Source organism: Streptomyces griseosporeus (assembly GCF_014656055.1).
In the GTDB taxonomy this organism is placed as follows: domain Bacteria; phylum Actinomycetota; class Actinomycetes; order Streptomycetales; family Streptomycetaceae; genus Streptomyces; species Streptomyces griseosporeus.
Genome location: NZ_BNBR01000001.1, coordinates 792040 through 905085 on the forward strand (window position 1 = coordinate 792040; position 113046 = coordinate 905085).

General features: G+C 73.8%; 103 protein-coding genes and 1 pseudogene (2 of these 104 cut by a window edge). 45 read left to right on the forward strand and 59 right to left on the reverse strand.

Features of this window, described 5'->3' with window-relative positions; genetic code table 11:
* A protein-coding gene (locus tag IE308_RS03550; RefSeq protein ID WP_229908686.1) for a hypothetical protein crosses the window boundary here: on the reverse strand, positions 1-175 show its 5' portion. The gene continues 290 nt to the left of window position 1, outside the view; only the first 175 of its 465 coding nucleotides appear in the window; it begins with the start codon at positions 173-175; its stop codon lies off the left edge, out of view.
* A gap of 132 nt (positions 176-307) precedes the next feature.
* On the opposite strand from IE308_RS03550, the gene IE308_RS03555 reads away from it, so the two are divergent.
* Both IE308_RS03555 and IE308_RS03560 read left to right on the forward strand, forming a co-directional pair.
* Positions 308-658 carry a hypothetical protein gene (locus IE308_RS03555; protein WP_229908760.1) on the forward strand — a complete coding sequence of 117 codons (351 nt, stop codon included), beginning with the start codon at positions 308-310 and terminating at the stop codon, positions 656-658.
* 390 nt (positions 659-1048) lie between these two features.
* Positions 1049-2944, forward strand: a complete 1896-nt coding sequence (locus IE308_RS03560; protein ID WP_190216536.1) for a rhamnogalacturonan lyase — start codon at positions 1049-1051, stop codon at positions 2942-2944.
* Positions 2945-3004: 60 nt separating this feature from the next.
* Here the strand turns inward: IE308_RS03560 and IE308_RS03565 are convergent, their stop codons facing one another.
* Both IE308_RS03565 and IE308_RS03570 read right to left on the reverse strand, forming a co-directional pair.
* Entirely contained in the window at positions 3005-4201 is a 1197-nt protein-coding gene (locus IE308_RS03565; RefSeq protein ID WP_190216537.1) for a MalY/PatB family protein, read from the reverse strand.
* A 45-nt stretch (positions 4202-4246) separates the two neighbouring features.
* Positions 4247-5503, reverse strand: a complete 1257-nt coding sequence (locus IE308_RS03570) for an MFS transporter (RefSeq protein ID WP_190216538.1) — start codon at positions 5501-5503, stop codon at positions 4247-4249.
* 125 nt (positions 5504-5628) lie between these two features.
* Between IE308_RS03570 and IE308_RS03575 the strand changes: the two genes are divergently transcribed.
* The gene (locus tag IE308_RS03575) at positions 5629-6564 is read left to right on the forward strand and encodes a LysR family transcriptional regulator (RefSeq protein ID WP_190216539.1); all 936 of its coding nucleotides are present in this window, start codon (positions 5629-5631) and stop codon (positions 6562-6564) included.
* 116 nt (positions 6565-6680) lie between these two features.
* Positions 6681-7646 (forward strand): pirin family protein, encoded by a 966-nt coding sequence (locus tag IE308_RS03580; RefSeq protein WP_190216540.1) that lies wholly within the window; start codon positions 6681-6683, stop codon positions 7644-7646.
* A gap of 116 nt (positions 7647-7762) precedes the next feature.
* Here the strand turns inward: IE308_RS03580 and IE308_RS03585 are convergent, their stop codons facing one another.
* From IE308_RS03585 to IE308_RS03595, 4 genes and pseudogenes are all read right to left on the reverse strand, one after another.
* A complete protein-coding gene (locus tag IE308_RS03585; RefSeq protein ID WP_190217354.1) occupies positions 7763-8236 on the reverse strand; it encodes a GNAT family N-acetyltransferase in 474 nt (157 codons plus the stop codon).
* A 29-nt stretch (positions 8237-8265) separates the two neighbouring features.
* Entirely contained in the window at positions 8266-8685 is a 420-nt protein-coding gene (locus tag IE308_RS03590) for an arsenate reductase ArsC (RefSeq protein ID WP_190216541.1), read from the reverse strand.
* A 120-nt stretch (positions 8686-8805) separates the two neighbouring features.
* A pseudogene (locus IE308_RS36755) lies at positions 8806-9003 on the reverse strand (aquaporin family protein); the annotation flags it as partial.
* Positions 9000-9377: an ArsR/SmtB family transcription factor gene (locus tag IE308_RS03595; RefSeq protein ID WP_190216542.1), complete on the reverse strand. Its 378-nt coding sequence runs from the start codon at positions 9375-9377 to the stop codon at positions 9000-9002. The gene IE308_RS03595 and the pseudogene IE308_RS36755, both read right to left, overlap by 4 nt.
* 89 nt (positions 9378-9466) lie before the next feature.
* Between IE308_RS03595 and IE308_RS03600 the strand changes: the two genes are divergently transcribed.
* Positions 9467-9973 (forward strand): ArsI/CadI family heavy metal resistance metalloenzyme, encoded by a 507-nt coding sequence (locus IE308_RS03600; protein ID WP_190216543.1) that lies wholly within the window; start codon positions 9467-9469, stop codon positions 9971-9973.
* A gap of 239 nt (positions 9974-10212) precedes the next feature.
* Here the strand turns inward: IE308_RS03600 and IE308_RS03605 are convergent, their stop codons facing one another.
* The 3 genes from IE308_RS03605 to IE308_RS03615 all read right to left on the reverse strand — a co-directional run bounded on the left by IE308_RS03605 (position 10213) and on the right by IE308_RS03615 (position 11732).
* A complete protein-coding gene (locus IE308_RS03605) occupies positions 10213-10701 on the reverse strand; it encodes a GNAT family N-acetyltransferase (protein ID WP_190216544.1) in 489 nt (162 codons plus the stop codon).
* Positions 10702-10780: 79 nt separating this feature from the next.
* Complete coding sequence (locus tag IE308_RS03610; protein WP_190216545.1) at positions 10781-10978, reverse strand: hypothetical protein; 198 nt, start codon at positions 10976-10978, stop codon at positions 10781-10783.
* A gap of 133 nt (positions 10979-11111) precedes the next feature.
* A complete protein-coding gene (locus IE308_RS03615; protein ID WP_190216546.1) occupies positions 11112-11732 on the reverse strand; it encodes a hypothetical protein in 621 nt (206 codons plus the stop codon).
* A 210-nt stretch (positions 11733-11942) separates the two neighbouring features.
* On the opposite strand from IE308_RS03615, the gene IE308_RS03620 reads away from it, so the two are divergent.
* The 5 genes from IE308_RS03620 to IE308_RS03640 all read left to right on the forward strand — a co-directional run bounded on the left by IE308_RS03620 (position 11943) and on the right by IE308_RS03640 (position 16258).
* The gene (locus IE308_RS03620) at positions 11943-14087 is read left to right on the forward strand and encodes a cellulose binding domain-containing protein (protein ID WP_190216547.1); all 2145 of its coding nucleotides are present in this window, start codon (positions 11943-11945) and stop codon (positions 14085-14087) included.
* 93 nt (positions 14088-14180) lie between these two features.
* A complete protein-coding gene (locus IE308_RS03625; protein WP_190216548.1) occupies positions 14181-14696 on the forward strand; it encodes a MarR family winged helix-turn-helix transcriptional regulator in 516 nt (171 codons plus the stop codon).
* Positions 14693-15136, forward strand: a complete 444-nt coding sequence (locus IE308_RS03630; RefSeq protein WP_110634150.1) for a MarR family winged helix-turn-helix transcriptional regulator — start codon at positions 14693-14695, stop codon at positions 15134-15136. The genes IE308_RS03625 and IE308_RS03630 overlap by 4 nt, the downstream gene beginning before the upstream one ends.
* A gap of 83 nt (positions 15137-15219) precedes the next feature.
* Entirely contained in the window at positions 15220-15567 is a 348-nt protein-coding gene (locus IE308_RS03635; RefSeq protein ID WP_190216549.1) for a tetratricopeptide repeat protein, read from the forward strand.
* 43 nt (positions 15568-15610) lie between these two features.
* On the forward strand, positions 15611-16258 hold the full coding sequence (locus IE308_RS03640; protein WP_110634145.1) for a peptide deformylase: 648 nt from the start codon (positions 15611-15613) through the stop codon (positions 16256-16258).
* 33 nt (positions 16259-16291) lie between these two features.
* Here IE308_RS03640 and IE308_RS03645 read toward each other — a convergent pair whose 3' ends face one another.
* Positions 16292-17722, reverse strand: coding sequence for a dihydrolipoyl dehydrogenase family protein (locus IE308_RS03645; protein ID WP_190216550.1), 1431 nt, complete (start codon positions 17720-17722; stop codon positions 16292-16294).
* Positions 17723-17847: 125 nt separating this feature from the next.
* Between IE308_RS03645 and trxA the strand changes: the two genes are divergently transcribed.
* A complete protein-coding gene (trxA, locus tag IE308_RS03650) occupies positions 17848-18255 on the forward strand; it encodes a thioredoxin (protein ID WP_190216551.1) in 408 nt (135 codons plus the stop codon).
* Between the two features lie 116 nt (positions 18256-18371).
* Here the strand turns inward: trxA and IE308_RS03655 are convergent, their stop codons facing one another.
* Complete coding sequence (locus IE308_RS03655) at positions 18372-19406, reverse strand: LacI family DNA-binding transcriptional regulator (RefSeq protein ID WP_229908687.1); 1035 nt, start codon at positions 19404-19406, stop codon at positions 18372-18374.
* A gap of 141 nt (positions 19407-19547) precedes the next feature.
* Here IE308_RS03655 and IE308_RS03660 point away from each other — a divergent pair, with 141 nt between their 5' ends.
* Together IE308_RS03660 and IE308_RS03665 are read left to right on the forward strand one after the other, a co-directional pair.
* Complete coding sequence (locus tag IE308_RS03660) at positions 19548-20267, forward strand: TetR/AcrR family transcriptional regulator (protein WP_190216553.1); 720 nt, start codon at positions 19548-19550, stop codon at positions 20265-20267.
* Positions 20264-21403, forward strand: a complete 1140-nt coding sequence (locus IE308_RS03665; protein WP_190216554.1) for an FAD-dependent oxidoreductase — start codon at positions 20264-20266, stop codon at positions 21401-21403. Before IE308_RS03660 ends, IE308_RS03665 begins: the two co-directional genes overlap by 4 nt.
* A gap of 19 nt (positions 21404-21422) precedes the next feature.
* Here the strand turns inward: IE308_RS03665 and IE308_RS03670 are convergent, their stop codons facing one another.
* Entirely contained in the window at positions 21423-22076 is a 654-nt protein-coding gene (locus tag IE308_RS03670) for a TetR/AcrR family transcriptional regulator (protein WP_110634133.1), read from the reverse strand.
* 117 nt (positions 22077-22193) lie between these two features.
* Here IE308_RS03670 and IE308_RS03675 point away from each other — a divergent pair, with 117 nt between their 5' ends.
* Positions 22194-22757, forward strand: a complete 564-nt coding sequence (locus IE308_RS03675) for an NADPH-dependent FMN reductase (RefSeq protein ID WP_110634129.1) — start codon at positions 22194-22196, stop codon at positions 22755-22757.
* Between the two features lie 85 nt (positions 22758-22842).
* Here IE308_RS03675 and IE308_RS03680 read toward each other — a convergent pair whose 3' ends face one another.
* Both IE308_RS03680 and IE308_RS03685 read right to left on the reverse strand, forming a co-directional pair.
* A complete protein-coding gene (locus tag IE308_RS03680; RefSeq protein ID WP_190216555.1) occupies positions 22843-23604 on the reverse strand; it encodes an SDR family NAD(P)-dependent oxidoreductase in 762 nt (253 codons plus the stop codon).
* A 38-nt stretch (positions 23605-23642) separates the two neighbouring features.
* Positions 23643-24782 carry an acyl-CoA dehydrogenase family protein gene (locus IE308_RS03685; protein ID WP_110634124.1) on the reverse strand — a complete coding sequence of 380 codons (1140 nt, stop codon included), beginning with the start codon at positions 24780-24782 and terminating at the stop codon, positions 23643-23645.
* 97 nt (positions 24783-24879) lie between these two features.
* Between IE308_RS03685 and IE308_RS03690 the strand changes: the two genes are divergently transcribed.
* Entirely contained in the window at positions 24880-25482 is a 603-nt protein-coding gene (locus IE308_RS03690) for a TetR/AcrR family transcriptional regulator (RefSeq protein ID WP_110634121.1), read from the forward strand.
* A gap of 30 nt (positions 25483-25512) precedes the next feature.
* On the opposite strand, the gene IE308_RS03695 is transcribed toward IE308_RS03690, so the two are convergent.
* Entirely contained in the window at positions 25513-26262 is a 750-nt protein-coding gene (locus IE308_RS03695; RefSeq protein ID WP_190216556.1) for an AraC family transcriptional regulator, read from the reverse strand.
* Between the two features lie 54 nt (positions 26263-26316).
* On the opposite strand from IE308_RS03695, the gene IE308_RS03700 reads away from it, so the two are divergent.
* Positions 26317-27522, forward strand: coding sequence for an MFS transporter (locus IE308_RS03700; RefSeq protein ID WP_190216557.1), 1206 nt, complete (start codon positions 26317-26319; stop codon positions 27520-27522).
* Positions 27523-27634: 112 nt separating this feature from the next.
* On the opposite strand, the gene IE308_RS03705 is transcribed toward IE308_RS03700, so the two are convergent.
* The 5 genes from IE308_RS03705 to IE308_RS03725 all read right to left on the reverse strand — a co-directional run bounded on the left by IE308_RS03705 (position 27635) and on the right by IE308_RS03725 (position 32256).
* Entirely contained in the window at positions 27635-28507 is an 873-nt protein-coding gene (locus tag IE308_RS03705; protein WP_190216558.1) for a universal stress protein, read from the reverse strand.
* A 109-nt stretch (positions 28508-28616) separates the two neighbouring features.
* On the reverse strand, positions 28617-29429 hold the full coding sequence (locus IE308_RS03710; RefSeq protein WP_110634111.1) for an SAM-dependent methyltransferase: 813 nt from the start codon (positions 29427-29429) through the stop codon (positions 28617-28619).
* Positions 29430-29514: 85 nt separating this feature from the next.
* Positions 29515-30306 carry a hypothetical protein gene (locus tag IE308_RS36760; RefSeq protein ID WP_229908688.1) on the reverse strand — a complete coding sequence of 264 codons (792 nt, stop codon included), beginning with the start codon at positions 30304-30306 and terminating at the stop codon, positions 29515-29517.
* On the reverse strand, positions 30303-30815 hold the full coding sequence (locus IE308_RS03720) for an RNA polymerase sigma factor (protein WP_190216559.1): 513 nt from the start codon (positions 30813-30815) through the stop codon (positions 30303-30305). The genes IE308_RS36760 and IE308_RS03720 overlap by 4 nt, the downstream gene beginning before the upstream one ends.
* Positions 30805-32256, reverse strand: coding sequence for an alpha/beta fold hydrolase (locus tag IE308_RS03725; protein WP_190216560.1), 1452 nt, complete (start codon positions 32254-32256; stop codon positions 30805-30807). The genes IE308_RS03720 and IE308_RS03725 overlap by 11 nt, the downstream gene beginning before the upstream one ends.
* 223 nt (positions 32257-32479) lie before the next feature.
* Here IE308_RS03725 and IE308_RS03730 point away from each other — a divergent pair, with 223 nt between their 5' ends.
* Together IE308_RS03730 and IE308_RS03735 are read left to right on the forward strand one after the other, a co-directional pair.
* Positions 32480-32773, forward strand: coding sequence for a heavy-metal-associated domain-containing protein (locus IE308_RS03730; protein ID WP_110634105.1), 294 nt, complete (start codon positions 32480-32482; stop codon positions 32771-32773).
* Between the two features lie 101 nt (positions 32774-32874).
* The gene (locus tag IE308_RS03735) at positions 32875-35157 is read left to right on the forward strand and encodes a heavy metal translocating P-type ATPase (protein ID WP_190216561.1); all 2283 of its coding nucleotides are present in this window, start codon (positions 32875-32877) and stop codon (positions 35155-35157) included.
* On the opposite strand, the gene IE308_RS03740 is transcribed toward IE308_RS03735, so the two are convergent.
* Positions 35150-37291: a SpoIIE family protein phosphatase gene (locus tag IE308_RS03740; protein ID WP_190216562.1), complete on the reverse strand. Its 2142-nt coding sequence runs from the start codon at positions 37289-37291 to the stop codon at positions 35150-35152. The two genes, IE308_RS03735 and IE308_RS03740, sit on opposite strands and share 8 nt — an antisense overlap.
* A 283-nt stretch (positions 37292-37574) precedes the next feature.
* Here IE308_RS03740 and IE308_RS03745 point away from each other — a divergent pair, with 283 nt between their 5' ends.
* From IE308_RS03745 to IE308_RS03760, 4 genes are all read left to right on the forward strand, one after another.
* A complete protein-coding gene (locus IE308_RS03745) occupies positions 37575-38999 on the forward strand; it encodes an amidase (RefSeq protein WP_190216563.1) in 1425 nt (474 codons plus the stop codon).
* Between the two features lie 39 nt (positions 39000-39038).
* Positions 39039-39257 (forward strand): NfeD C-terminal domain-containing protein, encoded by a 219-nt coding sequence (locus IE308_RS03750; protein ID WP_190216564.1) that lies wholly within the window; start codon positions 39039-39041, stop codon positions 39255-39257.
* A gap of 135 nt (positions 39258-39392) precedes the next feature.
* Positions 39393-40880 carry an SPFH domain-containing protein gene (locus tag IE308_RS03755; protein WP_190216565.1) on the forward strand — a complete coding sequence of 496 codons (1488 nt, stop codon included), beginning with the start codon at positions 39393-39395 and terminating at the stop codon, positions 40878-40880.
* A gap of 50 nt (positions 40881-40930) precedes the next feature.
* A complete protein-coding gene (locus tag IE308_RS03760) occupies positions 40931-41377 on the forward strand; it encodes a type II toxin-antitoxin system PemK/MazF family toxin (RefSeq protein WP_190216566.1) in 447 nt (148 codons plus the stop codon).
* 3 nt (positions 41378-41380) lie between these two features.
* Here IE308_RS03760 and IE308_RS03765 read toward each other — a convergent pair whose 3' ends face one another.
* Complete coding sequence (locus tag IE308_RS03765) at positions 41381-42232, reverse strand: TIGR02452 family protein (RefSeq protein ID WP_190216567.1); 852 nt, start codon at positions 42230-42232, stop codon at positions 41381-41383.
* Positions 42233-42474: 242 nt separating this feature from the next.
* On the opposite strand from IE308_RS03765, the gene egtA reads away from it, so the two are divergent.
* Genes egtA through egtD form a run of 4 tightly spaced genes read left to right on the forward strand, consistent with a single transcriptional unit; the run spans position 42475 to position 46905 of the window.
* Complete coding sequence (egtA, locus tag IE308_RS03770) at positions 42475-43794, forward strand: ergothioneine biosynthesis glutamate--cysteine ligase EgtA (protein WP_190216568.1); 1320 nt, start codon at positions 42475-42477, stop codon at positions 43792-43794.
* Between the two features lie 11 nt (positions 43795-43805).
* Positions 43806-45164, forward strand: a complete 1359-nt coding sequence (gene egtB / locus IE308_RS03775; RefSeq protein WP_190217356.1) for an ergothioneine biosynthesis protein EgtB — start codon at positions 43806-43808, stop codon at positions 45162-45164.
* On the forward strand, positions 45164-45946 hold the full coding sequence (gene egtC / locus IE308_RS03780) for an ergothioneine biosynthesis protein EgtC (protein ID WP_190216569.1): 783 nt from the start codon (positions 45164-45166) through the stop codon (positions 45944-45946). Before egtB ends, egtC begins: the two co-directional genes overlap by 1 nt.
* Complete coding sequence (gene egtD, locus IE308_RS03785; RefSeq protein ID WP_190216570.1) at positions 45943-46905, forward strand: L-histidine N(alpha)-methyltransferase; 963 nt, start codon at positions 45943-45945, stop codon at positions 46903-46905. The genes egtC and egtD overlap by 4 nt, the downstream gene beginning before the upstream one ends.
* Before the next feature lie 13 nt (positions 46906-46918).
* Here the strand turns inward: egtD and IE308_RS03790 are convergent, their stop codons facing one another.
* From IE308_RS03790 to IE308_RS03800, 3 genes are all read right to left on the reverse strand, one after another.
* Positions 46919-48187: an arginine deiminase gene (locus IE308_RS03790; protein ID WP_190216571.1), complete on the reverse strand. Its 1269-nt coding sequence runs from the start codon at positions 48185-48187 to the stop codon at positions 46919-46921.
* A gap of 41 nt (positions 48188-48228) precedes the next feature.
* The gene (locus IE308_RS03795; protein ID WP_190217357.1) at positions 48229-49683 is read right to left on the reverse strand and encodes a basic amino acid/polyamine antiporter; all 1455 of its coding nucleotides are present in this window, start codon (positions 49681-49683) and stop codon (positions 48229-48231) included.
* Between the two features lie 123 nt (positions 49684-49806).
* Positions 49807-51099 (reverse strand): extracellular solute-binding protein, encoded by a 1293-nt coding sequence (locus tag IE308_RS03800; protein WP_190216572.1) that lies wholly within the window; start codon positions 51097-51099, stop codon positions 49807-49809.
* 265 nt (positions 51100-51364) lie between these two features.
* Between IE308_RS03800 and IE308_RS03805 the strand changes: the two genes are divergently transcribed.
* On the forward strand, positions 51365-51580 hold the full coding sequence (locus tag IE308_RS03805) for a dodecin (protein WP_110634070.1): 216 nt from the start codon (positions 51365-51367) through the stop codon (positions 51578-51580).
* A gap of 56 nt (positions 51581-51636) precedes the next feature.
* Here IE308_RS03805 and IE308_RS03810 read toward each other — a convergent pair whose 3' ends face one another.
* Positions 51637-52128 (reverse strand): phosphatase domain-containing protein, encoded by a 492-nt coding sequence (locus IE308_RS03810; RefSeq protein WP_110634067.1) that lies wholly within the window; start codon positions 52126-52128, stop codon positions 51637-51639.
* A gap of 80 nt (positions 52129-52208) precedes the next feature.
* On the opposite strand from IE308_RS03810, the gene IE308_RS03815 reads away from it, so the two are divergent.
* The 4 genes from IE308_RS03815 (at position 52209) to IE308_RS03830 (ending at position 56841) form a co-directional block, all read left to right on the forward strand.
* Entirely contained in the window at positions 52209-52847 is a 639-nt protein-coding gene (locus IE308_RS03815) for a LysE family translocator (protein WP_110634064.1), read from the forward strand.
* 49 nt (positions 52848-52896) lie between these two features.
* Positions 52897-53325: a (2Fe-2S) ferredoxin domain-containing protein gene (locus IE308_RS03820; protein WP_229908690.1), complete on the forward strand. Its 429-nt coding sequence runs from the start codon at positions 52897-52899 to the stop codon at positions 53323-53325.
* Between the two features lie 41 nt (positions 53326-53366).
* Complete coding sequence (locus IE308_RS03825) at positions 53367-54380, forward strand: LLM class flavin-dependent oxidoreductase (RefSeq protein WP_190216573.1); 1014 nt, start codon at positions 53367-53369, stop codon at positions 54378-54380.
* Between the two features lie 109 nt (positions 54381-54489).
* Positions 54490-56841 carry an ATP-binding cassette domain-containing protein gene (locus IE308_RS03830; protein WP_190216574.1) on the forward strand — a complete coding sequence of 784 codons (2352 nt, stop codon included), beginning with the start codon at positions 54490-54492 and terminating at the stop codon, positions 56839-56841.
* Positions 56842-56847: 6 nt separating this feature from the next.
* Here IE308_RS03830 and IE308_RS03835 read toward each other — a convergent pair whose 3' ends face one another.
* From IE308_RS03835 to IE308_RS03860, 6 genes are all read right to left on the reverse strand, one after another.
* Positions 56848-57792: a lysophospholipid acyltransferase family protein gene (locus IE308_RS03835; protein WP_190216575.1), complete on the reverse strand. Its 945-nt coding sequence runs from the start codon at positions 57790-57792 to the stop codon at positions 56848-56850.
* Entirely contained in the window at positions 57792-58538 is a 747-nt protein-coding gene (locus tag IE308_RS03840) for a GNAT family N-acetyltransferase (protein ID WP_190216576.1), read from the reverse strand. Before IE308_RS03840 ends, IE308_RS03835 begins: the two co-directional genes overlap by 1 nt.
* Before the next feature lie 223 nt (positions 58539-58761).
* Positions 58762-59487 carry a thioredoxin domain-containing protein gene (locus tag IE308_RS03845; RefSeq protein ID WP_110634047.1) on the reverse strand — a complete coding sequence of 242 codons (726 nt, stop codon included), beginning with the start codon at positions 59485-59487 and terminating at the stop codon, positions 58762-58764.
* A 187-nt stretch (positions 59488-59674) separates the two neighbouring features.
* The gene (locus tag IE308_RS03850; protein ID WP_110634044.1) at positions 59675-60424 is read right to left on the reverse strand and encodes a succinate dehydrogenase/fumarate reductase iron-sulfur subunit; all 750 of its coding nucleotides are present in this window, start codon (positions 60422-60424) and stop codon (positions 59675-59677) included.
* A complete protein-coding gene (locus IE308_RS03855) occupies positions 60421-62370 on the reverse strand; it encodes a fumarate reductase/succinate dehydrogenase flavoprotein subunit (protein ID WP_190216577.1) in 1950 nt (649 codons plus the stop codon). Before IE308_RS03855 ends, IE308_RS03850 begins: the two co-directional genes overlap by 4 nt.
* Before the next feature lies 1 nt (position 62371).
* Positions 62372-63043, reverse strand: a complete 672-nt coding sequence (locus IE308_RS03860; protein WP_190217359.1) for a succinate dehydrogenase — start codon at positions 63041-63043, stop codon at positions 62372-62374.
* 131 nt (positions 63044-63174) lie between these two features.
* On the opposite strand from IE308_RS03860, the gene IE308_RS03865 reads away from it, so the two are divergent.
* A complete protein-coding gene (locus IE308_RS03865; protein WP_110634035.1) occupies positions 63175-64059 on the forward strand; it encodes a LysR family transcriptional regulator in 885 nt (294 codons plus the stop codon).
* A gap of 88 nt (positions 64060-64147) precedes the next feature.
* Here IE308_RS03865 and IE308_RS03870 read toward each other — a convergent pair whose 3' ends face one another.
* The gene (locus IE308_RS03870) at positions 64148-64603 is read right to left on the reverse strand and encodes an ester cyclase (protein WP_190216578.1); all 456 of its coding nucleotides are present in this window, start codon (positions 64601-64603) and stop codon (positions 64148-64150) included.
* Positions 64604-64688: 85 nt separating this feature from the next.
* On the reverse strand, positions 64689-65579 hold the full coding sequence (locus tag IE308_RS03875) for an NAD(P)H-binding protein (protein WP_190216579.1): 891 nt from the start codon (positions 65577-65579) through the stop codon (positions 64689-64691).
* Between the two features lie 124 nt (positions 65580-65703).
* On the opposite strand from IE308_RS03875, the gene IE308_RS03880 reads away from it, so the two are divergent.
* Complete coding sequence (locus IE308_RS03880; RefSeq protein ID WP_190216580.1) at positions 65704-66576, forward strand: LysR family transcriptional regulator; 873 nt, start codon at positions 65704-65706, stop codon at positions 66574-66576.
* Between the two features lie 52 nt (positions 66577-66628).
* Here IE308_RS03880 and IE308_RS03885 read toward each other — a convergent pair whose 3' ends face one another.
* The 4 genes from IE308_RS03885 to IE308_RS36765 form a co-directional block, all read right to left on the reverse strand.
* Positions 66629-68764, reverse strand: a complete 2136-nt coding sequence (locus IE308_RS03885; RefSeq protein ID WP_190216581.1) for a putative bifunctional diguanylate cyclase/phosphodiesterase — start codon at positions 68762-68764, stop codon at positions 66629-66631.
* A complete protein-coding gene (locus IE308_RS03890) occupies positions 68761-69573 on the reverse strand; it encodes an SAM-dependent methyltransferase (RefSeq protein WP_190216582.1) in 813 nt (270 codons plus the stop codon). Before IE308_RS03890 ends, IE308_RS03885 begins: the two co-directional genes overlap by 4 nt.
* A gap of 355 nt (positions 69574-69928) precedes the next feature.
* Complete coding sequence (locus IE308_RS03895; protein ID WP_190216583.1) at positions 69929-70870, reverse strand: SCO0930 family lipoprotein; 942 nt, start codon at positions 70868-70870, stop codon at positions 69929-69931.
* A gap of 403 nt (positions 70871-71273) precedes the next feature.
* The gene (locus tag IE308_RS36765) at positions 71274-71618 is read right to left on the reverse strand and encodes a hypothetical protein (protein ID WP_229908691.1); all 345 of its coding nucleotides are present in this window, start codon (positions 71616-71618) and stop codon (positions 71274-71276) included.
* 34 nt (positions 71619-71652) lie between these two features.
* On the opposite strand from IE308_RS36765, the gene IE308_RS37180 reads away from it, so the two are divergent.
* The 3 genes from IE308_RS37180 to IE308_RS03910 all read left to right on the forward strand — a co-directional run bounded on the left by IE308_RS37180 (position 71653) and on the right by IE308_RS03910 (position 73352).
* Positions 71653-71781, forward strand: coding sequence for a hypothetical protein (locus IE308_RS37180; RefSeq protein ID WP_268256461.1), 129 nt, complete (start codon positions 71653-71655; stop codon positions 71779-71781).
* Between the two features lie 74 nt (positions 71782-71855).
* A complete protein-coding gene (locus IE308_RS03905) occupies positions 71856-72620 on the forward strand; it encodes a bestrophin-like domain (RefSeq protein ID WP_110634014.1) in 765 nt (254 codons plus the stop codon).
* Between the two features lie 201 nt (positions 72621-72821).
* Positions 72822-73352, forward strand: coding sequence for a hypothetical protein (locus tag IE308_RS03910; RefSeq protein ID WP_190216585.1), 531 nt, complete (start codon positions 72822-72824; stop codon positions 73350-73352).
* An 89-nt stretch (positions 73353-73441) separates the two neighbouring features.
* On the opposite strand, the gene IE308_RS03915 is transcribed toward IE308_RS03910, so the two are convergent.
* Positions 73442-73939: a hypothetical protein gene (locus tag IE308_RS03915; RefSeq protein ID WP_110634008.1), complete on the reverse strand. Its 498-nt coding sequence runs from the start codon at positions 73937-73939 to the stop codon at positions 73442-73444.
* Between the two features lie 344 nt (positions 73940-74283).
* Here IE308_RS03915 and IE308_RS03920 point away from each other — a divergent pair, with 344 nt between their 5' ends.
* Positions 74284-74955 (forward strand): class F sortase, encoded by a 672-nt coding sequence (locus IE308_RS03920; RefSeq protein ID WP_110634005.1) that lies wholly within the window; start codon positions 74284-74286, stop codon positions 74953-74955.
* A gap of 30 nt (positions 74956-74985) precedes the next feature.
* Here IE308_RS03920 and IE308_RS03925 read toward each other — a convergent pair whose 3' ends face one another.
* The gene (locus IE308_RS03925) at positions 74986-75825 is read right to left on the reverse strand and encodes a polysaccharide deacetylase family protein (RefSeq protein WP_110634002.1); all 840 of its coding nucleotides are present in this window, start codon (positions 75823-75825) and stop codon (positions 74986-74988) included.
* A gap of 104 nt (positions 75826-75929) precedes the next feature.
* The gene (lysX, locus tag IE308_RS03930) at positions 75930-79208 is read right to left on the reverse strand and encodes a bifunctional lysylphosphatidylglycerol synthetase/lysine--tRNA ligase LysX (protein ID WP_190216586.1); all 3279 of its coding nucleotides are present in this window, start codon (positions 79206-79208) and stop codon (positions 75930-75932) included.
* Between the two features lie 88 nt (positions 79209-79296).
* On the opposite strand from lysX, the gene IE308_RS03935 reads away from it, so the two are divergent.
* Complete coding sequence (locus tag IE308_RS03935; RefSeq protein ID WP_110633995.1) at positions 79297-79773, forward strand: universal stress protein; 477 nt, start codon at positions 79297-79299, stop codon at positions 79771-79773.
* A 101-nt stretch (positions 79774-79874) separates the two neighbouring features.
* On the opposite strand, the gene IE308_RS03940 is transcribed toward IE308_RS03935, so the two are convergent.
* A complete protein-coding gene (locus tag IE308_RS03940; RefSeq protein WP_190216587.1) occupies positions 79875-80447 on the reverse strand; it encodes a GlcG/HbpS family heme-binding protein in 573 nt (190 codons plus the stop codon).
* Between the two features lie 281 nt (positions 80448-80728).
* Here IE308_RS03940 and IE308_RS03945 point away from each other — a divergent pair, with 281 nt between their 5' ends.
* Entirely contained in the window at positions 80729-82159 is a 1431-nt protein-coding gene (locus IE308_RS03945) for an amino acid permease (RefSeq protein ID WP_190216588.1), read from the forward strand.
* A gap of 21 nt (positions 82160-82180) precedes the next feature.
* On the opposite strand, the gene IE308_RS03950 is transcribed toward IE308_RS03945, so the two are convergent.
* Positions 82181-83335 (reverse strand): CapA family protein, encoded by a 1155-nt coding sequence (locus IE308_RS03950; RefSeq protein ID WP_190216589.1) that lies wholly within the window; start codon positions 83333-83335, stop codon positions 82181-82183.
* A gap of 221 nt (positions 83336-83556) precedes the next feature.
* Between IE308_RS03950 and IE308_RS03955 the strand changes: the two genes are divergently transcribed.
* The 3 genes from IE308_RS03955 to IE308_RS03965 all read left to right on the forward strand — a co-directional run bounded on the left by IE308_RS03955 (position 83557) and on the right by IE308_RS03965 (position 85643).
* On the forward strand, positions 83557-84108 hold the full coding sequence (locus tag IE308_RS03955; RefSeq protein WP_110633983.1) for a sigma-70 family RNA polymerase sigma factor: 552 nt from the start codon (positions 83557-83559) through the stop codon (positions 84106-84108).
* A gap of 155 nt (positions 84109-84263) precedes the next feature.
* Complete coding sequence (locus tag IE308_RS03960) at positions 84264-84779, forward strand: hypothetical protein (protein WP_190216590.1); 516 nt, start codon at positions 84264-84266, stop codon at positions 84777-84779.
* A 213-nt stretch (positions 84780-84992) separates the two neighbouring features.
* On the forward strand, positions 84993-85643 hold the full coding sequence (locus IE308_RS03965) for a zf-HC2 domain-containing protein (RefSeq protein ID WP_190216591.1): 651 nt from the start codon (positions 84993-84995) through the stop codon (positions 85641-85643).
* 55 nt (positions 85644-85698) lie between these two features.
* Here the strand turns inward: IE308_RS03965 and IE308_RS03970 are convergent, their stop codons facing one another.
* The 3 genes from IE308_RS03970 to IE308_RS03980 form a co-directional block, all read right to left on the reverse strand.
* Positions 85699-86562: an Fpg/Nei family DNA glycosylase gene (locus IE308_RS03970; RefSeq protein WP_190216592.1), complete on the reverse strand. Its 864-nt coding sequence runs from the start codon at positions 86560-86562 to the stop codon at positions 85699-85701.
* A gap of 16 nt (positions 86563-86578) precedes the next feature.
* Complete coding sequence (locus IE308_RS03975) at positions 86579-88672, reverse strand: SpoIIE family protein phosphatase (RefSeq protein WP_190216593.1); 2094 nt, start codon at positions 88670-88672, stop codon at positions 86579-86581.
* 74 nt (positions 88673-88746) lie between these two features.
* Positions 88747-89727 carry a DUF6777 domain-containing protein gene (locus tag IE308_RS03980; protein WP_229908692.1) on the reverse strand — a complete coding sequence of 327 codons (981 nt, stop codon included), beginning with the start codon at positions 89725-89727 and terminating at the stop codon, positions 88747-88749.
* A gap of 402 nt (positions 89728-90129) precedes the next feature.
* Here IE308_RS03980 and IE308_RS03985 point away from each other — a divergent pair, with 402 nt between their 5' ends.
* On the forward strand, positions 90130-91560 hold the full coding sequence (locus IE308_RS03985; protein ID WP_190216594.1) for a lipase maturation factor family protein: 1431 nt from the start codon (positions 90130-90132) through the stop codon (positions 91558-91560).
* A 36-nt stretch (positions 91561-91596) separates the two neighbouring features.
* On the opposite strand, the gene IE308_RS03990 is transcribed toward IE308_RS03985, so the two are convergent.
* From IE308_RS03990 to IE308_RS04020, 7 genes are all read right to left on the reverse strand, one after another.
* Entirely contained in the window at positions 91597-92589 is a 993-nt protein-coding gene (locus IE308_RS03990) for an aldo/keto reductase (protein ID WP_190216595.1), read from the reverse strand.
* Between the two features lie 129 nt (positions 92590-92718).
* The gene (locus tag IE308_RS03995; RefSeq protein WP_190216596.1) at positions 92719-95733 is read right to left on the reverse strand and encodes an alpha-mannosidase; all 3015 of its coding nucleotides are present in this window, start codon (positions 95731-95733) and stop codon (positions 92719-92721) included.
* Between the two features lie 27 nt (positions 95734-95760).
* Entirely contained in the window at positions 95761-97767 is a 2007-nt protein-coding gene (locus tag IE308_RS04000; RefSeq protein WP_190216597.1) for an endo-beta-N-acetylglucosaminidase, read from the reverse strand.
* Positions 97764-99020, reverse strand: coding sequence for a glycoside hydrolase 5 family protein (locus tag IE308_RS04005; RefSeq protein WP_190216598.1), 1257 nt, complete (start codon positions 99018-99020; stop codon positions 97764-97766). Before IE308_RS04005 ends, IE308_RS04000 begins: the two co-directional genes overlap by 4 nt.
* 20 nt (positions 99021-99040) lie before the next feature.
* The gene (locus IE308_RS04010; RefSeq protein WP_190216599.1) at positions 99041-99943 is read right to left on the reverse strand and encodes a carbohydrate ABC transporter permease; all 903 of its coding nucleotides are present in this window, start codon (positions 99941-99943) and stop codon (positions 99041-99043) included.
* Complete coding sequence (locus IE308_RS04015) at positions 99940-100860, reverse strand: carbohydrate ABC transporter permease (RefSeq protein WP_373314424.1); 921 nt, start codon at positions 100858-100860, stop codon at positions 99940-99942. The genes IE308_RS04010 and IE308_RS04015 overlap by 4 nt, the downstream gene beginning before the upstream one ends.
* Positions 100827-102122 (reverse strand): ABC transporter substrate-binding protein, encoded by a 1296-nt coding sequence (locus IE308_RS04020; protein ID WP_190216601.1) that lies wholly within the window; start codon positions 102120-102122, stop codon positions 100827-100829. The genes IE308_RS04015 and IE308_RS04020 overlap by 34 nt, the downstream gene beginning before the upstream one ends.
* A 191-nt stretch (positions 102123-102313) precedes the next feature.
* Between IE308_RS04020 and IE308_RS04025 the strand changes: the two genes are divergently transcribed.
* Positions 102314-103345 (forward strand): LacI family DNA-binding transcriptional regulator, encoded by a 1032-nt coding sequence (locus IE308_RS04025; RefSeq protein WP_110633943.1) that lies wholly within the window; start codon positions 102314-102316, stop codon positions 103343-103345.
* A gap of 391 nt (positions 103346-103736) precedes the next feature.
* The gene (locus IE308_RS04030) at positions 103737-105086 is read left to right on the forward strand and encodes an amidase (RefSeq protein ID WP_190216602.1); all 1350 of its coding nucleotides are present in this window, start codon (positions 103737-103739) and stop codon (positions 105084-105086) included.
* Between the two features lie 24 nt (positions 105087-105110).
* On the opposite strand, the gene IE308_RS04035 is transcribed toward IE308_RS04030, so the two are convergent.
* The 5 genes from IE308_RS04035 to IE308_RS04055 form a co-directional block, all read right to left on the reverse strand.
* A complete protein-coding gene (locus IE308_RS04035; protein WP_110633937.1) occupies positions 105111-105284 on the reverse strand; it encodes a hypothetical protein in 174 nt (57 codons plus the stop codon).
* 521 nt (positions 105285-105805) lie between these two features.
* A complete protein-coding gene (locus IE308_RS04040; RefSeq protein WP_190216603.1) occupies positions 105806-107341 on the reverse strand; it encodes an SDR family NAD(P)-dependent oxidoreductase in 1536 nt (511 codons plus the stop codon).
* A gap of 102 nt (positions 107342-107443) precedes the next feature.
* Entirely contained in the window at positions 107444-108775 is a 1332-nt protein-coding gene (locus IE308_RS04045; protein ID WP_190216604.1) for a wax ester/triacylglycerol synthase family O-acyltransferase, read from the reverse strand.
* A gap of 166 nt (positions 108776-108941) precedes the next feature.
* Positions 108942-111266 carry a GH92 family glycosyl hydrolase gene (locus IE308_RS04050; RefSeq protein ID WP_190216605.1) on the reverse strand — a complete coding sequence of 775 codons (2325 nt, stop codon included), beginning with the start codon at positions 111264-111266 and terminating at the stop codon, positions 108942-108944.
* 56 nt (positions 111267-111322) lie between these two features.
* On the reverse strand, positions 111323-113046 hold the 3' portion of the coding sequence (locus IE308_RS04055; RefSeq protein ID WP_190216606.1) for a PA14 domain-containing protein. It continues 898 nt past the right edge of the window; 1724 of the gene's 2622 nt are visible here — the last part of the coding sequence; the start codon falls outside the window, past its right edge — the gene reads right to left on this strand; it ends in the stop codon at positions 111323-111325.

The following is a 113046-nucleotide window of genomic DNA, read 5'->3' on the forward strand; positions in this document are numbered from 1 at the left end:
GCTCGAACCGGACGGCCTGCGCGGTGACCTGGTCGCGGCGCTCCGACGGTGTGCCGCAGGAGCCGACGGTGACCAGCACCGCCAGCGCCGCCGCCGCGACGGCCGCGGCCCGGCCGCGTCGTCGGATCCCGGCCCCCGGATGCTCCGGGGCCGGGCCGGGCTGCCGGTCTCTCATGGACAGGGCGAGTACCCCCTCTCCCGCGGTCCACCCGTCGTGCCACCGCTCGGGCGGGGCTGCTTCGGGGGCCGGGCCCGGGGTACTCGCGGCACCGACACCTCGTGACGGAAGAAGGCGAAAGCCGTGCTGATGTCCCATTCGCTCGAAAACGGAGTGCTGGTCATCACGGTGCACGACGACCCCGGTCGGTGCGGGAAGGCACTGCTGCTGACGCGGATCAGCGATCTGGTGTACGCGCACCGGCCGGCTCCGGTCGTCATCGTCCTGGAGGCCCCGGCGGCTGCCGGTGCCGCGCTCGGCGTCGTCCTGCGCGTGCACCGCCTGTGCAGCAGGCTGCGGATCCTGATGTCGGTGGCCACCGGCAGCGCGCCCGCCCGCCGGGCCCTTGAGGCTCGCGCGGAGGGCAGCGGTGTCCGTCTGGTCATCCACGCCCGCACGGACACGGCCATCACGAGCACGGCGTTCGCGGCGGCGGCCTGACGCCCGCCCCGGGGTGCCTCCCCCCTCGGCACCCTTCCGCTGTCGCCCTTGCTCCTGCTTCCGCTCTGGGAACGTTCACGCCTCACGTCCCGTTCCCCTGCACGCGGCGGCCGTCCGCGTGCCGTTCGGCAGTCACCCGTAGATCGGCGCCCGACCCCCGCGTCCTGAGTGCCCCTCAGACGAGACGGGCGAAGTCACGGATCCGAACATTGCCGAACATCGAAGTCGGACAGAATCCTTGACGACGCATCAGCACCTCCTTACCCTCACACGCCGTGGGAGCGTTCCCACATCTGCCTCATCTGCCTCATCTTCCTGAGCGCACCGCCACCCGCACGCACGTCCGTCCCCCCGCGCGCGGTCGCTCACCCCCACACACCGGAGGTCATCGTGACCGACGCACACAGACTCCCCCGCACCCCCGCGCCGCCTCGGAGAACACGACGCCGGGTGATCGGCGGCACCTCGGTCGCCGCAGCGCTGGCCGTCTCCGCGCTCGCGGGGCTGCCGCAGTCCGCACAGGCCGCCACCGCCCGGCAGGTGGAACGCCTGGACCGGGGGCTGACCAGCGTCCACACCAGCAGTGGCAACCTGGTCTCCTGGCGGTGGCTGGCCACCGACCCGGACAACGTGGCGTTCCACGTCTACCGGGGCAGCACCAAGCTCACCTCCACGCCCGTCACCGCGTCGACCACCTACTTCGACTCCGGCGCCCCGGACTCGGCGGACTACACGGTGCGCGCGGTCGTCAACGGCGCCGAACAGGCCGCCTCCGAGCACGCGTTGCAGTTCCGGGCGGGCTACCTGGACGTGCCGCTCAGCCCGCCGGCCGGCGGTACGACCCCGGACGGGGTGGCGTACACCTACGAGGCCAACGACGCCTCCGTCGGCGATCTCGACGGCGACGGGCGGCTGGAGTTCGTGCTGAAGTGGCAGCCGACCAACGCCAAGGACAACTCCCAGTCCGGCTACACCGGCAACACGATCGTGGACGGCATCGAGCTGGACGGCACCCGGCTGTGGCGCGTCGACCTGGGCCGCAACATACGCTCCGGCGCCCACTACACCCAGTTCCAGGTCTACGACTACGACGGCGACGGCCGCGCCGAGGTCGCCATGAAGACGGCCGACGGCACCCGGGACGGCACGGGCGCGGTGATCGGCAACTCCTCGGCGGACTACCGGAATTCGAGCGGTTATGTGCTGTCGGGCCCGGAGTACCTGACCATGTTCGACGGGCGCACCGGCAAGGCGATGCAGAGCGTCGACTACGTCCCGGCCCGCGGCACGGTCTCCTCCTGGGGCGACTCCTACGGCAACCGCGTCGACCGCTTCCTCGCGGGCACCGCCTACCTCGACGGCTCCCGGCCCTCCCTGGTCATGGCGCGCGGCTACTACACCCGTACCGTCATCGCCGCCTGGGACTGGCGGGGCGGACAGTTCACCCGGCGCTGGACCTTCGACACCAACTCCTCCACCAACAGCGGCAAGGGGTACGACAGTCAGGGCAACCACCAGCTGTCGGTCGCGGACGTCGACAGCGACGGCCGGGACGAGATCGTCTACGGCTCGATGGCGGTCGACGACAACGGCGCCGGCCTGTGGACCACGCGCAACGGCCACGGCGACGCGATGCACGTGGGCGATCTGGACCCGTCCCGGCCGGGCCTGGAGGAGTTCAAGGTCGACGAGGACTCCTCCAAGCCCTCCTCCTGGATGGCCGACGCGCGCACCGGGCAGATCCTCTGGTCCACACCGGCCAACGGCGACAACGGCCGCGGCGTCTCCGGAGACATCTGGTCCGGCAGCGCGGGCGCCGAGTCCTGGTCGTCGGCCGAGAGCGGCGTCCGCGACCCGAAGGGGACGGTCGTGTCCGGCCGCAAGCCCTCCAGCACCAACTTCCTGTCCTGGTGGGACGGTGACACCGTCCGGGAACTCCTCGACGGCACGCACATCGACAAGTACGGCACCTCCGCCGACACCCGGGTGCTGACCGGCTCGGGGGTCCACTCGAACAACTCCACCAAGGCGACCCCCTCGCTGTCCGGGGACATCCTCGGCGACTGGCGGGAGGAGGTGGTCTGGCCGACCACCGACAACCGGGCCCTGCGGATCTACGCGACGCCGTACCAGACCGGCACCCGGATCACCACGCTGCTGCACGACACGCAGTACCGCACCGCGCTCGCGTGGCAGAACACCGCCTACAACCAGCCGCCGCACCCGAGCTTCTTCATCGGCTCCGGCATGGCGACGGCTCCCCGGCCCACCGTCTACACGCCGTGAGCCACGGTCCGCTGCTCGTGCGCTGCGATCTCCGGTCCGCCTGATCCACCGGTCCGCCGGTCAGGCCGTGGCGGCGGCCATCCGGCGGACCGCCTCGGTGATCAGCTCCGGTGAGGTGGCCAGGTTCATCCGGACGAAGCCCGCGCCTCCGGTGCCGAAGGGCAGCCCGGAGCTCAGCGCGACCCGGCCGCGGTGCAGGAACACCTCCGCCGGGTCGTCGCCGAGTCCCAGGTCACGGCAGTCGAGCCAGGCCAGGTAGGTGCCCTGGGCGGGTGTGCAGCGGACGGCCGGCAGGTGCTCGGCCAGCAGCCGGGACAGCAGACGGCGGTTGGCGTCGAGACCGGCCAGCAGCGCGTCGAGCCAGTCGCCGCCCTCCCTGAGGGCCGCGGTGTGGGCGATGACCCCGAGGTGGCTGGGCCCGTCGCTCACCTCCTCGGGCAGCCGCGCCAGGTCACCGGCCGCCTCGGGCCCGGCGACGGCGAGCGCGGCCTTGACCCCTGCCAGGTTCCACGCCTTGGACGCCGACATCAGCGACAGCCCGTCCTCCGCGCCGGGCACGCTCAGATACGGCACGAAGGAGACACCGGCGGCCACGATCGGGGCGTGGATCTCGTCGGCCACCACGCGCACGCCGTAGGTCCGCGACAGCCGGGCCACCTCGGTGAGTTCGGCGGCGGTGTGCACGGCGCCGGTCGGGTTGTGCGGGCTGCACAGCAGGTACACCGGCCGGCCGGTCCCCTGACCGGCGGTCCGTGCGACGTTGTGGAAGGCCTTCTCCAGGGCGGTGAAGTCGATCCGTCCGTCCGCAGCGAGCGGCGCCTCGACGACGGGCCGGCCCATGCTCCCTACGAACTGGTAGAAGGGCGGGTAGACCGGGCAGTTGACGACGACCGGGTCGTCCGGCCCGGACACCAGCTTGATCATCTCGACGACGCCCATCATCACGTCCGGCACGATCGCCGTACGCTCCACGGCCGGCCCGTCCCAGCCCCACCGCTCCCGGGCAAACCCGGCCAGTGCCTCGGCGTAGGCCGTCCCGGCCGGATAGCCGGTGTCGCCGAGCGCCACCGCGTCGGTGATCGCCCGTGCCACCGGCTCGGCGAGCGGCACGTCCATCTCGGCGACCCACAGCGGCAGCACGTCCTCGGGATAGGTCCGCCACTTCACGCTCGTGCGCCGGCGCAACTGCTCCAGGGAGAGCTGGCAGAGCGGGTCGGCGCCGTCCCGCGCCGGTACGTCATGTGTCGTCCGGTCCATGACTGCACGGTAGACGGTGACGGGCTCAGGGGCACCGGGCCGCGGTCACCCGGCGCCCGACCCGGCCGGTGCCGTCGCCCCCTCGGCCGCCGGTGCGAGGCTCTCGCGGCGGGGCAGCAGCAGCGGGGTCGCGAGGATCAGCAGCCCGGCGACGGTGAGGGCCGTGCGGGGACTGGTGGCGTCGGCGAGGAGGCCGGCGAGCGCGGTGAGCACGGCGATGGCCGTCTGCTGGCCGATCGACCAGGCCGTCAGGGTCCGGGCGACGCGGTGCTGCGGGGTCTGTTCGAGCCGGTACGTGGCGAGGACGGGGGTGTACAGGCTCATGTGGACGATGATCGCCAGCTCGACGGCGATCACGGTGACGAGTCCGGCGGTGCCCGGCGGGGTGAGGGCGAGGCCGATCAGCCAGACGGCCCGCAGTGTGCCGGCGGTCCGCAGGACGCGGTGCCGGCCGTACCGGGCGACGACCCGGCGGGCCAGCCGGGAGCCGACGAGTCCGCCGAGGCAGGGGGCGGCGAAGGCGAGGCCGTACTGCCAGGGCGGGAAGCCGAGGTCGCGGAGCAGGAGCACGGCGAGCAGCGGCTCGGTGGCCATGATCAGTCCGGCGACGAGCATGTTGTTGAGCCAGAGCGCGCGCAGGCCGGGATGGGCGAGCAGGTGCCGCCAGCCGTCGAGCGCACCGCCGGTCCCGGCCCGAGCGGCACCGGCCTCCCGTGGGGGTTCCTCACGGGCGCGGACGGCGGTGATGCCCAGCGCGGAGAGCAGGTAGCTGACCGCGTCGGCCAGCACGGTGGCGACCGGTCCGAACGCCCCGGTCGCGGCGCCGCCCAGCGGCGGGCCGACCGCGATGGAGCTCCAGTTCGTGGACTCCAGCCGGGCGTTGGCCACCAGCAGGTCCCGTGGGGGCAGCAGGGTCTTGAGGAAGGCGCCGCTCGCCGCGTTGAAGGCGATCTTCGCCGCGGCGACCACGGCCGAGACGACGAGCAGCTGGGCGAAGCCGAGCCGGCCGGCGACGTGGGCGACGGGGACGCTCGCCATGGCCGCGAAGCGGCACAGGTCCATGCCGATCATCACCTGCCGCTTGCGGCGGCGCTCCACCCACGGCGCGAGCGGCACCGCGATCAGCGCGCCCACCGCGGGTCCCACGGCGGACAGCGCGGACACCTGGGCGGGGCTCGCGTGCACCACCAGGACGGCCGTCAGCGGGAGTGCGCCGAAGCCGAGCCCGGAGCCGTAGGCGCTGACCGCGTACGCCGCCCACAGCCGGCCGAACGGCCGCCCCAGAGATCGTCTCGCCACCACGCTCCGCACCCTCCGCACAACCGGTCATCGATGTCGCCGCATCAAAGCAAGGGCGCGGACGAGGGATCAAACAACCGAACGGTGGCCGGGCCACAACCACGGGTTGTGTGCCTAAGGTGTGGGGCGTGGATCTCGAAACCGTGCGCACCTTCGTCGCCGTGGCCGACGCGGGGCAGTTCCAGGAGGCCGCCGCCGAGCTGGGGATCACCCAGCAGGCCGTCTCCAAGCGCGTCGCCGCGCTGGAACGCACCCTCGGGGTGCGGCTGTTCACCCGCACCCCGCGCGGCTCCGGGCTGAGCATCGACGGGCAGGCGTTCCTGCCCCACGCGCGCGAGCTGCTGCGCGTCGCCGAGCGCGCGGCCACGTCGGTGCGCGCGGGCCGCCGCCCGCTGCGCGTGGACGTGATCGCCTCGCGGGGCGCCGCGACCGGCCTGATGCGGGCCTTCCACCGCGCCCACCCGGAGATCGACCTGGACGTGGTGATGCTGCTCGACATCGAGACGGCCGTCGCCGCCGTCCGCTCCGGCACGATCGACGCGTCCTTCCGCGCCGTCGCGGCGCCCGGCCGGCCGCTGCCGGAGGACATCGCGGCGGTCCGGGTGCTGGACGAGCCGCTGCAGCTCCTCACCGGTCCGGGCCACGCACTGGCCTCGGCGCGCTCGGTGACCATGGACGGGCTGGCCGGGCACCGCATCTGGATGCCGGGCATCGTCCCCGGCTCGGAGTGGGGCGCGTACTACGACGACCTCGTCGCCGCGTTCGGCCTCACCATCGAGGCGACCGGCCCCAACTTCGGCTCCGACGCGCTGCTCGACACCATCGCGGACACCCCGGCGCTGGCCACGTTCATGGGCGGGCGGACCCGGCTGGTCTGGCCGGCCGGCCACGGTCTGCGGCTGATCCCGGTGACGGACCCGACGCCGGTGTACCCGCACGCGCTCCTGTGGCACCGCGACAACCCAAACCCGGCTCTGGCCACGCTCCGCGCCCACCTCACGGCGGCGACGGCGGGGCAGGACACGGCCGGGACGTGGACACCGGACTGGGTGATCCCGCGCTGACCGGCACGCCGGCACGGGCCCGCCCGGCCCATGTGCCCCCCTGCCCGGGCCCGCCGCAGCGGGCGTCCCGGAACATGCCACCTGCTTTCCTGCCCCGGGAGGACTAGGTTTGCCGCATGAGCAACCTTGACCGCGCGCCCGTACCGAGCGTGTGCGGCGGCCGCGGATTCGTCGTCGCCGAGCCCGTCCGCGAGCTGCTGAGCCCTCGCCGCGTCAGACTCGGCGAGTCCACCGAGGTACGCCGGCTGCTGCCGAACCTCGGCCGGCGCATGATCGGCGCCTGGGCCTTCGTCGACCACTACGGACCCGACGACATCGCCGACGAGCCCGGCATGCAGGTGCCGCCGCATCCGCACATGGGCCTGCAGACGGTCAGCTGGCTCCACGAGGGCGAGGTGCTGCACCGGGACTCCACGGGCAGCCTGCAGACCATCCTGCCGAAGCAGCTCGGGCTGATGACGTCCGGCCGGGCGATCAGCCACTCCGAGGAGAGCCCCCGCTCGCACGCGCGTTTCCTGCACGGCGCCCAGCTCTGGGTCGCCCTGCCGGACGCCCACCGCCACACCGACCCGAAGTTCGAGCACCACGCCGAACTGCCGACGGTCACCGCGCCGGGCCTCACGGCGACCGTGATCCTCGGCGCCCTCGACGGCGCCACGTCACCGGGTACGGCGTACACCCCGATCGTCGGCGCCGACCTCGCGCTCGCCCGCGGCACGGACGTACGGCTGCCCCTGGAGCCGGACTTCGAGTACGGGGTGCTGTCGATGTCGGGCGAGGTGCACGTGGACGGCGTGCCCGTGCTGCCCGGCTCGATGCTCTACCTCGGCTGCGGCCGCACCGAACTACCGCTGCGCGCCGAGTCGGACGCCGACGTGATGCTCCTCGGCGGCGAGCCGTTCGAGGAGGAGCTGATCATGTGGTGGAACTTCGTCGGCCGCACCCAGGAGGAGATCGAGCAGGCCCGCGCCGACTGGATGACGGGCACCCGCTTCGGCGAGGTGAAGGGCTACGACGGACGTCCCCTGGCGGCACCCGAGCTGCCCGCGACCCCGTTGAAGCCGCGCGGGAGGGTGCGCTGACCTAGGGAAAACACCGGAGCCGTCATCCATACGCCCCGGCGGCGGATCTCGATGGGAGACCGCTCCCCTGGCCGCCGAGCTGGAGCGGGCCAGTCCCGGAGGGGACGTGGGGCGGCTCAGCCGATGGCCGGGCTGCGGTGTTCGACCAGGACCACGTCGCGCCATTGGCCGTGGTGGCGGCCGATGCGCTCGCGTGTGCCGATGACCCGGAACCCGGCCCGCTGATGCAGGGCGAGGCTGGCGGTGTTCTCGGGGAAGATGCCGGACTGGATCGTCCAGATGCCCGCGGCCTCGGTGGAGGCGATCAGAGCGGTCAGCAGGGCCAGACCGACACCCCTGCCGCGGGCATCGGGGTGGACGTAGACGGAGTGTTCGACCACTCCGGCGTACGCGCACCGGTCGGACACGGGCACCACGGCTGCCCAGCCCACCACTTGTCCGTCGGCGTCCAATGCGACGAAGCGGTGCTCGGGCAGCTTGGCCGCGTCGAAGGTTTCCCAGGCCGGAGCGGCGGTCTCGAAGGTGGCGTTCTGCTCGTCGATGCCGAGCCGGTAGATCTCCAGTACGGCCGTGGCGTGCTCCGGCTCCATCGCCGCGACGTGTACGCCGGTGGCCGTGCTCACGCCGTCACCTCGATGCCGAGCTCGGCGAGCAGGCCGCGGATGCGTCGCTCGATCTCGTCGCGGATCGGCCGGACGGCCTCGACGCCCTGTCCGGCGGGATCGTCGAGCTTCCAGTCCAGGTACCGCTTGCCGGGGAAGTACGGGCAGGCATCCCCGCAGCCCATCGTGACGACCACGTCCGAGGCCTGCACGGCCTCGGCGGTGAGGACATTCGGGATCTGGGCGGAGAGGTCGATGCCGGTCTCCTTCATGGCCTCCACCACGTCGGGGTTCACGGCGTCGGCGGGGGCGGAGCCGGCGGAGCGGACCTGGACCTTGTCTCCGGCGAGGTGGGTGAGGAAGGCGGCGGCCATCTGGGAGCGGCCGGCGTTGTGCACGCAGACGAACAGCACGGAGGGGGCGGCGGGAGTGCTCATGAGGACACGGTGCTTCCTTCAGCAGGTCGGACGGGATTGGCGGGATGCTGCTCGCCGTGCGGGACGACGACCTCGTCCCCGGTTGCGGGCGCCGGGCGCCCGAAGGTGAAGGCGACCAGGACCAGGCGCGGGGCCGAGCAGGGCGATGAGCACGCCCGGACCGAAGACGGTCGCCAGGGAGTTGGCCGGCAGCTGGAGGCCGACGTCGCGGGTCGGTTCACCGGCCTGGATCCCGGAGCCGACCACCACGGCCACCAGCGCCGCCGTGCCGACGGCTTCAGCCGCCGCCCTTCGCACCAGCGGCACCGGGGCGCTCACGCGGAGGCCTCCGCCGGCACGGCGGGGGTCTGCAGCAGGGCGGACAGTTTGGCCAGGGCCTCGGGCAGCACCCAGTAGTACACCCAGGTACCGCGTCGTTCGGAGCCGACGAGTCCGGTCTCGCGCAGCACCTTCAGGTGGTGGGAGATGGTCGGCTGGGAGACGTCGAACAGGCCGATCAGGTCACACACGCACGCCTCCCCGCCCTCGTGCGAGGCGATCAGGGACAGCAGCCGCAGCCGGATGGGGTCCGACAGCGCCTTGAACATCCGCGAAAGCTCGGCTGCGTCCACTTCACCCAGCGGCTCGCGGACCATCGGGGCGCAGCACGCCGCGTCCTGACCGAGCAGCGGCAGAACAGCTTGTTTCGACATGTCCCTATGTTGACGTCTGTCTATCCAAGTGGCAACCTCGCTTGCATCGACAGCCGTCGATACAGCGTCGTCTGTGATGGGAGACCGCCATGTCCCGAGTCCAGCTCGCCCTGCGCGTCGCCGACCTGGAAGGCTCGATCGCCTTCTACTCCAAGCTCTTCGGCACCGAACCCGCCAAGCGGCGCGAGGGCTACGCCAACTTCGCCGTCACCGAGCCCCCGCTCAAGCTCGTCCTCATCGAGGGCGAGACGGGCGAGGAGACCCGCCTCGACCACCTCGGTGTCGAGGTCGCCGGCACCGAGGAAGTCTCCGCCGCCACAACCCGGCTCAAGGAAGCGGGCCTGGCCACGTTCGAGGAGAACGACACCTCCTGCTGCTACGCCCTGCAGGACAAGGTGTGGGTGACCGGTCCGGGCAAGGAGCCGTGGGAGGTGTACGTGGTCAAGGGCGATGCCGACACCTTGGAAAAGGCCGGCACCGCCCCGGACGCCTGCTGCGGTACGACCGCGTGCTGCACCCCCGAGGAGCAGGCCGTCGACTCCTCCCAGACCCTGGCCGAGGCCAAGGCGGGCGCAGGGTGCGCCTGCGCCGGCTGACACGGCTGCCTGCCGGGCGGCGTGTGCGCCGGCAGCACGCGCACGACCGCCTGGCGGTCACCGAGTTGCCGGCGCAGGTGACAGTTCTCTGTCGCTGCCTGGAGCAGGCGCCCACCAAGCCGAGCTGGGCGTCCTCTTTGACGTCGGCTGCCTCTCCCCAGCAGTTCCACAGGGCGGCAGGGCAGCAGCCCGACCTCTCCGCGCCACGGACGCCCGCCGACGGCCCCCGGCCCACCGCCTCATTCCGAAGGAACGCGGAACTCGAATTCGGGGCGGTCCCACGGCACGGCGGGCGGGTTCGCGGGCGCGGTCCCGGTGCGCACTGCGCCGGCGCGGTGGTAGAAGCCCTCGGCGGGACGATGCGAGACGACCTTGACGCGGTCGAGCCCGGCGGCACGGGCCTCGGCCTGCATGTGTGCGACGAGCAGCCGTCCGATGCCCCGTCCCTGCGCTTCGTCGGCGACGAACAGCAGGTCGAGCTCTGGCGGGGTGAGGACGAGCGAGTAGAACCCGAGGACCCGGTCTCCCTGCTCGTCGGGGCCTACGGCCGCGAAGACGCGGTGGGCCTCGATGTAGTCGGGCCCGACCCGGTAGCCCGCGACCGCGGCCGCGTACTTGCCCTCGTAGGCGCTTGAGCCACGCACGATCCGCGTGAGCCGTCTGGCATCGCGCGCGACAGCCCGCCGTATCGTGATCGGCGGGCTGATCCGGAGTGTGCGTGAACCCATCGGGAGAGTATGGCGCACGGGGCGTGCCGTCGGGCGGCGGGCCGGCCGGCCGGGCAGGATTCCTGCCACCCCGCCGTCCTCACGGGTACACCGGCGTCACCACCGGCTCGCAGTCGACCCCGCAGCGCGCGTCGGGCCACAGCGCCAGGCCTACCAGGACGAAGAGCGCGGCGAGGGTCAGCCCGTACAAGAGCCGCCAGCGCAGCGACAGCGCGTCGGGGCCCCACAGCCACCCCCTGCCGAGCATCAGCATGAGCACGGCTACCGGCAGGAGCAAGGCTCCCAGGACAGTCAGCAGCACGGACAGCACCGGCGGGCTCCCTCACGGCAGGCAGGTCACGACAGGCGGGTCAGGGCAGGGCACGGGTGGTGAGAGCAGGCAGGTCAGGGGACGGGTGGCGGCCGGCCGGTCACGGCAGGGCGTGGGTGGCGCAGGCGGTCCGGAAGGGCTTGCGGTTGCCGGTCATGGGGAGGATGTCGGCCCGCCGGCCGGCGTCCGGCGCGGTCCGGGTCAGCACCGCCATGGCGTTGACGCCGCGGGACCGTTCGCCGCGATAGCGCTCGACGGCCTGTTCGGCGTCCTGGCCGACCTCGGTGAGGATCTCCTCCACGAGGCAGAAAGGGCAGCCGCGTTCCAGCCGCGCGGCCAGGACGTGCGAGGGCGCGCCGGTCGTGCGGACCGCGACGAATCCCGTACTGGAGACGCCCACCGTGGTCGTCTCGGGGCCGTCGGGCCCGCAGGCCGCGAGCAGTCGCTGCCGCAGCTGCGCCGCGTCGACCACCGGGACGGTGGGGAGGGCCCCGACGGCGGCGGCCGCGACAGCGCCCAGCATGCAGAACCCGGTGACCGACCAGGCGACCACCACCAGCCAGTGCGGGCCCCAGCGCTCGGCCGCGAGCACGCTCACCGTGCCCCAGAACGCCAGGCCGAGCCGGTCGGTCCAGCGGGGCGGCTCGCGCAGCCACAGGCGCAGCAGGTCCCACACGGTGAGACACAAGGCGACGACCACTCCGGCAACAGCTGCGTCCACAGCGCCCTCCCCCAGCCGCCCGGTGAACGGTTTCACCGGTGGCAAGAGAGATACTCCCCCGCCGGCCGCCCGCTCAACAGCGCCCGGCCCCGCCTCGGCTCAGGTGTCCCGTCCGTTGACAGAGCATCATGCCCCTCCCATCATGGGAGCGCTCCCACACCAGCTCTCACACCAGCGCTCCGTACGGCCGGCCCCCGAGGAAGGACCCCCATGGCCTTACCGCACAGATCCCGCCGCGCCCGCGCCCGGCACCCCCGTCACCTCACCCGCACCGCCGCCGCCCTGGCCGCCGCGCTGGCCCTGCTGTCCCCGCTCGGCGCCGTCGGGACCGCCGGAGTCGCGTCGGCCGCCTCGGCCGCCGGGCAGGAGACGCCCGCCGCGGACGTCGACGTCCAGGTCAACACGCAGGCGGCGCTGGGCCGCCTGTCCGGCACGGCGCGCGGCGTCAACGCCGCCGTCTGGGACGCGCACATGAACGACCCCGAGGTCGCCTCCCTCATGAAGGCGGCCGGCGTCGGGGCGATGCGGTACCCGGGCGGCTCGTACGCCGACATCTACCACTGGGAGACGCACACCGCGCCCGGCGGGTACGTCGCCCCCGGCACCGGCTTCGACGCCTTCATGGGCACGGTCCGCGCCACCGGGGCCCAGCCGATCCTGATCGCGAACTACGGCTCGGGCACGCCCGAGGAGGCGGCAGGCTGGGTCCGGTACGCGAACATCACCAAGGGCTACGGCGCGAAGCTCTGGGAGATCGGCAACGAGATCTACGGCAACGGCCACTACGGCAGCGGCTGGGAGCACGACGACCACGCCGACAAGAGCCCCCGGGAGTACGCCCGTCAGGTCCGCGCCTACGCCGCCGCCATGAAGGCCGTCGACCCGACCGTCAAGATCGGCGCGGTCCTCACCGCGCCGGGCAACTGGCCGGACGGCGTCGTCGGCGAGGGCGACGCCGGCGACTGGAACCACACCGTGCTCTCCGAAGTCACCGACGTCATCGACTTCGTGAGCGTCCACTGGTACGCGGGGGGCTCCGACACCAGCGCCGACGCCGCCCTGGACCGCCTGAGCAGGCTGCCCGGCGAACTGCGGGAGGTGCGCAACCAGCTCGACCGGTACGCGGGCGCCGACTCCCCGCGCATCGGCATCGCCCTCACCGAGGTCAACACCAACACCGGCGGCGCGCAGCTCACCGCGCGCCCCAACGGGCTGTTCGCCGCGGACGCGTTCATGACGGCGCTGGAGAACGGCGTGTTCAACGTCGACTGGTGGAACACCCACAACGGCGCGGACCGCATCACCACCGTCGACGGGGAGACCGACTACGGCGACATGGGGATGCTCTCCAGCGGCGGATGCACCGGCACCGTCTGCGAGCCGGCGCCGAACACGCCGTTCCACCCGTACCACGGCATGAAGATGACCAGTGAACTCGGCTCCGCGGGCGACACGATGGTCGCCGCCGCCTCCTCCGCGCGGGACGTCTCCGCCCACGCCGTCCACCGCCGCGACGGGCGCCTGAGCGTGCTGCTCATCAACAAGAACCCCGACGCCGCGCGCAGCGTCGGCCTCACCTACGCGGGCTTCACCCCGTCCGCCGCCGCCCCCGAGGTCCGCCGCTACGCGCGCGGCGACACCGGCGTCACGGACGTCACCGGCAGCGGGGCGTCGGCGTCCCGGGTCACCGTGCCGCCGTACGGGATGATCACCGTCACGCTCGCCCCGCAGGCCGGCACCGGCACCTCGGCGGCCGGCACGCCGGGCACACCGCGGCTGGAGGCGGTGACGGACACCACCGCGCGGCTGTCCTGGGCGGGGGCGTCCGGCGCCGGCCGCTATCTGGTCCAGGAGCGCGACGGCGCGCACACGTGGGTGGTCGGCGAGAGCACGGGCACGTCGGTGACGCTGCGGAACCTGCCCGCGGGCAGTACCCACACGGTCAACGTGCTGGCGTCCGACGCCTCGGGGCGGTTCTCCGCCCCGTCGGATCCGCTGACCTTCACCACGGGCACGCCGTCCGACGCCGCCTGCGCGGTGACGTACCACCGCGACACGGGCTGGGGCAACGGCTTCGTGGCCACGGTCACCGTGCGGAACCTCTCGGCCGCCCCGATCACCGGCTGGACCGTGGACTGGGACTGGCCGGTCGAGGGCCAGTCCGTGTCGTCCGGCTGGAACGCCTCGTTCGGCCAGACCGGCCGGCACGTCCGGGTCACCGCTCCGGAAGGCTCGGGGCCGCTGGCCGCCGACGGCGCGTCGACGGTGTCGTTCGGCTTCGTCGGCGCCAATGACGGACCCAACCCCGATCCGACGGCCTTCCGCCTCAACGGGAGCGTCTGCTCCGGCGGTTGACCGGTCCGCTGCCCCCGCCGCGCGGCGGGGGCAGTCCGCGCTCCTCGAAGAAAATAGTAGCCATGGCTACAGTAGCCATGTACTGTATCCGTCATGAGCAGCAGCAAGGAAAGCGAAGGGGCCGAGCCCACCGCCGGGTATCTCGTCTGGCGCCTGTCGACCAAGGTGCGCGTCGCCGTCGACCGCGCGATGGCGCCTCTGGGGCTGACGCACGCGAAGTACGCCCTGGCGGCATCGCTGTACGGCATGCAGCGCGCCGGCGAGCGGCCCAGCCAGCGCCGGCTGGCCGACCACACGGGGCTGGAGCCGCTGTACGTGTCCAAGCTGGCCCGCGCCCTCGAAGGCGACGGGCTGCTGGAGCGCACCCGCGATCCGCAGGACCCGCGCGCCGTCCAGCTCGCGCTGACCGAGCGGGGCCAGGAGGCAACCCGGCGGGCGATCGAGGTCGTCCAGGAGCTGATGGCCGGGTGGCTGGAGCCGCTGGGCGGGCCCGACAGCCCGCGGACCCGCGAGTTCACGGCCACCCTGATGACGCTGCTCGACACCCCGCTCGCACCGCGCACCGCGTCCGATCCGTCCGTCTCCCCCATCACCGAGGAGCAGTCATGACCACCACCGCACCCCTCGCCGACGCCCGCACCCTCGGCCTGGCCCACTACGCCGCCCGCGCCGTCCTGGAGAGCGTGCTGTCCCGCTACGACCTCACCTTCGCGCAGAACACCGCCCTCCGTTTCGCCGCTCTGGCGGACGGCCCGGTCACACGAGACGAGATCGCCGACGGCGTCACCGGCTCGATCAGGACCGGCACCGCCGAGGCGCACCGGCTCGTCGACGAGCTCCTCGCCGGGGGGTTCCTCGCCGCCGACGGACCGTCGCGGATCCGGCTGACCGCCTCCGGCCGCGCGGTGTACGACGCCTACTCCGCCGAGGTCCAGGAGATCTCGGCGCGGATCTGGGCGGGCCTCTCCCCGGAGGACCGCGCTGCCGCGGGCCGGGTGCTGGCCCATGTGACCGAGCGGGCCGAGGCCGAGCTGGCCGCCCGCGCCTAGAGCCACCCACTCCGACCCCCATCGGTAGTGGAATATTCAACAACCCGTCCCGGTTGTCGGCCTCGAAACGAAGGAGGCCCCGAGTGGACACGACGTACTACGGCCACGGAACACCGGCGGAGCGCTGGGAGCGCGCCCGGCTGTTCTTCGACGCCAAGGACTACGCCGCCGCGGCGCGCGTCCTGAGCGGGCTGGTCGAGGAGGTGCCGGAGCAGACCGGACCGCGGCTGCTGCTGGCCCGCGCCTACTACCACTCGGCCCAACTGAGCCGCGCCGAGTCCGAGTTGCGCGTCATCGTCGAGCGCGACCCGGTGGAGCACTACGCCCGGCTGATGCTGGGCCGCACGCTCCAGCGGCAGGGCCGCGCCGAGGAGGCGGAGCCGCACCTGCGGATCGCCTCGGCGCTCGCCGGGGACTTCGACCGCGACTGACATCGCGTCCGGACCGGGGCGCACGGCGTGGCATGCTGGCGTGATGGCATCCGACCGTGAGCGTGCGCCCCTTGTCGAGCAGGTCGAGGAACTCCTCGCGGCCGGCGGCCCGTTGCCGATCGTCGCGGCCGGCGATCCGGTGCTGCGCCAGGGCACCGAGCCGTACGAGGGGCAGCTGGGCCCCGGCCTGCTCGCCCGGTTCGTGGCGGCACTGCGCACGACCATGCGGGCCGCGCCCGGCGTGGGCCTGGCCGCGCCGCAGGTCGGGGTGGCGCTGCGGATCGCGGTGCTGGAGGACCCGGCGCCGGTGCCCGATGAGGTGCGCGTGGCCCGCGGGCGGGTGCCGCTGCCGTTCCGGGTCCTGGTCAACCCGTCGTACGAGCCCGTGGGCCCCGCCCGTGCCGCGTTCTTCGAAGGCTGCCTGAGCGTGCCGGGCTGGCAGGCCGTCGTGGCCCGGCACGCCGAGGTACGGCTGCGGGGCGAGGACGAGCACGGCCGGGCGCTGGACGAGGTGGTCGCGGGCTGGCCCGCGCGGATCGTCCAGCACGAGACCGACCACCTCGACGGCGTGCTCTACCTGGACCGGGCCGAGCCGCGCTCCCTGTCCTCGCACCAGGCGATGGCCGAGCGCTGGAACCAGCCGACGCCCGAGGCGGCGGCCCGGGAGCTGGGCTTCGGCCTGCCCGGGTGAGACGGGCGCGTACGCCGTCGCACCCGGCGCGCGTCAGCCGCGGTACGCCTCCAGCAGCCGCAGCCACACCTCGCTGATCGTCGGGTACGCCGGGACCGCGTGCCACAGCCGGTCGACGGGGACCTGCCCGGCGACGGCGACGGTCGCCGAGTGGATGAGTTCGCCGACGCCGGGGCCGACGAAGGTCACCCCGCGCAGGATCTCCCCCTCCACGTCCACGACCATCCGCGCGCGGCCCTTGTAGCCGTCCGCGTACAGGCCCGCGCCCGCCACCGACGACAGCTCGACGTCGACCGCCCGCACCCGGTACCCGGCCTGTTCCGCCTCCGCCAGCGACAGGCCCACCGCCGCGGCCTCCGGGTCGGTGAAGACGACCTGCGGTACGGCGTGATGGTCGGCGGTCGCGGCGTGCGCGCCCCACGGCTCGGCCTCGTCGAGCGGCTCGCCCGAGGCGCGGGTGGCGATGGCGGCACCGGCGATCCGGGCCTGGTACTTGCCCTGGTGGGTGAGGAGGGCGCGGTGGTTGACGTCGCCGACCGCGTACAGCCAGTCGGTGCCCGTGACCCGCAGGCTGTCGTCGACCTCCAGCCACGAGCCGGGCTCCAGGCCGACGGTCTCCAGGCCGATGTCGTCGGTGCGCGGGGCGCGCCCGGTGGCGAAGAGGATCTCGTCGGCCTCGATGCGGTCGCCGCGGTCGGTGACGACCACCAGGGTGCCGTCGACACGGCTCACGGACTCGACGGAGGTGCCGGTGCGGACGTCGGCCCCGGCCTCGGTGAGCGCCTCGGCGACCAGTTCGCCGGCGAACGGCTCCATGCGGTTCAGCAGGCCCTTGCCGCGCACCAGGACCGTGACCCGGGAGCCGAGGGCCTGCCAGACGGTGGCCATCTCGGTGGCGACGACCCCGCCGCCGACGACGACCAGCCTGCCCGGCACGTGCTGGGCGCTGGTGGCCTCCCGGCTGGTCCAGGGCCGTACCTCGGCGAGGCCCGGCAGGCCGGGCAGCTGGGCGCGGCTTCCGGTGCAGACGGCCACGGCGTGCCGGGCGGTGAGCACGCGCCGTACGCCGTCGGGGCCGGTCACGGTCACGGTGCGCGGGCCGGTGAGGCGGCCGTGGCCGCGGTGGAGGTCGGCGCCGACGCTCTCCAGCCACCGGACCTGGCCGTCGTCCTGCCAGTGGGAGGTGTAGTCGTTGCGGTGGGCGAGGACCGCGGCCGCGTCGAGGGGGCCCTGCACCGCCTGGGCCAGGCCGGGCACGCGGCGGGCGTCGGCGCGCGCGATGACCGGCCTGAGCAGGGCCTTGCTGGGCATACAGGCCCAGTAGGAGCACTCGCCGCCGACCAGTTCGCTCTCGACGACCGCGGTGGACAGGCCGGCCGCGCGGGTGCGGTCGGCGACGTTCTCCCCCACGGGCCCGGCTCCGAGCACCACGACGTCGTACGCGATGGTTTCCGTTTCCGTCATGGGGTCAGTCTTCCGGGTGGTGTGCGCTGCGGCCACATGGGTACGCGCGCCGGATATCGACGGAATAGGCGGTGCTCCGGTCGCGTTGTGCGGGACGGCGTCACCCCCTACACCAGGAATGAGGGATGCACACGATGAGCACCGTGGAGCTCACCAAGGAGAACTTCGACCAGACGGTCACGGACAACGAGTTCGTCCTGATCGACTTCTGGGCGTCCTGGTGCGGGCCGTGCCGTACGTTCGCGCCGGTCTACGAGAAGGCCGCCGAGGACAACCCGGACCTGGTGTTCGGCAAGGTGGACACCGAGGCGCAGCCGGAGCTGGCCGCCGCCTTCGGGATCCAGTCGATCCCCACGCTGATGATCGTGCGCGACCAGGTCGCCATCTTCGCCCAGCCGGGCGCGCTGCCGGAGGCGGCGCTGGCCGACGTCATCGGCCAGGCCCGCAAGCTGGACATGGACGAGGTACGCAAGTCCATCGCGGAGCAGCAGGCCCAGCAGGGGCAGGGGCAGGCCGAGCAGAACCCTCAGTAAGACGTCCGGCTCTTCCGTACGGGCCCGCGTCCGGTGTCGCACCGGTGCGGGCCCGCGGCATGTCCGTCATCGGCGTGTCCGCCCGTGGCGTGTCCGGCCCGGCCCCGCCTGACGCCTCAGGTGGACTCGCGCGGGACGACCGACGCCCCCAGCACCCGGTGGGTCTCGGGTGCCGCGCCCGGGTTGCGTACCGCGCGGTCGACGAGGGCGGCCAGGTCGCGGCCCGAGGGCAGCTCGATGTGGACGGTGCTCAGCCGGGGGCGCAGCAGCCGGCCGAGCATCAGGTCGTCGGCGCCGATGACGGCGGTGTCCTCGGGGATCCGCACGCCGGTGTCCTGGAGGGCGCTCATCAGCAGCATCGCGTACTCGTCGTTGTAGGTGAACACGGCGTCCAGGCCGAGGTCGCCCCAGCGGGCGGCGAGCCGGGCGGCGGCCTCCTCGGTGTAGGCGAGGGGCAGCTCGGTGATGGCGGCGCCGGTGCCGCGCAGGGCGTCGCGGGCGCCGTCGAGGCGGGGCCGGGAGAAGGTCTCCAGGCCGGCCTCCTCCGGGACGACGACGCCGATGCGGCGCCGGCCGCGGCTGTGGAGGTGGGCGGCGGCCGCGTGGCCGACGGCGGCCTGGTCCATGAGCAGCGCGTGCGCGCCCTCGACGGAGGCGGGGCCGAGGGTCACGACGGCGCGGGCGCCGGACCGCTTGAGGACGGTCACGCCCTGCGGGCCGAGCCCGGCGCCCGGCACGATCACGGCGACCGGGCGCAGCTCGGCCCAGGCGCGGGCCGCCTCGTCGCCCTGGACGGCGACGGTGCCGTACTGCACGACGGTGTAGTCGAGGCGGCCGAGCGCCCACTGGAGTTCGTTGATGAACCGGCCGTAGAGCGGGCCGATCGGGATGGCCGGGGCGGGCATGAGGACCATACGGCTGTGTCCGGCGCGCAGGCTGCGGGCGGCGGCGTGGGGGACGTAGCCGAGTTCGCGCGCGGCCTCGTGGACGCGGCGGCGCGTGGGCTCGCTGATCCTGACGGCGCTGGTGTTGTTCAGGACGTAGGAGACGGTCGCGCGCGAGACGCCGGCCAGCCGGGCGACATCGGCGCTCGTCGGCACGGAGCGGGGTGCGGGCGACGCGGACGGGGGCGTGTTCGGTATCTGCACCATGACACTCCGCATCTTGGCAGAACCGAGGGGCGGCATTCCGGGCAGGGCGGACAGCAAGCGCGCACTGTGCCCGACGAGATTTTCACGAACACGTTCGCTACGAACTTGTTCGTGCCGAACATGTTCGTTACGGTGGACGGCATGACCGCGAGCCACCCCGCCCCCCGCAGCCGCCGTGAGCGGCCCGCCAAGCCCGCCCTGTCCCGGGAGGGCATCGTCGCCGCCGCGGTGGCGGTGCTGCGGGCCGAGGGGCTGCGCAAGGTGACCATGCGACGCCTGGCCCAGGAGCTCGACACCGGCCCGGCCTCGCTGTACGTCTACGTCCGCAACACCGACGAGCTGCACGCCGCCGTCCTGGACGAGCTGCTCGGCACGGTCGGGCCGGCCCCCACGGGGGGCACCTGGCGGGAGCGCCTGGAGCAGGTCCTCGGCATGTACACCGAGGTGCTGTTCGACCACCCGGACCTGGCCCGCGCGGCACTCACCGCCCGCCCCAGCGGCCCGCACTACCTGAACCTCGTCGAGACGCTGCTCGCGCTGCTCGACGAGGGCGGGGTGCCGCCCGCTCAGGCGGCCTGGGGTGTGGACCTGCTCCTGCAGCACGCCACCGCGACCGCCGCCGAACACAGCGGGCCGGACGCGGCCGGCCAGGACGAGTGGGACGCGCTGCGCCGCGCCCTCCGGGGCGCCGACGCCGGGACCCACCCGCACATCGCCGCTCTCGCCGGGCCGCTGCTCTCGGGGGCTCCCGCGGCCCGGCTGTCCTGGGCGTTCCAGGCGCTGATCAGCGGCATCGAGCGGACCGCCGTACCCGAGGAGACGCCCCGGACCACCCGGCCGCACGAAGGAGACACGCCATGACCAGCACCCCCCACCACCCCATAGCCGTCGTCGGCGCGGGGCTCGGCGGCCTGACGCTCGCCCGCGTGCTGCACGTGCACGGCATCGAGGCGGCCCTGTTCGACCTGGACCCCTCCCCCGCCGCCCGCACCCAGGGCGGCATGCTCGACATCCACGAGGAGTCCGGGCAGGTGGCGCTGCGCGCGGCCGGGCTGTACGACGCCTTCCGGGCGCGGGTCCACCGCGGCGGCGAGGCCCTGCGGGTGCTCGACCGGGACGGCCGGGTGCACCGCGAGGAGCCCGACGACGGCACCGGCGGGCGGCCCGAGATCGACCGCGGCGACCTGCGCGACCTGCTGCTGGGCTCGCTCCCCGGGGGCACGGTCCGCTGGGGCGCCAAGGTGACCGCCGCGCGGCCGCTGGGCGACGGGCGGCACGAGGTGACGCTCGCCGACGGCTCCACGTTCACCACGGACCTGCTGGTCGGAGCCGACGGCGCCTGGTCACGGATCCGGCCACTGGTGTCGCGGGCGCGGCCCGCCTACACCGGCGTGTCCTTCGTGGAGGCCGACCTGCTCGACGCGGACGTACGGCACCCCGCGAGCGCCGGGGTGGTCGGCGGCGGCATGCTGTTCGCGCTCGGCGCGGGCCGGGGCTTCCTCGCGCACCGGGAGAGCGACGGCAGCCTGCACGTGTACACCGCCGTCCAGGCGCCCGAGGACTGGCTCGACGGCATCGACTTCACCGACACCGAGGCGGCCAAGGCGGCCGTGCTGGAGCACTTCGGGGACTGGGACAAGACCCTGCGGGCGCTGGTCGCCGACGCCGACGGGCCGCTGGTGCCGCGCCGCATCCACGCCCTGCCGGCCGGCCACCGCTGGCCCCGGGTGCCCGGCGTGACGCTGCTGGGCGACGCGGCCCACCTGATGTCGCCGTTCGCCGGGGAGGGTGCCAACCTCGCGCTGCTCGACGGCGCCGAACTGGGACTCGCGCTCGCCGGGCACCCCGGGGACACCGAGGCGGCTCTGGCGGCGTACGAGGAGGCGCTGTTCCCGCGCAGCGAGGCCGCGGCGGCCGAGTCGGCGCGCGGCGCGGCGCTGCTGTTCCGCGCGGACGCGCCGCGAGGGCTGGTGGCGATGTTCGCCGCCCACGACTGAGCCGCGGTGCGGCGGACCCCTAGCGGGTCTTGGTCACCCGGGCGACCAGGTCCGTCCAGTTGGCCTCCAGCCGCTCGACCGGCATCTGGCACTGGCGGACCAGATGGTGGACGAGGGCCGGGTTGAGCTGGGCCATCAGCGTGTGGGCGAGGAGTTCGCAGTCCGCCTCGGGGACGGCCTGGCGCAGCAGCAGCGCGATGTGGCCGTGCAGCACCCGGCGGGCCGGGACGCTGAAGCGGCGGTCGGGGCTGGGTTCGGCGGCCAGCTGGAGGTCCAGCTCCTCCACCGTGCGGCGCAGCAGGGCGCGGCCGAAGGCGTGCAGCCGTTCCACCGGGGGTGCGCCGGGGCCGAGCGGGGGCGGGCCGCCGAGGAAGGCGGCCTGGAACTTGCGCTCGGAGTGGTCGAGGAGGGCCGTCAGCAGTCCGGTGCGGTCGCCGAACCGGCGGAACACCGTGCCCTTGCCGACCTGGGCCGCCGCCGCGACGGCCTCCATGGTCACGCCGTCCGCGCCGTGCTCGGCGATCAGCCTGGCGGCCGCGTCCAGCAGTTTCGCCCGGTTGCGGGCGGCGTCGGCCCGCAGGCAGGGCTCGTCCTCGGTGGCGCCGAGCTGGAGCAGATCCGGTCCGGCGGCGCGCTCGTCGTGCGGGGGAAGCGGCGGCAGAGCGGTCGACATGAAATCAGCGTAAAGCATCGGGAACAGAACTGGACCGCGGTCCGTTTAGGATGTTAGAAATTAAACGGACCTCGGTCCGGATCGTAACGGCCCTGTTTCAGCCCCTGGGAGTTCTCCATGTCTGTTCGCATTCTCGCGCTCGTCGGCAGCCTCCGTGCCGGTTCCACCAACCGCCAGCTCGCCGAGGCGGCCGTGAAGCTGGCTCCCGAAGGCGCCGAGGTCGTGCTGCACGAGGGCCTGGCCGAGCTGCCCTTCTACAACGAGGACATCGACGTCGAGGGCAGCGTCCCGGCCGCCGCCGTGAAGCTGCGCGAGGCCGCGCAGGCCGCCGACGCCTTCCTGCTGTTCTCCCCCGAGTACAACGGCACCATCCCGGCCGTCCTGAAGAACGCCATCGACTGGCTGTCCCGCCCGTACGGCGCCGGTGCCTTCGGCGGCAAGCCGGTCGCCGTGGTCGGCACCGCGTTCGGCCAGTACGGCGGTGTGTGGGCGCAGGACGAGGCCCGCAAGGCGGTCGGTATCGCCGGCGGCAAGGTGATCGAGGACATCAAGCTGTCCATCCCGGGCTCCCTGACCCGGTTCGCCGAGACCCACCCGGCCGACGACGCCGAGGTCGCCGCCCAGCTGACCGAGGTCGTCTCCCGCCTGCGCGGGCACGCCGCGGAGACCGTGGCCGCCTGACACACCGGAACACCCACGACGGGGCCGGAGCGCACACCGCTCCGGCCCCGTCGGGCTGTCCGCACCGCGAAGGTCCGGATACTCCTCAGCGGGCGCTCATCCGCAGGGCGCCGTCCATGCGGATCGTCTCGCCGTTGAGGTAGTCGTGCTCGGCGATCATGGTGACCAGGCGGGCGTACTCCTCGGGGCGGGCCAGGCGCTGCGGGAAGGGGACGCTGGCGCCGAGACCGGCCCGGACCTCCTCGCTGAAGCCCGCCATCATCGGGGTGTCGACGATGCCGGGGGCGACGGTGACGACGCGGATGCCGTACTGGGCGAGGTCGCGGGCGGCGGTGACGGTCATCCCGGCGACGCCGGCCTTGGAGGCGGCGTAGGCGATCTGGCCGATCTGGCCCTCGAAGGCGGCGATGGACGCCGTGTTGACGATGAGCCCGCGCTGGCCGCCGGCGTCCGGCTCGTGCCGGGTCATGGCCGCCGCGGCGAGGCGCATCACGTTGAAGGTGCCGACCAGGTTGACGTCGACGACCGTGCGGAACAGGTCCAGGTCGTGCGGGCCGCGACGGCCGACGACACGGGCCGACGGGGCGATGCCCGCGCAGTTGACCGCGAGGCGCAGCTCGGCGCCGTCGGCCTCGATGCGGGCGAGCGCCTGCTGGACGGGCTCCTCGCGGGTGACGTCGGCGGGCAGCAGCGTGACCCCGTCGGGCGCCGGGCCGGCCTGCTCGACGGCCTTGTCCAGGTCGAGGCCGTAGACGGTGGCGCCGCGGGCGGCGAGGGCGGCGGCGGTGGCGGCGCCCAGCCCGGAGGCGGCGCCGGTGACCAGGGCGGCGGATCCTGCGATGTCCATGAAGGGTGAACTCCTCGGCGGATGGTGGGGCGGGGCGATCAGGCGGCGAGGCCGCGGCTGATGACCAGCCGCTGGATCTGGTTCGTGCCCTCGAAGATCTGCATGATCTTGGCCTCCCGCATGTAGCGCTCGACGGGGAAGTCGCGGGTGTAGCCGTACCCGCCGAGGACCTGCACGGCGTCGGTGGTCACCTTCATGGCGGTGTCCGTGCAGACCAGCTTGGCCACGCTCGCCTGCCGGCTGAAGGGCCGGCCGCGGTCGCGCCGGCGGGCCGCGTCCAGGTAGGTGGCGCGGGCGGAGTCGACCGCGGCGGCCATGTCGGCGAGGAGGAAGCCGAGGCCCTGGTGGTCGATGATGCGGCGGCCGAACGCGGTGCGCTCGTTGGCGTAGGCGACGGCGGTGTCCAGAGCGGCCTGGGCGAGGCCGGTGGCGCAGGCGGCGATGCCGAGCCGGCCGCAGTCCAGCGCGCTGAACGCGATCTGCAGGCCCTGCCCCTCGGCGCCGATGAGCCGGTCGGCGTCCAGGACGGCGCCGTCCCAGTAGGCGGCGGTGGTCGGGACAGCGTGCAGGCCCATCTTGCGCTCGGGGGCGCCGAAGGTGAGGCCGTCGGCGGCGCCGGGCGCGAGGAAGCAGGAGACGCCGCGGGTGCCGGGGGCGGTGCGGGCGAAGAGGGCGTAGAAGTCGGCCTTGCCGCCGTGGGTGATCCACGCCTTGGTGCCGGTGACGCGGTAGCCGCCGTCGACGGGCTCGGCCTTGCAGGTGAGGGAGGCGGCGTCGGAGCCGGCCTGCGGCTCGGAGAGGCTGTAGCCGCCGATCGCCTCGCCCGCCAGCATGGCGGGCAGCCAGCGTTCCTTCTGCGCCTCGGTACCGAAGGCGTACAGCGGATGGCAGGCGAGGGTGTGCACGCTGGTGGCGACCGCGACGGCGGCCCAGCGGGTGGCCAGCTCCTCCAGGACCTGGAGGTACACCTCGTACGGCTGGGCCCCGCCGCCGTACTCCTCCGGGTAGACCAGGCCGAGCAGTCCGGCCCGGCCGAGGGTGGCGAAGAGCCCCTCCGGATAGGTTTCCGCGTTCTCGTGCTCCTCGACGCGGGGGGCGAGTTCCTTGTCGGCGATCTCCCTGGTGAGGGCGATCAGATCCGCGGCCTCCGGGGTGGGGAGCAGGCGGTCGACGTCCACGGCGACTCCAAGCGGTACGCGTACCCAAACGGTACTGAGAGAGGTACGGCAGTACCGTTTAGCGTAGCGGAAAGCGGTGGCTTGGAATACTGGCCGGGTGATCGAGACGTCGGCGACCGAGAGCCCGAAGCCCACCGGACGGGGCGCCCAGCGCCGTTCCGAGCTGTTCGAGGAGCTGACCGACCTGCTGGTGGCCGAGGGGTTCGCCCATCTGACCCTGGACGATCTCGCCGCCCGGCTGCACTGCTCCAAGCGCACGCTGTACGGCCTCGCGGGCAGCAAGGAACAGCTGGTGCGGGCCGCGGTGGTGCAGTTCTTCCGCCGGGCCACCGAGCGGGTGGAGGCGGCGCTGGCCGCCGAGACCGAGCCCGCGCGCCGGCTCGCGGCCTATCTGCGGGCGGTCTCGGCGGAACTCGCGCCCGCCTCCGCGCGGTTCTTCGACGACCTGGCGGACTTCGAGCCCGCCGCCGAGGTCTACGACCGCAACACCCGGGCCGCCGCCCGGCGCGTCCAGGAGCTGATCGAGGAGGGCACGGCGGCGGGCGCCTTCCGCGAGGTGCACGTGACCTTCGCGGCCGACGTGATCACGTCCGTGATGGTGCGGATCCAGCGCCGCCAGGTCGCGGCCGCCACGGGCCTGACCGACGCGCAGGCCTACGCCCACCTCAGCGAACTGCTCCTGCACGGCCTGACCAACTGAGCCGGGACTCCCCCTCGGCTCCCCCGCGGGTCAGCGGGTGCGTGGCCGGTGCTCCCCGGGCGTGTGGCCGAGGACGCGGCGGAAGACGTCGATGAACGCGCTCGCGGAGGACCAGCCGCACCGGTGCGCCACGGCGGTCACCGGCACGTCCTCGGCCAGCAGGACCAGTGCGCGGTGCAGCCGCAGCTGGGTCCGCCACTGCGGGAACGTCATGCCGAGGTCGGCACGGAAGAGCCGGGACAGCGTGCGGTCGCTGGCGCCGACCTCCCGGCCCAGCTCGGCGAGGGTGCGGCCGTCGGCCGGGTCTTCCTCCAGCAGGGCGCACAGCGCCCGCAGCAGCGGGACCGTCGGGGCGGGCAGGTGGAGCGGCTGCTGCGGCGAGGCGCGCAGCTGGTCGAGGAGGACGGCGCGCAGCCGGCGCCGTTCGGGGCTGCCGTCGTCGGGGGTGCGGGTGTAAGCGGCGATCAGTTCGCGCAGCAGGGGGCTGACGGCCAGCACGGTCGGCTCGTCGAGGGCGAGGGGGTTCTCGTCGGCGGGCAGCCCGACCAGGTGCAGGGCGATGTCGCCGTGGGCGCGGTGGGCGTGGACGGTCCCGGCGGGCACCCAGATCGCGCGGTCGCCCGGCGCGATCCAGGTGCCGGCGCCGGTGGTGACGGTCAGCACACCGCGCCCGGCATGGACGATCTGGTGGTCGTCGTGCCGGTGGGCGTCGATCGCGGCGCCGTGCGCCAGCCGCTGGGTGCGGGTGGGGGCGACGGGCTCGTGGCGGATCTGCGGCATCGGTTGGCAGATTAACGGAAGTACGACAGCCCGGTGGCCGCCGACGATGGCGGCGTGCGAAGGACAACACCGTTCCGAGGGCGGGCGCCGGGCGTCGTGCCGCTCTCCGTGGGACACGCCTGCGTCGACGTCTATCAGGGCGCCGTGGCCTCCCTGGTCCCCTTCTTCGTCGCCGAGCGGGGCTACGGCTATGCCGCCGCCTCCGGGATCGTGCTGGCCGCGTCCCTGCTGTCCTCGGTGGCCCAGCCGGTGTTCGGGCTGCTCACCGACCGGCGGGCCATGCCGTGGCTGCTGCCGCTGAGCACGCTCCTCGCGGGGGCGGGCATCGCGCTGAGCGGGCTGCCGGGCGGGTACCTGCCGACGCTGTTGTGCGTGGCCGTGTCCGGGCTGGGGATCGCCGCCTACCACCCGGAGTCGGCGCGCACCGCGCGGCGGGTGAGCGGGGGCAGTCACCGGGCGATGGGCTGGTTCGCGCTGGGCGGCAACCTGGGCTTCGCGGCGGCCCCGCTGCTGGTCGCCGCGGTGGTCGGCACGGGCGGCCTGGGCCTGACGCCGCTGCTGGCCGCCCCTGCGGTGCTGGGCTGCGCGCTGTGCCGCCCGGTGCTGCGCGCCGCGCGGGCCCGGCACCCGGCGGACGCCGCCGGCGGCACGGCGGACGCGGGGCGGGACGACGTACCCGCGTTCGTGCGGCTGTCGCTGGCGGTGGTGTGCCGGTCGGTGGTCTTCGTCGGCCTGAGCACCTTTGTCTCGCTGTACGCCGCCCAGCGCACCGGCGGCGGTACGGCCGCGGGCACGGCGGCGCTGTGCTTGCTGTATCTCGGCGGTGCCGTCGGCTCGGTCCTCGGCGGCGCCCTCGCCGACCGGTTCAGCCGGGTCGCGGTGTGCCGGTGGTCGTATCTCGTGGCCGTCGGCGCGGTGGCGGGTGTGGTGTACGTGCCGGGCCCGGCGCTGCTGGTGTTCCTCGCGCTGACCTCGGCCGGGCTGTACGTGCCCTTCTCGCTCCAGGTCACCCTCGGGCAGGACTACCTCCCCTCACGCATGGGCACGGCGAGCGGGGTCACGCTCGGTCTGACGGTGAGCGTCGGCGGTCTGGCGGGCCCGCTGCTCGGCGCGCTGGCCGACGCGACGTCGCTGCGGTGGGCGCTGACCCCGCTGATCGCGATGCCGGCGCTGGCCTGGCTGTGCCTGCGCCGCCTGTCCGAGCCCAGCGCGCCGCGCCCGGCACCGGCAGCGGTCAGCCGGGCCGCCCCCCGGCGGTGACGGCGTCGAGGAATCCGGCCGAGACGATGCCTGCGAACTCCCTTGCTCATGACGGTACTTGGGAGACGGTGGATGAGATCCGCCACTCGGCGTGGGTGCCGTCCGTCCGGGTCTACCGCACGGGTACGACCGCCACCGGGCAGCCGGCGTGGTGCAGGACGGCGTGCACGACCGACCCGAGGCGCAGCGCCAGCCGGCCCTCGACGGGGTGCCGGGGCAGGACGACCAGGCCGGCCCGGGCGGACGCCTCCACCAGCGCGGCGGCGGGCGAGCCGACGAGGAGGTCGGTGCCGACCTGCACGCCCGGGTACTCGGCGACGGGCCGCGACGTGTGCTCCAGCACCAGGGCGTGCGCCCGGCTCTCGTCGTCGAGGCTGCCGGCCTGGGGAACGGCCAGGCCGCTGCGTGGCCGGGGCATCCACGCGTGCAGCAACCGCACGGGCGCGCCGCGCAGTTCGGCCTCGGCGAGGGCGAACCGTACGCCGTCCTCGTCCCGTTCGTCGCGTACGCCGGTCACGACCGGGCGTCCGGCGGCGTGCCGGGTGTCCCCGCGGACGACGACCACGGGCCGGTCCGCGTGGGCGGCGACCTTCAGGCTCACCGAGCCCAGCAGCAGCCCGGTGAAGCCGCCGCGCCCGCGCGTGCCGACCACGATGAGACCGGCGTCCCGGCCCGCGGCCAGCAACGCCTCCGGGGCGGTCCGGCCGGAGACGAGGACCGTGTCGACGAGGAGGCCGGGGTAGGCGGCGAGGATCCTGGCCCGGGCGTGGGCCAGCAGGCCCTCGGCGCTGTCGGCGGCGCGCTCGGCGTCGTCGTCCTCGCGCGGCGAGCGCGGGTCCGGGGCGCCGGTGCCCGTGGCGTGGACGATCCTCAGCAGGCCGCCGCGCAGGGCCGCCTCACCGGCCGCCCAGTCCGCGGCGTGCCAGGTGTGGGCGGTGTCGTCGACGCCCACCAGCACGGTGGGGACGGGCTCGGAGCCGGTCATGCCGGCCGGGTACCCGGCGCGAGGTGGACCACACGACCGGGGCGGCCCCGCGCGGGGCCGCCCCGGTCGTGGCGGATCGGTGAGCGCCGGCCTCGGCGCCGGCCCGGGGTCAGGCCTTGTGGCCCACCCCGCCGAACATGGCGACCTCGGGCGGCAGCTCGCCGTCGGTGTCGGGCCGCCAGTGGTTGCAGGAGACGACACCGGGCTCCAGCAGGTCCAGGCCGTCGAAGAAGCGGGTGACGGCCTCGGGGGTGCGCTGGGTCAGCTTCGGGGTGCCGTGCTCGTTCCAGAAGGCGACGGCCGCGTCGACGTCGGGCATGTCCGCGCGGGTGATGGTGTGCGACAGCACCAGGTAGCTGCCGGAGGGCAGCGCGTCCATCAGGCGGCGCACGATGCCGTACGCCTCCTCGTCGTCCTCGACGAAGATGACCACGCCGAGCAGCATCAGCGCCACGGGCTTGCTGAAGTCGAGGGTGCGGCGGGCGTGTTCGAGGATGGTGTCGACGTTGCGCAGGTCCTCGTCGAGGTAGTCGGTGCGGCCCTCGGGAGTGCTGGTGAGCAGCGCCTCGGCGTGGGCGAGGACGATCGGGTCGTTGTCGACGTAGACGATGCGGGACTCGGGTGCGTGGCGCTGGGCGACCTCGTGGGTGTTGTCGGCGGTGGGCAGTCCGGTGCCGATGTCGAGGAACTGCCGGATGCCGGCCTCGGTCACCAGGTGGCGCACGGCGCGGCCGAGGAACTGCCGGTCGGCCTGCGCGTAGTCACCGATGCCCGGGTGCAGCTCGCGGATCTGGTCTCCGGCCTGCTGGTCGACTTCGTAGTGGTCCTTGCCGCCCAGCCAGTAGTTCCAGATCCGGGCGGTGTGCGGCTGGTCGGTCTTGATCCTCTGGTGCAGCTCGCTCACGGAGGGGGACTCGGTCACGCGATGGTCTCCAGTTCAGGCCGAGGCTGTCTCTCAAAGCGGCAACCTAGCGGCAGGAGTTGAGATGCGCGAGCGCCGGGTGGCGTCACGGCTGCCGGCGGTCGTGGACCCGGTGCTCCAGCCGGTGCAGGGCGCGGTCCAGCTCGCCCCGCGTGCCGAACGGCACGACCGCGGCGCGGCCCGGCAGCCGCAGCCCGCCGGTGAGGGCGACGCGGGTGGTGTCGCCGTCGGCGGCGGCCGCCATGCCGATGATCAGGAACCGGCTCTGCAGCCAGCACCAGCCGGGCCGCAGCACGCCCCGCAGATGGGCCCGCAGCCCGTACCGGCTGCGGGCGAGGGCCTCCACGCGGTCGCCGTCGGCGCGCAGCAGCCGTACCCGGCGCATGTCGGGCTGGAAGCGCCCGAACTCGCCCTCCAGGTCGCCCATCACCGCCCAGACCTCGTCGAGCGGGGCGGGCACGACGCGCTCGACGAGCCGTGCGCCGCGGACGGCGCCCGCCATGACGCGCAGGCGGCGGATGTCGTCGAAGGGGGCGGCGGGGTCGTCGGCACCGAGACCGGGCAGGCCGGGGAGGCCTCCGCCGGGCGGGGCGCTGCCGTCGCCGCCGGCGGTGGAGCCGGAGCCGGCGCCGGGCAGGCGGGAGTCGGCGGAACCGGAGCCGGGAGAGCCCGGGCCGGGGGAACCGGAGCCGGGCGAGCCGGGCCCCGGGCCGGGGGAACCGGAGCCGGAAGAGCCCGGGCCGGAGGAACCGGAGCCCGGAGAGCCCGGGCCGGGGGAACCGGAGCCGGAAGAGCCCGGGCCGGGGGAACCGGAGCCGGGCGCGCCGGGCTCGGGAGTGCCGGAGCCGGGAGCGTCGTGACCGGGGTGGGGAGTCATGCGAACCACGCCTTTCGGAAGCTCACCCGGGCGCGATGCAGCCGGGACTTGGCCGTGCCGGTGGTCACGCCGAGCAGGGCCGCCGCGGCCTGCTCGTCGAGGCCCTCGACGTCCCGCAGCACCAGCACGGCGCGGTGCTGCGGGGAGAGCCGGGCGAGGACGTCCCGGATGTCGGCGGCGAGCTGCGGGTCGCCGCGGGCGGGGAGTTCGGCCAGCTCGGCCGGGCGGTCGCGGCCGGCCCGCCGGGCGATGCGCACGGCCTCGCGCACGGCGATGGTGCGCACCCAGCCGTACAGCGTCTCGGGGTCGCGCAGCGAGCGCAGTGACCGGAAGACCGCGAGCAGCGCCTCCTGGGTGGCGTCGGGGCCGTCGTCGAGCGCGATCGGCCGGCAGATCCGCCCGACGTACGGCAGGAGGTGGTCGAGGAGGTCGTGCAGGGCGAGGGTGTCGCCGCCGCGTGCGGCCTTCGCGAGGGCGACGCCCCGAGCGCGGGCGGTCTCATCGGTCACGGAGGAACTCTTCCATGAGGGCACTGACCCGGTCGGCGCAGTCCAGGGTCAACGCGTGCCCGCAGCCGTCGAGTTCGCGCACGGTCGCGTCCGGCAGCAGCGCGCCGAACCGCCGGGCCTGCGCTACGGGCAGGACGGTGTCCTGCCGGCCCCACACCACCAGCACCGGCTGCCGGGTGCGCGGGAGCGCGGCCTCGGTCTCGCGCCAGTCGAGGCCGCGCTCCAGGCGGTAGACGGCCCGCCGGTTGGCGTCGAGCGTCCCCGGGGCCCATACGGCGTCGACGAGGTCGTCGGTGATCAGCTCGTCGTGGACGAGCACCCGGCGCAGGGACGCCTCGGCGGCGGAGCGGCCGGATCCGGTATTGACCAGCAGTTCCCCGACGGCGGGCAGTTTGAGCGCCTCCCAGGTCATCGGGTCGCGTTCGTCGAGGCCGGAGGGGGCGAGCAGCACCAGGCGGCCGACCCGCTCGGGGTGGCGTTGCGCGTAGGCCAGGGCCCAGCCGCCGCTCCAGGAGTTGCCGCCGAGGGCCGTGCGGGGCAGGCCGAGGGCGTCGAGGAAGGTGCCGAGCGCACCGGTCATGCCGTCCAGGTCCCAGGTGAAGCGGCTCTCGTGCAGCCGGGTGAAGCCCTGGCCGGGCAGGTCGACGACGTAGACGGTGTGGGTGCGGGACAGGGCGTCGACCTGGTGGTGCCAGGCGAAGGTCCAGGAGGCCCCGGGGGACAGCAGCACGACCGGGGAGCCGGTGCCCTGACGGACGTAGTGGAAGCGGGCGAGGGGCGTGTCGAGGTACCGGGATCCGGCGGCCGCCGTGAGGTACGGGGAGCGGTAGCCGTGCTGCTCGCCGGGGTCGTAGGCGTACGCCCCGTACAGGGCCGTGCCGGCCAGGGCGAGCGGCAGGGCCAGGGCGGTGCGCCGTACCCACAGCCGACGCCGGGGCGCGCCCCGCACACCCGCACCCGGGCTCCCTGCGCCCGACGCGCCGGCGCCCCGGGCGCCCGTACCCCAGACCCCCGCGAGCCGGGCGGCCCCGGCGCCCGCGATGAGGCACAGCGGGGTGTACAGCAGCAGGTTCAGCCAGTGGAAGGCACGGCTCGGCTCGTCGCCCGCGCCGCACGCCCAGGCCGCTCCCACCAGGCCCCGCACCAGCAGGCCGGCGGCGACGGCGAGGGTGACCGCGCCGAGGACGGGGCGCAGACGCCGTCCGCCGAGGCCGAGGCCGCGGGCGAGGACGACTGCGGCGGTGGCGAGCAGCAGGGCGGCGAGCGGCAGCAGCACGCGCGGCGTGAACGGTACGACGCCGCCGAGGACGGCGATCGACAGGGCGCGGGCGTCCGGCGCGGGCCAGGTCAGGCCGGTCGCCCAGGCCAGGTGCAGCAGCGCGTCGCCGGCGAGCAGCGCGGCGAGCGCCACGGCGGTGCGGGGTGGTCCGGAGTTCCTCACGGTCGTCCTCTCTGAAGGTGCCGAAGATCCGACGCCCTCAGGAGGAGGCGGAGGGGCCGGAGGTTCCTGTGGCCCCCGTCACATCGCCGGAGGGAGGGCGTTCACCTCGCCCCACCCCCTGGATCCATACCCTGGGGGGGTATAGTGTTTGTATCGTCGGAAGGGCCGGGCGACCGGCCTGACCGTCGGCCGACCCACGCATCGCGACCAGAGGGATGAAGTCATGACCGACCAGACGAGCACCGGATCCTGCTGCGGCTCCTGCGGCACCGGCGGCGCCACCGCCACGGACGTGCACCCCGTGGGCGTCACCACCGTCTACAAGGTGTCCGGCATGACCTGCGGGCACTGCGAGGGCGCCGTGTCGCAGGAGATCTCGGCCCTGGGCGGCGTCACCGCGGTGACGGCGGTGGCCGCCACCGGCGAGGTCACCGTCACCTCCACCGCCCCGCTCGACGAGGAGGCCGTGCGGGCCGCCGTCGACGAGGCGGGCTACGAACTCGTCGGCCGGGCCTGACCCCGGCCGGGCCGCAGGCCCGCACCGTCCCTCCGTGCCGGGACGTACCGCTCCGCTGATACGGACGCCGTACGTCCCGGCCCTCCCCAGGAGTCACTCACATGACCAGCACGGCACCCGAGCAGACACCCCCCGACACCGCACCGGCACCGCTCTCCCAGGTGGAGCTGTCCATCGGCGGCATGACCTGCGCCTCCTGCGCGGCCCGCATCGAGAAGAAGCTCAACCGCATGGACGGGGTCACCGCGACCGTCAACTTCGCGACGGAGAAGGCGAAGGTCAGCTACCCCGAGGGCGTCGAGGTCGCGGACCTGATCGCCACCGTCGTCAAGACCGGCTACACCGCGGAGGAACCCCCGCCGCCCGCTCCCCCGGCCGGCGACACCGGCCGGGAGCAGGAGGCCCCGGCGGCCGACGGTGAACTGCTCGCCCTGCGGCAGCGGCTGCTGGTCTCCGTGCTGCTGTCGGTGCCGGTCGTGCTGCTGTCGATGGTGCCCGCCCTGCAGTTCGACAACTGGCAGTGGCTCTGTCTGACCCTGGCTTCGCCGGTCGTCGTGTGGGGCGCCCTGCCCTTCCACCGGGCCGCCTGGACCAACGCCCGGCACGGCGCCGCCACCATGGACACCCTCGTCTCCCTCGGCACGCTCGCCGCGTTCGGCTGGTCGCTGTGGGCGTTGTTCTTCGGCGACGCGGGCATGCCGGGCATGCGGCACGGCTTCGACCTCACCGTCTCCCGCGAGGGCGGCTCCTCCGCCCTCTATCTGGAGGCCGCGGCCGGGGTGACCGCCTTCCTGCTGGCCGGGCGGTATCTGGAGGCGCGGTCCAAGCGCAAGGCGGGCGCCGCGCTGCGGGCGCTGCTCGAACTCGGCGCGAAGGACGTCGCCGTCCTGCGCGGCGGGACCGAGGTGCGGATCCCGGTCGCGGAGCTGGCGGTCGGCGACCGGTTCGTCGTACGGCCCGGTGAGAAGATCGCCACGGACGGCACCGTCGTGGAGGGCACGTCGGCCGTGGACGCCTCCATGCTCACCGGCGAGTCCGTGCCCGTCGACGTCACCGCCGGCGACGCGGTCACCGGTGCCACCGTCAACGCGGGCGGCCGGCTCGTCGTCGAGGCCACCCGGGTCGGCGCCGACACCCAGCTGGCCCGCATGGCGCGGCTGGTGGAGGACGCACAGAACGGCAAGGCGCAGGTGCAGCGGCTCGCCGACCGCATCTCGGCGGTGTTCGTGCCGGTCGTCCTGCTGCTCGCCGCCGCCACGCTGGGCGGCTGGCTCGGCGCGACCGGCGACGCCGTCGCGGCCTTCACCGCCGCCGTCGCCGTCCTGATCATCGCCTGTCCGTGCGCGCTCGGCCTGGCCACCCCGACCGCGCTCATGGTCGGCACCGGGCGCGGCGCCCAGCTCGGCATCCTCATCAAGGGCCCGGAGGTACTGGAGTCCACCCGCCGCGTCGACACCGTCGTCCTCGACAAGACCGGCACCGTCACCACCGGGCGCATGACCCTGCACGACGTGTACGCCGCCGACGGCACCGACGAGAAGGAACTGCTGCGCCTCGCGGGCGCCCTGGAGCACGCCTCCGAGCACCCCGTCGCCCAGGCGATCGCCGCGGGCGCCGCCGAGCGGGCGGGCAGCCTGCCCGTGCCGGAGGGCTTCGAGAACGTCGCCGGGCTCGGCGTCCAGGGCGTCGTCGACGGGCACGCGGTCGTCGTAGGCCGCGAGAAGCTGCTCGCCGAGTGGGCCATCGAGCTGCCCCGCGAGCTGGCCGAGGCCAAGGCCGCTGCGGAGGCCGAGGGCCGTACCGCGGTCGCCGTCGCCTGGGACGGCGAGGCCCGCGGGGTGCTCTCCGTCGCCGACGCCGTCAAGGACAGCAGCGCCGAGGCCGTCGCCGAGCTGCGCCGGCTGGGCCTGAAGCCGGTGCTGCTGACCGGGGACAACCGGCTCGTCGCCGAGGCGGTCGCCCGGCAGGTCGGCATCGACGAGGTGATCGCCGAGGTGCTGCCGCAGGACAAGGTCGACGTCGTCCGGCGGCTGCAGGCCGAAGGCCGCACCGTCGCCATGGTCGGCGACGGGGTGAACGACGCGGCCGCGCTGGCCACCGCCGACCTGGGCCTGGCCATGGGCACCGGCACCGACGCGGCGATCGAGGCCGGCGACCTCACCCTGGTCCGCGGCGACCTGCGGGTCGCGGCCGACGCCATCCGGCTCTCCCGGCGGACCCTGGCCACCATTAAGGGCAACCTGTTCTGGGCCTTCGGCTACAACGTGGCCGCGCTGCCGCTGGCCGCGGCGGGCCTGCTCAACCCGATGATCGCCGGTGCGGCGATGGCCTTCTCGTCGGTCTTCGTCGTCACGAACAGCCTGCGGCTGCGCGCCTTCAAGTGACCGGGCCCGGGTGCCCCTGTCCGACGACGTGGCGCAGTACCAGCAGCGCCACGTCGTCCGTGCGTTGTCGGCGGGCCCCCGACTCCGCCACCAGGGTGTCGATGAGCGCGTCGAGGTCGCCGTCGTCGGCGTCGGAGACGTGGCGGGCGAGGTCGGTGATCGAGTCGTCCAGGTCGACGCCCGGCGTCTCGATCAGGCCGTCGGTGTAGAAGGCGAGCATCAGGCCGGGGGTGAGCGGGATCTCGGTGACCGGGAAACGCGCGTCCGGGTCGATGCCCAGCAGTGGCCCGGGCGGCAGGTCGAGGGGCCGGGTCTCCCCGCCGGGCAGCCGCAGGACCGGCGGCGGGTGCCCGGCGCTGGCCAGGGCCACCCTGCGGGCCGCGAAGTCCAGACGGGCGTACAGACAGCTGACGAAGAGGTCCGCGCCGAGGTCGGTCAGGAGCCGGTTGGCGCCGCGCAGCACCCGGTCCGGGGTGGTGCCGAGGGCCGCGTGGGCGCGGACGGCGGTGCGGACCTGCCCCATGAGCGCGGCGGCGGCCACGTCATGCCCCTGGACGTCGCCGATCACGGCGGCCGCACCGGTGGCGCCGAGCGGCATCAGGTCGTAGAAGTCACCGCCGATGTCCATGCCGCGGGTGGCGGGCAGATAGCGTGCGGCGACCCGCAGCCCGGGGACCGCGGGCAGGGCCCGTGGGAGCAGTGCCTGCTGGAGGGCGTGGGCGAGGTCGTGCTTGGTGTCGTACAGGCGGGCCCGGTCCAGGGCGTGCGCGACGAGGCCGGCGAGCGAGGTGAGCACCGCGCGGTCCTCGGCCGGGAACGTGTGGGGCCGGTCGTAGGACAGGATGCAGCAGCCGACCGGCCGGCCGGCGACGACCAGCGGCAGGAACGCCCAGGCCTGCTTGCCGCTGACGTCCGCGGCCTCGGGGTAGGCCCGCCCCATCTCCTCCGGGTCGGAGAAGAACGCCGGGAGGCCCGTGTCGAGGACCTGCCCGGCCGGGGTGTACCGGGTGTCCAGGGCGAGTCCGTTCAGCCGTTCGATGGTCTCCGGCGCGTAGCCGCGGTAGCCGGTGATCCGCAGCCGTCCGGCGTCGACCATGGACAGCACCAGGCCCTGCGCGTCGAATGCGGGCATGATCTGGTCGGCCACCAGGTCGATGACGTCCCGGACGCCGACCACCTCGGTCAGCGCGGCGGCGAGGTGGGTGAGCTGGTAGAGCCGGCCGGCCCGGGCGGGTACGGCGGTGCGCGCGGAGCGGCGGAAGGCCGGTGCGGGCGGGTACGGCGCACCGCTCGGCACGATCCGTACGCTGATGCCGCTGGCGTCCGGGTAGAGGTGGAAGTCGAGCCAGCTGTCGGGCGGGCGGCGGGCGGTGAAGACGACCGGCTCGCGGCTGATCACGGCGGCCCGGTAGCTGTCCTCGACGCCGGGGTCGTCGAGCCAGCGCAGGGACTGCCAGGGCAGGGTGCCCAGCAGCCGGCCGGGGTCCCGCCCCAGCAGTTCGCAGGCGCCCGAGCTGAGGTAGGTGAAGCGGCCCTCCAGGTCCAGCGCGCAGCTCCCGCCGGGCAGCCGCTCGATGAAGTCGGCGGCGGCCAGCGCCGGGCCGGCGGCGCCGACGGCCGTGTGGGCGGCCAGCACCCGGGGCAGCTCCCCGGGCGCCGGGAACGTACCGCCGGCCGCGCTCTCCTCCAGCAGCCGGGCCAGCCGTCCGCAGCTGGCCGTGATGTGGCCGCGCTCGCGCTGCGTCATGTACGGCGGGCGGCCGGCCGGCCACATCAGCAGCAGGGCCCCCCAGCGGCGGACCCCGGTCACCGGGGCCGCGGCCATCGCCAGCGGGTAGGGCAGCGCGGCCGCGGTGCGCGGGTAGGAACGGGCCATCTCCTCGTGGCTGCCGATCCAGACGATGCGTTCCTCGCGCAGGGCCTCGGCCACCGGGGCCGGGGCGTTCACCGGGATTCTCGCCCACGGTGCCGCGACGTCGGCGGGGGCGCCGGACAGCACGTCGAGGACGAGGTGGCGCTCGTCCGGTGCGAGCAGGTAGAGGGCGCCGATGGACGCGCCGGTGCGGCGCACCGTCTCCGCGAACGCGGCGTCCAGTGCGTCCACTCCCGTCGCGCCGTCGCGCACACCGGTCATGACGCAGCTCCAGCCCGGGGCGGCTGCCGACACGGCCGAGGGCACGAGCGCCCCGGACCGCCCGGTACCGGCCTCTTCACCAGGACGGTACGCCCCCGTGCGACGGTCGGCACGCCACGCGCTCCGGCCGCGGCACGGCCGCGCACCTCAGGCTCTCCGGTACCCGGCGGCGGTGGATTCAGCCGCGTGCCGCGCACTTCCTGCGCGGTCGGGCCCCGGGAGGTTACCGTGCGGTAGTCGGTGGGTTCCCGCCGCAGCCGTCCACGTGCCGGAGGTGCCTCGCATGACCCTGGACCGCAGCGCAGGCCTGGTGGAGACCGCCCGTGCGCTGGCCGCGGGCGAGGTGAGCGCGCGGCGGCTGGTGGAGGAGTGCCTGGCGCGCATCGAGGCGACGCAGGGCACGCTCAACGCGTTCCGTGTCGTGCGGGCCGAGGCCGCGCTCGCGGAGGCGGACGCGGCGGACGCGGAGCTGGCCGCGGGGGTGCGGCGGCCGCTGCTCGGGGTGCCGGTGGCGGTGAAGGACGACATGGACGTCGCCGGGGAGCCGACCGCGTTCGGCTGCTGTGGTGAGTTCCCGGCCGTCGCCGAGGACGGCGAGGCGGTACGGCGGCTGCGGGCGGCCGGGGCGGTGATCGTCGGCAAGACCAACACCTGCGAGTTCGGGCAGTGGCCGTTCACCGAGGGGCCCGCCTTCGGCGCCACCCGCAACCCCTGGCACCCCGGCCACACGCCCGGCGGTTCCTCGGGCGGCTCCGCCGCGGCCGTCGCCGCGGGGCTGGTGCCGGCGGCGCTCGGCTCGGACGGCGCCGGCTCGGTGCGCATCCCCGCCTCCTGGACCCATCTGATCGGCATCAAGCCGCAGCGCGGCCGGATCTCGACCTGGCCGCGCGGCGAGTCCTTCCAGGGCATCACCGTCAACGGCACCCTCGCCCGGACCGTCGCCGACGCCGCGCTGCTGCTGGACGCGGCGAGCGGCAACGACCCCCGCGACCCGCACCGCCCGCCGCCCGTCGACGTCCTGGGGGCGGTCGGCCGCGATCCGGGCCGGCTGCGGATCGCGCTCGCGCTGAAGCCGCCGTTCACGGCCGTGCCCGCGCGGCTGGACCCGGCGGTGCGGGCGCGCGTGGTCGAACTCGCGGAGAGGCTGGAGCGGTTGGGGCACACGGTCGAGGCGGCCGACCCGCCTTACGGACAGATCGGGCTGACCTTCGTGCCCCGCGCCACCGCGGGGATCGCCGAGCGGGTCGCCGAGGCGCCGTTCCCCGCCCTGCTGGACCGGCGCACCCGGGGCGCCGCCCGGCTGGGGCGGCTGCTGGGCGGGGCTCCGCTCAGGGCGGCGCGCCGGGCGGAGGCGGTGCTGCACCGCCGTATCGGCGGCTTCTTCGCGTCGTACGACGTGATCCTCGCGCCGGCCACCGCCGCTCCCCCGCCGCGCATCGGCGCGCTGCTCCAGCTCGGCGGGTTCGCCACCGACCGGGCGATGATCGCCGCCTGCCCGTACGCCTGGCCCTGGAACGTGCTCGGCTGGCCCGGCGTCAGCGTCCCGGCGGGCTTCGTCGGACCCGGGCTGCCGGTCGGTGCCCAACTGCTCGGCCCGGCGCACAGCGAGCCGCTGCTCATCTCGCTGGCCGCGCAGCTGGAGAGCGAGTTGCGCTGGCACGAGCGGTGGCCGCCGCACCTGGGTGAGGCGGCGCAGACCCCGGCGTGAGCGCTGCCGAGCCGCTGACTCCGCCCGTACGCTGGGGCCATGGGCGATGCGTCGATGGTCGGGCTCCTGGGGCGGGTGACGGGGACGGTCGGGCCGGGCCTCGTCGGCGAGGTGATCGTCCGGGTGCGCGGTGGCGCCGAGCACTTCCTGGCCTATCCGGCGTCCGGCGCGGACCGCCTGGAGCGGGGCACGGTGGTGACGGTGGTGGAGTACCTGCCGCCGCGGACGGTCTACGTGTCGGCGGCGTACGGCGGTTGAGGCCCGCGCGCCGCGGGTGACGGCCGTAGGTGTCAAGACTGCGACAAGAAACGGCGGATGGCTTCACCGCCGGGTCCCGCCGGGCGCACACTCCCCTGGTTCGGTGCCACGAGGGCACCAGGCACAGGGGGGCGCATGCCGATGGTCGTCGGTGTCGTCGCGGGGGTGGCGGTCGTCGCCGTGCTCGCACTGATCGGTCTGTTCAAGCTGATGTGGCGGGTCGCCGAGCCCAACGAGGCGCTGGTCATCTCCGGGTCCAAGCACCGCACGGAGGGCCTGGAGGAGGGCATGGGCTTCCGCATCGTCACCGGGCGGGGCACGCTGGTGGTGCCCGGCGTGCAGGTGGTGCGGCGGCTCTCGCTCGACCTCAACGAGACCGAGCTGTACGTGGACTGCGTGACCCATCAGGGCATTCCGCTGAAGGTGCGGGGCGTGGTCATCTTCAAGGTGGGCGACGACTTCGTGTCGATCGCCAACGCGGCCCGCCGCTTCCTCGACCAGCAGAAGCTGATGTCGGAGCGGGTGCACAACGTCTTCGCCGGCCATCTGCGGTCCATCATGGGCGGGTTGACGGTGGAGGACGTGATCCGGGACCGGGAGAAGCTCACCGGGCAGACGCGGGCCGCGTGCGGGACGGAGATGGAGAAGCTGGGGCTGATCGTGGACTCGCTGCAGATCCACGAGATCGAGGACCCGACCGGGTACATCCAGAACCTGGCCGCCCCGCACGCCGCCGCCGTGCAGCGGGACGCGCGGATCGCGCAGGCGGAGGCCAACCGGCTGGCCACCGAGGCGGAGCAGCAGTCGATGGCGCGGATGGCGGAGGCCACCCGGGACAGCGAGATCCTCCAGGCGGGCTACCAGGCCGAGCGGGACAAGGCCGCGGCCAAGGCCCGCCAGGCGGGCCCGCTGGCGGACGCGGCGGCCCGGCAGGAGGTCGTCGTCCAGGAGACGCGCGTCGCCGAGCTGGAGGCGCACCGGCGCGAGCAGCAGCTCCAGGCCGATGTGCGCAAGCCGGCCGACGCCGCGGCGTACGAGAAGCGCACGCTGGCGGAGGCCGAGCGCGACGCGCGGATCTCGGCGGCCGAGGCCAGGGCGAAGGAGACGGAGCTGGCCGCGGCGGCGGAGGCGACGCGGGTGAAGACGGCCGCGGGCGCGGAGGCCGAGGCGACCAAGGCGCGCGGTGCGGCGAGTGCCGCGGCGACCCGGGCGACCGGCGAGGCGGAGGCCGCCGCCGCGCAGGCGCGGGGTCTGGCGCAGGCCGAGGCGGCCCGGGCCAAGGGCCTGGCGGAGGCGGAGGCGATCAAGGCGCGGGCCGCCGCGCTCGCCGAGAACCAGGAGGCCGTGGTCGCGCAACAGCTCGCGGAGAAGTGGCCGGAGATCGTGCAGGCCGGCGCGTCCGCGTTCGGCAACGTCGACAACATGGTGCTGCTGAACGGCGCCGACGGCATGGCGGACGTGTTCGCCAGGGCGCTCACGATGGGCGGCACGGGGCTGGGGCTGGCCCGTCAGCTGCTCGCCTCGATGAACGGCAACGGGCAGGCCGGGAACGGCACTTCACCGCTGAACGGGAAGGCGGCACCGCCCGCGCAGCGGGTGCCGGTGGAGCGCGAGGAGAGCTGAGTCCACGGCGCGGTCGCGAGAGACACGGGGGTACCCCCTAAGGTGCCCCCGTGACTGCGTTTACCGAAGAGAACGTTCCGGGCCGGCACGGCCCCACCGCCACCACCGAGGCGGACCCGCGCGAGGTCGGCCGGGTGCGCACCGAGTACTCGCCGGCGCACGACGGCGACCCCGATCCCGGGGAGATCGTGTGGACCTGGGTGCCGTACGAGGAGAACGACGGGCGCGGCAAGGACCGTCCCGTGCTGGTCGTCGCGCGGGAGGCGGCCGGGACGTTCCTCGCCGTGCAGCTGTCGAGCAAGCGGCACGACGGCGACCGGGAGTGGGTGGCGATCGGCAGCGGGCCCTGGGACCGGACGGGGCGCGCCTCGTGGGTGGACGTGGACCGGGTGCTGCGGCTGCACGAGGAGGGCATGCGCCGCGAGGCGTGCGCCCTGGACCGGGGCCGGTTCAACCTGGTCCGGCAGCGGCTGCGGGAGCGCTACGGCTGGATCTGAACGCTACGGCTGGAGCTGGGGCGCCGGGGCGCGGTCCTCGGTCAGGTCCGCGAACGCCTCGCCGAACGCCGAGCGGACCGCCTGGTCGCGGGTGCGGTCCAGGACGCCGAAGACCACGTGGGTGAAGGCCGCCGCGAACCGGCCGCCGGGGCCGAGCAGGCCGCGGAAGGCGGAGGCGACCTGCACGGGGTCGTTGCGGAAGACGCCGCAGCCCCAGGCGCCCAGCACCAGCCGCCGGTAGCCGTGCGCGGCGGCCGTCTCCAGCACGCGCTCGGCCCGCACGGCCAGGGCGCGCGGCAGCTCGGCCGCGCGCTCCGGGGCCGTGCGCAGGACGACCCCCGCGTTGGGCGCGGCGGCGGTCAGGAAGCCTGCGGTGTACGGCGTGTCCAGCAGGCGGCCCCGGTCGTCCCGGAAGACGGGCACGGACGGCGAGTGGATGACGCGGTCGGTGTAGAACGGGTCGCGGTGGGCGCGGTGGTGGTCGTAGAACTCCCGGGCTCCGAGCAGGCAGTGGTAGAGCGCGGAGGCGCGGCACAGGGCCTCCTCCTGCGCCTGGGCGCCGTTGAGGTAGCCACCGCCCGGGTTGCGTGCCGAAGCGAAGTTCAGGACGGCGACCGGTTCGGCGGCGAGCCGGCGGGCGGCCTCCAGGCTGCTCTCCCCGGTGACCTCGATGCGTGTCGTGACGGGCTCGTACGACGGCACCTCCACCGGCTCAGGCCCGTACATGCGCGTGCCGGCGCGCGCCGCCTCCAGGGCCGCGGCGACGGACACCTCCCGGCCGTCGGAGCGCCGGTAGGCCCCCGCCGCCACGATCGCCTCGGTCTCGGCGGCGATCCCCCGCAGCCGCGCGCTCATGTCGTCTCCCCCGTGCGGTCCCCCGTGCTGTTCATGAACTCATCGTGAGCGGCGCCGGTCCTCGCGGGCAACAGAGTTTTCCTTTGGCAAAAACGAACAGGTGTTCGTGATTACATGTCGCGAACGTGCCGCTATGCACTCTTGTGCGATGCGCTTCGAGGGTCTTGGGTGGAACGAGTGCCGCTCTCGGGGCGACCCGCGCCGGGAGCGGTGGCATGGTGGACTCTCAGGAGGATCCCGACATGTCCGACTCGGTAAGTGGCTGTACGGATATCGCGGCAGTCACCGAACCCGAAGTGGAAGCCCTGGTCAAGGGCATCTGCTTCAAGACCGGACCGCCCCGCACCCTCGGGGTGGAAGTGGAATGGCTGGTCCACGAGCTGCACGCACCGCGGCTCCCCGTATCGGCCGAACGTCTCGAAGCGGCCTACGCCGCCCTGCGTACCGTGCCCCTGCGGTCGGCGCTCACCGTCGAACCCGGCGGTCAGCTGGAGCTGAGCTCGCTCCCCGCCGCCTCGCTCACCGAGTGCATCGGTACCGTCTCCGCCGACCTGGACGCCGTCCGCGCCGTGCTGCGCGCCCAGGGCCTGGGCCTGGTGGGCCTCGGCCACGACCCCTGGCACCCGCCCCGGCGGTATCTGCGCGAGCCGCGCTACGACGCCATGGAGGCCTGCCTCGACCGCACCGGCCCGGCCGGCCGCGGCATGATGTGCACCTCGGCCTCGGTCCAGGTCTGCCTGGACGCCGGGTACGAGGAGCCCGGCCCGCTCGGGCACGGGCGGCGCTGGTGGCTCGCGCACACCCTGGGCGCGGTCCTGGTGGCCGCCTTCGCCAACTCGCCGCTGGCCCAGGGCCGGGCGACCGGCTGGCGCTCCACCCGGCAGCTGCTGTGGACGGAGATCGGCCCCGGCCGGGCGGGCGCCCCGGCCTCGGACGGCGATCCGCGCGCGGCCTGGGCCCGGCACGTGCTGGACAGCCCGGTGATGTGCATCCGCCGGGACCGCGGCCCGTGGGAGGTGCCGGAGGGGCTCACCTTCCGGCAGTGGATCCGTTCGGGCGCGCCCCGGCCGCCCACCCGGGCGGACCTGGACTACCACATCACCACCCTGTTCCCGCCGGTCCGGCCGCGCGGCCATCTGGAGCTGCGGATGATCGACGCGCAGCCCGGCGACGACGGCTGGATCGTGCCGCTCGCCGTCACGGCCGCGCTGTTCGACGACGCGCAGGCCGCCGAGACCGCCTACCGCACCGTGAAGCCGCTGGCCGAGCGGTCCGGGGGGCTGCCCGCGCCGCACAACCCGCTGTGGACCGCCGCGGCACGCGACGCGCTGGCCGACCCCGAGCTGCACGAGGCCGCCGTGGCCTGCTTCGGCACGGCCCTGGAGGCGCTGCCGCGGCTCGGCGCCGGGCCGCGGGTCACCGGCGCCGTCGCGGCCTACCTGGACCGCTACGTCCGCAAGGGGCGCTGCCCCGCCGACGATCTGCTCGACCGACTGGACGGGACGGCCCCGGCCGGGCCCCCGCCCCGCACGACCGCGCACGGGAAGGACATCCGCCAGTGACCGAGTCCGCCATCGACCCGCAGTCCGCCGGCACCGCGGGCCCCGCAGACCCCGGGGCCCCCGAGGAGGACCCGGAGGCCTTCCGCGGGCGCGCCGTGACCACCCTGACCTCGGCCCGTGCGCGCACCACCCTGCTCACCAGCTGCGTCGAGGAGCCCGACCTGACCGCGCAGCACTCTCCGCTGATGTCGCCGCTGGTGTGGGACCTCGCGCACATCGGCAACCAGGAGGAGCAGTGGCTGCTGCGCACGGTCGGCGGGCAGGAGGCGGTCCGGCCCGAGATCGACGGCATCTACGACGCCTTCGAACACCCGCGCGCCGAACGCCCGAAACTGCCCCTGCTGCCGCCCGCGGAGGCGCGCGCCTACGCGGCCGACATCCGCGGCCGGGTGCTCGACGTGCTGGAGCGGACCGCGTTCCACGGGACCCGGCTGACCGAGGCGGGCTTCGCCTTCGGGATGATCGCCCAGCACGAACAGCAGCACGACGAGACGATGCTGATCACCCATCAGCTCCGCAAGGGCCCGCAGGCCCTGACCGCGCCGGACCCGGATCCGGCGCCGCTGTTCACCGGACCGGCCGAAGTCCTCGTCCCCGGCGGCCCGTTCACCATGGGCACCTCGGGCGAGCCGTGGGCGCTGGACAACGAACGGCCCGCGCACGTCCGGGAGGTGCCCGCCTTCCACATCGACACCACCCCGGTGACCAACGCCGCCTACCAGGCGTTCATCGACGACGGCGGGTACGACACCGAGCGCTGGTGGACGCCGGAGGGCTGGGCGCACATCCGCAGGAACGGCATCACCGCCCCGCTGTTCTGGCGGCGGGACGGCGCGCAGTGGCTGCGGCGCCGCTTCGGCGTCACCGAGGTGGTCCCGCCGGACGAGCCGGTGCTGCACGTGTGCTGGTACGAGGCCGACGCCTACGCCCGCTGGGCGGGGCGGCGGCTGCCCACCGAGGCGGAGTGGGAGAAGGCGGCCCGCTTCGACCCGGCGACCGGCGGCTCGATGCGCTACCCGTGGGGCGACGCCGACCCGGCGCCCGAGCACGCCAACCTCGGCCAGCGCCATCTGCGCCCGGCCCCGGCGGGCAGCTACCCGGCGGGCGAGTCGCCGCTCGGCGTACGGCAGTTGATCGGTGACGTGTGGGAGTGGACGGCCAGCGACTTCCTGCCGTACCCGGGCTTCCGCGCGTTCCCGTACAAGGAGTACTCGGAGGTGTTCTTCGGCCCCGCCCACAAGGTGCTGCGCGGCGGTTCGTTCGCCGTGGACCCGGTGGCCTGCCGGGGCACGTTCCGCAACTGGGACTATCCGATCCGGCGGCAGATCTTCTCCGGCTTCCGCACCGCGCGCTCCGCGGAGGACGTCTGATGTGCCGTCATGTCGCTTACGTGGGCGACGAGGAGGCGCTGGGCCGGCTCCTCGTGGAGCCGCCGCACGCGCTGTACCGCCAGTCGTGGGCACCCCGGCACCAGCGCTACGGCACGGTCAACGCCGACGGCTTCGGCGTGGGCTGGTACGCGCCCGGCGATCCGGTGCCGGCCCGCTACCGGCGGGCCGGGCCGATCTGGGCCGACCAGTCGTTCGCCGACCTGGCCCGGGTGGTGCGCACCGGCGCGCTGCTGGCGGCCGTACGGGACGCGACGCTCGCGGGTGCCGACGCGGAGGCCGCGGCGGCGCCGTTCGCGGCGGAGCGGTGGCTGTTCAGCCACAACGGCGCCATCTCCGGCTGGCCGCACTCCCTGGCCGCCCTCTCCCGCACACTGCCGCCCGCCGACCTCCTCGCGCTGGAGGCGCGCAACGACTCGGCGCTCGTGTGGGCGCTGGTCCTGGCCCGGCTGCGGGCCGGCGACACCGACGGCCAGGCCATGGCCGACACGGTCGCCGAGGTCGCGTCGGCCGCCCCAGGCTCCCGGCTGAACCTGCTGCTCACCGACGGCGCGACGATCACCGCGACCGCCTGGGGCGACACCCTGTGGTACCTGCACGAGCCCGGCCGGCGCACGGTCGTGGCCTCCGAACCGTACGACGACGATCCGCGCTGGCGCGACGTCCCCGACCGCACACTGCTCGCGGCGACCCGCACCGAGGTGCTGCTGACGCCGCTGAAGGACCTCGACGAGGACGCCTCACCCAAGGAGCCCCGCACGTGAGCCCGTTCCAGATCACCCGCACCCTGCCGGAGGACGCCACGGAGGCCGCCCTGCGCGCCGACGTGCTGCACGGCCTGACCGCGACCCCGAAGACGCTGCCGCCGAAATGGTTCTACGACGCCCGCGGCAGCGAGCTGTTCGAGCAGATCACCGAGCTGCCCGAGTACTACCCGACCCGCGCCGAACGGGAGATCCTGATCGACCGGGCGGGCGAGATCGCCGCGGCGGCGGACGCCCGCACCCTGGTGGAGCTGGGCTCGGGCTCCTCCGAGAAGACCCGCCACCTCCTGGACGCCCTCACCGGGCTGCGCACCTACGTCCCGGTCGACGTGAGCGAGAGCGCGCTCACCCAGGCCGGACAGGCCCTGGCCGCCGAACGGCCCGGGCTCGCGGTGCACGCCCTGATCGCCGACTTCACCGGCGAGCTGACCCTGCCGGACACGCCGGGCCCGCGCCTGGTGGCGTTCCTCGGCGGCACCATCGGCAACCTGCTGCCCGACGAGCGGGCCGCGTTCCTGGCCGCCCTGCGCGATCTGCTCGCGCCCGGGGACACGCTGCTGCTCGGCACCGACCTGGTCAAGGACGAGCGGGTGCTGGTGCGGGCGTACGACGACGCGGCCGGGGTGACGGCCGCGTTCAACAAGAACGTCCTCGCCGTCGTCGACCGCGAGCTGGGCGCCGACTTCGACGCGGACGCGTTCGACCACGTCGCCCTGTGGGACGCCGACCAGGAGTGGATCGAGATGCGGCTGCGCTCGCGCACCGCGCAGACCGTGAAGATCCCCGCGCTGGGCCTGGCGGTGGACTTCGAGGCGGGCGAGGAGCTGCGCACCGAGGTGTCCGCGAAGTTCCGCAAGGAGGGCGTACGCGCGGAACTTGCGGAGGCCGGGCTGGAGTTGGCGCGGTGGTGGACGGACGCGGCGGGCCGGTTCGCCCTGTCGCTGAGCACGGTGCGCTGACCCGCGGCAGTACCTAGAACTGGACGGGGTCGCGGACGAGCGGGCAGGTCATGCAGTGACCGCCGCCGCGGCCCCGGCCCAGTTCGGCGCCGACGATGGTGACCACCTCGACGCCGGCCTTGCGCAGCAGGGCGTTGGTCTGGGTGTTGCGGTCGTAGGTGAAGACCACGCCGGGTTCCACGGCGACGGCGTTGTTGCCGCTGTCCCACTGCTGGCGTTCGGAGGCGTAGACGTCGCCGCCGGTCTCCACGACGCGCAGGGCGGGCAGGCCGAGCGCCTTGGCGACGACGTCGACGAAGGGGGTGCCGCCCTCGTCGACGACGTCGAAGCCGGGCGCCCGGTCGCTGGGCCGCAGCGAGAAGGTGTGCACCGCCTCCATGATCTTCGGGTAGAGCGTGACCAGGTCCCGGTCGGCGAAGGTGAAGACGGTGTCCAGGTGCATGGCGGCGCGCAGCCGTGGCATACCCGCCACCACGACGTGCTCGGCGGCGCCCTGCCGGAACAGGGCGGCGGCGACCTGGGTGATGGCCTGGCGGGAGGTGCGTTCGCTCATGCCCATGAGGACGACGCCGTTGCCGACCGGCATGATGTCGCCGCCCTCGAAGGTGGCCTGGCCCCAGTCGAGTTCGGGGTCGCCCCACCACACGGTCGCGTCCTTGAAGTCCGGGTGGAAGGTGTAGACGGCCTTCATCAGCAGCGTCTCGTCGTGCCGGGCGGGCCAGTACAGCGGGTTGAGGGTGACTCCGCCGTAGAGCCAGCAGGTGGTGTCCCGGGTGTAGAGGGTGTTGGGCAGCGGCGGCATCAGGTAGTCGCGCGCGCCGGTGGACTCGCGGGCCAGGGCCAGGTAGGGCGAGCGGTGGTCGTCGGGCAGGTCGGTGGTGGCGAGGCCGCCGATGAGGTATTCCGCCAGGCGCCGCGGCGGCAGGCCGTCCAGGTAGGCGCGGGTGCCCTCGACGAGGCCGGCACCGACCCGGTTGGGGACGATCTTGCGGTCCAGGAGCCAGGCGCGTGCCTCGGGCAGGGCCATGGTCGCCGCGAGCAGGTCGTGCAGCTCCACCACCTCCACACCGCGGCGGCCCAGTTCGGCGACGAAGTCGGCGTGGTCGCGCTGGGCGTTCTCCACCCACATCACGTCGTCGAAGAGCAGGTCGTCGGAGTTGGTGGGGGTCAGGCGCCGGTGCGCGAGCCCCGGTGAGCACACCAGTACCTTGCGCAGCCGGCCGACCTCGGAGTGGACGCCCAGGGCGGGCCGGGCCTCGGTGTCATTGCTGGTCACGGTCATCTCCGGGGGGGGTGGTGCGGGAAGGGGGAGGACGGCGGCGGTCACAGGCCGATCCAGCCGGCCGCCAGGGCGACGACGCCGAGGACGGCGCCCGCCACGGAGACGGCGAGGATGACCAGTTCGCCCGGGCCGAACAGGCGTCTGCGCTGTTCCCGGCGGGCCATCACGAACAGCACGGTCGCCGGCGCGTAGACGATGAAGGAGACCAGGACGAACCGCAGACCGGCCGCGTACAGCAGGAAGGCGGTGTACACCGCGGCAATGAGGGCGACGGCGAGTTCGCGGGCGGGCAGCCGGCCGCCGGTGGTGAGCGGGTCGGGCCGCAGCCCGAGCCGGACGGCGAAGGCGGCCGCCAGCAGGTAGGGGATCAGGGACAGGGCGCTCGTCAGGTCGAGCGCGAAGTTAAACGCGTCGTCGGAGAAGGCCGTCACGACCAGCACCAGCTGGGTGAGCACCGAGGTCAGCAGCAGCGCGGGAACGGGGACGTCGGCGGCGTTGACGCGGCGCAGGAAGCGCGGCATGTCGTCGTCCTTGGCGGCGACGAGGAGCACCTCGGCCGCCATCAGCGTCCAGGCGAGGTAGGCGCCGAGCACGGAGACGATCAGACCGACGCTGATGAAGACCCGGCCCCAGGTGCCGACGGCCTCCTCCAGGACGCCGGCCATGGAGGGCTGGCGCAGCTCGGCGATCTCGGCCATCGGCATGATGCCGTAGGAGACGATGGTGACGGAGGCGAAGACGGCGAACACGCTGAGGAAGCCGAGGACGGTGGCCCGGCCGACGTCGGAACGGCGCTTGGCGTGCCGGGAGTAGACGCTGGCGCCCTCCACCCCCAGGAAGACGAACACCGTCGCCAGCATCGTGCCGCGCACCTGGCTGAAGAGCGAACCGGCGTAGTCGGCCCCGTGGAAGTTGTCCGCGAAGACGTCGGCCTTGAAGTACACGAGGGCGAGGACGACGAAGACCAGGATGGGCACGAGCTTCGCCACGGTGACGATCTTGTTGATGGCGGTCGCTTCCCGCACGCCGCGCCGGATCATCCAGAAGAACGCCCACAGCCCGAGCGAGGACAGCACGACGGCCAGGGCGGTGTTCCCCTCCCCCAGCGCGGGCCAGATCGCGCCGACGGTCGACATGATCAGCACCCAGTAGGTCACGTTGCCGACGCAGGTGCTGGCCCAGTAGCCGAAGGCGGAGAAGAAGCCCATGTACTCGCCGAAGCCCGCCTTGGCGTAGGCGTACACGCCGGCGTCCAGGTCGGGCCGGCGCACGGCCAGCAGCTGGAAGGTGAAGGCGAGCATCAGCATGCCGGCGCCCGCGACGGCCCAGGCGATGAGGGCGCCGGCGACACCCGTCTCCTCGGCGAAACGCCGCGGCAGGGAGAAGACCCCGGCCCCCACCATCGACCCGACGACCATGGCCGACAGGGTCAGCAGCGACAGCTTGGCGGTGGGCGGGTCTCTCCGGTCGGCGTCGGTGGTGGTGGCCTGCGACATGGCGCCCTTCCGGCCGGACACGACAACAGGAAATGGACTCTCAGGAACCCTCAGGACAATCTAGGCACTCCTGCCCCATCCCGCACACCGGCGACCGGGCGTCCGCGCAGAGGCGCCGCCGGCTCAGCTCAGGGGCACCTGGAGCTGCTCGGTGATCCGGCGTGACGCCTTGCGGGCCTCGGTCTCCGGGTCGCCGCCGGTGAGCACCGCCGTCATGTACGCCTTGATCGGGTTGTCGGCCTCGACCACGGCCCACTCCGGCGTGCTGGGCGTGGCCCGGCCGCGTGCGGCCCCCTTGGCCATGGCGGCGACGCCCTCCTCGCCGGCGACGGCCCGGGCGAGGTCCGCCTTGTTGGGGACGTAGTCCATCGTCCGGGCCAGTTCGCTGTCCCACTTCTCGCCGGTGAGCGCGCCGACGACGGCGAGGGCGCCCGCCCGGTCGTCGGTGTTCTGCGGGACGATCAGGTCGGAGCCGCCGGTGAAGACGGCGCCCGGCCGTCCGGCGGTCGGGCCGGGCACCGGGAAGAACCCGAGCTTGCCCTCCAGCTGCGGGTTCTGCTCCAGGATGGCCCGGGCGAGCCCGGGTACGGCGACGATCTGGGCGACGTCGCCGTGCGCGAAGACGCCCGCCTGGGGCGGGTGTTCCTCGTCGGCGTCGGCGGGCCCGTCGCCGAGGGCCTGGAGGCGGCGGTAGAAGTCCATGCCGCGCAGCGCGGCCGGGGTGTCGAGGGTGCCCTTCCAGCCGCCGTCGCGCTCCTGGGCCAGCTCGCCGCCCTCGTCCCAGATGAAGCCGGAGAGGGTGTACCAGTCCTGGCCCGCGAGGTAGATGCCCTGGGCGGGGCCCTGGTCGAGCTTCCGGGTGGCCTCCAGCCACTCGGCGCGGGTGCGCGGCGGCGCCTCGACGCCGGCCTTCTCGAAGAGGTCCTTGCGGTAGATGACGACGCGGTTGGCGGCGTACCAGGGGATGCCGTACTGGGTGCCCCTGAGCTGGCCGGGTTCGGCGAGGCCGGGCAGCCACCGGTCGGCGCCCCAGTCGCGCAGCGACTCCAGCGTGAGGTCGAGCAGCCCGCCCTCGTCGACGTACTGCGGGACCTGGGTGTTGCCCACCTCGATGACGTCCGGCAGGCCGCCCTCGTCGGTATCCGTGCCGGAGTCGTCACCGGGGTCCGCCTTGAGCGCGGCCTGCACCTTGGGTCCGATGCCGGTCCACTCCTGGATGCGGATGTCGAGGTCGAGGTCGGTGTGGGTGCGCTCGAAGTCCTCGGTGAAGCGGCGCAGGAACTCCGGCGAGGCGCTGTCCTTCATCAGCCACACGGTGACGGTGCGCCGTCCGTCCCCGCCGCCGTGCGGCACCAGGCCGCAGCCGCTGAGCAGGGAGGCGGACACGCAGACGAGAGCGAGCAGACGGCGGCGCACGAGGGGTCTCCCGGGGTCCTGGAGGGGTCCTGCGGACAGGGGCCCGTGCCGCGGGCGGGTGCCACGGCAGGGCGAAGAGCCCGACGTGGGGGGACGAGCACGGCGCGCTCGAACGGGTGTGCCGGATTTTGGTATGGACCAATGCGCCGGTCAAGGGGTTCCCCGGGGTAGCCCCCGACGCCTCGCGCTCCGCCGCAGCTTGGGGCACGGTGGAGTGACGTGTGCCACACGCACCGTCGCCGTCCCCGCGGAGAGGAGCACCCGCATGTCGAACCACACCTACCGGGTCACGGAGATCGTCGGCAGCTCGCCCGACGGTGTCGACCAGGCCGTACGCAACGCCATCAGCCGCGCCTCGCAGACCCTGCGCAACCTGGACTGGTTCGAGGTGACGCAGGTGCGCGGCCAGCTGGAGAACGGGCAGGTCGCGCACTGGCAGGTCGGCCTGAAGGTCGGTTTCCGCCTGGAGGAGTCGGACTGAGGCACGCGCCCGGCGCCGGCGGGGCGTCCCGGGTGCTGGGTCCGGGATACGGCGTCTCAGGTACGGCCCTGTCGCTCCTGGGCGTCCTTCAGCTCCGGCGACGGGGCCGCCCAGCGCGCCCGCACGACGGTGAACCCCGCCCGCTCGGCGTCCGCGCACACCAGCTCGTCGTCGTCGACCAGCATCCGCACCTCATGGGTGCGGGCGAGGCGGCGCAGGATCGCCAGCTTGGTGAAGCGGGCGGGGCGGCGGTCGTCGTCCCGGCGCATGTACAGCCGCCCCTCGGGCAGCCCGTGCGCGGCGAGCCACTCCAGGGTGTCGCGCCGGCAGCGCTCGGGCCGCCCGGTCAGGTACCGGATCTCGCACTCCCGGGCGCTGTCGACCGCCAGCGCCACGCCCTCGGCGAGCGGCGGGTCCTGCGGCGCCGCCGCGAAGAACGCGTCCCAGTCCCGCGGCCTGCGCTCCAGGAAACGCTGCCGGTGCGCGGTGTCGGCCAGGGTGTTGTCCAGATCGAACACGGCGAGCGGCCGCCTGCTGCTGTCGGTCACGCGTCCACCCTAGGCCGTGGCCTCTCCCCCGGTGGGAAAAGCCCTGGAGGGCGGGCCGTGTCCCGTGCTTGCATGGCCGTATGGTGTCCACCGACCGTTTTCTGGCCTTCGCCGCGCTCTCCTTCCTGCTGATCATCGTGCCCGGCCCGAGTGTGCTGTTCGTGATCGGGCGGGCGCTGGCGCAGGGCCGCAGGGCCGCGCTGACGACGGTCGCCGGCAACACGCTCGGCGCGTACGTCCTCGTCGCGGCGGTCGCGCTCGGCGTCGGCACCGTGGTGGAGCGCTCGGTCGCGGTCTTCACCGCGCTCAAGCTGGCGGGCGCCGCCTACCTGGTGTACCTGGGGGTGCGCGCCTGGCGAGAACGGGGGGCGCTGCGGGCCGCGTTCGCGGAGCAGCCGGCGGTCCGGGACGGGCGGCGCACCTTCCTGGAGGGCTTCCTGGTCGGCGTGTCCAACCCCAAGACCATCGTGTTCTTCGCCGCCGTCCTGCCGCAGTTCGTCGACCGCGAGGCGGGCCACGCTGTGGCGCAGATGCTGCTGCTCGGGCTGGTCTTCAACGTCATCGCGCTCGCCTCCGACAGTGTGTGGGGGCTCGTCGCGGCCACCGCACGCGACTGGTTCGCCCGCTCCCCGCGCCGCCTCTCGATGGTCGGCGGCGTCGGCGGGCTGACGATGATCGGCCTCGGTGTGACGGTGGCGGCGACGGGCCGCAAGGACTGACCGGCACCCCCGCTCCACCCGGGCGCCCCGGATGGATCATGCTTCTGCCATGCGATCCCCCTCCGCCCGCACGCCCGCCGGCCGCACGCCCGCTGCCCGTACGCCGCTGATCGGCGCCGCCGCCCGGCGTCCGTGCACCCTCGTCGTCTGCCGCGGCTGCTGCTGCGGCAACGCCCGCAAGAACCCCGGCACCGACCACGCCTGGCAGCTGGAGCGGCTGCGGGCCGCCGCGGCCGAGCACGGCTTCCAGGTCCGTACGAGCGACTGCCTCGGCCCCTGCGACCAGGCGAACGTCATCGTCGTCCAGCCGTCGGCCGCGGGCCGCCGGGCCGGCGGGCGGGCCGTGTGGATCGGGTTCGCCACGGACGACGACTCCACCGAGGAGGTCATCGCCTGGGCGGCGGCGGGCGGACCGGGCGTGGCCGCGCCGCCGGTGACGCTGGAGCTGCAGTTCGTCAGCCCGCGCCCGCAGCGCTGAGCGGTCAGGAATCCCGGGGCGCGCCGAGCGTTGAACCGTACATGAGTTCCGTGATCGCCCAGACCCGCTTCTCGATCCTCGACCGCTCCCGCATCCGCGAGGGCCACACCGCCTCCGAGGCGCTGCGCGACACCGTGCGGCTGGCGCGGGAGGCGGAGCGGCTGGGGTTCCACCGGTTCTGGGTGTCGGAGCACCACGGCGTACCCGGAGTGGCCGGCTCGGCGCCGACCGTGCTGGCGGCGGCCGTGGCGGGCGCCACCCGCACCATCCGGGTCGGCACCGGCGGCGTGATGCTGCCCAACCACCGGCCGCTGGTGGTGGCCGAGCAGTTCGGGGTGCTGGAGTCCCTCTTCCCGGGCCGCATCGACATGGGGCTCGGCCGCTCGGTGGGCTTCACCGACGGCGTCCGCAAGGCACTCGGCCGGGACAAGGGCGACGCCGAGGACTTCGCCGCCCAGGTGCAGGAGCTGCTGGGCTGGTTCCGCGGCACCTCCCCGACGGGCGTGCACGCGCGCCCCGCCGAGGGCCTGACCGTGCCGCCGTTCGTGCTGGCCATGGGCGAGGGCGCGGACATCGCCGCCCGCGCGGGCCTGCCGATGGTCATCGGCGACCTGCGGGGCCGCGAGAAGATGCGGCGCGGCATCGACCACTACCGCGCGCGCTTCCGGCCCTCCCCCTGGGCGTCCGAGCCGTACGTCGTGGTCTCCGGCACCGTGGCGGTGGCCGCCACCCCCGATGCGGCCCGGCGGCTGCTCGTCCCCGAGGCGTGGTCGATGGCGTACTCCCGCACCCACGGCACCTTCCCGCCGCTGCCGCCCGCCGAGGAGGTCGAGCGGCGGACCATGACCGCCAAGGAGCGCGGCTTCTACGAGGCCGGGCTCGCCGGGCACATCGCGGGCACCGAGGAGCAGGTCGCCGACGAGCTGGAGACCCTGCTGAAGGAGACCGGCGCCGACGAGGTCCTCGTCACCACCAGCACCCACGACCAGGAGGCGCTGCTGGACTCGCACCGGCGGCTGGCCGGCCTCGTGCGGCGGGAGACGGGCGCGCGCTGACGCCGGCCCCGGCAGCCGCTCGCGCTCACAGCGGGAGGCGTAGGATCGCAGGGTTTGCCCGGTGCGCGGGTCCCGCCCGCGCGAGTGCGAGAAGCGGTACGGAGTCACCATGCACAGCCCCCACGACCCGTTCGTCCGGGTGCGCGGCGCCCGCGAGCACAATCTGCGGAACGTGGACGTCGACATCCCGCGGGACGTCGTCGCGGTCTTCACGGGGGTCTCCGGCTCCGGCAAGTCGTCGCTGGCGTTCGGCACGGTCTACGCCGAGGCCCAGCGCCGCTACTTCGAGTCGGTGGCGCCGTACGCGCGGCGGCTGATCCACCAGGTGGGCGCGCCGAAGGTGGACGGGATCACCGGTCTGCCGCCCGCGGTCTCGCTGGAGCAGCGCCGCTCGGCGCCGACCTCGCGCTCGTCGGTCGGCACGGTGACGAACCTGTCCAACTCGCTGCGGATGCTGTTCTCCCGCGCCGGTGACTACCCGCCGGGCGCCGAACGGCTGGACTCCGACGCCTTCTCCCCCAACACGGCCGCCGGCGCCTGCCCCGAGTGCCACGGCCTCGGCCGGGTCCACACGACGACCGAGGAGCTGCTGGTCCCCGACCCGTCGCTGTCGATCCGGGAGGGGGCGATCGCGGCGTGGCCGGGGGCCTGGCAGGGCAAGAACCTGCGGGACATCCTCGCCGCGCTCGGCCACGACGTGGACCGGCCGTGGCGCGAGCTGCCCGCCGCCGCACGCCAGTGGATCCTGTTCACGGACGAGCAGCCGGTGGTGACCGTGCACCCGGTGCGGGACGCCGACCGCATCCAGCGGCCGTACCAGGGCACGTACATGAGCGCCCGGCGCTGGGTGATGAAGACGTTCGCGGAGTCGAAGAGCGCCACGCTCCGGGCGAAGGCGGAACGCTTCCTCACCAGTGCCCCGTGCCCGGTGTGCGGCGGCAGCAGGCTGCGCCCGGAGGCCCTGGCGGTCACCGTCGCGGGCCGGACGATCGCCGAGCTGGCCGCGCTGCCGCTGACGGAGCTGGCGCGGGCGCTGGGCTCCCCCGCGTCGGAGACGGCCCGGGTCCTCACCGCGGACCTGGTCTCCCGGATCGCGCCGGTCGTCGAACTCGGCCTCGGCTACCTCAGCCTCGACCGGGCGACACCGACGCTGTCGGCGGGCGAGCTGCAACGGCTGCGGCTGGCCACGCAGTTGCGGTCCGGGCTGTTCGGGGTGGTGTACGTCCTCGACGAGCCGTCGGCGGGGCTGCACCCGGCGGACACGGAGGCGCTGCTGACGGTGCTGGAGCGGCTGAAGGCGGCGGGCAACTCGGTGTTCGTGGTGGAGCACCACCTCGACGTGGTGCGCGGCGCGGACTGGCTGGTGGACGTCGGCCCGGGGGCCGGGGAGCACGGCGGCCGGGTGCTGCACAGCGGGCCGGTGGCACAGCTGGCGGACGTACCGGAGTCGGCGACGGCCCGCCACCTCTTCGGCCGGGCGCCCGCCCCCGCGCGGGAGGTGCGCGCCCCGCGCGGCCGGCTGACGGTGGGGCCGGTGACCCGGCACAACCTGCGCGCGGTGACGGCCGAGTTCCCGCTCGGGGTGCTCACCGCGGTCACCGGGGTGTCCGGCTCGGGCAAGTCCACGCTGATCGGCGAGATCACCGAGGACCTGCCGGGCGTGGGCCGCCTCGTCACCGTCGACCAGAAGCCGATCGGCCGGACCCCGCGCTCCAACCTGGCCACCTACACGGGCCTGTTCGACGTCGTGCGCAGGCTCTTCGCGGCGACCGACGAGGCGCGCTCCCGCGGTTTCGGCGTGGGCCGCTTCTCCTTCAACGTGCCCGGCGGGCGGTGCGAGACCTGCCAGGGCGAGGGGTTCGTCAGCGTGGAGCTGCTGTTCCTGCCGAGCACCTACGCGCCGTGCCCGGACTGCGGTGGCGCCCGCTACAACGCGGAGACCCTGGAGGTGACGTACCGGGGGCGGACCGTCGCGGAGGTGCTGGACCTCACGGTGGAGGCGGCCGCGGAGTTCTTCGCGGACACCCCGGCCGCCGCCCGCCCGCTCGGCACGCTCCTCGACGTGGGCCTCGGCTACCTGCGGCTCGGCCAGCCCGCGACCGAGCTGTCCGGCGGCGAGGCGCAGCGCATCAAGCTGGCCGCCGAGCTGCAGCGCGGTCGCCGCGGCCACACCCTCTACCTCCTGGACGAGCCGACCACCGGCCTGCACCCGGCCGACGTCGAGGTGCTCATGCGCCGGCTGCACGGCCTGGTGGACGCGGGGCACACCGTCATCGTCGTCGAGCACGACATGGAGGTGGTGGCCGGCGCGGACTGGGTGCTCGACCTGGGGCCGGGCGGCGGCGACGCGGGCGGGCGGATCGTGGCGGCGGGGGTGCCGGAGGAGGTGGCGCGGGCCGAGGGGAGCGTGACGGCGCCGTATCTGCGGCGGGTCATGCATGCACCGGCCGGTTCACCGTGACGCACCTCAGTCCGAGGGGACGGCGCCGGCCCCCACCGTGACGTCACCGACCCCCACGGCGCCGGCCTCGGCCCTCACGGCACCGTCCCGCCCCGCCGTACCGACGCCCCTCCCGGTCCGTGATGACGGACCCTCGGCCGCCCGCGCCGGGTGCGCCGTGTGCCACGGCTCCCGCGAGTCCACGCACGCGTGTTGAGCGGCCCGCGCGAGCGCACGGCGGTCGGGGTGTGCGCCCGGGGCGAGCGCCGGGCGGACGTCGACCTCGGCGACCAGGCCCCGGCTCACCGCCACCCGCCACACCGAGGCGAGCAGCGTGTCCTCCCCGACGAAGGCGGGTGCCGTGGCGGTCCCGCCGTCGGCGCGCCGGTACCGGATCCGTACGGGCTGGACGCACGCGTCCGCGTCCAGCGCCGCCTGGAACACCGCGCGCCGGAAGCGGCCCTGGGCACGGCCGCACCAGGTGCTGCCCTCGGGGAAGACGGCGACCGTGCCGCCGGCGCGCAGGACGGCGGCGATCCGGTCCACCGTGGCGGGCAGGGCGCGCAGCCGGTCCCGGTCGATGAACAGGGCGCCGCCGCGGGCGGCGAGGGCGCCGGCCACCGGCCAGTGCCGTATCTCCCGCTTGGCGAGCATGCGGGCGGGGCGTACGGCGGCCAGCAGCGGGACGTCGAGCCAGGAGATGTGGTTGGCGACCAGCAGGAGGCCGCCGTGCGGGGCGGCGCTGCCGGTGACGCGGACCCGGACGCCGGCCGCCCGGACGAGCCACCGGCACCAGGCCCGTACCGCCCGCGCGGGGACGCGCGCGCCGAGCGGTGCCAGGGCGATCCCGGTGAGCAGGAGTGCCACGACCCCGGTGAGGCGCAGCACTGCGCGCGGTACGGCGGTGGCCCGCGCCGTCGCCCGCACGCACGCCCCGGGGGTGCAGGGCGCGCTCGGCAGCCAGCCGCTCATCAGGCGGGGACGAGGGAGAGGAAGTGCCGCAGATAGCGCGGGTTCACCCGGCGCATCGACAGCAGCACGTACAGGTCGGCGACCCCGAAGTCCGGGTCGTGCGCGGGCTCGCCGCACACCTGGGCGCCCAGACGGAGGTAGCCGCGCAGCAGGGCGGGCAGTTCGGTGCGGGCGGCGGCGGTCGCGGGGCGGGCGGGGACCCAGGGCAGCAGCGGCCGCACCCGGAACTCCTCGGGCGCCAGGTGGTCGGCGCGCACCCGCTCCCAGGTGGCGGTCGCCAGCGCGCCGCCGTCGGCGAGCGGGACCGAGCAGCAGCCGGCCAGCCACTCGTGGCCGCGGTCGGTCATGTAGCGGGCGATGCCCGCCCAGATCAGGCCGATGACGGTGCCGTCGCGGTGGTCGGGGTGGACGCAGGAGCGGCCGACCTCGACCATGCCGGGGCGGATCGCGTCCAGCGCGGAGAGGTCGGCGACGGCGGCGCGCTCCGGCGGGAGCAGCCGGTAGGTGCCGACGACCTCGCCGGTGGTCTCCTCGCGGACCAGCAGGTGGTCGCAGTAGGCGTCGAAGGCGTCGATGTCGTGGCCGGGCTGCGGGGTGGTGAGCAGGGCGCCCATCTCCCCGGCGAACACCTCGTACCGCAGCCGCTGCGCGGCACGCACATCGGCCTCCTCACGGGCGAGGGAGACGGTGTAGCGGGCGGGGGCGGCGGGCTGCGGGGGACGGTCGAGCGTGGTGACGCCGGTCATGGCTGACTCCTGGGCACGGGCCGGATGCGGCGGGGCGGACGCAGACCGGTGGCGTACGGTCTGCCGCTCCTGTTCTTCCGACGCCGGTTGGCGCGGACGTGACCGGTGCCCGGAGCACGGATGTGCGGTTGTTGAATGACACGGGCGACGCCGGCCCGGGCCCGTCCCGGGCCCCTGGGTCAGACGCGTCGACGCGCCCCCGCCCGGTGCCAGGTGCCGCCTCTCACAGCGGTGTTCTCTTCCACTCGGAGGGCTTGTTGTAGATCTCTTGCAACAGCCTGGCGAAGGCGCCGCCGTCGAACAGCACGGCGTTGCGCTCCATCGGGATCATCCTGCCGTTGATCACAGCCGTCGGCGTCCCGGGCCCCCGGGGCGCCTTCGCGGCCTCGTAGGCCTGCTGTGCGGCCGTCACGAACGACCGGTACTTCATGGTTCTGACGGCGGTGTCGAACGCGGGGCCGCGCAGGCCCTCGACCTGTGCGGCCAGGTCCAGCAGGACGGCGTCGGTGAAGCCGTCGACGCTCTCCTCGGGCTGGTTGTCGTAGAGGACCTTGTGGTACTCCACGAACTTGCCCTGCTCCAGCGCGGCGCGCAGCGCGTTGACGGCCTTCTTCGATCCGCTGCCGCCGAGGCGGTCGTCGAGGAAGGACGCCATCGTGTACCCGGTCCGGGCGCGGCCGTCGAGCATCGCCCCGAGCAGGGCGGGGCCGCCCCCGGTGACCGTCTCGAACTCCTCGCAGTACGGGCAGCGCGGATCCTCGTACAGGTGGACGGTCATGTCCGCCTGGGGATCGCCCACCTCGATCGTGACGCCGTCCTCACCGAGCCGCTCCGGCAGTTGCTCGGCGCCGGCGTACCCCGCGCTCGCGTGCGCGCCCCGCGGCCCGCATCCCGTCAGCAGCAACGCCCCCACCGCGCACAGCGCCGCCCACCGTCCCCTTCGCCCCACGTGCCCTTTCCCCTCCCTTGTGAACAGCGTGACGATAGGGCATCCCGGGTGCCGGACGCGGGTGGGGGTCTCCTCGGGGCCGCGGTTCCCCTCGGAACGGTCGGGCAGGGTGCCTGGCGGGACCGGGGCTGAGCACCACGTCCGGTCCCGCCCGTCCGCACCCTGTCGGCGAACGTCCTTTCCGCAGCTACCGCTTGGCGGCCTTGCGGGTCGCGCGCAGCCACTCCCGGTTCATGTGGGTGATGGAGGTGAGCGGGATGCCCTTGGGGCACGCGGTGGCGCACTCGCCGGTGAGGGTGCAGCCGCCGAAGCCCTCCTCGTCCATCCGGGCCACCATGTCCAGCACGCGGGTCTCGCGCTCGGGGGCGCCCTGCGGCAGGACGCCCAGGTGGTTGACCTTCGCCGAGGTGAACAGCATCGCGGCGCCGTTGGGGCAGGCGGCCACGCAGGCGCCGCAGCCGATGCACTCGGCGTGCTCGAAGGCGTAGTCGGCGTCCGGCTTCGGCACGGGCGTGGCGTGCGCCTCGGGCGCGGACCCGGTCGGGGCGGTGATGTAGCCGCCGGCCTGGATGATCCGGTCGAACGCCGAGCGGTCCACCACCAGGTCCTTGATCACCGGGAAGGCGGACGCCCGCCACGGCTCGATGTCGATGGTGTCGCCGTCCCGGAAGGACCGCATGTGCAGCTGGCAGGTGGTGGTGCGCTCCGGGCCGTGCGCGTCGCCGTTGATGACGAGCGAGCAGGCGCCGCAGATGCCCTCGCGGCAGTCGTGGTCGAAGGCAACGGGGTCCTCACCGGCGAGGATGAGCTGTTCGTTGAGGACGTCCAGCATTTCCAGGAAGGACATGTCGGGCGAGATGCCGTCCACCTCGTAGGTGGACATGGCGCCGTCGGCGTCGGCGTTCTTCTGGCGCCAGACGCGCAGGGTGAGCTTCATGCGTAGCTCCGCTGGGTGGGGTGGACGTACTCGAAGACGAGGTCTTCCTTGTGCAGGACGGGCGGCGCGCCGGTGCCGGTGAACTCCCAGGCCGCCGCGTAGGCGAACGCGTCGTCCTTGCGGGCGGCCTCGCCGTCGGGCGTCTGCGACTCCTCGCGGAAGTGGCCGCCGCAGGACTCGGTGCGGTGCAGCGCGTCGAGGCACATCAGCTCGGCGAGCTCCAGGTAGTCGACGATGCGGTTGGCCTTCTCCAGCGACTGGTTGAACTCCTCGCCGGTGCCGGGCACCTTGATCCGCCGCCAGAACTCCTCGCGGATCTGCGGGATGCGCTCCAGCGCCTTGCGCAGGCCGGCGTCGGTACGGGCCATGCCGCAGAACTCCCACATGAGTTCGCCGAGTTCGCGGTGGAAGGAGTCGGGAGTGCGGTCGCCGTCGACGGACAGCAGCAGGTTCAGCCGGTCCTCGGTCTCGGCGAGCACCTCCTGCACCTCCGGGTGGTCGTCGGTGATCTCGTCGCGGTGGGGGTGGCGGGCCAGGTAGTCGTTGATGGTGGCGGGCAGCACGAAGTAGCCGTCGGCCAGGCCCTGCATGAGCGCGGACGCGCCGAGCCGGTTGGCGCCGTGGTCGGAGAAGTTGGCCTCGCCGATGGCGAACAGGCCGGGCACGGTGGTCTGCAGGTCGTAGTCGACCCACAGGCCGCCCATCGTGTAGTGCACGGCGGGGTAGATCCGCATCGGCACCTGGTACGGATCCTCGTCGGTGATCCGCTGGTACATGTCGAAGAGGTTGCCGTACTTGGCCTCGACGGCCTTGCGTCCCATGCGCTTGATCGCGTCGGCGAAGTCGAGGTAGACGCCCTGCCCGCCGGGGCCCACGCCCCTGCCCTCGTCGCAGACGTTCTTCGCGGCGCGGGAGGCGATGTCGCGCGGGACGAGGTTGCCGAAGGACGGGTAGATGCGCTCCAGGTAGTAGTCCCGCTCGTCCTCGGGGATCTCGTTCGGCGGGCGGGTGTCGCCCTTGGCCTTCGGCACCCAGATCCGGCCGTCGTTGCGCAGCGACTCGCTCATCAGCGTCAGCTTGGACTGGTGGTCGCCGGTGCGCGGGATGCAGGTGGGGTGGATCTGGGTGAAGCAGGGGTTGGCGAAGTACGCGCCGCGCCGGTGCGCCCGCCAGATCGCGGTCGCGTTGGAGTTCATGGCGTTGGTCGACAGGTAGAAGACGTTGCCGTAGCCGCCGCTCGCGAGGACCACGGCGTCCGCGACGTACGTGTCGATCTTGCCGGTGACGAGATCGCGCGCCACGATGCCCCGCGCCCGCCCGTCGATCACGATCAGGTCGAGCATCTCGGTACGGGGGTGCAGCTCCACGTTGCCCGCGGCGATCTGCCGGGACAGCGCCTGGTAGGCGCCGAGCAGGAGCTGCTGGCCCGTCTGGCCGCGGGCGTAGAAGGTGCGGGAGACCTGGACGCCGCCGAAGGAGCGGGTGTCGAGCAGGCCGCCGTACTCGCGGGCGAAGGGCACGCCCTGCGCCACGCACTGGTCGATGATCTCGACGGAGATCTGCGCGAGCCGGTGCACGTTGGACTCGCGGGCGCGGAAGTCGCCGCCCTTGACGGTGTCGTAGAACAGCCGGTGGACCGAGTCGCCGTCGTTGCGGTAGTTCTTCGCGGCGTTGATGCCGCCCTGCGCGGCGATGGAGTGGGCGCGGCGCGGGGAGTCCTGGTAGCAGAACTGGATGACCTTGTAGCCCTGTTCGGCGAGGGTGGCGCCGGCGGAGCCGCCCGCCAGGCCGGTGCCGACGACGATGACCGTGTGCTTGCGCCGGTTGGCCGGGTTGACCAGCTTCGCCTCGAAGCGGCGCTTGTCCCAGCGCTCGTGGATCGGGCCTTCGGGGGCCTTGGTGTCGGCGACGGGCTCGCCGGTCGTGTAGGTCACGTAGTCGGTCATGTCAGCTCACCACTCCGGTCATGACGCCCACGGGTACGGCGACGAAGCCGGCCGTGAGCAGCAGCGCGAGGACGTTGGCGACGGTCTTCAAGGCCCGGTCCCGGGCGCGGCTGCCGACGCCGAGGGTCTGGGCGGCGCTCCAGAAGCCGTGCCGGATGTGCAGGCCGAGGGCGAGCATCGCGACGATGTAGATCACGTTGCCGTACCAGGTGGAGAAGGTGTCCACGACGTTCTGGTACGGGTGGCCCTCCTGGAAGCCGCCGGAGTGCACGGTGCCGGTCGTCAGGTCCAGGACATGCCAGACGATGAACAGGCCGAGGATGATCCCGCCCCAGCGCATGGTGCGCGTCGCGTAGCTCGCCCGGGGCTTTCTGTGCACGTACTTGCTGGGGCGCGCCTTGATGTCGCGGCGGCTGAGCTGGTACGCGGAGACGGCGTGCGCGACGACGGCGACGACCAGCACGACGCGGATCAGCCACAGCGTCCACTCGTAGTGCATGAAGGGCTCGCCGACGGTGCGCAGCCAGTGCCCGTAGTGGTTGAACTCGCCCGCCCCGAAGAAGATCTTCAGGTTTCCGATGACGTGCGCGACCAGGTACAGCAGCATGATCACGCCGCTGACGGCCATCACTGCCTTCTTGCCGACGGTGGAGTCCCACACGGTGCGTGCCATCGACGGCCGTCGGTCCGTCCGCGTTGCCAGAGCCATGTCTCAGCACGCTAGGCCCGCCGGCCCCCATCGGTCCAAGACATGGTCCGGCTCGTTTCGATAGGCCGAGCCTATATTCCGTCTATGCTGGCCGGGTGCAGTTCCAGCAGCTCCAGTACTTCGTCGCGGTCGCCGAGGCCCGCCACTTCACCCGGGCCGCCGAGCTGGTGCATGTCGCCCAGCCGTCGCTGTCGCAGCAGATCAAGGCCCTGGAGCGGGAGCTGGGCGCGGACCTGTTCCTGCGCGCGCGGGGCAACATCACCCTCACCGACGCCGGTGAGGCGCTGCTGCCGCTGGCCCGGCGGATCCTGGCCGACGCGGACACGGCCCGGCACGAGGTGCAGGAGCTGGTGCAGCTGCGGCGCGGCCGGGTGCGCCTCGGCGCCACGCCCAGTCTGTGCACGGGCCTGCTGCCGGACGTGCTGCGTGCCTTCCACGACCGCTACCCCGGCATCCAGCTGCTCGTCGAGGAGGGCGGCTCGCACGACCTCGTCCGCCAGCTCGCCCGCGGCGCCCTCGACCTGGCGCTCGTCGTGCTGCCGCTGCCGACGCCCTCGCCCGCGCTGACCACGGTCGAGCTGCTGCGGGAGGACCTGGTCGTGGTCTCCTCACCGGAGGCGCCGAGGCCGGGCGGCGGCCGGCGCACCGTCCGCGTCGCCGACCTGGAGGGCGAGCGTCTTGTGATGTTCCGGCACGGCTACGACCTGCGCGAACTGACCGTGGCGGCATGCCGCTCGGCCGGATTCGAGCCGGACTTCGCGGTGGAGGGCGGCGAGATGGACGCGGTGCTGGGGTTCGTCCGGGCGGGGCTCGGGGTGGCCGTCGTCCCGCGGATGGTGGCGGCACGGTCGGGACGGGGCCTGCGGGTCACGCCACTGGCCCGGCCCGGGCTGCACCGCACGATCGCGCTGGCGCACCGCAGCGACGTGGCTCCGCCGCGGGCCGCGCGGGAGCTGCAGCGGATGCTGCTGGAGAGGTGAGGTGGGCCGGCTTCCGGGGCGCCGTTGCGCGTCGGCACCGTCGGGGCCCGCGGGTTGATTGCGGTCGCTCGCCCGATTCCCCGCGCCTCTAGCGGGCGCCTCGCGCCGCTGCGGCCTCCCGTACCGCCTCCAGCGGGATCGCCGCCTGCGCGCACAGTGTCGCCAGGTCGAAGTAGATCGTCTCGCCCGCCATACGGCCGTCCCGGAACGGGACGACGTTGGCGAACGGCACCTCGAACGTGCCGCCGCCCGGCGGGACCCCGAGCCACTCCCCCTCGCTGGTGCCGCGCAGGGTGCCCCAGACGGTGAGTACGTCGTCGCCGAATGCGATGCCCTCGTCCTCGGGGCTGAGGTCGGGGAACGCGGTGAAGTACTGGCCGCGGTAGGCCGCCCGCACCGCGTCCTTGCCGCTGCTGCGCAGCCCGAGCGCCTTGGTGTCGAGGAAGCAGTCCTCGACGAACGTCTCCAGGATGCCGTCGATGTCCCGTGCCGCCTCCGCCGTGCGGTGCGCCTCGAAGAGGCGGCGCATCTCGGTGGTGTCCATACCCGTGCTCCCTGGTCCGGGGCCCGGTCGGGTCCTCTGCCTCGATCGTAGGCGCCGTGCGGGAGTGCGGCCCGGGCGGCGGTGGTCAGGCCCGCACGGCGGGGGCGAGCACCTCCTCGCACCAGCGGCGGAACGACGTGGGCGCGGTGTCCGGCGTGCTCGGCACCGTCACGCCGTAGAAGCCCTGTTCGTCCGTGGCGGCGCTCAGCTCGGCCACCGCCCGCGCCCAGTCCTCGCTCGCGCCCGCGCGGAGCAGCGCCGCCCGGTACTCGGCGTCGCCGATCCGCCGGAAACGCACCGGCCGGTCCAGCACCTCGGACACGATCTGGGCCATGTCCTCGGGGGTCAGCGCGTCGGGTCCGACGGTCGGCACGTCGTCCTGGCCCGTCCAGGTGGCGTCGAGGAGCAGCCGGGCCGCCGTGACCCCGATGTCCCGGGCGGCGCAGGTGCGCAGGACGCGGTCGCCGTGGGCCGTCATGGCGAGCACGCCCCCGTCGCGGAGCGCGGCTGTCTGGCGCAGCAGGTTCTCCATGAGGTACGGCGGGCACAACGCGCGGTGGTGGACGCCGGTCGCCCGGATCACGTCGTCCATGGCCAGCGACGCGGAGATCTGCCCGGCACGGACGGCGATGCCGCGGCCGAGGGTGGAGACGCCGACGACGCGCTCGACGCCCTGCTGTTCGATCGCGTCGACGAGCGGCCGGGTGAAGGCGCGGAAGTGGTCCTCCACGCTGTCGGCGGTGGGCTGCGGCGGCAACAGCCAGAACACCCGGTCGACGTCCGTGCAGGCCTTCGCGACGGTGTCGGGGTCGGCATGCGAGCCCTGCACGACCTCGACGCGTGCGCGCACCCCCGGGTCGAGGCGCCCGGGATCGCGGACGATCACCCGCAAGGGTCCCGCCGCGTCACCGGCGGCGAGGAGGGTGTCGAGGACATGGCTGCCGATCTGGCCGGTGGGGGTGGTGACGAGGATCATGCGGACTCCCTGGACACGTCGTGGAGAAGGACGTGTCGAGCCTCGCCCCGGGCACCGCGGAACGGAAGGATCGGCCGGCTCACGGTTGTTACCCTGAAAGTAATACCGAGCGGAGGGAGCCGCCGTGGAGTCCCGCCCGTTGCGCTATTTCGTCGCCGTCGCCGAGGAGCTGAACTTCGCCCGCGCCGCCGACCGCCTCGGCATCTCCCCGCCGCCGCTGTCGCGGGCGATCCGGCAGCTGGAGCGAGAGCTGGGCGTGACGCTGTTCGAGCGGACCACGCACCACGTCACGCTGACCCCGGCGGGCGCCGTCCTGCTCACCGAGGCCCGGCTCGCGCTGGACGCCCTGGAGGCGGCCGGACGCCGGGCCCAGCGGGCCGCCGCAGCCGAGCCGAAGCTGGTCCTCGCGGTGAAGGCGGACGGCGACGCGGGGCTGCTGGAGCCGGTCCTCGGCAAGTACGCCGCCGATCCCGCGGCCGTGCCGGTCGAGGTACGGCTGTGCGGCCGGGGCGAGCAGCCGGGGCTGCTGCGGCGCGGCGAGGCGGACGCGGCCCTGCTGCACGAGCCGTACGACCGGACCGGGCTGGACGCGGAGACGCTGGCCGGCGAGCCGCGCGTGGCCGCGCTCGCCGCCACGCACCCGCTCGCCGCGCACGACGGGGTACGCCTGGCCGACCTGGGGCTCGGCCCCGGCGACCTGGACCGCTACCTCGACGAGGTCGCCTCCCGCGGCCACGACCGCGACCTGGCCCAACTGCTCACCCGCGTCGCCCTGGACGGGCTCGTCACCTTCCTGCCGACCTCGGTGGCGGACCGGTACCCCCGCCCCGGCGTCGTGTACCGCCCGGCTCCGGACACCCCGCCGTCGGTCCTCGCGATCGCCTGGCCGCAGCAGTCCCGCTCACCTGCCGTGGCGGCACTGGTCCGGGCGGCCACGGCCGTGGCCGAGGCGCACGGGACCGGCCTGCCTCCGGGGACGGAGAGCGCAGGGTCCTGACCCGGCGTCGGGGGCGGACGGCAGGGCTCAGGAGCCCGTACGCCGCCCGCGCTCACCCCGTCGCGTCCACCAATGCCAGTTCGTGCAGGCGTTCCGGTGGTCCCGGGCGGGCGTAGTACCAGCCCTGGGCCGTGTCGCAGCCCAGTATCCGCAACTGCTCGGCCTGCGCGCCGGTCTCCACGCCCTCCACCGTGACCGCGAGGTCGAGGCTGTGGGCGAGGGAGACGATGCCCTCGACGATCTTCAGGTCGACGGGGTCGGCGGGGAACTGCTGCATGCTCTGCGTGAAGGAGCGGTCCAGCTTGAGGATGCTCACGGGCAGGCGGCGCAGGTTGGCCAGGTTCGAGTAGCCGGTGCCGAAGTCGTCGAGGGCGATGTCCACGCCCATCTCGGCCAGCCGCCGCAGCGGTTTGAGCAGGTCGTCGTCGGCGCCGATGAGCGCCGACTCGGTGACCTCCAGGCACAGCGCGTCCGGCTCGACGCCGGCCCGCTCCAGGATGTCGACGGTGTCCTGGACCAGGCCGGGATGGGTGAGCTGGCAGGGCGAGAGGTTGACGTTGATGCGGAACGGGCCCGCGTCCGCGTTGCGTTCGCGCCAGGAGCGGGCCTGCCGCACCGACTGCTCCAGCACCCAGCGGCCCAGCGGAACGATCAGCCCCGTGTGCTCGGCGAGCGGGATGAACCGGTCCGGGCCGAGCACCCCGTGCTGCGGGTGCAGCCAGCGCACCAGCGCCTCCGCGCCGCGCACGCTGCCGTCGCCGAGGTGGACCAGCGGCTGGTACTCGATGAAGAACTCGCCGCGGTCCAGGGCGGCCGGCAGCGCCGTGGTCAGCCCGTGCCGGGTGATGGCCCGGGCGTCCGCCTCCGGATCCGCCAGCTCGAACCGGTTGCCGCCCGCCGACTTGGCCCGGTACATGGTGATGTCGGCGCTGCGCAGCACCTCCGCCGCGCTGCGCTCGCCCGCCGGGCCCTCGACGATGCCGATGCTGCCGCGCACGGTCAGCTCGCGGCCGTCGATGCGGACCGGCGCGAGCAGCGCGTGCATGATGCGGGAGGCCAGCTCGTCGACCTCGCGCTGGGTGTCCGGGCCGGTCGTCAGCGCCACGAACTCGTCACCGCCCAGACGGGCGACCATCTCGCCGGGCGCGGTCGCGCAGGACTGCAGCCGGTCGGCGACCTCGACGAGCAGCCGGTCGCCGGCCGCGTGGCCGAGGCTGTCGTTGATGGTCTTGAAGCCATCCAGGTCGAGGTAGCACAGGCCGAACCGCTGGCCCTCCCCCGCGCCGAGCGCCTTCTCCAGCCGCTCGAAGAACAGCGTCCGGTTGGGCAGCCCGGTCAGCGCGTCGTGCGTGGCCTCGTAGCGCAGCCGCAGGTTGAGCAGCCGGCGCTCGGTGGTGTCCTCCATCAGCGCCAGCTGGTACTGCGGCCTGCCGTCGGGGTCGCGCAGCAGGGAGACCGTCAGGTTGGTCCACAGGACCGTGCCGTCGGGCCGGTAGAAGGCCTTCTCCACGTGGTAGTGCTCGCGGTCGCCGCGCACCAGCTCCTCGTAGAGCCGCCACACCTGGGGGGCGTCCTCGGCGTGCGTCCAGTCCTTGACGTTACGGCCGCGCAGAGCCTGTTCGGAGCCGCCGAACATGCGCACCAGGGCGCCGTTGACCTGCAGTATGTTGCCGTCCAGGTCGGCGATGCCGATCCCTATGGCGGCGCCCTCGAACACCGCGCGGAAGCGGGCCTCGCTGGCGTGCAGGGCCTGCGCCACCACGCCCTGGGCGCGCAGCGCGGCCTGGGCGATGGCCTCCTGCTCGCCGAGGGTGCGCTCGCGCAGCGCCTGCGCGTACCCGGCGGCCATGGCGTGCTGGAGGCGGGCGCTGCGCGAGCGCAGGGCCTCGGCGTCGCCGTCACCGCCGCAGTAGAGCACCAGGTAGGCGTCGACGCAGTCGAGGCTGCGGCTGAGCGCCTCGGGGTCGGTGCAGTGCGCGGCGACCAGGGCGGCGCCGACCGCGCGCCCCTCCTCGGCGTCGAACGCCGGCGCCACCAGTGCCCTGCTCAACCGCTCGGCGAGCGGCAGCAGTTGCTCCTCGAACTCCGGCCGGGTCGACGACGTCGAGGTGAGCGGGAACACCGCCCGGCTCCAGATCGCCGCGAACCGTCGCAGTCTGTCCTCCGGTCCGTCCGGCTGTGCGCTCACGCCGTACGCCCCACGCCCGCGAAACCGGAGAAGGCAAAGGGATCCTCGTCCTCCGGCGCCGTCTCCGGCCGCCACCGCGGCATCGGCACCAGTCCCGGTTCCACCATCTCGTACCCCTCGAAGAACCGCGCGATCTCGTCACGCGAGCGCATGATCAACGGGTTGCGGATGTCCCTGTACACGTCCACCGCACCCTCCGCCCGCCCGGGCGGCAGCGGGATTCCCTCGTACGAGGCATGGGTGAGCAGCAGCAGGCTGCCGGGCGCGAGCGCGTCGCGCAGTTCGGCCACCGCCCCGTACGGGTCGTCCTCGTCCTCCACGAAGTGCAGTATGGCAACGAGAAGCAGCGCCACTGGCCGATTCAGGTCGATGAGGCGCTCCACCTGAGGACTCGACAGGATGTCCTGGGGCTTGCGCAGGTCCGCGGCGACCACGTCGGCGTCCGCGTTGCCCGCCAGGACGGCCTGACTGTGCGCGACCGCCACCGGGTCGTGGTCGACGTAGACGACGCGGGCGCCCGGCCGGGCGGACTGGGCGATCTCGTGGACGTTGCCGAAGGTGGGAATGCCGGAGCCGATGTCGAGGAACTGGGTGATGCCCTCGCCGATCGCGAATCGCACGGCGCGGCGCATGAACGCGCGGTTCGCCTGCATGATCTTCGGCAGGCCCGGCATGAACTCCAGCGCCTTGCGGGCCGCTTCCCGGTCGACCTCGAAGTTGTGCGAACCGCCCAGGTAGTAGTCGTAGATGCGCGAGACGCTCGGCACCGAGATGTCAATGCTCCGTGGGGCCCAAGCGGGACGCTCCATCTGCTCTCTCCAAGGTGTGGCGATCCGGTGTTCGAGCTGAGGCTACTGATCGCCCGGCAAAGGAGCGAGTGGAAACGGAAATTGACCGTCCGTTCCCGGTCACTGCCTGCGGCACGTGCCGAATTGCACATCCGCGCGGTCGTCCCGAATGGCGCGCGGAGAATTGCGTGGAGTTCCCCGAGACGGTGAAGAATCGTAGGACTTCGGATGAACGGAACGGAAAGGGACGACGCGCACCGGGGCCCGACGGGGTGTCCGCGCACAGAGGTCCGCCCCCTCCGTGCGGTGCGGAGGGGGCGGACGGGCCGGGCGCGTGGCAGCGGGCGGGGGCGATCAACCCTGGGGAGGTGATCTGCTACTGCTTCGGCGCGCCGACCGGCTTTCCTTCGGGGGTCACGGCGTACCAGGTGCCGCCGACGCCCTGACCGTTGATGTCCCCGGGCGCCTTGTCACCGGAGAAGGTGTAGATGGGCCAGCAGTTGACCGTCTGCTGCTTGACGCCGTCGGGCCGGGTGAAGCTCATCAGGCCCTTCTTCTTCACGCCCTTGGTGTCGTTGGCCTCGACGGGCGCCACGGCCGGCCACTTCGCCAGGCAGGCGCCGGTGCAGGCGGAGACCGGCTTGGGCCAGGCCTCGTCCTTGAGGAAGCGGTAGACCGTCATGCCGTTCTTGTCGACGATGATGTCGCCGAGATTGGTGTCGTGCCGCACGGACAGTCCGGGCAGACTGCTCAGCTTGGCCTTCTTGCCGTCGGCGGCGAGCGCGTACCAGGTGCCGCCGACGCCCTGGCCGTTCACGTCGCCCGCCTTGGTGTCCTTCGCGTAGCGGTACGCCGGCCAGCCGCCGATGGTGAGCTGCTTGCTGCCGTCGGCGCGGGTGACCTCCCCCAGCTGTGAGTCGTCGATGCCGGCGCCGGCCGTGGCGTCGTCGGCGGGGACCGGGGGCCAGGCCTTGGCGCAGTCGCCGTCGCAGGCGGACTTCGGCGGCTCGGCGGTGTCCTTGTCGAAGCGGTACAGGGTGAATCCGGCGCTGTCGGTCAGCACCTCGCCCAGTTCCGGGTTGTCGGCGACGGTGAGCTCGCCCGCCGTGGCCGTCCGGGTGGCGGAGTTCTCCTCCTTGGCGCCGGTGCCGTACCCCGGGTTGCCGAGGCCGCTGTAGCCGCCGCCGGCCGGTGCCGTGGCTCCGACGTTCTGGCTGACCGGCGTACCGCCGCCGTTGTCCTGACCGCACGCCGTCGTCAACGCCAGCACGGCCACGGCGCCCGCCGCGAGCGAGGCGCTCCGCCAGGAGGTCTTCATCTCAACTCCCCAAATTCACAAGGCTATTGCAGCGCCCTGCTGCGCCGCCGCACGGACATGGGTACGCACGGCGGCGGGGGGTGTGTTCAACGGGGGCGCGTTTTTCTTTCCGGAACCCGTGCGCCGGGGCGCCCGGCCCGCACGCCCACAGCTCGTACAGGCGTACGCGCCGGCGGACATACGAGCGTCAGCGGGGCGAACCCATCGGGTGCCGGGTGTCCCTCCTTCGGGCGCATTCCGGGCTCGGCCGGGCGTGGCAGACCGGGGCAGGCCGCATGATCTTCGTCGTGCATGGACCCGAACCGACCCGTTCCCGCACCGCCGCGCGGGTGTTGGCGCTGACCACGCTGACCTGGCTCCTCGTCGGCGCGCCGGCCGGGACCGCGGCGGCCGACGCGTGCGCCTACGCCTCGACCGGCCCGGGCGGTGTCGACGCGGTGGCGGTGGCCGGGAGCACGGTCACCTGGCCGACGGCGTGCCCGAAGCCCACGCCGACCCCGACCCCTACGCCCACCCCGACCCCCACTCCCCCGCCCCCGCCCCCGCCCCCGCCGCCGAAGCCCACCCCCGCCTCGCCGAAGCCTCCGCCGCCGAAGCCCACGCCCGCGCCGCCGCAGCCGGCGCCGAGGCCGCCGAAGCCCACCCCGGCGCCCGTGCCCCCGCCGGCCCCGCGCCCCGCGCCGCCCCGGCCGGTGCCGAGCCCCCCTCCCCCACCGCCGTCGGCGCCGGAGCCGGCGCCCAGCCCCACGCCGTCGCCCGCGCCGCGGCCGTCCGCGAGCCCGGTGGTCTACCCGCGGTACCACGCGGCGCCGCCCCATCGGACCCCGCACCGCACGGTCTCGCCGCTCACCTACGTGCTGCTGATCACCGTGCCCGCGCTCGCCGCCGTGGCCGCGCTGCGCCCGCGCTGAGCCGTCCCGGCCGCCCTGCCCGCTCCCTCCGGGGCGCCTCGCCGGCGCCCGCCCGATACCAGGAGGTATCTCCCGTGCCGGAATGGCTTGTTCTCACCCTCGCGATGCTCGCCGCCTGCGCGGTGGTGGTCGTCATCACCCTCGTACGGCATCGCAGGGCCCCCGACGACGAGGACCCCAGCGAGACCCCGGACGTCATCGAGTACATGACCATGTGGATCGGCGTGGTGTACGCCATCGTCCTGGGCCTGGCGATCGCCGGTGTCTGGGAGGCGCGCAGCGCGGCCCAGGACCATGTACAGGCGGAGGCGCAGGCGCTGCACGAGATCGACGAGCGGGTACGGGTCTACCCCGTGGACGTCCGCGACCGCATCCGTACCGATGTCAACGCCTATGTCGGACACGTCGTCACCACCGAGTGGCAGGCGATGAAGGACCACGGCGAGGTCACCCAGCGCGGCACCGAGCTGCTCGAACGCGTCCGCCGGGACGTCACCGACTACCAGCCGCGCAACGACTTCGAGGCCCAGGCCTACCAGCCGCTCGTGGACCAGGTGGCCGCCGCCGACCAGGCGCGCACCGCCCGGGCCGGCGCCACCGATCCGACGATGCCGGGCGTGGTGTGGTTCGGGCTGATCACCGGGGCGGTGATCACCATCGGCATGGTCTTCGCGCTGCAGATCCGGCGGACGCCTCGCGAACTGGTCCTCGCCGGTCTGTTCTCGGCGCTCATCGCCTTCCTGCTGTTCCTCATCTGGGACTTCGACGCCCCCTACAGCCGGGGCATCACGGCCTCGATGGAGCCGTTCCTCGACGTCTTCCCGCAGGCCAAGGGCTGAGCCCCGGACACGGCGACACGCCGTCGGCGTCCCCCGGTCGCAGGAGCGCCGTCCCCTGGGCGGCGGACACGCGTGACCCGTTCGCGTGACTGCGATCGCGGGGACGCACACGTGTTCCTAGCGTTTCGGTCATCGAGGTGCATTCCTGGCGCAAGCGGAAGAGGTCCGCAGCAGCTGCTCCTCGGGGACCGGAGGATTCACATGCGCGCGATACGCGTCGCCTCGGCCGCACTGCTGGGCCTCGGCACCCTCGCCCTGACCACGCCGCCCGCCGCCGCGCAGGGCGACGGCGACATCACCCCGTTCGGCTTCAGTGTGGCCCCGACGACCATCGCGGCGGGCGGGCAGGTCAGCCTCCGGCTCGAACGCGCCCAGGGCGGCTGCAAGGGCGCGGCCACCATCACCTCGGGTGTCTTCGACACGGTCACCATCCGGCCCGGCCACTCCTCGGCGACCACCGCGGTCGACTGGGACGCCAAGGCCGGCGCCTCCTACCGGGTGACGTTCACCTGTGACGGCGTCAGCGGCTGGACGGACCTGGCCATCGCGGGCGGGCGGACCGGCCCCACCCCGGCGCCGTACCCGGTGCCGCGGGGCGTGCACGCCGGTGAGGGCGGCAGCGTCGCCGGGTTCGACCTGAAGGAGATCGGTCTGGGCGCCGCGCTCGTCGCGGGCTCGGTCGGGGTGGCCTACCACCTCGCGCGCCGGCGCAGCGGTCAGGACGGCGCCTGACGGCGGCAGGCCTTCGCCCCGGTTCCCTCCTGGGAGCCGGGGCGAAGGCGTGTCTCCGACGCGCGACGTGCCCGAGAGCCCGCGCCGGGTCAGACCTGGCGCTCGGCCCGGCGGCGCATCCAGAACACGCCGCCCCCGATCAGGGCCGCGGCCACGAGCCCGCCGCCGATGGCCATGTCGGTGGGCGTCGCCCCGCTGGAGCTGCTGCCGCCGAGGCCGCCGCGGACACCGCCGATGACGGTGAAGGCGGTGGGGTTGGTCAGGGTCCGGCCGTTGCAGTTGACGGTGATGCTGTGCGAGCCGGGACGGGCGTTGGGGCTGACGGTCGCGGTGCCCTTAGCCGTCCGGTTGGCGCCGTTGATCGGCGTGAGGGGGGTGCTGGGGAAAGCGTCCGAGGTCGCCGTGCCGCCCGCCGGGCAGCCGTCGACGGTGATGGTGAGCTGCCCGCCCCGGGCGATGACGCTGGGCAGCGCGACGATGTTGCTCGGGTTGACGCCCATGCCGTCCCGCGCCACGGCCGCGGGGGCGGCGAGGCCGAGGGCGGCGACCGCGGCGGCCGTAACCGCCAGGCCACGAGAGTTGCGCATGTGATCCTCCGCGGAAGGCGCCCCGGGACCCGTCCCCGGTCGATCGGCGAGAAAGCGCCTCCCGGAAAGACCCTCAGATGCCGTGCGCGAGCGCGCATTTCGGGGATGGTCCGTCCTGGTGAGCCGTGATCATCCGACACGCCGGGGAAAAAGCGCACAATCGGATATCGCCGCAGGTCACACACCGTCAGAAAATTCCTGTCGGGCCGCTCCCCGGATGGCGCACAGAAGGGGACGCGGGCCACCCGTTCGCTGCTGCCTTGTCGCCGCCCGGGCGCGGTGGACTTAGCGTTTTGTTATGCGCGAAATGACGCGGCGACGGCCGCGTCGAGAGGGGATGGCGAATGTCTGCGTCCGAGCTGTCGGAGCTGGCCGAAGAGGAGGAGCGCCGCAGGAAGCGCGCCCCCTGGGGCGTGATAGCGCTCGTTCTGCTGACCGGTCTCGCGCTCATCCGCAATGGTTCGGGGGAGTTCGACATCGGGCCGCCGCAGCCGGCCTCGGCCGCCGCGGCGGACAGCAGCACCACGGCCGGGGCCTTCGGCCGCACACCCGCGCCGCTGCCCTTCGCGTTGGTGGACCGGGTGCGGATCCCGGCGATCCAGGTGGACGCGCCGGTGATGCCGGTCGGCCTGGACGCGGACGGCTGGGTGGGCGCTCCCCCACCGGAGGACCCGAACCTGGCGGGCTGGTTCACCGGCGCGGTCTCGCCCGGTGAGAAGGGCACCGCGGTGATCGTCGGCCACGTCGACAACAAGCTGGGCCCCGCCGTGTTCTACGGGCTCGGGGCGCTGAAGAAGGGGAACAGGATCGAGGTGCGGCGCCAGGACGGCAAGACGGCCGTCTTCGAGATCTACGGCATCGAGGTCTTCGCCAAGAACGACTTCCCCGGCGACCGCGTCTACGCCTCCAAGGGCGCCCCGGAGCTGCGGGTCATCACCTGCGGCGGCGGCTTCTCCAAGCAGAACGGCTACGACGGCAACGTCGTCGTCTTCGCCCGCCTGGCCGAGGTCCGCTGACGGATCCCCGGCCGGGCGGGCCGTCCCCCGTCAGGTGTACTGCCGGCGGGGGACGGTGATGTGGTAGCCGGAGTCCAGCAGCTGCGGCAGATACCTGCGCAGGGCCCGCACGCTCTGCGAGCGGTCGCCCCCGGCGTCGTGCGAGAGCACCACGACGCCGGGGGCGGCGCCGCTCTCCACCCGGTCGACGATGGTGCCGGTGCCGGGGGTGGTCCAGTCGAGGGTGTCGACGGTCCAGGCGAGCGGCTCCATGCCGAGTTCGGCGCCGAGCTGGAAGGCGGCGCGGTTCCAGGCGCCGTAGGGGGCGCGGAACCACTGCGGGCGCTCGCCGTAGGCGTCCTCGATGACGTCGCTGGTGCGTTCCATCTCGGAGCGGATCTGCCCGCGGCGCAGCTTGGTGAGCAGCGGGTGGGACCAGGTGTGGTTGCCGACGACGTGTCCCTCGTCGGCCATCCGCGCCAGCAGGTCCTTGTTGTACGAGGCCATCTCGCCGCACACGAAGAACATCGCGCGGACGTCGTACTCGCGCAGGGTGTCCAGGATGCCGGGGGTGTAGCGCGGGTCGGGGCCGTCGTCGAAGGTCAGCACCATGGTCCGGCCGCGGCCGGAGATCCGCAGCAGCGGCTCGTGCCGTACCGGCGGGCGGCGGGGGGCGGCGCGCGGAGGTCCGTATCCGGTCAGGGGCTGGAGGCGGTACGCGGACGGCTTCTCCGGCAGGTGGCGGGCGGGGGCGCCCGCGGCGGGCGCGGACGGGGCCTCGGGGGTGCCGCCGGTGCGCAGCGCGACCACACCGGCGGTGCCGGCCGCTCCCACGGCGACGGCGCCGGCGAGCAACGCCCGGCGGCGCGTGAGCAACTGATCCTTCTTCATGAGTCATGCCTCGCCCCTCGGGAGGGCGGCGCACCACAACGACACCGGTGCGGCGGCGGGAAAACACCCGCGCGGCCCAAGCAGTCGGGTCATCGGACGCCCGGTCAGCGGCGGCGGACCAGCGGGAAGGGCAGGGTCTCGCGGATGGTCAGGCCGGTGAGGAACATGACGAGGCGGTCGACGCCGATGCCGAGGCCGCCGGTGGGCGGCATGGCGTACTCGAGGGCGTCGAGGAAGTCCTCGTCCAGCTCCATCGCCTCGGGGTCGCCGCCGGCGGCCAGCAGGGACTGCTCGGTGAGGCGGCGGCGCTGCTCGACGGGGTCGGTCAGCTCCGAGTAGGCGGTGCCCAGCTCGGTGCCGAAGGCGACGAGGTCCCAGCGTTCGGCGAGCCGCGGGTCGGTGCGGTGCTGCCGGGTGAGCGGGGAGACGTCGGTCGGGAAGTCCTTGTAGAAGGTGGGCAGCTGGGTCCGCTCCTCGACCAGGCGCTCGTACATCTCCAGGACGACGTCGCCGTGGCCGTCGTCCGCGGTGTACGGCACCCCGGCCCGGTCGCACAGCAGGTGCAGCCGGGCCAGTTCGGTGCCGGCGTCGATCTCCTCGCCGAGTGCCTCGGAGATCGCGCCGTAGACGGTCTTGACGGGCCAGGGTCCGGAGATGTCGTACTCCCGGCCGTCCTTGCGGGCGACGGTGCTGCCGAAGGCGGCTGTGGCTGCGCCCTGGATCAGTTCGCGGGTGAGGTCGAGCATCACGTCGTAGTCGGCGTGCGCCTGGTAGGCCTCCAGCATCGTGAACTCGGGGTTGTGCTTGTAGGAGACGCCCTCGTTGCGGAAGGTGCGGCCCATCTCGAAGACCTTCTCCAGGCCGCCGACGCACAGCCGCTTCAGGTACAGCTCGGGCGCGATGCGCAGGTACAGGTCGAGGTCGTAGGCGTTGATGTGGGTGGTGAAGGGGCGGGCGTTGGCGCCGCCGTGGATCTGCTGGAGCATCGGCGTCTCGACCTCCAGGTACCCGCGCTCCAGCAGGCCCTGGCGCAGGGCCTGGACGGCGGTGGAGCGGGCGCGGACCACGTCGCGGGCGGCGGGGCTGGTGGCCAGGTCGAGGTAGCGCATGCGCACCCGGGCCTCGGGGTCGGCGAGGCCGCGGCGCTTGTCGGGCAGCGGGCGCAGGCACTTGCCGGTGAGCTGCCAGGAGGTGACGAAGACGGTCGGTTCGCCCTTGTCGCTGACGCCGGCCCGGCCGGTGGCGCTGATGTGGTCGCCGATGTCGGTGTCGGCGCGGAAGCGGGCGAGGGCGGGGCCGGACCCGTCGCGGGTCAGGGCGAGCTGATGGTCGCCGGACCAGTCGCGCAGCACGACGAAGACGATGCCGCCGAAGTCCCGTACCAGCATGATCCGGCCGGCGACGGTGACCTGGTCGCCCTCGCGGACCTCGGCGAGCGCGTGGGTGCGCGGCGGTACCCCGACCGGGTAGGGGTCGGTGCCCTCGGCGCGCAGCCGGTCGAGGGTGCGGCGGCGGACGCGGACCTGCTCGGGCAGGCCCGCGTCCGCACCGGCGGGCCCGGCCTCGTCCCCTCCGGCGAGGCCGAGTTCCGCGAGCGGCGGCAGCCCTTCCGTGGTGGCGGGCCGCCGCGCCCCTTTCGGGTGCCCCTTTCCGCGGAGTTTTCGCAAGGACGGTACGGAGACGAAGCCCTCGGCGATGCCGGAGGCCAGGCCGATGCGGGCGAGGGCGGCGGCATCGCCGTAGCAGAGGAAGCGCGGGTACCACTCGGGGCGGTACTTGGCGTTGGACCGGTACAGGGCCTCCAGCTGCCACCACTTGGAGAAGAACAGCAGCAGGCGGCGCCAGAGCCGGAGGACGGGTCCGGCGCCGATGCGGGCGCCCTCCTCGAAGACCGAGCGGAAGACGGCGAAGTTCAGGGAGATGCGGCGCACGCCCAGTTTGGGTGCGACGGCGACCAGTTCGGCGACCATGAACTCCATCACCCCGTTGGGGGCGGCGCGGTCACGGCGCATCAGGTCCAGGGAGACGCCGTCACGGCCCCAGGGCACGAAGGAGAGCAGGGCGAGGAGGCGGCCGTCGGCGTCGAACGCCTCGACGAGCAGGCAGTCGCCGTCGGCGGGGTCGCCGAGCCGGTCCAGGGCCATGGAGAAGCCGCGTTCGGTCTCGGTGTCGCGCCAGGCGTCCGCCTTGCGGACGATCTCCTCCATCTCGGCGTCGCTGAGCGCGGCGTGGCGGCGGATGCGGCAGGTGGCGCCGGTGCGGCGGACCCGGTGCACGGCCTGGCGGGTGACCCGCATGTCGCGGCCGTCCAGGTCGAAGGCGGCCACCGGGAGGATCGCCTCGTCGCCGAGCTGGAGGGCGCCGAGTCCGGCGCGCGCGTAGGCGGTGGCGCCGTCCTCGGAGGCGCCCATCACGGCCGGCACCCAGGCGTAGCGGCGGGCGATGCCGAGCCAGGCGGCGATGGCGTGCGGCCAGGCCTCACGGTCGCCGACGGGGTCGCCGCTGGCGAGGCACACCCCGGCCTCGACGCGGTAGGTGACGGCGGCCTTGCCGCTGGGCGAGAAGACGACGGCCTTGTCGCGGCGGGTGGCGAAGTAGCCGAGGGAGTCCTGCTCGCCGTAGCGGCCGAGGAGGGCGCGGATGCGCAGTTCCTCGTCGTCGTGGAGGGCGGCCTCCAGGCGCTGGGAGCGGAAGAGGGTGGCGGCGGCGTTCAGCAGGGCCAGCGCGCCGAACAGGCCGAGCAGGAAGAACAGGGCGCGCGGCGGGCGGCCGTCGAAGGAGCCGGCGTCGACCAGGCCGCCGAGGACGCGGTTGGCCGCCCAGGCGAGGCGCTGGCCGCGCGGCAGCGTGCCGGGGAACAGCTCCACCAGGCCCCAGCCGAGCAGGATCGCGATCCCGAGCCCGGCCAGCAGCACGCCGAGGGCGCGGCCGGCGGCGGCGCGCCGGGAGGCTGCGTAGAACTCCCGCCGGGCGAGGATCAGCAGGCCGAGGGCGAGGGCGCAGACGATCAGCGAGGGCAGGGAGTCGGCGTAGTAGCCGAAGGCGACGCCGAGGGCGTCGGTGAGCACCAGCAGGCCCAGGTAGACCACGACCAGCCACCAGGCGACCTTCTTGCGGGCGGCGGTCGCGCCGGCCAGCAGGAACAGGAAGACGGCGTAGGCGAGGTTGGCGCTGACCGGGACGATGAGCAGGTCCAGGGCGTGCACCACCGGGCGCAGCAGCCGGCGCAGCGGCGGGATCAGGGCGAGCAGGACGCACAGCAGGGCGAGGGCGCCGAAGAAGGTGGCGAACGCCTCGGGCACCCGGCTGAGGAAGCCGCGCCCGGGCGGCCGTATCGGCCCCTGGGTGTCCCGTCCCGCGGCGGCTTCCACGGTGGCACTCATGCCTCCGACTGTAGGAAGGTCCCCGGCTCCTCGCCCGTCGAGGCGCCCGCCGGGCTCCCGGAGGGGCGCCCTCCGATAGCCTCGGCTCGTGACGGAACAGCACTCTCACCAGTTCGACTCACACCAGTTCGAACGGGGTACGGACGGGCCGAAGGTGATCGTGGTCGGGGTGGACGGCTCCGACTCCTCGCTCCGTGCCGCCGCCTACGCCGGCGGCCTGGCCCGGCGGCAGCGCGCCCTGCTGGCCGTCGTGTACGTGCAGCCGGTGATGGCGGCGGGCGCGGCGTTCGGCGCGCCGGTGGCGGAGACGACCGACGAGATCGCGGAGAACCTCGTCCAGCAGATCCGGGAGGCCGCCGAGCGGGTGAAGGGGATATTCGACGTGCGCTGGGAGTTCCACACCTTCCGCGGCGATCCCTACAGCGGTCTGGTGAAGGCGGCCGACGAACTGAAGGCGGACGCGGTGGTGGTGGGCGCCTCGGAGCAGGCGGGGCACCGCATCATCGGCTCGGTCGCCGTCCGGCTGGTGAAGGCGGGCCGCTGGCCGGTGACGGTGGTGCCGTAGCGCCGGTGACGGTGGTGGCGTACCGCCCGGGAGACCGGGCGGTACGGCGATGGCGTGCGTACCGCCCGGACAGTGCGGCGCTCACCGGTGGGCGGCGGGGGTCAGCCGCCGTTGCTGATCGCGTCGGCACCGGCGCGGGCGAACTTCTCGTCGAGGTCGCCGGAGGGGGCGCCGGCCACACCGATGCCCGCGATCGGGGCGCTGTCCTTCGCGACCGGGGCGCCGCCGGCGAGGAACAGGGTGCCGGGGATGTCCTTCAGGTTCGGCGCGGACTGCAGGCGCTTGGCCAGCTCGGAGGTGGGAGCGTTCCACGACACGGCGGTGTAGGCCTTGCGGATCGCGGACTCGTAGGACTGGGGGCCGGCGCCGTCGCCGCGCAGGGTGACCACGGTGTTGCCGTTGCGGTCCACGACCGCGACGGTCACCCGCTGCCCCTCCTTCTCGGCGGCGTCCAGCGCGGCCCGCGCGGCGTCGGTGGCCGCGTCGACCGTGAGGTGGTCGCTGGAGAAGGTCGCCTTCGCCTTCAGCGCGGCCGGGGCGGCGGCGGGCGCGGCGGCCGGGGCGTCGGCGGAGGCGGAGACCGCGCCGGCCAGGCCGGCGCCGAGGGCGGCGAGGAGGGCGGCCGAGCTGAGGACCTTGGTGCGGGTGGTGAACTTCTTGGCCTTGTGCTGCATGGCGGACGACTCCCTGTCGTGACACCGGAACCCTCGTCGGGGGGTTCCGCCGGCGCTCCCTGCGCTGTGTCTCCACCTTCCGCCGGGGAACCCGGCGGCCCCGTCGACGTCCCGGCTGCTCCCGGCGACCGCATCGGACGACGGGCGGGTCATCCGATCGGACGACCCCGGTGGGCGCGTGAGCCGGTAGCCGCGTCGTGCGTGGCGTCTTCCCAGGGACGGCGCGCTGCGTCATCATGATCCGCCGTCAGCCGTTTGCCGATCGCGAAGAGGTGAGGCGCATGGCCGGGCTCCGCATGGGTGAGGGCATTCTCCGCCGCAAACCCATCGAGCACATCGAGGAGACGGAAGTCGGCGAGGGCACCCGGCTGGAGCGGTCGCTCGGGCTGTGGCAGCTGACCGCGATCGGGGTGGGCGGCATCATCGGCGCGGGCATCTTCACGCTCGCGGGCACGGTGGCCAACGGCACGGCCGGGCCGGCGGTGGTGGTGTCCTTCCTGATCGCGGGCGTGGCCAGCGCCTGCGCCGCGCTGTCGTACGCCGAGTTCGCGGGGCTGATCCCGAAGGCGGGGTCGGCTTACACCTACGGGTACGCGGTGCTCGGCGAGTTCGCCGGGTGGTTCATCGGCTGGGACCTGCTGCTGGAGTACACGGCGATCGTGGCGGTGGTCGCGATCGGCATCTCCGGCTACTTCAGCTTCCTGGTGGAGGAGATGGGCGCCGATCTGCCGCAGTGGATGCTGGGGGCGCCCGGCACCGGTGACGGGCACCGGGTGGACCTGTTCGCCGCGCTGCTGTGCCTGCTCATCGCCTACCTGCTCAACCTGGGCATCCGCAACGCCGCCCGGTTCGAGACGGCGGTCGTGGTGCTGAAGGTACTGGTCGTGCTCCTGGTCATCGGCGTCGGCGTGTTCCACATCAACACGGACAACTACCACCCGTTCTTCCCGTTCGGCATCAGTGGTGCGTTCACGGGTGCGGCGACGGTGTTCTTCGCGGTCTTCGGCTACGACGCGATGTCGACGGCGGCGGAGGAGTCCAGGGACGCGCAGCGGCACATGCCGAAGGCGATCCTGTACTCGCTGGCGATCTCGATGGTCCTGTACGTGGCGGCCTGCCTGGTGCTGACGGGCATGCAGGACTACAAGGACATCGACAAGGAGAGCGGGTTCTCCACGGCGTTCAAGTCGGTCGGGCTGAGCGGGCTCGCGGACGTCATCGCGGTCGGCGCCATCATCGGCATCCTCACGGTCATGTTCACGTTCATGCTCGGCGTAACCCGGGTGTGGTTCTCCATGTCCCGGGACGGCCTGCTGCCCCGCTGGTTCGCCAAGACGCACCCCACGCGGCACGTGCCGACGCGCGTGACGTGGATCGTCGGCGTGGCGTCGGCCGCCATCGCGGGGTTCGTCCCCATCGGCGAGGCGGCCGAGCTGACCAACATCGGCATCCTGCTGGCGTTCGTGGTGGTGTGCACGGCGGTGATCGTGCTGCGGTACCGGCAGCCCGGCCTGCCGCGCACCTTCCGCACGCCGTGGATGCCGTTCGTGCCGGCGCTGGGCGTCGGCTTCTCGATCTGGCTGATCACGTTCCTGCAGTGGCAGACCTGGGTCCGGTTCGCGGTGTGGTTCCTGATCGGCCTGGTGGTGTACTTCGGGTACTCGTACAAGCGGTCGGCGCTGGCGTCGCCGCAGCACCGGGACGATCGGTGAGAGGCCGGGGCGGCGCCCCGGTCACTGGGCCATCCGCAGGCCGTCCTTGGCCGCGCCGCGGCTGAGGACGACCTCGCGGATGCGGTCGCGGACGCCGCGCACGTCGGCGCCCTGGGCGAGGGCGCGGTTGAGGTTCACCACGCGGCCCGCGTCGACGTCGAACAGCTGCGGGAGGAACTCGGCCCGGGTCACCTCCCAGCGGCCGCCGGGCCGGCGCGGCGGGGCGAAGGTGAAGCGGGCGACGGACGACTGGTTGCCGCGCGGGTCCTCCACACCGCTGTGGTCGAACATCTCGCCGGCGATCTGGTCGCCCATGCCGTACACCACCCAGGTCCCGTTGACCTTCTCGTACGCCTGCGGGACGTGGGCGTGGGTGCCGAGGATCAGGTCGATGTCGGGGCGGCCGTCGCTGCGGGAGGCAGTGAGGACGCGGGCGAGATCCAGCTGCTGCCGGTCGGGGGCGTCCTGCCACTCGGTGCCCCAGTGCACGGAGACGACGACCACATCGGCGCCTGCCTTGCGGGCGGCCCGGGCGTCGGCGACGATCCGGGCCGGGTCGATCAGGTTGACGGCCCAGGGCTGCCCGGGCGGCAGGGGGTAGCCGTTGGTGCCGTAGGTGTAGGCGAGGTGGGCGACCATCGCGGGTCCGGCCCGCAGCAGGGTGACGGAGTTGGCCTCGGCCTGGGTGCGGGCCGAGCCGGCGTGCCGCACGCCGGCCCCGTCGAGGGCGTCCAGGGTGTGGCGGATGCCGTCGGCGCCGTCGTCGAGGGTGTGGTTGGAGGCGGTGGAGCAGCCGTCGTAGCCGGTCGCGGCGAGGGCGTCGGCGATCTCGGGCGGGGACTTGAAGGCGGGGTAGCCGGTGTAGACGCCGTCGGCGCCGTAGACGGTCTCCATGTGGCACAGCGCCAGGTCGGCGCGGGAGACGACGGGCTTGATCCCGGCGAGCATGGGCTTGAAGTCGTAGCCCGTGCCGCCCGCGTCGAAGCGGGCGCGGTCGATGATCGAGGTGTGCGGCAGGACGTCGCCGGAGGCGACGAGTGTGAAGCCGCGGTCCGTGGAGGACGGGGCGGGCCGTCCGGTGCGGGCGGACGTGTCGTGGTCGTGGGCCTGGCAGGCGGCGGCCGCGGCGAGGACGGCCGTCAGGGCCAGGGCCACCTGGTGTCTGCGTGCGATCATCACTCACCCCAGTGCGGTGATATTTACCCACGAATAGGTACGAGGTTCACCGGCGCCCCAAACGGCCCCGGCGCCCCTTTGACCCGTCCGGTGGCCGCTGACGGAGGGTCACAGTCCGATCACGACCGTTCGTCGAACCGTTCGTCGACGCGATCGACCGTCCGCCGCACGGCCGTGCGCCCGCCCTGTCCGAAACCCTCACGCTGCGGTGCCATACGCGCATGACGGCCGGAACCACTCTCACCACCACGGCGACGACCGCCGAACACGAGCTCGCCGCGCTGCAGCGGGAGCACGGCAGGCCCCTGTTCGCGCTGCTGCTCAGGCTCTGCGACGGCGACCGGCAGCGCGCCGAGGACCTCGTGCAGGAGACGCTGGTGCGCGCCTGGCAGCATCCCGAGGCGCTGCGCGCCGACTCCTTCGACTCCGTACGCCCCTGGCTGATGACGGTCGCGCGGCGCCTGGCGATCGACGCGCGCCGGGCCCGGCAGGCGCGGCCCGCGGAGATCGGCGACGCGGTCCTCGACCACGCCGCGCCGGTGTGCGCCGATCACGCCGAACGGGCGGCCGCCGCCCTCGACGTCCGCGAGGCTGTGAAGACACTCACTCCGCAGCACCGTGAAGTCCTGGTGCTGGTGTATTTCCAGGGGGCCAGCGTGGCGGAAGCGGCGCAGACCCTGGGCATCCCGCCCGGTACCGTGAAGTCCCGCGCGTACTACGCGCTGCGCGCCCTGCGCCGGGTGCTGCCGGGATACGCGGCCGACCTGCGGTGAAACGCATGTGACGGTCAAGCCTTCGCAAAGCGCCTTGCTGCGGACCATGGTTGAGTAATCGGCTGTCTCCATCCGTGTTCCGGAGGGGGATCCGGCGAGGCGGATCCCGGCCCGGCAGCGGGCGACGCGCACGCACCGGAGGAAGGCAGGAAGGGATGCTGCACAGAGGTCATCAGAGCACGGACGGCACCGACGGCGGTGAACTGACCGTCCCCATGGCCTGGTTGTACGCCGAGTACATCGCGGACGAGCTGCTGCGCACCGGCGACCTCATGCCGCCCACGTCCTTCGAGTTCCGGGCCGGCCGTGACGCGCTGGCGCTGACCGTCTTCCTGTCGGACACCGACGGCGAGCTGTCCGGCATCCGGGTCGTCACCCAGCTGGAGATGTGGCTGTCGCTGACCGCCTACGACCAGCCGTGGCAGGAGTGGGTGCGCGAGCGGCTCGCCGAGCTGACCGCCGAGGCGGCCGCGACGGGCCGGCCCGCGCCCGATCTGGAGCTGGCCGGGGCGGCCTGGCGCTGGCTGGAGGAGACCGAGCTGCTCGCGCCCGATCTCGACGCGGTGCCGGGCGGGGCGGGGGTGTTCGGCGAGGACGACGGGCCGAAGGTGTGGACGCCGGCGTGGCGGCTCGGGCTGCCGCTCGGGCACCTGGCCATCCACCTGTTCTAGCCGCGCCCTCCTCCGGTGCCGCCCCCGGTCGCCTGTCCTCCGGCCGGTTTCGGCCACTTTCCGGAAATCCCGCAGGGGGACCAATCCGGGGGCCGTCCCGCTCCGAATCTCTTGGTTGCGATTCTGCGCGGGGCTTGAGTGATTCGGCGGTCCGGTGCGTACGGGTGGGAGCAAGGAGTAACCCCACCCCCACTCAACGGCACGAGGATGCGCATGAGGTCCCTGGAGAGGCATCGCGACGTCGCCGCGTACGCGCTCGGCGTGCTGGACGAGGCGGACGCCTTCCGCTTCGAGGACCACCTCATGGAATGCGTCGACTGCTCCGCCCGGGTGACCGAATTCGGTCCCGTGACACGGCAGTTGATGCTCTACCGGCGGGCGACACCGCGCACCGTGCACCCCGCGGCGCGGCCCGGTCCGCGGCTGCTCGACCGGCTGCTGGCCGAGATCACCGCCCGGCACCGCCGGGCGCGGCGGAGGCTGCTGTACGCCGTGGCCGCGTCGGTCGTCTTCGCGGTCGCCGGGCCGGCGACGGCCCTCCTCGCGAGCGGTGGCCCGCACCCCGTCCGCGTCGCCGCGACCGACGAGCGCACCGGCGTGTGGGCGCAGGTCACCACCGCGGACGAGGACTGGGGCAGCCGGGTGGAGCTGACCGTGAAGGACGGGGCGGGCCCGCGGACCTGCCGGCTGGTCGTGATCGGCCGGGACGGCTCCGAGGAGACCGTGACGAGCTGGCGCGCCCAGCAGCACGACGCCCGTCCCGACACCGTCGAGGGCGGCGCGGCCCTGCACCCGGACGAGATCGCCCGCTACGAGGTCCGCACGGCGGACGGCGAGCACCTGGTGACCCTCAGCCCGCGCTGACACCGCTCCGGGCCACCCGAGCCCGCGGAGTGCGCGGCACCCTTGCCGGCCCGCCTCACTTCAGCAGCCGCGACAGCCTGCGGTCCGCCAGGGGCTTGCCGCCCGTCTGGCAGGTCGGGCAGTACTGCAGGGAGGAGTCGCTGAAGGAGACCTCGCGGACGGTGTCGCCGCAGACGGGGCAGGGCTCGCCGGTGCGGCCGTGGACCCGCAGCCCGGACTTCTTCTCCGCCTTCAGCCGGCCCGCCGCGACGCCCCGGGAGCGCTCCACGGCCTCGGACAGCGTGGTGTTCAGGGCCTCGTAGAGGCGGTGGACGTCCTGCGGGGTCAGGGACGCGGCCAGTCTGAACGGCGATATCCTCGCCGCGTGCAGGATCTCGTCGCTGTAGGCGTTGCCGATCCCGGCGATGAGGCTCTGGTCGCGCAGGGCGCCCTTGATCTGGCGCCGCTCCCCCGCCAGCAGTGCGGCCAGCCGCTCCTCGTCGAAGTCGGCGGCGAGCGGGTCGGGGCCCAGCCGGGCGACGCCCTCGATGCGCTGCGGGTCGTCGACGACGTACACCGCGAGGCGTTTCTGCGTGCCGGCCTCGGTCAGGTCGAAACCGGCGCTGGTCTCCAGGGCGACCCGCAGCGCGAGGGGGCCCTTGCCGGGGCGGGGCGGGCCGTCGGGCAGGCGGTCCTTCCAGTGCAGCCAGCCCGCGCGGGCGAGGTGGGTGACCAGGTGCGGGCCGGCGTCCGTCGCGACGTCGAGGAACTTGCCGTACCGGTGCACGGCGGTGACGGAGGCGCCCTCCAGGGCGGTCAGGGGCGGGTCGTACGTCTTCAGGACGCTGATCGCGACCGGCAGCACCCGGACGATCTCGTGGCCGACCAGGTGCTCGGTGAGGAAGTGCTTCAGCGCTTCGACCTCGGGGAGTTCCGGCATGGGTCCAGCTTGCCACTCAGTCGCCGGACGGGCCCGGCACGGCGAACTCGCACCACACGCACTTGCCGCCGCCGCGCGCCTCCACCCCCCACACGTCGGTGAGCAGGTCGACCAGGAGCAGTCCCCGCCCGGAGACGCCCGACTCGCCGGCCTCGCGGCGGCGCGGCAGGGCGCTGGAGGAGTCCTCGACCTCCACCCGCAGCCGGCGTTCGGCGCCGGTGAGCACCCGCAGGGTGACGACGGCGGCGCCCTCGGTGTGCATGAGGGCGTTGGTGATCAGCTCGTCGGCGACGAGTTCGATCTCGTCGGCGCGGTCCCGGGCGCCCCAGGTGCGCACGGCGGCGCGGATCATGTGCCGGGCGCCGGTGAGGGCCTCGGGGTCGCCGGGTGCCACGTGCTGCTGGAGCCGGCCGCCGGTGCGCGGCGTGCGCAGGCCGCGCCGGCGCAGCAGGAGCAGGGCGACGTCGTCGTCGCCGCCGCGGTCCTCGGCGACCTCGATGAAGCGGTCGGCGAGCGCGCGGACGTCCTCGGGTCCGGCCGCGACGAGCGCGGCGAGCGCCCGCATGCCGTCGTCGAGGTCGGTGCCGGGCTGTTCGACAAGGCCGTCGGTGCACAGCACGAGGGTGGCCCCGGGGTCGAGTTCGAGGGTGGCGACGGGGTAGTCCAGGCTGCCGAACTCGGCGGACAGGCCGAGCGGCAGCCCGCCGGGCACGGGGACGCGGCGGCAGGTGCCGTCGGCGTCCCGGACCAGCGGGTCGATATGGCCGGCCCGGACCGCCTGGACGACGCCGGTGGCCAGGTCGGCCTCGGCGTACAGGCAGGTGGCGAAGCGGTCGGTGTCCAGCTCGTGCAGGAAGACGGAGGCGCGGGCCATCACGGTGGCCGGGGTGTGGCCCTCGGCGGCGTAGGCGCGCAGCACGATCCGCAGCTGGCCCATGACGGCGGCGGCGTGCGTGTCGTGGCCCTGGACATCGCCGATGACGGCGCCGACCCGGCCGCCGGGCAGCGGGATCAGGTCGTACCAGTCCCCGCCGATGTCCCGGCCGAGGGAGCCGCCGACGGTGGCGGCGCGGTAGCGGACGGCGACGTCGGCGCCGGGCACGCTGGGGATGGTGCGCGGCAGCATGGCCTGCTGGAGGCCCTGCGCGATGTCCATCTCCTGCTCGTAGAACATGGCCCGTTGCAGGCTCTGCGCGATGCTGCTGCCGAGCGCGAGGAGGATGTTGCGGTCCTCGGCGGTGAAGGTGCGCCGGTCGCTGTAGAGCAGGCCCATCGCGCCGATCGGGCGGGCCTGGACGATGAGCGGCAGGTAGGCGGCGGCGGTGATGTCCAGGTCGGTGAGGTGCGGCCACAGGACCGGGTAGCCGGCGGCGAACTCCTCCGGGGACTCGATGAAGCGGGGGCTGAGGGTGCGCACGACCTCGCCCATCGGGTAGGGCTCGTCGATGCGGGTGACGCGGGTGCCGGGCACGAAGCTGCCCTCGGGTCCCTCCGCGACGAGCCGGATCCGCCCGGCCTCGACGAGTCCCATGACCAGGCTGGTCGCGCCGAGATGGGTGAGGCCGTGGGTGTCCTTGAGGACGTCGATGACGTCCTGGACGGTGCGGGCGTGGGCGAGGGCGGCCGTGGCGAGCTGGACGACGCTGGTCTGCCGGCGGCGGGCGTGGTCCAGGGCCGCCTCGTCGCGGCGCGTGGCCAGCTCGTCGAGTTCGCTGGTGGCGTCGCGGACGATGCCGACGATACGGCGGGGGCGGCCGGTGTCGTCGCGGCGGATGTAGCCCTGGGTGTGGGTCCAGCGCAGGGTGCCGTCGCGGCAGCGCAGGCGGAAGTAGGTGCCGTAGTTCTCGCTGCCGTCCTTGATGGCCTGGGCGACCAGGGCGTCCAGGCGGCGGCCCTCGCCGGGCGGCACCCGCACGCCCAGCGACTCGGGGCGGCCGTCGAACTCGTCGGGGCGCACGTCGAAGACCTCGTGGGCCTGGGCGTCCATGTGGAACAGGCCGGTGTCCAGGTCCCAGTCGAAGCTGCCCATGCGGTTGAGCGCCAGGATCGGATCCGGGTGGGCGGGCCAGTCGTCCGGGAGTGACCGGGCGCTCGCTCCCCGATCAGCCATGGGGACACCTTGCCAGGCTTTGTCCGATTGTTCGACCGGGGTGGCGGAGGGGTTCGCCGCCCCGGCCGGTCCGCTCAGGCATCGAAGACGTCGGTGGGGCTGCCGAACACGGTGCCGGTGGGGTCCGCGGGCGCGTCGGTGCCGTCGGGGACCAGTCCGCCGCCGTCGGGCAGGCCGGGCAGGTCCGGCACGGTGTCGGGGCCGGCCTCGTCGGTGGGTGCGGGGATCCCGGGCGGCCGGCCGGGGCCGGGCGGCGACGGCTGCGCGGGGACCGGCCGGCGGCTGGCGCCGTCCCGTTCGCCGTCCGGCGGCTCGGTGGCCGGTGGGCCGGTGTCCCAGGGCGCCGTGGCGTCCGGCCGGCGCGGGGTGGCGCCGGGAGGGCTGTCGTACGGCTCGGGGGTGCCCAGGCCGTCCGGCGGGGGTGTGCCGAAGGCGTCGCCCGTGGGCGTACCCGGGTCCGGCGCCGAGGGGCTGGGGGTGCCCGTCGGCGGGGTACTCGGCTCCGGCGACGAGGGGGTCGGCGGTGCCGGGGGCGGTACGAGGCGGTCCCGGTCGGCGCGGTGACCGGCCGGCCGTTCGATCCAGGCGCGGTCGGCGAGACCGAGGAGCGTGAAGTGGGTGACGACCTGCGGTGCCGGGGCGACGACGACGACCTCGGCGGGCCGGTACCGCTCCCAGGCGTGCCCCGCGATGCCCGGCTCGCCGCGCAGCGCGACGGGCGGGGCGAGCGGGTTGCCGCAGGCGCAGCGCACGCGCGGCACACCGCGGTCGTCGACGAGGACGGCGGTGCCCGCCTGCAGGACGGCCTGCCGGGCGTCGGCGTGCCCGGCGCGGTAGCCGTGGCCGGTGACCCGGGTGTCGGCGCGCAGCACGACGGAGGTCAGGCCGCGCAGATACGACGGGACGGCGGCCGGCTCGACGCCCTCGGCGCGGGCGAAGGCGCGGGTGCGGTCCGGGTCGGCGGCGAGCAGGCGGATCTGCCGCTCCACATCGCAGGAGGCGACGCGGTGGGTGCCGCCGTAGAGGCCGGGGGTGGCTCCGGACAGGGTGCGCACCCCGCGAGGGCCGCCGGGGCGCCACTGTCGGGGGCGGGCGCGGTGGACGCCGGTGTTCCCTCCGCCGTCAGCACGAGCCCGGTGGCGGCCGTGGACTCGGTGAACGGGTCGGGCCCGCGGTCCGCGACCGGCTCCAGGAGGAGGTCGCCGTGGGGCCGGGTGTCGCCGCCGGCACAGCCGGCGACGAGGAGCGCCGCCGCGAGCGCGCAGGCGATGGCGAAGGGTCCGGTGGGTGTACGCACCAGGTTCTCCCGCCTCGTCGAGGGCAGTCCGTCCCGGTCTGCCGGTTCTTGTCGCGTCCCATTGTCTGCGTCACCCCGCCGGGTGACGCAAACGGAGTGATCGGCTACAGAGTGTGATGAGAGGGTGGGGCGTCAGAATGGAGAAGAGGAGCGGACGGCCGTGGACTGGTTCATCGCACCCGACTACTGGCTGAGCCGGCTGGTCTTCCAGCGGGCGCTGGCCGGCGTGTACCTGGTGGCGTTCCTGACGGCGGCGCTGCAGTTCCGGGCGCTGCTGGGCGAGCGGGGCCTGCTGCCGGTGCCGCGGTTCGTCGCGCGGGTGCCGTTCCGGCGGGCGCCGAGCCTGTTCCACCTGCACTACTCCGACCGCTTTTTCGCGTGCTGCGCCTGGGCGGGCTGCGCGGTGTCGGCGGCGCTGCTGGCCGGGGTGGACGGGTACCTGCCGCTGGGCGCGGCGATGGCGCTGTGGCTGGTGCCGTGGGCGCTGTACCTGTCGATCGTCAACGTCGGCCAGACCTGGTACGCGTTCGGCTGGGAGTCGCTGCTGCTGGAGACCGGTTTCCTCGCGACGTTCCTCGGCAACGACGAGGTGGCGCCGCCTGTCGTCGTCCTGTTCCTGCTGCGCTGGATCCTCTTCCGCGTCGAGTTCGGCGCGGGACTGATCAAGATGCGCGGGGACGCGTGCTGGCGGAACCTGACCTGCCTGGACTACCACCACGAGACGCAGCCCATGCCGGGCCCGCTGAGCTGGTTCTTCCACCATCTGCCGAGGCCGCTGCACCGGGTGGAGACGGCGGCCAACCACGTCACCCAGCTCGCCGTGCCCGTCCTGCTGTTCACGCCGCAGCCCGTGGCGACGGCCGCCGCGTCCCTGATGATCCTCACGCAGCTGTGGCTGGTGCTGTCCGGCAACTTCTCCTGGCTGAACTGGATCACGATCGTGTTGGCGATGTCCGCGATCCGGTTCCCCGGCGGCGGCGCCCCGGCGTCCGCGCCGGACACGGCCCCGCTCTGGTTCGAGGTGCTGGTCCTCGCGGTCGCCGCGCTGCTGCTGTTCCTCAGCTACCGCCCGGTGGCCAACATGGTCTCCCGCCGGCAGGTGATGAACCGCTCCTTCGACCCGCTGCACCTGGTCAACACCTACGGCGCGTTCGGCAGCGTCAACCGGGTCCGGTACGAGCTGGTGGTGGAGGGCACGGCCGACGCGGTGGCCCGCGAGGACTCCGACTGGCGGGCGTACGAGTTCCGGGGCAAGCCGGGCGATCCGCGGCGCTGGCCGCGCCAGTTCGCGCCGTACCATCTGCGCCTGGACTGGCTGATGTGGTTCGCCGCGCTGTCCCCGGCCTATGCCGGGCCGTGGTTCGGGGCGCTGGTGGAGCGGCTGCTGGAGGGCGACCGGGCCACGCTGCGGCTGCTGCGCCGCTCGCCGTTCCCGCCCGACGCGCCGCCCCGCTACATCCGCGCCCGGCTGTTCCACTACCGGTTCACCACCTGGCGGGAGCTGCGGGAGACGGGCGCCTGCTGGGAGCGGACGTATGTGCGCGACTTCCTGCCGCCGACCCGGCTGGCGGAGACGGCCGAGCGGATCTGAGCGCCGTACGCGGTCCGCGACCAGGGCGTCCCACGGTCACGGCCGCGCCTCCTCCCCCGGCACGGGCGCGTCGGCCGGCAGCAGGCCGCTCTCGCGCAGTTCCGCCCACAGTCCGGCCGGCACGGGAGTGTGGTACTGCCGTACGCAGTCGTCGACTTCAGCGGCCGAGCGGGCGCCGACGAGGACGGCGGCGACGGCCGGGTGCGCGGCGCAGAACGCGAGGGCGGCTGCGCGCAGGGTGGTGCCGTGCCGTTCGGCGGCCGCCTTCAGGCGCAGGGCGCGGTCCAGCAGGGCGGGCGGCGCCTGCCGGTAGTCGTAGGTCGCCGCGGTGGTGGGGTCGGCGAGCAGCCCGGAGTTGAAGGGGCCGCCGATCAGCACGGCCGTGCCGCGCCGCCGCGCCTCGGGCAGCAGGTCGGTGAGGGCGCTCTGGTCGAGCAGGGTGTAGCGGCCGGCGCACAGCACGACGTCCACGTCGGTGTCGCGGACGAAGCGGGTGAGCATCGCCGTCTGGTTCATGCCCGCGCCGATGGCGCCGACGATGCCTTCGGCGCGCAGCCGCTCCAGCGCCGGGTAGCCCTCGTGGAAGGCCTGTTCGCCGTGGTCGTCGGGGTCGTGCAGGAGGGCGACGTCGACGTGGTCGGTGCCGAGCCGGGTGAGGCTGTCCTCCAGGGTGCGGCGGAGGCCGTCGGCGCTGAAGTCCCAGACGCGGCGGTGGGTGGCGGGGACGGCGAAGCCGTGGGCCAGGTCGTCGCCGCCGCCATCGTGGGGCTCCAGGCGGCGGCCGACTTTGGTGGAGAGGGTGTAGGCGGCGCGGGGCCGCTCGCGCAGGGCGGCACCGAGGCGGCGTTCGGCGAGGCCGAGGCCGTAGTGCGGGGCGGTGTCGAAGGTGCGGATGCCGTGCCGCCAGGCGGCGTCCACCGCGGCGTGCGCCTGCTCGTCGGAGACCGGCGTGTACAGGTTGCCCAACGCGCCCGTGCCGAGGGCGAGTCGGGTGACGGTGACGCCGCTGCGTCTGTCGAAGTCGCGCATGCGATGTGCTCCTGTGCGAGGTCGGCGGCCCAGTGGGTGCTGCGGGGGCGGACCGGGCCGTAGCCGCAGAACCCGGGACCCCGGGGCCGGCCGCCCATACCGCGGCACGGCCGGCCCCGAACGTGTGTCTCAGGCCCGCCGCAGCCGCAGCGTCACCAGCTCGAACGGCCGCAGCCGTACGGCGATCCGCTCGCCGTCGACGGCCGGGGCGGGCGCGTCCGGCAGCGGGCGTTCCAGCAGGTCGGTGACGGTGGCCCCGGCGACCGGGAACCCGGCGGTCAGCGTGGCGCGGGCCCGCCCGCCGTGGGCCTCGTGGAAGCGGACGACCACGTCGCCGCTGCCGTCGTCGGCCAGCTTCACGGCCGTCACCACGACCGCGTCCCGGTCCACCGCCACCAGCGGCGCCACCTCCCGCCCGCCGGTCAGCCGCCGCTCGGGCAGGTTGATCCGCCAGCCCTCACGGACCGCGTCGCCGATCCCCGCGCCGGGCACCAGCGCGTGCCGGAAGCGGTGGACGCCCTGGTCGGTCTCCGGGTCGGGGAAGCGCGGGGCGCGCAGCAGCGACACGCGCACCGTCGTGGTCGTCCCGCCGTCGGCGCGGACGGTGCGGGTGACGTCGTGGCCGTAGGTGGAGTCGTTGACGACCGCCACGCCCCAGCCGGGCTCCTCCAGGTGGACGAATCGGTGGTTGCAGGCCTCGAACTTGGCGGCCTCCCAGGAGGTGTTGGTGTGGGTGGGGCGGTGGACGTGCCCGAACTGGGTCTCGGACGCGTACCGCTCGGCGTGCACGTCCAGCGGGAACGCCAGCTTCAGGAACTTCTCCGTCTCGTGCCAGTCGACCTCCGTGTCGATCACCAGCCGCCGCTCTCCCGGCGGCAGCGACAGCACCTGGGTGACGCGGGAGTCGCCGAAGGCGCGGACGATCCGCACCGACGCCCCGTCCTCCCCGGCCGTGACCGACTCGGCGCCGGTCAGGTCGGTGACGGTGTTGCGGTAGAACTCGTCGACGTCCCAGGCGTCCCACATGTTCGGGAAGTCGGGGTGCAGCTGGAGCAGGTTGGCGGCCCGGCCCGGCGCGACGGTCTCGCGGTCGGCCTCGGTGTCGTATGCCGAGACGACCAGGCCCCGGCCGTCGACCTCGACCCGCAGCAGGCCGTTGTCCAGGAGGAACCCGCCGTCCTCGCGGGCGGTGAGCGTCGTACGGCCGGACACCGCCGGCACCCCCGCCCCACCCGCGGCCACCCCGGCGCGCTCGTGCGGGGCCGCGTTGAACACCAGCTCCCGCTCCCCCTCCCCGGCCAGCGCCCGCTGGGCGGCCTCGATGATCCCGTCCAGCTCGGCGGCGACCCGCGCGTACGTGGCCCGTGCCTCGCGGTGCACCCAGGCGATGGAGGAGCCGGGCAGGATGTCGTGGAACTGGTGCAGCAGCACCGTCTTCCAGATGCGGTCCAGGTCCTCGTGGGGGTAGGGGAAGCCGGTGCGGACGGCGGCCGTCGCGGCCCACAGCTCGGCCTCGCGCAGCAGGTGCTCGCTGCGCCGGTTGCCCTGCTTGGTCTGGGCCTGGCTGGTCAGCGTGGCGCGGTGCAGCTCCAGGTACAGCTCGCCCACCCACACGGGCGGCTCGGGGTACTCGGCCTCCGCCTTCACGAAGAACGCCTTCGGCGTCTCCCACACCACGGTCGGCGAGCCCTCCAGGTTCCTCACCCGGGCCGCCTTGGCGACCATCTCGCGGGTGGTGCCGCCGCCCCCGTCGCCCCAGCCGGTCGGGGCGAGGGAGTGCCGGGCGCGGCCCTTGTCCTTGAAGTTGCGGGCCGCGTGGGCGAGTTCGCTGCCCTTCATGGAGCAGTTGTAGGTGTCGACGGGCGGGAAGTGGGTGAAGATCCGGGTGCCGTCGATGCCCTCCCAGCGGAAGGTGTGGTGCGGGAACCTGTTGGTCCGCGACCAGGAGATCTTCTGCGTCAGCAGGTACCTGGACCCGGCCGCCTTGATGATCTGCGGCAGCCCGGCGGCGAAGCCGAAGGTGTCGGGCAGCCAGGCCTCGTCGTTCTCGACGCCGAACTCGTCGAGGAAGAACCGCTTGCCGTGCACGAACTGCCGGGCCATCGCCTCCGAGCCCGGCATGTTGGTGTCCGACTCCACCCACATCCCGCCGGCCGGCACGAACCGCCCGTCCGCCACCGCCTTCTTCACCCGCGCCCACACCTCGGGCCGGTGCTCCTTCACCCACGCCCACTGCTGCGCCTGGGACATGGCGAAGACGAACTCCGGCTCGTCCTCCAGCAGGGCCGTCATGTTGGACGTCGTCCGGGCCACCTTGCGGACCGTCTCCCGCAGCGGCCACAGCCACGCCGAGTCGATGTGCGCGTGCCCGACCGCGCTGATCCGGTGCGCGGAGGGCACGGCCGGGGACGCGAGGACCTGCTCCAGCTCGGCGCGGGCGCGGGCCGCCGTGCCGTTCACGTCCTGGAGGTCGATCGCGTCCAGGGCCCGGTCGACGGCGCGCAGGATGTCGTGCCGGCGGGCGGAGTCGACCGGCAGTTCGGCCATCAGCTCGCCGAGCACCTCCAGGTCGATCACCAGCTGCCACACCGTCTCGTCGAGGACGGCCAGGTCCATCCGGGTCAGCGTGTACTGCGGCTCGCTGCCCGCGGTCTCCTTGTCGCCGAGCCGGGTGGGCACGAAGGGGTGGTAGTCGAGGATCACCGGGTTGGAGGCGGCCTCGATGTGCAGCCGTACCTCCTCCCCGCCCGCGACGGGCGCGCCGATGCGCACCCACTGGTTGCGCGGGTTGAGGCCCTTCACCGGGGTGCCGTCGGGGCGGTAGACGAGGCCCTCGCACTGGAAGCCGGGCATGTTCTCGTCGAAGCCGAGGTCGAGGACCGCCTCCACGGTCTTCCCGGCCCAGTCCTCGGGCACGGTCCCCGTGACCGTGAACCAGCTGGTGCCCCAGGGGGCGCCCCAGCGGGCGCCCACCGCGATCGGCTCGGGCGTCGCGGCCAGGCCCTCGGCGACCGGCACCGGCTCGCCGGGCGCGTGCCACACCGCCACCTGAAGCGGTACGGACGCGGGGTACACGGCGGGGCGGACTCGTTCGTCCAGGACGCGCTTGAGGCGGGCCTCGACCAGGGTGCGGTCGTCATGCATGCGGATGCTCCAATGGGCCGGGACGGGTTACCAGGGGTGGGTGACGGTGGCGGGAGCGGACGTGGTGTACAGCTCCCCCACGGCGCGGACCTCCAACCGCGCGGCCCGCTCGCCCTGCTCGGGCCGCAGCCCGGCGGCGAACCAGGCGCGCTGGCCGGTGGCGCCGAGCCGGCGCCGGGTGCCGTCGGGCAGCAGGCGGTGCACGGTGTAGTGCCGTACGGCGCCGCCGCCGGGGTTCCAGGCCAGGCGCAGGTCACCGCCGGAGGCCGCGGTGATCCGCGCTCCGGTGGGCGCGGCGGGCACGGGGGCGCGGCCGGTGTGCACGGCGAGCCCGCCGAGCCGCCAGCGCACGGCACCGCCGTGGGGAGCGGTGAGGCGCACGCCGAGCGCGCGCACGGTGCCGGACAGACCGGTCAGCGGCACCGTGACGGTCCGCCAGCCGCTGCCGGCGGCGACCGGCAGGCAGGTGTACGGCGGTGTCGCCCCCGGCGTCGCGGGCTCGGCGGTGGCGACGGCCAGCTCGACGTCGACCTCACCGGCGTCCACGCGGTGGGTCAGCTCGACGACCGTGCCCGCGGCGACCGGCAGCCGGGTCGCGTACAGCTCCACGACGACCGGAGCGTCCGGCTCCCCGGCGACGAGGACGCTGCTGCCGCCGTGCCAGGCGTCGGCGAAGTCGAAGGCGACGGAGGGCCGCCGCCCGGTGGTGTGCACGGCCCAGCGGCGCGCGGGCAGGCGGTCCTGCAGCCCGAGGTGGTTCCACGGCGCGTCCGAGACGACGCGCCCCTTGTCGTACCAGCGCAGCCCGTGCCCGGTGTTGAACACGGTCGCGAACGGCAGCGAGGTGACCGTCGACCGGTCGGCGACCGACACGGCGGGCGCCCGCCACGGATCGGCCGGGTCGGACCGCGTCGGGTCGAGGGACCGCCCGGTCCAGAACCGGTCGTCGGCCGCGTGGAAGGCGGCCGGGTCGCGGCCGTCGGCGGGCAGGTGGTTGCGGGTCCACTCCGGCCGGTAGAAGCCGACCGAGGTCACGTGGGCGCGGTCCCGGGGGACGATCGCGTCCCAGTCCACGGCGGAGTTCCAGCCGTTCGCCTCGACGTCCACGCCCGCCCACAGCTCGTACCGGCTCCGCCCCAGCTCCTCGGCGGCGGCCCCGGAAGCGGCGAGGGATGCCGCGCTCCACCGGAAGTCGACGAACAGGTCGTCGGCGGCCTCGAAGAAGGGCCGGTTGCGGCTGTTCAGCGCGCCCTGCCAGCTCACCGTGCCGTCCACGGTCATCGCGTCGTACCAGGTGACGCGCTGCCCGCGGGCCGCGGCCAGCGCCCTCAGCTCCCGGACGAAGCCGAGCATGTCCGCGCCGAGCGCGCTGTCCCCGCCCCCGGTCTCGGCGTTCACGAACCACCCGTCGAACCCGTACGCCGCCGCGACGGCGACCAGCCGCTCGGCGAGCGGGAAGCGCCCGGCGGCGTCCCGCCGCACGAGATCGCGGGTCCACCGCAGCTGTCCGCCGTAGGCGGCGGGCGGCAGGAAGACGGTGCCGAGGACGGGCACGCCGTGGCGGTGGGCGGCGTCGACGACCGGGGCGTTCGGGGCGAGGATCAGCCCCTCGCCGGCGGAGCCGCCCCAGAAGACCAGCTCGTCGAGGTAGGCCCAGTGGGTGAGGGCGTAGTAGTCGGCGGTGGCGGAGCCCTGCGAGGGGTTGGACGACGTCGGCCCGAACGAGACCAGGGCCTGGACGCGCGCCTGCCCGGCGCGGGCGGTGGGATTGGCGGGGACCGGTGTGAAGCGGGGGGCGAGGGGGACGGAGGAGGCGTTGAAGGCGAGGTCGGGGTCGGTCTCGGGGCGCCACGCGGTCAGGCTGCGCCAGGTGACGCCGGGGCCGGGGCTGCCCTCGGGCAGGGAGTCGGGGTACCAGTAGGAGGCGTACGGCTGCTGCGCGGCGGCCGCCCTGGGGGCCGCCCCGGCGGGTGCCGGGGGCAGCAGCGCGGCCGCGGTGGCGGCGAGCAGGACGGTGCGTCTGGTGGGGTTCACGAGCGGGTGCCTCCTTGTGGGGTGGGGAGTACCTGTCCGGGAGCGACGACCTCGGTGATGCCGCGTGCGGCGAGGTGTGCGGTGTCCCGCGCGCGGGTGTCGAGGACGGTGGTGGGGCGGGCCCCGTCGGCGACCAACCGGAAGAAGGCGTCGAAGACGTCACCGCCGGGGGCGCAGCGGGAGCGCTGCGCGGGGTCGGCGGGCACGGCGAGGGCCGTGGTGCGGGGCGCGGGCGCGGGCCGGGGGGTGCGCGCGGCCCTGGCGAGCACCCGGGCCAGGTCCTTGGGCCGGCGGTCGTTGGTGAGCACGCCGAGCCCGTACTCCAGTTCCGGGAAGTCGGCGAGGCCCCGGGAGACGTCGTGCGAGCACCACCAGGTGATGCCCCACAGGTCGGGGCAGTCCAGGGCGTGTTCGACGGTGGCCTCGGTGAAGGCGGCGGCGTGCTCGGGCGGGATCAGCGGGGCGGGCGCGCCGACCTCCTGGAGCCAGACCGGCCGGTGCGGGTCCTCGGCCCAGGCCTTGCTCAGCTCGACGAGGTAGGCGGCGTGGTGCTCGGTGGGGATGCCCGTCCGGCCGTGGCGCTGGGCGGTGCCGTTGAAGACCCAGGAGTGCACGGCGGTGAGGGCGCCGTGCCGGGCGGCCTGGGCCGGGGTGAAGGGCTGGTCGTCCTGGTACCAGGTGGCGTCGTACTCGGCGTGCAGATGGAGCCGCCCGGGCGCGCCCTCCTCACAGGCGTCGAGCATGCGCGCGAGCCACAGATCGACCTGCGCTTCGGTGGCCCGGTCGGGGTCGGGGTGGGGCCCGGCGGAGAACTGGTTGATCTCGTTGCCGAGGGTCATGCCCAGGAACGCGGGCCGGTCGGCGAGCGCGCCGGCCAGGGTGCGCAGATAGGCGGCCTGCCCGTCGAGGACGTCCGGGTCGGTGAAGAGGTTGCGCCTGTGCCAGGTCCGGGTCCAGGCCGGGAGGAAGTCGAAGCTGCTCAAGTGCCCTTGCAGGCCGTCGACGTTGACGTCCAGTCCCCGCTCGGCGGCGGCGTCGACGAGGGCGAGGAGCTGCTCCACCGCCCTCGGGCGGATCAGGGCGCGGTCGGGCTGGAAGTAGGGCCACAGCGGGAAGACCCGGATGTGGTCGAAGCCGAGGGCGGCGAGGGAGTCCAGGTCGGCGCGGACGGAGTCGAGGTCGAAGTCGAGCCAGTGGTGGAACCACCCTTCGCTCGGGGTGTAGTTGACGCCGAAGCGGGGCGCGGAAGGCATACGTCGGTCCTTTGGAGGAGTCAGCCCTTCACCGCGCCCTCGCCGACGCCGCGGAAGAAGTACCGCTGGAGGCAGGCGAAGAGCACGATGAGCGGGGCGACGGCGATGACGGTGCCGGCGGCGACGAGGCGTTCGTCGTTGGCGAAGGTGCCGTGCAGGTAGTTCAGGCCGATGGTCAGGGTGAACTTCGACGGGTCGCTGAGCACGATGAGCGGCCACAGGAAGTCGTCCCAGGCCCCCATGAAGGCGAAGATCGCGACGACGGCGAGCGTGCCCCGGACCGACGGCAGCGCGATCCGCCAGAACCGCTGCCAGACGTTCGCGCCGTCGACGAACGCGGCCTCCTCGATCTCGTACGGCAGGTTGAGGAAGGCGTTGCGCATCAGCAGCACGTTCATCGCGGCGACGGACCCCGGCAGCACGACCCCGACCAGGGTGTTGTTCAGCCCCAGCTCCCGCATGGTCGTGAACTGGGCGATGACGATGCCCTCGACGGGCACGAGCATCGCCAGCACGAACGCCAGCGTGGCCGCGCGTCGCCCCCGGTAGCGCAGCCGGGCCAGGGCGTAGCCCGCGAGGGCGGAGCCCACACAGTTGGTGACGACGTTGGCGGCGGCGACCTTCAGCGAGTTCAGGGCGTAGTCCCAGACGGGGATGGTCTCGGCGACCCGCTCGTAGTTGTGCAGGGTCGGATGCTCGGGCAGGAAGGTGGGCGGGGAGCTGAAGATGTCCTCCGTCGGCCCTTTCAGCGAGGTCGACAGCTGCCACAGGAAGGGTCCGACGGTCAGGGCGAGCACACCGAGCAGCAGCAGGTACCGCCACACCAGCTCCAGCCCCCGGATCCGCCGCCCGTGCTCGTCGGCGACCCGGGGCTCCCGCGCGGCCACCGGCCGCCCGGTCCGCACCTTCTCGGCGACGCTCATGACTCCTCCCTCCGGTCGGCGCGCAGCACGAGCAGCATCAGGGCGACGGTGACCACGAAGACGACCAGCGAGAGCGCGGAGGCGTACCCGACGCGGCCGGTGAGCCCGGTGCCGGTGCGCTGCACCAGCATCACGAGGGTGGTGTCCTCGCCGGCCGGCCCGCCGCTGGGCCCGGCCATCAGATAGACCTCGGAGAACACCTTGAACGCGGCGACCGAGGACAGCGCCCCGACCAGCACCATCGTGGAGCGCACGGCGGGGACGGTGACGGTCACGAACCGGCGCACGGCACCCGCGCCGTCGACGGCGGCGGCCTCGTGCAGCTCGCGCGGCACGTTGGCGAGCGCCGCCAAGTAGATGATCATGTAGTAGCCGAGCCCCTTCCACACGGTGACCGTCATGGCGCTGACCAGCAGCAGCCACTGGTCACTGAGGAACCCGACCCGACCCACGCCCACCGTCTCCAGCATCGCGTTGACGAGTCCGCGCTCGTCCAGCAGCCACACCCAGATCAGCCCGACCACGACGATCGAGGCGACGACCGGCGTGTAGAAGGCGGACCGGAAGAAGGTGATGCCAGGGATGTTCTTCTGCACCAGCAGGGCGAGCAGCAGCGGCAGCACGACGAGCGCGGGCACCACACCCACCACGTACAGCGCGCTGTTGCGCAGGCCGGTCCAGAACATGTCGTCGTGCAGCAGCTCACGGAAGTTGGCGAGCCCGACGAACTCTCCGGGGACCAGGGTGCGCCGGTCGGTGAAGGCGTTCACGACGGTCGACACGAACGGGTACAGCACGAACAGACCGGCGACGAGCAGTCCGGGCGCGGCGAACAGCCAGGGGCTGCCGGCCAGTTGACGCCGCACCCGCACGGACGAGGCCCTCACTGTCCCTGCTGCCGGAGGAGGGTGTCGCACTGCTTGACAGCGTTGTCGAGAGCTTCCTGCGGGCTCTCCTTGCCCTGGAGCGCCCGGGCGACCTCGTTGCGCAGCGCGGTCTTCATCTGTTCGCTGAACAGCACCGGCGTGTAGTTGACCGCGTTCTTCAGCGACTTGGCGGCGGCCACCCGCACCCGGGTCTCGTCGGTGCCGTCCTGCTGGGTGAAGTACGGGTCGTCGAGCGAGCCGGCGGTGCTGGGGAAGATGGCGACCTGCTTGGCGAACGACATCTGGTGGGCGGCGTCCGTCACGAAGTGCGCGAAGGCGACGGCTGCGGGCTTGCGCTTGCTCTGCGCGTTCACCATCACGCCCATCACGTACATGTTGACGTGCCCGGTGCTGGTGATCTGGTCGGTGATCCCGATGTTCCTGTACAGGTTCGGCGCCTGCTTCTTGAAGTTGCCGAGGTCCAGGGCGCTGCCGGGGTTCATGGCGACGGCCTCGGTGAGGAACTTCTTGCCGGAGGACTCGGGGGTGGCGGTGAGCGCCTGCGGGTCGAGCGCCTTGGCGTCGTACAACTGCTTGTACTTGCCGAGCAGTTCGACGCCCTTGGGATCGTTGAAGGCGAAGCCCGTGCCGTCCCGGTTCATCAGGGGGACGCCGTACCGCCCGAAGTCCTCGATGGTGGGCACGTTGGCGAGGGTGGCGACCTTGCCGCCGGTGCGCTCGGCGATCCGCAGGGCGTCGGCGATGAGCTGGTCGTAGGTCTTCGGCGGCGCGTCGGGGTCCAGCCCCGCCTTCCGGAACAGGGACTTGTTGTAGAAGAGCGGCCCGGTGTTGAGGTACCAGGGGAAGGCGTACGTACCGCTCGTCCCCGGTATCCGGTGGGCGCCCCAGGCACCCTCCAGGTACTCGCCCTTGTACCGCCCGGCGGCCTTGTCGAGGTCGAGGGCGAGCCCGGCCCGGGCGAGCGGGGCGACGAGGTCGGGCGAGACGTTCACGACGTCGGGCAGGGTGCCGCCGGCCGCGTCGGCGCTGATCTTGTCGGCGTAGCCCTCGGCGGGCTGGTCGATCCACTTCACGTGCGTGCCGGGGTACTTCTTCTCGAACTCCGCGACGAGCCCTTCGAAGTACGGCTTGAAGTTCGCCCTCAGGTTCCAGGTCTGGAAGGTGATGTCACCCTCGACCTTGCCCGAGGCGTCACTCGAGCCCCCGCCGTCGCCCCCGGAGCCGCAGGCACTCAGGGGCAGCAGGACGGCGGCGACGGCAGCGGCGGCGAAGGTTCTGCGGGACATGCGCACGACGGTGTGCTCCTTTTCGGGGACGGCGGTGCCGGCCCAGACCTTGCACGCGCCCGTGAGCCGAAGTCAATGGAGCAACGGCAACTAAAGACATTAGCGCCGCAAACCCCCAGCTCACAGCCCCTTGCCCTATGGACTAATGCGCTTTACTTTGAAACAGCTCAAGCGCATTAGTAAGCGAGGCGGATGGAATGGGATCCACGGGCCGACGCCGGCCGACGATGAAGGACATCGCGCGCCGGGCCGGCGTCTCGGAGAGCGCGGTCTCCTTCGCGCTCAACGGCCGGCCGGGCGTCTCGGAGGTGACCCGGGCCCGGGTGCACCGCGTGGCGGAACAACTGGGCTGGCGCCCCAGCACCGCGGCCCGCCAGCTGTCGGGCGAGGGCACGGCCACGGTCGGCTTCGTGCTGGCCCGCCCCGCCGGGACGCTCGGCGTGGACTCGTTCTTCCTCCAACTGGTCTCCGGCATCCAGGAGGTCCTCGCCGAACGCCACCTCGGCCTGCTGTTCCAGATAGCGCAGGACATTCCTGACGAGTGCGCGGTCTACCGCCGCTGGTGGGCGGAACACCGCGTGGACGGCGTCCTCGTGGTCGACCCCCGCACGGACGACCCGCGCCCCGCCCTGCTGGACGAACTCGGCCTGCCGGCCGTGGTGATAGGCGGCACCCCCGACGACCGCCACCCGCACCTGTCGACCGTATGGGCGGACGACGCCGCAGGCATGGCCTCGGCGGTGGACCGCCTCCACGCCCTGGGCCACCGCCGCATCGTGCACATCGCCGGCCTCCCCGGCCTGGCCCACACCGAACGCCGCATCCGCACCCTGCGCGCCGAAGCGGAACGCCGGGGCCTGACCGAGGTCGAGTCGGTCACCACCGACTACTCCGACGCCGAGGGCGCCGCGGTCACCCGCCGCGTCCTGGAGCGCCCGACGCCCCCGACGGCCCTGATCTACGACAACGACGTGATGGCCGTGGCCGGCATCGCCGCCGCGACGGAACTGGGCCGCAGGGTCCCCGACGACGTCTCCGTGGTCTCCTGGGAGGACTCCGCCCTGTGCCGCATGGTCAAGCCCTGGCTGTCGGCGCTGTCCCGCGACAGCGTGGAGTTCGGCCGCACGGCGGCCCGCGAACTCCTCACCCTCCTGGACGGCGGCCCGGCCCGCACGGTCCGGGTCCCGGTCCCCCACCTGACGGAACGGGACAGCACGGGCCCGGCGTAACCACCGCGCAGGCCCGCCCTGACCGGGCTGCAGTCGCCCGCGGCGGAAGGGGACGTGTCGGGGGGTGTCCGCCCGCAGCGGGCGCCGGAAAGAGAGGGCACGAATTTGACCGTACCCAGCGGCGCACCGAGGACGGATACCCCCCGGCGCGGCCCCGACCCCACCACCGGCCGTAGGCGCTACGCACGCCACAACGCAACCGCAACGGGCCGCCGCAGGCATACAGGGGCGCGGGGCTGTATCGATATGCGGCTCCGCCGCGTGGGCGCGAGCAACCACCCACCCACCCGCACCCGAAGAACCGGCTCAGCCCCCTCGACGCACGAGCACCCCCCAAGGCACAGTTCTCCCAACGACCGAACTACTCACCGGTAATACCGAGGGAGCCCCCGTGACCACCTGGGTCGGCCGCACCGCCGCAGACATAGCCGCCGCGGTCCGAGAGAAGCGCACCACCCCACGGCAGGTGGTCGAGGAGCACCTCGCCAGGATCGCCCGCCTGGACACCCGCGTGGGCGCCTTCCGCACGGTACGCACCGAGGCCGCCCTCACCGAGGCCGACGAGGTCGGCGCCCGCGCCGACCTGGCCGGCCTCCCGCTCGCCGGCGTCCCCGTGGCGGTGAAGGACAACCTCGCGGTGCGCGGCGAGTCCACCCGCGTCGGCTCGGCGGCGACGCCGGACACCCCCGCGGCGGAGGACCACGTCACCGTGGCCCGGCTGCGCGCCGCCGGCACAATCGTCGTCGGCCTCACGAACGTGCCCGAGCTGTGCGTCTTCGGCACGACCGAGGGCGTGCACGGCACGGCCCGCAACCCGTGGGACCTCACCCGCAGCGCGGGCGGCTCGTCCGGCGGCAGCGCCGCCGCGGTCGCCGCCGGCTTCACCCCGATCGCCCTCGGCAACGACGGCATGGGCTCCCTGCGCATCCCCGCCGCCAACTGCGGCCTGGTGACCATCAAGCCCGGCCACGGAGTGGTCCCGGCGGGCATCAGCGACGGCGACTGGTTCGGCATGTCGGAGAACGGCCCGCTGGCGACGACAGTGGAGGACGCCCGGCTCATGCTCCAGGTGCTGGCCGACCCCGACGGCCTGCGTCCGCCCGCCGAGTCCCCGGGCAGCCACAAGATCGCCGTCTCGCTCCGCAGCCCCCTGGCCGGCATCACGATCAGCAAGCCGTACGGCACGGCCGTCCGCGAGGCGGCGGGCGTGCTGGCCCGGGCGGGCCACACGGTACGGCGCGCCGAGCCGCCGTATCCGATGTCGCTCGGCGCGACGGCGATCGCGCACTGGACGGCGGGCACAGCCGTCGACGCCCGGGCCCTGGACCCGCGCCTGCTGAACCGCCGTACCCGCACGCACGCGGCCGTCGGCCGCCGCTTCGTGACCCGGGTGAGCCACGGACGCGGCCGGGACGCGCTGCGCCACCGGCTGGAGCCGTTCTTCGCGGAGTACGACGTGCTGCTCACGCCCGCGCTGGCGCGCCGCTCCCCCAAGGCGGGGCCGTGGCACGAGCGGGGCTGGCTGCGCAACATCCTCGCCGACTCGGCCTACTCGCCGCTGACGCCGCCGTGGAACCTGACGGGCTGGCCGGCGATGGCGGTGCCGTTCGGCACGCTGCCCTCGGGCGCGCCCTGCGCCGTGCAGCTGGTGGGACGGCCCGGTTCGGAGCTCCAACTGCTCGCGCTGGCCGAGCAGTTGGAGAACCTGCACCCATGGCGCCGGACCGCGCCGCTGGACTGACGGGATCGCGGCGCCCGCGCCGGGTCAGTCGACGCTGGGCAGGATGTGGGGCTCGGCGAGGTCGTCCTCGTAGCCGGCGAGCCGGATGGGCGCCGACCGGGCCCACACGTCGAGGCTTCCCAGTTCCCCGGGCCGGCGGCCCGCGCGCTCCGTACGTTCCTTGGGGCGCTGATCGCGATTCGTCTTCTCTGGTGTCACCGCGCACTCCTTATGTGTCGGTCACCCTCGGGACATCGAGGCCAGTCTGCGGCCTTGAGCTCGACGCCCGCTAAGGTCTGGCTTGAGGCGGATCGGACGCGGTGGCGCCGGTAACTCGTGCGGAGAGCAGGCCGTTGTGAAGCGGCTTGTCCCATGGCGGACGGTGGGTGTGGGTAGGACCCGTACTGCTGTCCGCCGGCTTCAGGTTAACCAAATGAGCGGGCCTCCGCTCGATAGGGCTGAAAATTTGGGGTAACCATGGCAAGTCACCCGTATGTCCTCGCTTGGGAATTGAACCCTTTCGCCCCGTGATGCGCCTTTCGAGGGTCACTCCAACGGACTACTCGGCCGCCCGCGCCTTCGAGCGCGCCACGGCATCGGCGGGACATCGTTGCGCCGTTCAGGCGGCGTTGGCCGGACGGCAGGCTCGCCATGATCTCCTGCCCCGGCAACTCGCCCCCAGGCGCGATGGACTGACCCGCCCGGCCCCCCTCCGGACCGTCAGGCGCGGCCCCGGAAGGTCACCAGCGCCCGGGCTCGTAGTCCTTCATGAAGACCCCGTACAGGTCCTCCCCGGCCTCACCGCGCACGATCGGGTCGTAGACCCGGGCCGCGCCGTCGACCAGGTCGAGCGGAGCGTGGAAGCCGGCCTCGGCGAGGCGCAGCTTGTCGTAGTGCGGGCGCTCGTCGGTGATCCAGCCGGTGTCGACGGAGGTCATCAGGATGCCGTCGGTCTGGAACATCTCCTGGGCGCTGGTCCGCGTGACCATGTTCATCGCGGCCTTGGCGGCGTTGGTGTTCGGGTGACCGGCACCCTTGTAGCCGCGACCGAAGACGCCTTCCATCGCGGAGACGTTGACCACGTACGACCGCCCGCTCGGCGCCTTCTTCGCGGCCTCGGCCATGACCGGCCGGAGCTTGCTGATCAGGATGAACGGCGCCGTGTAGTTGCACAGCTGGGTCTCCAGCAGCTCCACCGGCGAGATCTGGTCGATGGTCTGCACCCAGGTGTTGGTGTCGACGACGTCCGGCACCAGGCCGCCCGCGTCGATGGCGGTGCCGTCCAGGTGCCGGGCGACGGAGGCGTTGCCCGCGACCAGGGCGAGGTCGGCGACCTGCTGGGCGTCCAGCTCGCTGGTGCCGACGGGCAGCGCGGCCAGGCCGTCGACGGCGCCGGAGTTGAAGGCGCCGATGACCTGGTGGGCGGGGAGTTCACCGGCGGGCAGCGGGGCGCTCTCGCCCTCGACCAGGGCGGCGTAGGCGGAGGGCAGCCGGCGCACGGTCTGGGTGGCGTTGTTGATGAGGATGTCCAGCGGGCCGGCCGCGGCGACCTGGTCGGCGAGGGCGACGGCCTGACCGGGGTCGCGCAGGTCGATGCCGACGACCTCCAGGCGGTGCAGCCAGTCCGCCGAGTCCTCCATCGCCTTGAAGCGGCGGATGGCGTCCTTGGGGAAGCGCGTGGTGATGGTGGTGTGGGCGCCGTCGCGCAGCAGCCGCAGCGCGATGTACATGCCGATCTTGGCGCGGCCGCCGGTGAGCAGGGCGCGCCGGCCGGTGAGGTCGGCGCGGGCGTCGCGCTTGGCGCGGTTCAGCGCGGCGCAGTCCGGACAGAGCTGGTGGTAGAAGTAGTCGACTTCCACGTACCGGGACTTGCAGGTGTAGCAGGAGCGCGGGCGCTGGAGTATGCCGGCGATCGTGCCGGGCTCGGCCTTGGAGGAGGGCAGGATGCCCTCGGTCTCGTCGTCGATGCGCTCGGCGGAGCCGGTGGCGGTGGCCTCGGTCACGGCGCGGTCGTGCGCGGTCTTGGCGGCGCGGCGCTCCTGACGGCGGCGCTGCTTGACCGTGCGGTAGATGTGCGAGGTGGCCCGGCGGACCTTGATCGCGTCCGGGTGGTCGACGTCGAGCTTGTCCAGCTCTTCGAGGACGCTGAGGCAGACGGCCAGGCGCTCGGGGTCGATACCCGGCCCGTACGAGTCCCCGGGCGTGCCGGCGCCGGGGCCGTACGACTCCTCGGGCGTACCGCTCTGGATCGCCGAGCCGTCCTCTGTCACCGTCATCGCGCTGCCGTTTCTGGGGTCCCGTGGCGGCGCTCCGACCGCGCCTGCTTTCGAACGCGGAATTCTACGGAGCGCCGCACCCGGGAACCAAACCGCGGAGGGTCAGCCGGCGCAGGCTGTGAGCAGTGTCTCCACCTCCAGCGTGAGCGCCCTGGCGAGCCGGTCGAGGTCGGGGACCGCCTCGGCGTCCGCGACCAGGCCGTAGTGGACGCGGCCCCGGTAGGTGGAGACGGCGACGGCGAGGGACTGGCCGCGGGCGAGCGGGGCGAGCGGGTAGACCTCGGTGAGCGGGTGGCCGCCGAGCCTCAGACCGAGGCTGGGCAGCGGCACGCTGGTGACGAGGAGGTCGAACCAGAGCCGGGCGGCCTGGCCGACGAGCGGTCCGCCGACGCGGTGGCCGAGCGCGGGCACGTGGTCGGCGAGCAGCGCGACGGCGCCGGCGCCGCGGTTCGGTCCGGCGTCCTTGTTGCGGTCCATCGCGGTGCGCACCGCGGCGAGCCGGGCGAGCGGGTCGGGGTCGCCGACGGGGAGCCGTATCAGGTAGCCGGAGAGCCGGTTGCCCTGCGGGTGGGCGGTGCGCGGGCGGCGCTTGGAGACGGGGATCAGGGCGCGGGGCGCGACGCCCTCGCTGCCGTCGCCGCGCTCGTCGAGCCAGCGGCGCAGGGCGCCGGCGACGACGGCGATGAGCACGTCGTTGACGGTGCCGCCGACGGTCTTGCGGACCCGGTGCACGTCGTCGAGGTCGATGACGACGCCGGCGGTACGGCGGGTGCCGGTGGGCTCGGCGGTGAGCGCCGGGGTGCTGCGGGTGCCGAGCGTGGAGAGCGCGACGGAGGCGCCGATGTCGAGGGCGCGGCCGACGTCGGACAGCGCGCCGCGCACCAGCCCGGGCAGCTGCCGTACGTCGGGCAGCAGGCCGCGGCGCGGCTCCTCGGGGCGGGGCCGGGCGGGCGGCAGGTCGACCGGGTCGAGGACGGCGGCGGCGAGGCCGAGGGCGCGCAGCCCGTCGGCGAGGGCGTGGTGGAACTTGAACAGCACCGCGAAGGACTCCCCGTCGGCGCCGGGCAGCACATGCGCCTCCCACGGCGGCCGGGACCGGACGAGCGGGCGTTCCATGAGCCGGCCGGCGGCGGCGTGGAAGTCGGCGGTGGGCGCGTGCAGCAGCACGTGCCGCAGGGGGTCGAAGCCGGGGTCGGGTTCCCGGGCGGCGCCGCCGAAGCCGAGCGGGGCGCGCAGCGGCTGCCAGGTGTCGCGGATCCGCATCCTGAGGCCGGGCACGGCGGCGGAGCGGGCGGCGAGCAGGTCGGCGGCGTGGGCCCCGGCCGTGGGCGAGTGGGCCGCGAAGACCCCGAGCGCGCCGAGGTGCATCGGGTGCTCGGCGGATTCGATGTTCCAGAACGCCAGATCGAGCGGTGCGAGCAGATCAGAAGTCAAGGGCTTGCCTCGCGTCGGCGACGGGTGAGTCAGCAGTCAATCGCCCTCAGGCGATTACGGTCAAGTACGATCAGGCTACGCTCAGTTAACAGCGGATTAAGTCCCGCCTCTTGGCGGACTGGGCCGAAAGAGGCGGGACTCGGGGTGACTCACGGGGCGGACGAGGTCACTTCAGGGCAGGGGGCGCCGCTTCGGGTGACGTACCCCACTCCGACGGGCGCGGGCCGACCGTGAAGTCGAGCGAGCGGATCGAGCGCAGGGTACCGGTGGTGAGGTAGGTGCGCGGGTACGGCGTGCCGTCGGCGCGCGCCGACTGGATGTACCGGTCGGTCGCGCTGGTGCCGCCGGCCGTGACGGTCAGCCGTCCGAGCGGGTGGTAGCGGCGGTCCAGGGTCAGGTCGACCCGGTCGAAGACGGGCGTGGACAGGCCCCAGACGGCGTCGCCGGGCTGCACCGGGAAGATCCCGATCGAGGACAGCACCATCCACGCGGACATCGTGCCGAGGTCGTCGTTGCCGGTCATGCCGGTCGGCGTGTCGGTGAACAGGGTGAGCGCCGCGTGCACCACGTCGGTCGTCTTCCAGGGCTGCCCGGTCGACAGGTAGGTGTACGGGGCGATGAGGTCGGGCTCGTTCTGCGGGTTGTACTTGTCGGCGTTGTAGTAGTCGTACGGCCCGTTCACCCACACCTCGCGTGCGGTGCGGGCCGGGTCCGCCTGCAGCCGGTCGTAGGCGAAGAAGGCGTCGAGCCGGTCGTTGGCGGCCCGGGCGCCGCCGATCAGGCCGATCATGCCGGGCAGGTCCTGCGGCACGAGCCACTGGTACTGCCAGGCCGTGCCCTCGTGGAAGCCCTCGCCGCGGGCCGGATCGGCCGGCCCGGTGAAGGCGCCGGAGGCGTCACGGGCGCGGAAGAAGCCGGTCGCCGGGTCGAAGATGTTCCGGTAGCTCTGCGCGCGGGCCGCGTACCGGTCGGCGTCCGCGGTGTGCCCGAGGGCGCGGGCCATCCTGGCGAGCATCGCGTCGGCGAGGGCGTACTCCAGGGTGGCCGAGGCCCCGTGGTCGTAGTCGGAGTCGCCGGGCTTGGCGTGCGGGCGGTCCTTGACGTACGGCGCGAAGCCCTGGGCCAGGTACTCCCGGTTGGCCTCCCGGCCCACCGCGGGCGAGCCGGCCGGCGGCACCCCGTCGGCGTTCTTCTTCAGCGCCCGGTACGCGCGCTCCTCCCAGCCCTTCAGCAGCCCCTGCCGGTAGGCGTTGGTGAGGAACGGCGTCACCGGGTCGCCGGTCATGATGTTCGTCTCGACCGTGCCGTATCCCCACTTGGGCAGCCAGCCGCTCTCCTCGTCGATGCGGATGACGGAGACCGCCATGTCGCGGGCCTCGCGCGGGGCGAGCAGGGAGAGCAGCTGGGACTGGGTGCGGTAGGTGTCCCACAGGGACCAGTTCTGGTAGTAGGTGAAGCCGCGGGCCCGGTGGACGCGCTGGTCCCAGCCGGTGTACCGGCCGTCGGCGTCGCTGCCGATGTTCGGCGCGAGGAACGACCGGTACAGCGACGAGTAGAAGGTGCGGCGCAGGGTGTCGTCGCCGCCCCGGACCCGCACGTCGTCCAGCCGGTCCTCCCACAGCCGCCGCGCCTGATCGCGCACCTGGTCGAAGGAACGGCCGCCCTCCGCGCGGAGGTTGACGGCGGCGCCGTGCGCGTCGACGTACGACAGCGCGGTGGTCGCCTCGACGGTGCGGTCCCGCCGGGTGTCGAAGCGGAGGTAGGCACCGCCCCGCCCGGTCCTCGCGCCCGCCGTGACGGTGGTGCCGTCCCAGGTGCCGTAGGCGGTGAAGGGGCGGTCGAAGCGGGTGATCGTGTAGAGGGTGTACGGCTCGGTGTCCTGGCAGAAGCCACGGCCGGTGAGGGCCGTGCGCACGGTGCGGTCGTCGACGATCTCGACCTGGGTGACGACGGCCCGGTGCAGGGACTGGGCCGCGTTCAGCAGGACGTTGGCCCGCTCGCCGGCCGGGAAGGTGTAGCGCTGCACGCCGGTGCGTTCGGTGGCGGTCAGCTCGGCGCGGATGCCGGAGTCCAGGCCGACGCGGTAGTAGCCGGGGGACGCCTCCTCGTCGGTGTGGGAGAAGCCGGCCGCGTACTTCGCGTAGTCCGTCTCGGTCACCTCCCCGGTCGTCGGCAGCACGGGCAGGTCGCCGCCCAGGCCGCAGCCGACGCCGGACAGGTGGACCAGGGAGAAGCCGCGGATGCGGGTGTGGGAGTAGTCGTAGCCGGTGTTGTGGCCGGTGTCCGGGGACAGCTGGACCATGCCGAACGGCACGGCGGCGCCGGGGTAGGTGTTGCCCTCGTTCTCGGTGCCGATGAACGGGTTGACGAGATCGGTGAGGCGGTCGGTCGGCTCGGCGGCGGCCCGGGCCCCGGCCGGGGCGCCCAGCAGCGCGGACGCTGCCAGGGCCCCGGCCAGGCACAGCCGCAGCCGGTCCCGGATCCCTCTCATACGGGGAGACCTCCAGGCTGGGTGGACATCGTTGTCCGAAGGGTGGTGGAAAGCGCTCACGAGGCCGCGCATCCGGCGACGGTCGCCCGCGACGCGTCGCGGATCAGCGCCCGGTGGGCGGCCCGCATGCGGTCGGCGTCCGGCTTGAGCACCCGCCGGTCGTACGTCACCAGGCCGTTCAGCTCGCCCTCGACGTCCGAGATCTGCGTGTACACAGCGCCGTTGGAGCCGCGGCAGGCCAGCGCGTGCACCTCGGCGAGCCGGGCCAGGTAGTCGTCGGTGTAGGCGGCGGGGTCGACGTCGACGTACGACTGCTGCACCGACCAGGCGTGGCCGGGCACCGCGAGGCCGAGGCCGCCGTACTCGCCGCTGACCAGGGCGCGTTCGCCGTCCGGGTGGGGCGGCAGGGCGGGACTCGGGTAGCCGTGCTCGTCCATGATGTCGCCGGCGCCGCCGTCCGCGCCGAGGTTCAGGCCGGACATGTTGTTCACCAGCCGGGTCGGGTCCCAGGCCTTGGCCTGCTCGGCGACGCGGCCGACGTCGTACTGGCCCCAGCCCTCGTTGAAGGTCACCCACATGATCACCGAGGGGCTGCTGAGATGCTCGTCGATGATCTGCTTCATCTCGCGCTCGTACTCCGCGCGGGCGGCGTCGCCCGGGTTCACTCCGGCCGTCATCGCCGGGATGTCCTGCCACACCAGCAGCCCCAGCCGGTCGGCCCAGTAGAACCAGCGGTCCGGCTCGATCTTGATGTGCTTGCGCACCGAGTTGAAGCCGAGGCGCTTGTGCAGGCGCAGGTCGTAGGCGAGGGCCTCGTCGCTGGGCGCGGTGTGCAGGCCGTCCGGCCAGAAGCCCTGGTCGAGGGTGGCCATCAGGAAGACGGGCTTGCCGTTGAGGAGCGTGCGTGGCACGCCGTTCACCTTCTCGACGGCGACCGAGCGCATGCCGAAGTAGCTGCCGACGCGGTCGGCGCCGACGCTCACCTTCAGGTCGTACAGGAAGGGGTCGTCGGGAGACCACAGGCGGGCGTCGGGGATGCGCAGGGTGAGCGGGCCGCCGCTGCGGCCGGTGGCGCCGGCGACCCTGCGGCCGTGGTCGTACGCCGTCGCCGTGACCGGGAGTCCGGCGCGCACGCCCTGCGGTTCGACGGTGAGGGTGCCGGCGGCGACGTCCGGGGTGAGCTTCAGGCCGTCGACGTGGTCGGCGGCGACCGGCTCCAGCCACACCGTCTGCCAGATGCCGGAGGACGGGGTGTACCAGATGCCGCTGGGGTCCAGGCGCTGCTTGCCGAGCGGCGGGTTCTCGCCGTTCGCCGCATCCGTCGGGTCGTACACGCCGACGATCAGCTCCTGGGTGCGGCCGGGCTTCAGCGCGTCGGTGATGTCCGCGGCGAACTTGTCGTAGCCGCCCTGGTGTTCGGTGACCTTCGTGCCGTTGACCCAGACCTCGGCGCGCCAGTCGACGGCGCCGAAGTTCAGCTGGAGCCGCCTGCCGGAGCCGATGTGCCAGTCGGCCGGGACGGTGAAGGTGCGCCGGTACCACATGCGGTCCTCGTGCCGCTCCAGGCCGGACAGCTGGGACTCGACGGGATAGGGCACGAGGATCCGCTCGGGCAGGTCCCGCCCGACCGGCGGCCGCTCCCCCGCCCCGGCGGCCGCGAACTGCCAGCTGCCGTTGAGGTTCTGCCAGACGGGCCGGGTGAGCTGGGGCCGCGGGTACTCGCGGTGGGCGTTGCCCGGGGTGACGCCGTCGGCCCACGGCGTGCGCAGCTCGTACGTGG

Coding starts and splice junctions, on each gene's coding strand:
- IE308_RS03890 (WP_190216582.1), bottom strand. CDS start 69,573: ATGGAGCGTCCCGCTTGGGCCCCACGGAGCATTGACATCTCGGTGCCG.
- IE308_RS03820 (WP_229908690.1), top strand. CDS start 52,897: ATGCGATCCCCCTCCGCCCGCACGCCCGCCGGCCGCACGCCCGCTGCC.
- IE308_RS03655 (WP_229908687.1), bottom strand. CDS start 19,406: ATGGTGCAGATACCGAACACGCCCCCGTCCGCGTCGCCCGCACCCCGC.
- IE308_RS03600 (WP_190216543.1), top strand. CDS start 9,467: ATGTCCCGAGTCCAGCTCGCCCTGCGCGTCGCCGACCTGGAAGGCTCG.
- IE308_RS03645 (WP_190216550.1), bottom strand. CDS start 17,722: ATGACGGAAACGGAAACCATCGCGTACGACGTCGTGGTGCTCGGAGCC.
- IE308_RS03895 (WP_190216583.1), bottom strand. CDS start 70,870: ATGAAGACCTCCTGGCGGAGCGCCTCGCTCGCGGCGGGCGCCGTGGCC.
- IE308_RS03805 (WP_110634070.1), top strand. CDS start 51,365: ATGTCGAACCACACCTACCGGGTCACGGAGATCGTCGGCAGCTCGCCC.
- egtC (WP_190216569.1), top strand. CDS start 45,164: ATGTGCCGTCATGTCGCTTACGTGGGCGACGAGGAGGCGCTGGGCCGG.
- trxA (WP_190216551.1), top strand. CDS start 17,848: ATGCACACGATGAGCACCGTGGAGCTCACCAAGGAGAACTTCGACCAG.
- IE308_RS03605 (WP_190216544.1), bottom strand. CDS start 10,701: ATGGGTTCACGCACACTCCGGATCAGCCCGCCGATCACGATACGGCGG.
- IE308_RS03675 (WP_110634129.1), top strand. CDS start 22,194: ATGTCTGTTCGCATTCTCGCGCTCGTCGGCAGCCTCCGTGCCGGTTCC.
- IE308_RS03975 (WP_190216593.1), bottom strand. CDS start 88,672: ATGGCTGATCGGGGAGCGAGCGCCCGGTCACTCCCGGACGACTGGCCC.
- IE308_RS03840 (WP_190216576.1), bottom strand. CDS start 58,538: ATGACCGGCGTCACCACGCTCGACCGTCCCCCGCAGCCCGCCGCCCCC.
- IE308_RS03555 (WP_229908760.1), top strand. CDS start 308: ATGTCCCATTCGCTCGAAAACGGAGTGCTGGTCATCACGGTGCACGAC.
- IE308_RS03565 (WP_190216537.1), bottom strand. CDS start 4,201: ATGGACCGGACGACACATGACGTACCGGCGCGGGACGGCGCCGACCCG.
- IE308_RS03830 (WP_190216574.1), top strand. CDS start 54,490: ATGCACAGCCCCCACGACCCGTTCGTCCGGGTGCGCGGCGCCCGCGAG.
- IE308_RS03825 (WP_190216573.1), top strand. CDS start 53,367: ATGAGTTCCGTGATCGCCCAGACCCGCTTCTCGATCCTCGACCGCTCC.
- IE308_RS03595 (WP_190216542.1), bottom strand. CDS start 9,377: ATGTCGAAACAAGCTGTTCTGCCGCTGCTCGGTCAGGACGCGGCGTGC.
- IE308_RS03910 (WP_190216585.1), top strand. CDS start 72,822: ATGCGCGCGATACGCGTCGCCTCGGCCGCACTGCTGGGCCTCGGCACC.
- IE308_RS03920 (WP_110634005.1), top strand. CDS start 74,284: ATGTCTGCGTCCGAGCTGTCGGAGCTGGCCGAAGAGGAGGAGCGCCGC.
- IE308_RS03870 (WP_190216578.1), bottom strand. CDS start 64,603: ATGGACACCACCGAGATGCGCCGCCTCTTCGAGGCGCACCGCACGGCG.
- IE308_RS03745 (WP_190216563.1), top strand. CDS start 37,575: ATGACCCTGGACCGCAGCGCAGGCCTGGTGGAGACCGCCCGTGCGCTG.
- egtA (WP_190216568.1), top strand. CDS start 42,475: ATGTCCGACTCGGTAAGTGGCTGTACGGATATCGCGGCAGTCACCGAA.
- IE308_RS04025 (WP_110633943.1), top strand. CDS start 102,314: ATGGGATCCACGGGCCGACGCCGGCCGACGATGAAGGACATCGCGCGC.
- IE308_RS03995 (WP_190216596.1), bottom strand. CDS start 95,733: ATGCATGACGACCGCACCCTGGTCGAGGCCCGCCTCAAGCGCGTCCTG.
- IE308_RS04040 (WP_190216603.1), bottom strand. CDS start 107,341: ATGACGGTGACAGAGGACGGCTCGGCGATCCAGAGCGGTACGCCCGAG.
- IE308_RS03705 (WP_190216558.1), bottom strand. CDS start 28,507: ATGACCGGCTCCGAGCCCGTCCCCACCGTGCTGGTGGGCGTCGACGAC.
- IE308_RS04010 (WP_190216599.1), bottom strand. CDS start 99,943: ATGAGCGTCGCCGAGAAGGTGCGGACCGGGCGGCCGGTGGCCGCGCGG.
- IE308_RS03695 (WP_190216556.1), bottom strand. CDS start 26,262: ATGCCGCAGATCCGCCACGAGCCCGTCGCCCCCACCCGCACCCAGCGG.
- IE308_RS03835 (WP_190216575.1), bottom strand. CDS start 57,792: ATGAGCGGCTGGCTGCCGAGCGCGCCCTGCACCCCCGGGGCGTGCGTG.
- IE308_RS03585 (WP_190217354.1), bottom strand. CDS start 8,236: ATGGAGCCGGAGCACGCCACGGCCGTACTGGAGATCTACCGGCTCGGC.
- IE308_RS03630 (WP_110634150.1), top strand. CDS start 14,693: ATGACCACCACCGCACCCCTCGCCGACGCCCGCACCCTCGGCCTGGCC.
- IE308_RS03580 (WP_190216540.1), top strand. CDS start 6,681: ATGAGCAACCTTGACCGCGCGCCCGTACCGAGCGTGTGCGGCGGCCGC.
- IE308_RS04005 (WP_190216598.1), bottom strand. CDS start 99,020: ATGCCTTCCGCGCCCCGCTTCGGCGTCAACTACACCCCGAGCGAAGGG.
- IE308_RS03955 (WP_110633983.1), top strand. CDS start 83,557: ATGACGGCCGGAACCACTCTCACCACCACGGCGACGACCGCCGAACAC.
- IE308_RS03755 (WP_190216565.1), top strand. CDS start 39,393: ATGCCGATGGTCGTCGGTGTCGTCGCGGGGGTGGCGGTCGTCGCCGTG.
- IE308_RS03990 (WP_190216595.1), bottom strand. CDS start 92,589: ATGCGCGACTTCGACAGACGCAGCGGCGTCACCGTCACCCGACTCGCC.
- IE308_RS03960 (WP_190216590.1), top strand. CDS start 84,264: ATGCTGCACAGAGGTCATCAGAGCACGGACGGCACCGACGGCGGTGAA.
- IE308_RS03815 (WP_110634064.1), top strand. CDS start 52,209: ATGGTGTCCACCGACCGTTTTCTGGCCTTCGCCGCGCTCTCCTTCCTG.
- IE308_RS03740 (WP_190216562.1), bottom strand. CDS start 37,291: ATGACCGGTGTGCGCGACGGCGCGACGGGAGTGGACGCACTGGACGCC.
- IE308_RS03915 (WP_110634008.1), bottom strand. CDS start 73,939: ATGCGCAACTCTCGTGGCCTGGCGGTTACGGCCGCCGCGGTCGCCGCC.
- IE308_RS03735 (WP_190216561.1), top strand. CDS start 32,875: ATGACCAGCACGGCACCCGAGCAGACACCCCCCGACACCGCACCGGCA.
- IE308_RS03850 (WP_110634044.1), bottom strand. CDS start 60,424: ATGAAGCTCACCCTGCGCGTCTGGCGCCAGAAGAACGCCGACGCCGAC.
- IE308_RS03620 (WP_190216547.1), top strand. CDS start 11,943: ATGGCCTTACCGCACAGATCCCGCCGCGCCCGCGCCCGGCACCCCCGT.
- IE308_RS03940 (WP_190216587.1), bottom strand. CDS start 80,447: ATGCAGCACAAGGCCAAGAAGTTCACCACCCGCACCAAGGTCCTCAGC.
- IE308_RS03680 (WP_190216555.1), bottom strand. CDS start 23,604: ATGGACATCGCAGGATCCGCCGCCCTGGTCACCGGCGCCGCCTCCGGG.
- IE308_RS03765 (WP_190216567.1), bottom strand. CDS start 42,232: ATGAGCGCGCGGCTGCGGGGGATCGCCGCCGAGACCGAGGCGATCGTG.
- IE308_RS03750 (WP_190216564.1), top strand. CDS start 39,039: ATGGGCGATGCGTCGATGGTCGGGCTCCTGGGGCGGGTGACGGGGACG.
- IE308_RS03665 (WP_190216554.1), top strand. CDS start 20,264: ATGACCAGCACCCCCCACCACCCCATAGCCGTCGTCGGCGCGGGGCTC.
- IE308_RS36760 (WP_229908688.1), bottom strand. CDS start 30,306: ATGACTCCCCACCCCGGTCACGACGCTCCCGGCTCCGGCACTCCCGAG.
- IE308_RS03860 (WP_190217359.1), bottom strand. CDS start 63,043: ATGGCACGCACCGTGTGGGACTCCACCGTCGGCAAGAAGGCAGTGATG.
- IE308_RS03670 (WP_110634133.1), bottom strand. CDS start 22,076: ATGTCGACCGCTCTGCCGCCGCTTCCCCCGCACGACGAGCGCGCCGCC.
- IE308_RS03640 (WP_110634145.1), top strand. CDS start 15,611: ATGGCATCCGACCGTGAGCGTGCGCCCCTTGTCGAGCAGGTCGAGGAA.
- IE308_RS03795 (WP_190217357.1), bottom strand. CDS start 49,683: ATGTCGCAGGCCACCACCACCGACGCCGACCGGAGAGACCCGCCCACC.
- IE308_RS03730 (WP_110634105.1), top strand. CDS start 32,480: ATGACCGACCAGACGAGCACCGGATCCTGCTGCGGCTCCTGCGGCACC.
- IE308_RS03970 (WP_190216592.1), bottom strand. CDS start 86,562: ATGCCGGAACTCCCCGAGGTCGAAGCGCTGAAGCACTTCCTCACCGAG.
- IE308_RS03965 (WP_190216591.1), top strand. CDS start 84,993: ATGAGGTCCCTGGAGAGGCATCGCGACGTCGCCGCGTACGCGCTCGGC.
- IE308_RS03855 (WP_190216577.1), bottom strand. CDS start 62,370: ATGACCGACTACGTGACCTACACGACCGGCGAGCCCGTCGCCGACACC.
- IE308_RS03660 (WP_190216553.1), top strand. CDS start 19,548: ATGACCGCGAGCCACCCCGCCCCCCGCAGCCGCCGTGAGCGGCCCGCC.
- IE308_RS03925 (WP_110634002.1), bottom strand. CDS start 75,825: ATGAAGAAGGATCAGTTGCTCACGCGCCGCCGGGCGTTGCTCGCCGGC.
- IE308_RS03590 (WP_190216541.1), bottom strand. CDS start 8,685: ATGAGCACTCCCGCCGCCCCCTCCGTGCTGTTCGTCTGCGTGCACAAC.
- IE308_RS03945 (WP_190216588.1), top strand. CDS start 80,729: ATGGCCGGGCTCCGCATGGGTGAGGGCATTCTCCGCCGCAAACCCATC.
- IE308_RS03875 (WP_190216579.1), bottom strand. CDS start 65,579: ATGATCCTCGTCACCACCCCCACCGGCCAGATCGGCAGCCATGTCCTC.
- lysX (WP_190216586.1), bottom strand. CDS start 79,208: ATGAGTGCCACCGTGGAAGCCGCCGCGGGACGGGACACCCAGGGGCCG.
- IE308_RS04050 (WP_190216605.1), bottom strand. CDS start 111,266: ATGAGAGGGATCCGGGACCGGCTGCGGCTGTGCCTGGCCGGGGCCCTG.
- IE308_RS03790 (WP_190216571.1), bottom strand. CDS start 48,187: ATGACCGTGACCAGCAATGACACCGAGGCCCGGCCCGCCCTGGGCGTC.
- IE308_RS03950 (WP_190216589.1), bottom strand. CDS start 83,335: ATGATCGCACGCAGACACCAGGTGGCCCTGGCCCTGACGGCCGTCCTC.
- IE308_RS03625 (WP_190216548.1), top strand. CDS start 14,181: ATGAGCAGCAGCAAGGAAAGCGAAGGGGCCGAGCCCACCGCCGGGTAT.